This window comes from Pseudomonas simiae, from assembly GCF_000934565.1.
Classification (GTDB): Bacteria; Pseudomonadota; Gammaproteobacteria; order Pseudomonadales; family Pseudomonadaceae; genus Aquipseudomonas; species Aquipseudomonas simiae.
Genome location: NZ_CP010896.1, coordinates 3,045,893 through 3,158,141, shown reverse-complemented (window position 1 = coordinate 3,158,141; position 112,249 = coordinate 3,045,893). Strand labels below are relative to the sequence as shown.

At 60.4% G+C, this 112,249-nt stretch carries 112 protein-coding genes and 1 tRNA gene (1 of these 113 only partly in view); 45 read left to right on the top strand and 68 right to left on the bottom strand.

What is annotated here, in order from left to right; translation table 11 throughout:
• The 3 genes from PF1751_RS14115 to gcvA form a co-directional block, all read right to left on the bottom strand.
• Window positions 1-743, bottom strand: partial view of an SDR family oxidoreductase gene (locus tag PF1751_RS14115; protein WP_010210261.1) — the 5' portion only. Its footprint begins 19 nt before the window's first position; only the first 743 of its 762 coding nucleotides appear in the window; the start codon lies at window positions 741-743; the stop codon falls past the left edge of the window.
• A 30-nt stretch (window positions 744-773) separates the two neighbouring features.
• Window positions 774-1,601: a DMT family transporter gene (locus PF1751_RS14110; RefSeq protein ID WP_044287241.1), complete on the bottom strand. Its 828-nt coding sequence runs from the start codon at window positions 1,599-1,601 to the stop codon at window positions 774-776.
• A 75-nt stretch (window positions 1,602-1,676) separates the two neighbouring features.
• Complete coding sequence (gene gcvA, locus PF1751_RS14105; RefSeq protein ID WP_021493078.1) at window positions 1,677-2,582, bottom strand: transcriptional regulator GcvA; 906 nt, start codon at window positions 2,580-2,582, stop codon at window positions 1,677-1,679.
• A gap of 664 nt (window positions 2,583-3,246) precedes the next feature.
• On the opposite strand from gcvA, the gene PF1751_RS14095 reads away from it, so the two are divergent.
• Window positions 3,247-3,855, top strand: coding sequence for a LysE family translocator (locus tag PF1751_RS14095; protein WP_010210272.1), 609 nt, complete (start codon window positions 3,247-3,249; stop codon window positions 3,853-3,855).
• 314 nt (window positions 3,856-4,169) lie between these two features.
• Window positions 4,170-5,177, top strand: a complete 1,008-nt coding sequence (locus PF1751_RS14090) for a GlxA family transcriptional regulator (RefSeq protein ID WP_074900581.1) — start codon at window positions 4,170-4,172, stop codon at window positions 5,175-5,177.
• 20 nt (window positions 5,178-5,197) lie between these two features.
• On the opposite strand, the gene PF1751_RS14085 is transcribed toward PF1751_RS14090, so the two are convergent.
• The 5 genes from PF1751_RS14085 to PF1751_RS14065 all read right to left on the bottom strand — a co-directional run bounded on the left by PF1751_RS14085 (window position 5,198) and on the right by PF1751_RS14065 (window position 11,623).
• Window positions 5,198-6,436 carry an NAD(P)/FAD-dependent oxidoreductase gene (locus PF1751_RS14085; protein ID WP_044287240.1) on the bottom strand — a complete coding sequence of 413 codons (1,239 nt, stop codon included), beginning with the start codon at window positions 6,434-6,436 and terminating at the stop codon, window positions 5,198-5,200.
• A gap of 3 nt (window positions 6,437-6,439) precedes the next feature.
• Window positions 6,440-8,011, bottom strand: coding sequence for an aldehyde dehydrogenase (NADP(+)) (locus PF1751_RS14080; protein ID WP_044287239.1), 1,572 nt, complete (start codon window positions 8,009-8,011; stop codon window positions 6,440-6,442).
• A gap of 61 nt (window positions 8,012-8,072) precedes the next feature.
• Complete coding sequence (locus tag PF1751_RS14075) at window positions 8,073-9,020, bottom strand: dihydrodipicolinate synthase family protein (RefSeq protein ID WP_044287238.1); 948 nt, start codon at window positions 9,018-9,020, stop codon at window positions 8,073-8,075.
• A gap of 42 nt (window positions 9,021-9,062) precedes the next feature.
• On the bottom strand, window positions 9,063-9,989 hold the full coding sequence (locus PF1751_RS14070; protein WP_044287237.1) for a 4-hydroxyproline epimerase: 927 nt from the start codon (window positions 9,987-9,989) through the stop codon (window positions 9,063-9,065).
• A 14-nt stretch (window positions 9,990-10,003) separates the two neighbouring features.
• Window positions 10,004-11,623, bottom strand: coding sequence for an APC family permease (locus tag PF1751_RS14065; RefSeq protein WP_044287236.1), 1,620 nt, complete (start codon window positions 11,621-11,623; stop codon window positions 10,004-10,006).
• A gap of 187 nt (window positions 11,624-11,810) precedes the next feature.
• Here PF1751_RS14065 and PF1751_RS14060 point away from each other — a divergent pair, with 187 nt between their 5' ends.
• The 4 genes from PF1751_RS14060 to PF1751_RS28050 all read left to right on the top strand — a co-directional run bounded on the left by PF1751_RS14060 (window position 11,811) and on the right by PF1751_RS28050 (window position 16,903).
• On the top strand, window positions 11,811-12,569 hold the full coding sequence (locus tag PF1751_RS14060; protein ID WP_010210281.1) for an AraC family transcriptional regulator: 759 nt from the start codon (window positions 11,811-11,813) through the stop codon (window positions 12,567-12,569).
• Between the two features lie 214 nt (window positions 12,570-12,783).
• Window positions 12,784-14,847, top strand: a complete 2,064-nt coding sequence (gene treS / locus PF1751_RS14055; protein WP_044287235.1) for a maltose alpha-D-glucosyltransferase — start codon at window positions 12,784-12,786, stop codon at window positions 14,845-14,847.
• Between the two features lie 148 nt (window positions 14,848-14,995).
• Window positions 14,996-15,772, top strand: a complete 777-nt coding sequence (locus PF1751_RS14050; protein ID WP_021493085.1) for a GNAT family N-acetyltransferase — start codon at window positions 14,996-14,998, stop codon at window positions 15,770-15,772.
• A 63-nt stretch (window positions 15,773-15,835) separates the two neighbouring features.
• Complete coding sequence (locus PF1751_RS28050; protein WP_144407262.1) at window positions 15,836-16,903, top strand: acyl-CoA dehydrogenase family protein; 1,068 nt, start codon at window positions 15,836-15,838, stop codon at window positions 16,901-16,903.
• On the opposite strand, the gene ppk2 is transcribed toward PF1751_RS28050, so the two are convergent.
• Entirely contained in the window at window positions 16,900-17,817 is a 918-nt protein-coding gene (ppk2, locus tag PF1751_RS14040; protein ID WP_010210290.1) for a polyphosphate kinase 2, read from the bottom strand. The two genes, PF1751_RS28050 and ppk2, sit on opposite strands and share 4 nt — an antisense overlap.
• Window positions 17,818-18,002: 185 nt before the next feature.
• Between ppk2 and pstS the strand changes: the two genes are divergently transcribed.
• The 6 genes from pstS (at window position 18,003) to PF1751_RS14010 (ending at window position 23,117) form a co-directional block, all read left to right on the top strand.
• Complete coding sequence (gene pstS / locus PF1751_RS14035) at window positions 18,003-19,031, top strand: phosphate ABC transporter substrate-binding protein PstS (RefSeq protein ID WP_010210291.1); 1,029 nt, start codon at window positions 18,003-18,005, stop codon at window positions 19,029-19,031.
• A gap of 73 nt (window positions 19,032-19,104) precedes the next feature.
• A complete protein-coding gene (gene pstC / locus PF1751_RS14030) occupies window positions 19,105-20,070 on the top strand; it encodes a phosphate ABC transporter permease subunit PstC (RefSeq protein ID WP_010210292.1) in 966 nt (321 codons plus the stop codon).
• A complete protein-coding gene (gene pstA, locus PF1751_RS14025) occupies window positions 20,070-20,963 on the top strand; it encodes a phosphate ABC transporter permease PstA (RefSeq protein WP_010210293.1) in 894 nt (297 codons plus the stop codon). The genes pstC and pstA overlap by 1 nt, the downstream gene beginning before the upstream one ends.
• A 76-nt stretch (window positions 20,964-21,039) precedes the next feature.
• Window positions 21,040-21,801, top strand: coding sequence for a phosphate ABC transporter ATP-binding protein PstB (pstB, locus tag PF1751_RS14020; RefSeq protein ID WP_010210300.1), 762 nt, complete (start codon window positions 21,040-21,042; stop codon window positions 21,799-21,801).
• A gap of 27 nt (window positions 21,802-21,828) precedes the next feature.
• Window positions 21,829-22,527, top strand: a complete 699-nt coding sequence (locus tag PF1751_RS14015) for a hypothetical protein (protein WP_010210302.1) — start codon at window positions 21,829-21,831, stop codon at window positions 22,525-22,527.
• Window positions 22,527-23,117: a hypothetical protein gene (locus tag PF1751_RS14010; protein WP_029529138.1), complete on the top strand. Its 591-nt coding sequence runs from the start codon at window positions 22,527-22,529 to the stop codon at window positions 23,115-23,117. Before PF1751_RS14015 ends, PF1751_RS14010 begins: the two co-directional genes overlap by 1 nt.
• A gap of 39 nt (window positions 23,118-23,156) precedes the next feature.
• Here the strand turns inward: PF1751_RS14010 and PF1751_RS14005 are convergent, their stop codons facing one another.
• The gene (locus PF1751_RS14005; RefSeq protein ID WP_010210309.1) at window positions 23,157-23,762 is read right to left on the bottom strand and encodes a cysteine hydrolase family protein; all 606 of its coding nucleotides are present in this window, start codon (window positions 23,760-23,762) and stop codon (window positions 23,157-23,159) included.
• A gap of 254 nt (window positions 23,763-24,016) precedes the next feature.
• Here PF1751_RS14005 and PF1751_RS14000 point away from each other — a divergent pair, with 254 nt between their 5' ends.
• Window positions 24,017-24,214, top strand: coding sequence for a hypothetical protein (locus PF1751_RS14000; RefSeq protein ID WP_021493090.1), 198 nt, complete (start codon window positions 24,017-24,019; stop codon window positions 24,212-24,214).
• A 248-nt stretch (window positions 24,215-24,462) separates the two neighbouring features.
• Window positions 24,463-24,549, top strand: a tRNA-Leu gene (locus PF1751_RS13995).
• A gap of 180 nt (window positions 24,550-24,729) precedes the next feature.
• On the opposite strand, the gene PF1751_RS13990 is transcribed toward PF1751_RS13995, so the two are convergent.
• Complete coding sequence (locus PF1751_RS13990; RefSeq protein WP_010210311.1) at window positions 24,730-25,011, bottom strand: hypothetical protein; 282 nt, start codon at window positions 25,009-25,011, stop codon at window positions 24,730-24,732.
• Between the two features lie 196 nt (window positions 25,012-25,207).
• Between PF1751_RS13990 and PF1751_RS13985 the strand changes: the two genes are divergently transcribed.
• Window positions 25,208-25,681 (top strand): GFA family protein, encoded by a 474-nt coding sequence (locus PF1751_RS13985; RefSeq protein ID WP_044287234.1) that lies wholly within the window; start codon window positions 25,208-25,210, stop codon window positions 25,679-25,681.
• Here the strand turns inward: PF1751_RS13985 and PF1751_RS13980 are convergent.
• A complete protein-coding gene (locus PF1751_RS13980) occupies window positions 25,653-26,180 on the bottom strand; it encodes a DinB family protein (protein WP_010210313.1) in 528 nt (175 codons plus the stop codon). The two genes, PF1751_RS13985 and PF1751_RS13980, sit on opposite strands and share 29 nt — an antisense overlap.
• 125 nt (window positions 26,181-26,305) lie before the next feature.
• Here PF1751_RS13980 and PF1751_RS13975 point away from each other — a divergent pair, with 125 nt between their 5' ends.
• Complete coding sequence (locus tag PF1751_RS13975; protein ID WP_044287233.1) at window positions 26,306-26,995, top strand: tellurite resistance TerB family protein; 690 nt, start codon at window positions 26,306-26,308, stop codon at window positions 26,993-26,995.
• Here PF1751_RS13975 and PF1751_RS13970 read toward each other — a convergent pair.
• The 10 genes from PF1751_RS13970 to PF1751_RS13930 all read right to left on the bottom strand — a co-directional run bounded on the left by PF1751_RS13970 (window position 26,992) and on the right by PF1751_RS13930 (window position 36,175).
• The gene (locus PF1751_RS13970) at window positions 26,992-27,813 is read right to left on the bottom strand and encodes a hypothetical protein (protein ID WP_044287232.1); all 822 of its coding nucleotides are present in this window, start codon (window positions 27,811-27,813) and stop codon (window positions 26,992-26,994) included. The genes PF1751_RS13975 and PF1751_RS13970 overlap by 4 nt on opposite strands.
• Window positions 27,814-27,831: 18 nt before the next feature.
• Window positions 27,832-28,179, bottom strand: a complete 348-nt coding sequence (locus tag PF1751_RS13965; protein ID WP_010210317.1) for a DUF2493 domain-containing protein — start codon at window positions 28,177-28,179, stop codon at window positions 27,832-27,834.
• A gap of 65 nt (window positions 28,180-28,244) precedes the next feature.
• Window positions 28,245-30,959, bottom strand: coding sequence for a magnesium-translocating P-type ATPase (gene mgtA, locus PF1751_RS13960; RefSeq protein ID WP_010210318.1), 2,715 nt, complete (start codon window positions 30,957-30,959; stop codon window positions 28,245-28,247).
• A gap of 235 nt (window positions 30,960-31,194) precedes the next feature.
• A complete protein-coding gene (locus PF1751_RS28420) occupies window positions 31,195-31,488 on the bottom strand; it encodes a hypothetical protein (protein ID WP_080923208.1) in 294 nt (97 codons plus the stop codon).
• A 317-nt stretch (window positions 31,489-31,805) separates the two neighbouring features.
• Window positions 31,806-32,417, bottom strand: a complete 612-nt coding sequence (locus PF1751_RS13955) for a LysE family transporter (protein WP_021493096.1) — start codon at window positions 32,415-32,417, stop codon at window positions 31,806-31,808.
• Window positions 32,418-32,491: 74 nt separating this feature from the next.
• Window positions 32,492-33,283: an AraC family transcriptional regulator gene (locus PF1751_RS13950; protein ID WP_010210322.1), complete on the bottom strand. Its 792-nt coding sequence runs from the start codon at window positions 33,281-33,283 to the stop codon at window positions 32,492-32,494.
• Window positions 33,284-33,333: 50 nt separating this feature from the next.
• Complete coding sequence (gene arsH / locus PF1751_RS13945; protein WP_044287231.1) at window positions 33,334-34,020, bottom strand: arsenical resistance protein ArsH; 687 nt, start codon at window positions 34,018-34,020, stop codon at window positions 33,334-33,336.
• The gene (locus PF1751_RS13940) at window positions 34,017-34,502 is read right to left on the bottom strand and encodes an arsenate reductase ArsC (RefSeq protein ID WP_010210324.1); all 486 of its coding nucleotides are present in this window, start codon (window positions 34,500-34,502) and stop codon (window positions 34,017-34,019) included. Before PF1751_RS13940 ends, arsH begins: the two co-directional genes overlap by 4 nt.
• A gap of 13 nt (window positions 34,503-34,515) precedes the next feature.
• Complete coding sequence (locus PF1751_RS13935; protein WP_038453268.1) at window positions 34,516-35,799, bottom strand: arsenic transporter; 1,284 nt, start codon at window positions 35,797-35,799, stop codon at window positions 34,516-34,518.
• Window positions 35,800-35,818: 19 nt separating this feature from the next.
• Entirely contained in the window at window positions 35,819-36,175 is a 357-nt protein-coding gene (locus PF1751_RS13930; protein ID WP_021493101.1) for a metalloregulator ArsR/SmtB family transcription factor, read from the bottom strand.
• A 176-nt stretch (window positions 36,176-36,351) separates the two neighbouring features.
• Here PF1751_RS13930 and PF1751_RS13925 point away from each other — a divergent pair, with 176 nt between their 5' ends.
• From PF1751_RS13925 to PF1751_RS13910, 4 genes are all read left to right on the top strand, one after another.
• Window positions 36,352-36,567 carry a hypothetical protein gene (locus PF1751_RS13925; protein WP_010210327.1) on the top strand — a complete coding sequence of 72 codons (216 nt, stop codon included), beginning with the start codon at window positions 36,352-36,354 and terminating at the stop codon, window positions 36,565-36,567.
• 71 nt (window positions 36,568-36,638) lie between these two features.
• The gene (locus PF1751_RS13920) at window positions 36,639-37,334 is read left to right on the top strand and encodes an AzlC family ABC transporter permease (RefSeq protein ID WP_021493102.1); all 696 of its coding nucleotides are present in this window, start codon (window positions 36,639-36,641) and stop codon (window positions 37,332-37,334) included.
• Window positions 37,331-37,642: an AzlD domain-containing protein gene (locus PF1751_RS13915; protein WP_010210330.1), complete on the top strand. Its 312-nt coding sequence runs from the start codon at window positions 37,331-37,333 to the stop codon at window positions 37,640-37,642. Before PF1751_RS13920 ends, PF1751_RS13915 begins: the two co-directional genes overlap by 4 nt.
• Window positions 37,643-37,812: 170 nt before the next feature.
• The gene (locus tag PF1751_RS13910) at window positions 37,813-38,166 is read left to right on the top strand and encodes a hypothetical protein (RefSeq protein WP_010210332.1); all 354 of its coding nucleotides are present in this window, start codon (window positions 37,813-37,815) and stop codon (window positions 38,164-38,166) included.
• Window positions 38,167-38,312: 146 nt separating this feature from the next.
• Here PF1751_RS13910 and PF1751_RS13905 read toward each other — a convergent pair whose 3' ends face one another.
• The 11 genes from PF1751_RS13905 to PF1751_RS13860 all read right to left on the bottom strand — a co-directional run bounded on the left by PF1751_RS13905 (window position 38,313) and on the right by PF1751_RS13860 (window position 48,145).
• Window positions 38,313-39,017 carry a YoaK family protein gene (locus PF1751_RS13905; protein ID WP_044287230.1) on the bottom strand — a complete coding sequence of 235 codons (705 nt, stop codon included), beginning with the start codon at window positions 39,015-39,017 and terminating at the stop codon, window positions 38,313-38,315.
• A gap of 69 nt (window positions 39,018-39,086) precedes the next feature.
• Window positions 39,087-40,709, bottom strand: coding sequence for an ABC-F family ATP-binding cassette domain-containing protein (locus PF1751_RS13900; RefSeq protein WP_021493103.1), 1,623 nt, complete (start codon window positions 40,707-40,709; stop codon window positions 39,087-39,089).
• A gap of 124 nt (window positions 40,710-40,833) precedes the next feature.
• Complete coding sequence (locus PF1751_RS13895; protein ID WP_042572376.1) at window positions 40,834-41,871, bottom strand: DNA topoisomerase IB; 1,038 nt, start codon at window positions 41,869-41,871, stop codon at window positions 40,834-40,836.
• 77 nt (window positions 41,872-41,948) lie between these two features.
• The gene (modC, locus tag PF1751_RS13890) at window positions 41,949-43,028 is read right to left on the bottom strand and encodes a molybdenum ABC transporter ATP-binding protein (protein ID WP_042572435.1); all 1,080 of its coding nucleotides are present in this window, start codon (window positions 43,026-43,028) and stop codon (window positions 41,949-41,951) included.
• Window positions 43,029-43,033: 5 nt separating this feature from the next.
• The gene (modB, locus tag PF1751_RS13885; protein ID WP_044287229.1) at window positions 43,034-43,714 is read right to left on the bottom strand and encodes a molybdate ABC transporter permease subunit; all 681 of its coding nucleotides are present in this window, start codon (window positions 43,712-43,714) and stop codon (window positions 43,034-43,036) included.
• Window positions 43,715-44,473, bottom strand: coding sequence for a molybdate ABC transporter substrate-binding protein (gene modA, locus PF1751_RS13880; protein WP_044287228.1), 759 nt, complete (start codon window positions 44,471-44,473; stop codon window positions 43,715-43,717).
• 119 nt (window positions 44,474-44,592) lie between these two features.
• A complete protein-coding gene (locus PF1751_RS13875) occupies window positions 44,593-45,654 on the bottom strand; it encodes an NAD(P)H-dependent flavin oxidoreductase (protein WP_044287227.1) in 1,062 nt (353 codons plus the stop codon).
• A 198-nt stretch (window positions 45,655-45,852) separates the two neighbouring features.
• Complete coding sequence (gene ada, locus PF1751_RS13870) at window positions 45,853-46,905, bottom strand: bifunctional DNA-binding transcriptional regulator/O6-methylguanine-DNA methyltransferase Ada (RefSeq protein WP_010210342.1); 1,053 nt, start codon at window positions 46,903-46,905, stop codon at window positions 45,853-45,855.
• 77 nt (window positions 46,906-46,982) lie between these two features.
• Entirely contained in the window at window positions 46,983-47,648 is a 666-nt protein-coding gene (gene alkB / locus PF1751_RS13865; protein ID WP_010210343.1) for a DNA oxidative demethylase AlkB, read from the bottom strand.
• Window positions 47,649-47,652: 4 nt separating this feature from the next.
• A complete protein-coding gene (locus tag PF1751_RS29255) occupies window positions 47,653-47,817 on the bottom strand; it encodes a hypothetical protein (RefSeq protein WP_010210344.1) in 165 nt (54 codons plus the stop codon).
• 25 nt (window positions 47,818-47,842) lie between these two features.
• A complete protein-coding gene (locus PF1751_RS13860) occupies window positions 47,843-48,145 on the bottom strand; it encodes a DUF1883 domain-containing protein (protein ID WP_003191319.1) in 303 nt (100 codons plus the stop codon).
• Between the two features lie 214 nt (window positions 48,146-48,359).
• Here PF1751_RS13860 and PF1751_RS13855 point away from each other — a divergent pair, with 214 nt between their 5' ends.
• Both PF1751_RS13855 and PF1751_RS13850 read left to right on the top strand, forming a co-directional pair.
• Window positions 48,360-48,713 (top strand): hypothetical protein, encoded by a 354-nt coding sequence (locus tag PF1751_RS13855; RefSeq protein ID WP_010210349.1) that lies wholly within the window; start codon window positions 48,360-48,362, stop codon window positions 48,711-48,713.
• Between the two features lie 173 nt (window positions 48,714-48,886).
• Entirely contained in the window at window positions 48,887-49,168 is a 282-nt protein-coding gene (locus PF1751_RS13850) for a hypothetical protein (RefSeq protein WP_044287226.1), read from the top strand.
• Window positions 49,169-49,177: 9 nt separating this feature from the next.
• Here the strand turns inward: PF1751_RS13850 and PF1751_RS13845 are convergent, their stop codons facing one another.
• The gene (locus PF1751_RS13845; protein WP_010210351.1) at window positions 49,178-49,408 is read right to left on the bottom strand and encodes a hypothetical protein; all 231 of its coding nucleotides are present in this window, start codon (window positions 49,406-49,408) and stop codon (window positions 49,178-49,180) included.
• Between the two features lie 1,001 nt (window positions 49,409-50,409).
• Window positions 50,410-50,595, bottom strand: a complete 186-nt coding sequence (locus tag PF1751_RS13840; protein ID WP_010210353.1) for a hypothetical protein — start codon at window positions 50,593-50,595, stop codon at window positions 50,410-50,412.
• Window positions 50,596-50,905: 310 nt separating this feature from the next.
• Here PF1751_RS13840 and galU point away from each other — a divergent pair, with 310 nt between their 5' ends.
• Together galU and gorA are read left to right on the top strand one after the other, a co-directional pair.
• Window positions 50,906-51,745 (top strand): UTP--glucose-1-phosphate uridylyltransferase GalU, encoded by an 840-nt coding sequence (gene galU, locus PF1751_RS13835; protein WP_003173830.1) that lies wholly within the window; start codon window positions 50,906-50,908, stop codon window positions 51,743-51,745.
• A 105-nt stretch (window positions 51,746-51,850) separates the two neighbouring features.
• Complete coding sequence (gorA, locus tag PF1751_RS13830) at window positions 51,851-53,209, top strand: glutathione-disulfide reductase (protein ID WP_044287225.1); 1,359 nt, start codon at window positions 51,851-51,853, stop codon at window positions 53,207-53,209.
• Here the strand turns inward: gorA and PF1751_RS13825 are convergent, their stop codons facing one another.
• Window positions 53,210-54,217 carry a DNA-binding protein gene (locus PF1751_RS13825; RefSeq protein ID WP_044287224.1) on the bottom strand — a complete coding sequence of 336 codons (1,008 nt, stop codon included), beginning with the start codon at window positions 54,215-54,217 and terminating at the stop codon, window positions 53,210-53,212.
• A gap of 170 nt (window positions 54,218-54,387) precedes the next feature.
• Here PF1751_RS13825 and PF1751_RS13820 point away from each other — a divergent pair, with 170 nt between their 5' ends.
• From PF1751_RS13820 to ahpF, 3 genes are all read left to right on the top strand, one after another.
• Window positions 54,388-55,314 (top strand): site-specific integrase, encoded by a 927-nt coding sequence (locus PF1751_RS13820; RefSeq protein ID WP_044287223.1) that lies wholly within the window; start codon window positions 54,388-54,390, stop codon window positions 55,312-55,314.
• A 143-nt stretch (window positions 55,315-55,457) separates the two neighbouring features.
• Window positions 55,458-56,021 carry an alkyl hydroperoxide reductase subunit C gene (gene ahpC, locus PF1751_RS13815; protein ID WP_010210361.1) on the top strand — a complete coding sequence of 188 codons (564 nt, stop codon included), beginning with the start codon at window positions 55,458-55,460 and terminating at the stop codon, window positions 56,019-56,021.
• 127 nt (window positions 56,022-56,148) lie between these two features.
• Complete coding sequence (gene ahpF / locus PF1751_RS13810) at window positions 56,149-57,714, top strand: alkyl hydroperoxide reductase subunit F (RefSeq protein ID WP_021493112.1); 1,566 nt, start codon at window positions 56,149-56,151, stop codon at window positions 57,712-57,714.
• Between the two features lie 49 nt (window positions 57,715-57,763).
• On the opposite strand, the gene gloA is transcribed toward ahpF, so the two are convergent.
• On the bottom strand, window positions 57,764-58,285 hold the full coding sequence (gene gloA / locus PF1751_RS13805) for a lactoylglutathione lyase (RefSeq protein ID WP_010210364.1): 522 nt from the start codon (window positions 58,283-58,285) through the stop codon (window positions 57,764-57,766).
• Between the two features lie 196 nt (window positions 58,286-58,481).
• On the opposite strand from gloA, the gene PF1751_RS13800 reads away from it, so the two are divergent.
• Window positions 58,482-59,018, top strand: a complete 537-nt coding sequence (locus PF1751_RS13800) for a DUF4946 domain-containing protein (RefSeq protein ID WP_031291339.1) — start codon at window positions 58,482-58,484, stop codon at window positions 59,016-59,018.
• Between the two features lie 112 nt (window positions 59,019-59,130).
• Here PF1751_RS13800 and PF1751_RS13795 read toward each other — a convergent pair whose 3' ends face one another.
• From PF1751_RS13795 to PF1751_RS13785, 3 genes are all read right to left on the bottom strand, one after another.
• Window positions 59,131-59,496: a histone-like nucleoid-structuring protein, MvaT/MvaU family gene (locus PF1751_RS13795; RefSeq protein WP_021493114.1), complete on the bottom strand. Its 366-nt coding sequence runs from the start codon at window positions 59,494-59,496 to the stop codon at window positions 59,131-59,133.
• Window positions 59,497-59,694: 198 nt separating this feature from the next.
• Complete coding sequence (locus PF1751_RS13790) at window positions 59,695-61,236, bottom strand: EAL domain-containing protein (protein WP_044287222.1); 1,542 nt, start codon at window positions 61,234-61,236, stop codon at window positions 59,695-59,697.
• Window positions 61,237-61,334: 98 nt separating this feature from the next.
• A complete protein-coding gene (locus tag PF1751_RS13785; RefSeq protein WP_010210369.1) occupies window positions 61,335-62,204 on the bottom strand; it encodes a LysR family transcriptional regulator in 870 nt (289 codons plus the stop codon).
• Window positions 62,205-62,281: 77 nt separating this feature from the next.
• Here PF1751_RS13785 and PF1751_RS13780 point away from each other — a divergent pair, with 77 nt between their 5' ends.
• Window positions 62,282-63,205, top strand: a complete 924-nt coding sequence (locus PF1751_RS13780) for a DMT family transporter (RefSeq protein ID WP_031291342.1) — start codon at window positions 62,282-62,284, stop codon at window positions 63,203-63,205.
• A 245-nt stretch (window positions 63,206-63,450) separates the two neighbouring features.
• Window positions 63,451-64,527, top strand: coding sequence for a 4-hydroxyphenylpyruvate dioxygenase (gene hppD / locus PF1751_RS13775; RefSeq protein WP_021493116.1), 1,077 nt, complete (start codon window positions 63,451-63,453; stop codon window positions 64,525-64,527).
• 55 nt (window positions 64,528-64,582) lie between these two features.
• On the opposite strand, the gene rarD is transcribed toward hppD, so the two are convergent.
• The 3 genes from rarD to PF1751_RS13760 all read right to left on the bottom strand — a co-directional run bounded on the left by rarD (window position 64,583) and on the right by PF1751_RS13760 (window position 67,680).
• Window positions 64,583-65,464 (bottom strand): EamA family transporter RarD, encoded by an 882-nt coding sequence (rarD, locus tag PF1751_RS13770; RefSeq protein ID WP_021493117.1) that lies wholly within the window; start codon window positions 65,462-65,464, stop codon window positions 64,583-64,585.
• Between the two features lie 223 nt (window positions 65,465-65,687).
• Entirely contained in the window at window positions 65,688-66,698 is a 1,011-nt protein-coding gene (locus PF1751_RS13765; RefSeq protein WP_044287221.1) for an aldo/keto reductase, read from the bottom strand.
• A gap of 79 nt (window positions 66,699-66,777) precedes the next feature.
• A complete protein-coding gene (locus PF1751_RS13760; RefSeq protein ID WP_044287220.1) occupies window positions 66,778-67,680 on the bottom strand; it encodes a LysR family transcriptional regulator in 903 nt (300 codons plus the stop codon).
• Window positions 67,681-67,780: 100 nt separating this feature from the next.
• Here PF1751_RS13760 and PF1751_RS13755 point away from each other — a divergent pair, with 100 nt between their 5' ends.
• Window positions 67,781-68,485, top strand: a complete 705-nt coding sequence (locus PF1751_RS13755) for an SDR family oxidoreductase (RefSeq protein ID WP_044287219.1) — start codon at window positions 67,781-67,783, stop codon at window positions 68,483-68,485.
• A 35-nt stretch (window positions 68,486-68,520) separates the two neighbouring features.
• Here the strand turns inward: PF1751_RS13755 and PF1751_RS13750 are convergent, their stop codons facing one another.
• Complete coding sequence (locus tag PF1751_RS13750; RefSeq protein ID WP_010210380.1) at window positions 68,521-69,831, bottom strand: MFS transporter; 1,311 nt, start codon at window positions 69,829-69,831, stop codon at window positions 68,521-68,523.
• A gap of 159 nt (window positions 69,832-69,990) precedes the next feature.
• Between PF1751_RS13750 and PF1751_RS13745 the strand changes: the two genes are divergently transcribed.
• Window positions 69,991-71,097 (top strand): sugar diacid recognition domain-containing protein, encoded by a 1,107-nt coding sequence (locus PF1751_RS13745; RefSeq protein ID WP_010210381.1) that lies wholly within the window; start codon window positions 69,991-69,993, stop codon window positions 71,095-71,097.
• Window positions 71,098-71,188: 91 nt separating this feature from the next.
• Window positions 71,189-72,331 carry a glycerate kinase gene (locus tag PF1751_RS13740; RefSeq protein WP_010210382.1) on the top strand — a complete coding sequence of 381 codons (1,143 nt, stop codon included), beginning with the start codon at window positions 71,189-71,191 and terminating at the stop codon, window positions 72,329-72,331.
• Here the strand turns inward: PF1751_RS13740 and PF1751_RS13735 are convergent.
• From PF1751_RS13735 to PF1751_RS13720, 4 genes are all read right to left on the bottom strand, one after another.
• Entirely contained in the window at window positions 72,328-73,440 is a 1,113-nt protein-coding gene (locus PF1751_RS13735) for a class II histone deacetylase (protein ID WP_010210383.1), read from the bottom strand. The genes PF1751_RS13740 and PF1751_RS13735 overlap by 4 nt on opposite strands.
• On the bottom strand, window positions 73,437-74,588 hold the full coding sequence (locus PF1751_RS13730) for an MFS transporter (protein WP_010210384.1): 1,152 nt from the start codon (window positions 74,586-74,588) through the stop codon (window positions 73,437-73,439). Before PF1751_RS13730 ends, PF1751_RS13735 begins: the two co-directional genes overlap by 4 nt.
• A 21-nt stretch (window positions 74,589-74,609) precedes the next feature.
• Window positions 74,610-75,485, bottom strand: coding sequence for a transporter (locus tag PF1751_RS13725; protein ID WP_044287218.1), 876 nt, complete (start codon window positions 75,483-75,485; stop codon window positions 74,610-74,612).
• Window positions 75,486-75,596: 111 nt separating this feature from the next.
• A complete protein-coding gene (locus PF1751_RS13720; protein WP_021493122.1) occupies window positions 75,597-76,568 on the bottom strand; it encodes a helix-turn-helix transcriptional regulator in 972 nt (323 codons plus the stop codon).
• Between the two features lie 213 nt (window positions 76,569-76,781).
• Between PF1751_RS13720 and PF1751_RS13715 the strand changes: the two genes are divergently transcribed.
• Window positions 76,782-77,294: a GNAT family N-acetyltransferase gene (locus tag PF1751_RS13715; protein ID WP_010210387.1), complete on the top strand. Its 513-nt coding sequence runs from the start codon at window positions 76,782-76,784 to the stop codon at window positions 77,292-77,294.
• Here the strand turns inward: PF1751_RS13715 and PF1751_RS13710 are convergent.
• The 3 genes from PF1751_RS13710 to ccoN form a co-directional block, all read right to left on the bottom strand.
• Complete coding sequence (locus PF1751_RS13710; protein WP_010210388.1) at window positions 77,291-77,980, bottom strand: aspartate/glutamate racemase family protein; 690 nt, start codon at window positions 77,978-77,980, stop codon at window positions 77,291-77,293. The two genes, PF1751_RS13715 and PF1751_RS13710, sit on opposite strands and share 4 nt — an antisense overlap.
• Window positions 77,981-78,070: 90 nt before the next feature.
• Window positions 78,071-78,280, bottom strand: coding sequence for a cbb3-type cytochrome c oxidase subunit 3 (locus tag PF1751_RS13705; protein WP_044287217.1), 210 nt, complete (start codon window positions 78,278-78,280; stop codon window positions 78,071-78,073).
• 1 nt (window position 78,281) lies between these two features.
• Window positions 78,282-79,709 (bottom strand): cytochrome-c oxidase, cbb3-type subunit I, encoded by a 1,428-nt coding sequence (ccoN, locus tag PF1751_RS13700; protein WP_044287216.1) that lies wholly within the window; start codon window positions 79,707-79,709, stop codon window positions 78,282-78,284.
• 166 nt (window positions 79,710-79,875) lie between these two features.
• Here ccoN and PF1751_RS13695 point away from each other — a divergent pair, with 166 nt between their 5' ends.
• Entirely contained in the window at window positions 79,876-80,370 is a 495-nt protein-coding gene (locus tag PF1751_RS13695) for a hypothetical protein (protein WP_044287215.1), read from the top strand.
• Window positions 80,371-80,459: 89 nt separating this feature from the next.
• Window positions 80,460-81,131, top strand: coding sequence for a DUF3313 domain-containing protein (locus PF1751_RS13690; RefSeq protein WP_010210394.1), 672 nt, complete (start codon window positions 80,460-80,462; stop codon window positions 81,129-81,131).
• A 49-nt stretch (window positions 81,132-81,180) separates the two neighbouring features.
• On the opposite strand, the gene PF1751_RS13685 is transcribed toward PF1751_RS13690, so the two are convergent.
• The gene (locus PF1751_RS13685) at window positions 81,181-82,581 is read right to left on the bottom strand and encodes a DUF1254 domain-containing protein (RefSeq protein ID WP_021493127.1); all 1,401 of its coding nucleotides are present in this window, start codon (window positions 82,579-82,581) and stop codon (window positions 81,181-81,183) included.
• A gap of 162 nt (window positions 82,582-82,743) precedes the next feature.
• Window positions 82,744-83,100: a response regulator gene (locus PF1751_RS13680; RefSeq protein WP_010210396.1), complete on the bottom strand. Its 357-nt coding sequence runs from the start codon at window positions 83,098-83,100 to the stop codon at window positions 82,744-82,746.
• Window positions 83,101-83,340: 240 nt separating this feature from the next.
• Here PF1751_RS13680 and PF1751_RS13675 point away from each other — a divergent pair, with 240 nt between their 5' ends.
• The 5 genes from PF1751_RS13675 (at window position 83,341) to PF1751_RS13655 (ending at window position 89,920) form a co-directional block, all read left to right on the top strand.
• Complete coding sequence (locus PF1751_RS13675; RefSeq protein ID WP_010210397.1) at window positions 83,341-86,844, top strand: response regulator; 3,504 nt, start codon at window positions 83,341-83,343, stop codon at window positions 86,842-86,844.
• Window positions 86,845-87,675, top strand: coding sequence for a CheR family methyltransferase (locus PF1751_RS13670; RefSeq protein ID WP_010210399.1), 831 nt, complete (start codon window positions 86,845-86,847; stop codon window positions 87,673-87,675).
• Window positions 87,672-88,277 carry a chemotaxis protein CheB gene (locus PF1751_RS13665; RefSeq protein WP_010210400.1) on the top strand — a complete coding sequence of 202 codons (606 nt, stop codon included), beginning with the start codon at window positions 87,672-87,674 and terminating at the stop codon, window positions 88,275-88,277. Before PF1751_RS13670 ends, PF1751_RS13665 begins: the two co-directional genes overlap by 4 nt.
• A complete protein-coding gene (locus PF1751_RS13660) occupies window positions 88,271-89,464 on the top strand; it encodes a hybrid sensor histidine kinase/response regulator (RefSeq protein WP_010210402.1) in 1,194 nt (397 codons plus the stop codon). Before PF1751_RS13665 ends, PF1751_RS13660 begins: the two co-directional genes overlap by 7 nt.
• 78 nt (window positions 89,465-89,542) lie before the next feature.
• Window positions 89,543-89,920 (top strand): response regulator, encoded by a 378-nt coding sequence (locus PF1751_RS13655; RefSeq protein WP_003217591.1) that lies wholly within the window; start codon window positions 89,543-89,545, stop codon window positions 89,918-89,920.
• A gap of 206 nt (window positions 89,921-90,126) precedes the next feature.
• Here PF1751_RS13655 and PF1751_RS13650 read toward each other — a convergent pair whose 3' ends face one another.
• The 4 genes from PF1751_RS13650 to PF1751_RS13635 all read right to left on the bottom strand — a co-directional run bounded on the left by PF1751_RS13650 (window position 90,127) and on the right by PF1751_RS13635 (window position 95,463).
• Window positions 90,127-91,797: an ATP-binding protein gene (locus PF1751_RS13650; RefSeq protein ID WP_021493130.1), complete on the bottom strand. Its 1,671-nt coding sequence runs from the start codon at window positions 91,795-91,797 to the stop codon at window positions 90,127-90,129.
• Entirely contained in the window at window positions 91,797-93,296 is a 1,500-nt protein-coding gene (locus PF1751_RS13645; protein ID WP_021493131.1) for an ATPase domain-containing protein, read from the bottom strand. Before PF1751_RS13645 ends, PF1751_RS13650 begins: the two co-directional genes overlap by 1 nt.
• Window positions 93,297-93,440: 144 nt before the next feature.
• A complete protein-coding gene (locus PF1751_RS13640) occupies window positions 93,441-94,499 on the bottom strand; it encodes a tetratricopeptide repeat protein (protein WP_021493132.1) in 1,059 nt (352 codons plus the stop codon).
• A gap of 70 nt (window positions 94,500-94,569) precedes the next feature.
• Entirely contained in the window at window positions 94,570-95,463 is an 894-nt protein-coding gene (locus PF1751_RS13635; RefSeq protein WP_010210406.1) for a bestrophin family protein, read from the bottom strand.
• Between the two features lie 200 nt (window positions 95,464-95,663).
• On the opposite strand from PF1751_RS13635, the gene PF1751_RS13630 reads away from it, so the two are divergent.
• Genes PF1751_RS13630 through PF1751_RS13615 form a run of 4 tightly spaced genes read left to right on the top strand, consistent with a single transcriptional unit; the run spans window position 95,664 to window position 99,550 of the window.
• Window positions 95,664-96,431 carry an SDR family NAD(P)-dependent oxidoreductase gene (locus PF1751_RS13630; protein ID WP_044287214.1) on the top strand — a complete coding sequence of 256 codons (768 nt, stop codon included), beginning with the start codon at window positions 95,664-95,666 and terminating at the stop codon, window positions 96,429-96,431.
• Between the two features lie 12 nt (window positions 96,432-96,443).
• On the top strand, window positions 96,444-97,628 hold the full coding sequence (locus PF1751_RS13625; protein ID WP_021493133.1) for an acetyl-CoA C-acyltransferase: 1,185 nt from the start codon (window positions 96,444-96,446) through the stop codon (window positions 97,626-97,628).
• 9 nt (window positions 97,629-97,637) lie between these two features.
• Window positions 97,638-98,765: an acyl-CoA dehydrogenase gene (locus PF1751_RS13620; RefSeq protein ID WP_021493134.1), complete on the top strand. Its 1,128-nt coding sequence runs from the start codon at window positions 97,638-97,640 to the stop codon at window positions 98,763-98,765.
• Between the two features lie 11 nt (window positions 98,766-98,776).
• Complete coding sequence (locus PF1751_RS13615; protein WP_010210412.1) at window positions 98,777-99,550, top strand: enoyl-CoA hydratase; 774 nt, start codon at window positions 98,777-98,779, stop codon at window positions 99,548-99,550.
• A gap of 61 nt (window positions 99,551-99,611) precedes the next feature.
• Here PF1751_RS13615 and PF1751_RS13610 read toward each other — a convergent pair whose 3' ends face one another.
• The 11 genes from PF1751_RS13610 to arnC form a co-directional block, all read right to left on the bottom strand.
• Window positions 99,612-100,763, bottom strand: coding sequence for an acyl-CoA dehydrogenase family protein (locus tag PF1751_RS13610; RefSeq protein WP_010210413.1), 1,152 nt, complete (start codon window positions 100,761-100,763; stop codon window positions 99,612-99,614).
• A 3-nt stretch (window positions 100,764-100,766) separates the two neighbouring features.
• Complete coding sequence (locus PF1751_RS13605) at window positions 100,767-101,870, bottom strand: enoyl-CoA hydratase/isomerase family protein (protein WP_010210414.1); 1,104 nt, start codon at window positions 101,868-101,870, stop codon at window positions 100,767-100,769.
• A gap of 141 nt (window positions 101,871-102,011) precedes the next feature.
• Complete coding sequence (locus PF1751_RS13600; RefSeq protein WP_010210415.1) at window positions 102,012-102,722, bottom strand: HPP family protein; 711 nt, start codon at window positions 102,720-102,722, stop codon at window positions 102,012-102,014.
• Window positions 102,723-102,905: 183 nt separating this feature from the next.
• Window positions 102,906-104,528, bottom strand: coding sequence for an ArnT family glycosyltransferase (locus tag PF1751_RS13595; RefSeq protein WP_044287213.1), 1,623 nt, complete (start codon window positions 104,526-104,528; stop codon window positions 102,906-102,908).
• 3 nt (window positions 104,529-104,531) lie between these two features.
• Window positions 104,532-105,911: a UDP-glucose dehydrogenase family protein gene (locus PF1751_RS13590; protein ID WP_028616173.1), complete on the bottom strand. Its 1,380-nt coding sequence runs from the start codon at window positions 105,909-105,911 to the stop codon at window positions 104,532-104,534.
• Window positions 105,908-106,309, bottom strand: a complete 402-nt coding sequence (arnF, locus tag PF1751_RS13585; RefSeq protein ID WP_010210419.1) for a 4-amino-4-deoxy-L-arabinose-phosphoundecaprenol flippase subunit ArnF — start codon at window positions 106,307-106,309, stop codon at window positions 105,908-105,910. Before arnF ends, PF1751_RS13590 begins: the two co-directional genes overlap by 4 nt.
• Window positions 106,306-106,653 carry a 4-amino-4-deoxy-L-arabinose-phosphoundecaprenol flippase subunit ArnE gene (gene arnE / locus PF1751_RS13580; protein ID WP_010210422.1) on the bottom strand — a complete coding sequence of 116 codons (348 nt, stop codon included), beginning with the start codon at window positions 106,651-106,653 and terminating at the stop codon, window positions 106,306-106,308. The genes arnF and arnE overlap by 4 nt, the downstream gene beginning before the upstream one ends.
• Window positions 106,650-108,305 carry a lipid IV(A) 4-amino-4-deoxy-L-arabinosyltransferase gene (gene arnT, locus PF1751_RS13575; protein ID WP_044287212.1) on the bottom strand — a complete coding sequence of 552 codons (1,656 nt, stop codon included), beginning with the start codon at window positions 108,303-108,305 and terminating at the stop codon, window positions 106,650-106,652. The genes arnE and arnT overlap by 4 nt, the downstream gene beginning before the upstream one ends.
• Window positions 108,302-109,186, bottom strand: coding sequence for a 4-deoxy-4-formamido-L-arabinose-phosphoundecaprenol deformylase (gene arnD / locus PF1751_RS13570; protein ID WP_044287211.1), 885 nt, complete (start codon window positions 109,184-109,186; stop codon window positions 108,302-108,304). The genes arnT and arnD overlap by 4 nt, the downstream gene beginning before the upstream one ends.
• Window positions 109,186-111,177, bottom strand: a complete 1,992-nt coding sequence (gene arnA, locus PF1751_RS13565; RefSeq protein ID WP_044287210.1) for a bifunctional UDP-4-amino-4-deoxy-L-arabinose formyltransferase/UDP-glucuronic acid oxidase ArnA — start codon at window positions 111,175-111,177, stop codon at window positions 109,186-109,188. Before arnA ends, arnD begins: the two co-directional genes overlap by 1 nt.
• Window positions 111,174-112,208 (bottom strand): undecaprenyl-phosphate 4-deoxy-4-formamido-L-arabinose transferase, encoded by a 1,035-nt coding sequence (gene arnC, locus PF1751_RS13560; RefSeq protein WP_042572393.1) that lies wholly within the window; start codon window positions 112,206-112,208, stop codon window positions 111,174-111,176. The genes arnA and arnC overlap by 4 nt, the downstream gene beginning before the upstream one ends.
• Between the last annotated feature and the right edge of the window lie 41 nt (window positions 112,209-112,249).

Below are 112,249 nucleotides of genomic sequence, written 5' to 3'. Positions count from 1 at the left end.
TCCAGAAAAGTCCCGGTAATAAACGACGCCTCCGCGCCCGCCAACCACAGCACAGCCCGCGCGACTTCTTCGGGCTCGCCGCCGCGGCCCATTGGGATGCTGTCCTTGACGCGGTCCACGCGACCCGGTTCTCCGCCGCTGGCGTGCATTTCGGTGTAGATATGCCCTGGGCGAACGCAATTGACGCGGATGCCTTCGCGCGCGACTTCCTTGGACAGCCCGATGGTGAAGGTTTCCAGTGCTCCCTTCGACGCTGCATAGTCGACGTACTCGTTGGGGCTGCCCAACCGCGCGGCGCCCGAGGAGACGTTAATCACGCTGCCGCCGTTGCCGCTGTGTCGAAACGACATGCGCTTCACGGCTTGTTGCGCGCAGAGCATCGGGCCGATGGCATTGATCGCGAAGATGCGTTGCATGCGCGCAACGTCGAGGTCTTCAAAACGCGATTGAAGCGCGATGATTGCGGCGTTGTTGACCAGAACGTCGATGCGGCCGAACGTCTCGTCGATGGCTCGGAACAGATGCGCGACCTGTTCCGGGTCGGCACTGTCGGCGCGTATGGCCAAGGCGCGTCGTCCGAGCGCTTGCACGTCAGCCACCACGCCGAGTGCGGCGGCCTCATTGTTGATGTAGCTGATGGCGACGTCGTAGCCTTGCGCCGCCGCGAGCCGCGCCGTTGCCGCGCCTACACCCCGGCTTCCGCCGGTGATCAGAATCAGGGGAGCTGAAGAGCCGGTAGCCATGTCTTGAACCTTTTTGTGAGGGAGGTGAATCTAGCCGATGAGCATCGTGCCGGCGGCAATTACCGCGCACGCCAGGACTTTGCGGACAGTCAGTGCCTCGCCCAGGAAGAAATAACCGATTAATGCCGCAAACAGTACGCTGGTCTCGCGCAAGGCGGAAACCGAGCCCATCGGCGATTCAGACATGGCGTAGATCACAATGCCGTAGGCCAGCAGTGAGACCAGCCCACCCATCAAGGCGGGGATGAGCCCCGGGCGCGGGGCAAACAGGCTGCGGGCACCGCGCAGGCCCATGTAAACCAGTGGCATCAGTACGCCCCAGAGGGCGCACATCCACGCGGTATAGGCCATCGGTGCACCGGAGAGTCGTGCGCCTATGCCGTCGGTCACGCTGTAGGCTGCGATGAAAAATCCCGTGCCCAAGGCGTAAGGCAAGCTGGGGACCGCGAGCCTGCGTTGCCTGAAGGCCAGTGAAATAATGCCGCCCGACACCAGCGCAATGCCGAACAGGGCGCTGGTGCTGAGGGTTTCGCCAGCAAACGCCAAGGCGAACAATGTGATCAAAATGGGCGAGGAGCCGCGGGCGATCGGGTAGGTTTGCCCGAGATCACCCACTTTGTAGCTGCGCACCAGGAACAGGTTATAACCGACGTGCAAGACACCCGAGAGTGCGGCGTAAGGCCAACTGGCGGCGGCGGGCGCTGGAAGGTACAGCGCAACGCCAATGCTGACGAGGGCAACCGACAGACACATCACGGTCATCGACCAAAGCCTGTCGGCGCCGACACGCAGCAGCGCGTTCCAGCTGGCGTGCAAGAGGGCGGCGAAGAGGACGAGTATTACGATAGGAAAGGGCATGCGTCATGTTAAGCAAGCTGGCGGTTGGACAACAGCGAAGTCCCTTCATCGTGGCATGAGTCATTGCTCATGCTGTCAACGATAGTGTTGTTGGGCCTGAGTCGACTCCGCCAGCAGCCAGTTGCGAAAGCTGACGATGTGAGGCTGGGTTTCGATCCCTTTGGGGCAGACAAAGAAATAGGCGACCGGTGAGGCAAACGGCACATCGAACAACCTCACGAGGCTGCCATCGTTGATTTCGGCCTCCACGTGGCCGCTACGCGCCAAGGCGATGCCCTGACCCAGCAAGGCCGCTTCTATGGTCATGTTGGTGTCAGCAAACCTGACGCTTTCCTTGAGTGCCGCAACGCTCACGCCGACGTGCTCGAACCAGGCTTCCCACTTGGGCACCAGGTCTGCGCCGTCACGCATCAGTAGCGGGTAACGCAACAATTCGGCGGGCTCGTGCGGGGCGCCAAAACGGTTAAGCAGGTCAGGGCTGGCCACCGGGAAAATTTGCTCCCTGAGCATGAACTCCGAATGCAAGGCCGGGTAATGACCGTTGCCCAGACGAATTGCCACATCTGAATCCGCGCTGGAAAAGTTGATCGCTTTGTCACTGGTTTCCAGCGTGATCAGAATTTCCGGGTGCTGCTGCGACAGGCCTGGCAACCGGGGCAGCAACCATTTCAGAGCGAAAGAATAGGTGGTGCTGACCTTGAGCCGAACCCGGCCTTTTTGTTCTCTAAGGTCCGTCAATGTGGTTTCCAGGTTCACGAAAAACTCGCGCACGATGGGCGCCAGTGCGGCGCCGGCTGGGGTCAACCGCAAAGATTTGCCGCGCTGGAAGAGTTGTAACCCCCAGAGGTCCTCAAGGTGTTTGAGTTGATGGCTGACGGCGCTCTGGGTCACATGCAACTCTTCTGAGGCTGAAGTGAACGTCGCATGTCGGGTCGCGACTTCGAACGCGCGAAGCGTGGCAGTGGGGGGGAGATCTCTCATTGGTGGGTCCCGGCGAGCCTTCTGGCAATCAGTTTTTCCATGAGTGGACGCTCATGCTAATTGAAAGGTGTGCTCTCATTAAAGCCGGACAGCCTGGCAGCGGCCGCAGAACTGACGGCACCTTGTACCGCCGGGCTTACAAACCCTACCATCAGGTTACACGATAGCCATGACGCACTTGAGTTGGCGCTGTCTTACCCAGCGAGAAGTCAATCTCGTCACGTAAGAGAGTGTGGTTATGAAGTTGAGTTATCTAACCAAAGCGGCGGTCGTGGTCGCGCTATTGTCGACCCTGTCAGGCTGCTGGATATTCATGCCACCGGGGGGTGGCGGCGGGCATGGTGGCGGACATGGTCAGGGCGGTGGCCCTGGCCCAGGAGGCGGTCCGCGCTAAGGAACCGAAGCCGGAGGCAAGCCATGCGCAATGGCTTGCCTCTTTTTTTTGCCGTGAGAAATCCCAGGCAAAGAAAAGCCCGCGTGGGGAGCGCGGGCTAAAAGGATGTTTGTTAGGAGCTGGGTTCACCATAGGCCCCCGTCTGTGAAAGGTTTGTGAAAGCTTTGGCAAAAAAAAGTGTATGCCTCAATCGTGAGGTGGCTGTACGGGGCAGGGCAGGCCATAACCCTCTACTGTCGCTGGCATACCCCTGCGTTTGGATGCCGCGTTATGTTCATGTCTACCAGCCTGTTATCAGCCTTTGTGCTGTTTGCCTTCGTGTCCTCGATCACACCGGGGCCCAATAACACCATGTTACTTGCGTCGGGCGTGAACTTTGGGTTTCGCCGATCGATGCCCCATGCCCTGGGGATCAGCATTGGTTTCATGCTGCTGGTGATTTCGGTGGGCCTGGGGCTGGGCGAAGTGTTCAAGGTATTTCCGTGGGCCTACAGTGTGTTGCGCTACGTGGGCGCGGCCTATCTGTTGTACCTGGCGTGGAAGATTGCGACGGCGGGCGGCATGTCCGACAGTTCTGATGAGCAGGGCAAGCCGATGACGTTCCTCGGTGCAGCGGCGTTCCAGTGGGTGAACCCCAAGGCCTGGATCATGGCGCTGGGGGCAATCACGACCTATACGCCGGCCGAAGGTTATGTGACCAATGTGCTGGTGATCGCCCTGGTGTTCGCCGTCGTCAACCTACCCAGCGTCTGTGTGTGGGTCGGGTGCGGCAGCGGCTTGCGCAATGTGTTGCGTGAGCCGCGCTGGTTGCGGATGTTCAATGGGGCGATGGCGGGGTTGCTGGTGCTGTCGTTGTACCCGATGCTGTTTGCCGGCTGAATGTCAGACCGGCGAGATGGTCGCCAGCAGGCCGATGCCGATGGTCAACACCAAAAAGCCGAACAGGAAAAGTGCCATCTTGGTCATAAGGCCTCCAGAGGGAAGGGAGTTGGGATGGCGCTATTGTCCGCCCAGGTGGCGTTTCGATACAGATGCAGATAGTAAAGAAAAAACCGTATCAGATACCTCTGGCCCCGTTAAGCCGGGGGCTTTGATCGTTTGGGTTATTTTCAAGATCAGTGCCTGAGACAGCCAACGCATTTGCCCCTAAGATGGCGCCCATTGCATCAACAATAAGAGTGGGCCAACCCTCGATGGAAAGACGTCAATTCAGCGGTGGCATGAAAGGCAAGAACCTGCGCTACCTCAACGAAACCTCACAGCCCGCGTCGGTTGCCCGCGTTGGCTTCCTGTTGCTCGAACATTTTTCCCTGCCCGCATTCACCCAGACCCTCGACACCTTTGTCACCGCCAACCTGCTGCGTCCCGACCTGTTTGCCTCGCGTACCTTCGGCTGTGACGATGGCGAAGTCATCAGCGACCTTGGCCTGGTGATCCGCCCCGATGCGCGTATCGACGTGGCGGCCCTGCAAGACCTTGAGCTGCTGGTGATCTGCGGCGGCTTTCGCACGGAACTCAAGGCCAGCGAAGACTTCATCCATCTGCTGCGCGGCGCCGCCGAGCAGGGCATCAGCCTCGCCGGCCTGTGGAACGGTGCCTGGTTCCTCGGGCGTGCCGGGTTGTTGCAAGGCTACCGCTGCGCCATCCACCCGGAACATCGCCCGGCGCTGGCTGAAGTGTCCAAGGCGACCCACGTCACCAGCGAACCCTACGTGATTGACCGCGACCGCCTCACCGCCTCAAGCCCGTCCGGTGCCTTCCATATGGCGCTGGATTGGATCAAAGGTTTGCATGGCAAGGCATTGGTCGAAGGCATCGAAGACATCCTGGCCTTTGAAGAATCCCGCTACCGGCGCATCAAACCCACGGAAAACGTCAGCGTCAGCGCGCCCCTGCGTGAAGTGGTGAAACTGATGGACGCCAACCTGGAAGAACCCCTGGAACTGGATCAGCTCGCCGTCTACGCGGGCCGGTCCCGGCGCCAGTTGGAGCGGTTGTTCAAGGAACAACTGGGCACCACGCCGCAGCGCTACTACATGGAACTGCGCGTGACCGAAGCGCGTCGCCTGTTGCAGCACACCGAGCTGTCACAGGTTGAAGTGCTGGTGGCCTGTGGATTTGTCTCGCCGAGTCATTTCAGCAAGTGCTATAGCTCATACTTCGGCTATCGCCCCTCGAAGGAGAAACGGTTGGTCAAGTAGCCTGCTCGCTACAAGCGATGTCAGAACCGATCCAGGCGATAGGGCGCCACTGACGGTGCTTGGCCCGTCCTCGCCAACGCCCCAACCCACTCGGCCGTCACCGCCGCCTGGGTCAAACCCAAATGCTGATGCCCAAACGCAAGCAGCACCTTGCCGTCACACACCCGGTCAATCACCGGCAGTGAATCCGGCAGCGACGGCCGAAATCCCATCCATGGTGTTGCACCTTCTGCACTCAACTCCTCGCGAAACAACCCCTTGCTCAACCGATGCAACTGCCAGGCGCGCGCCATATTCGCCGGGCGATCAAGGCCGGCGAATTCCACCGTGCCAGCCAGGCGCAGCCCGTCGGCCATGGGCGTCATGATGAATTTGCGCTCCAGGGAGGTGACGGCAAACGGCAGGCGATTGTGTTCATGGGGCAGCATCAGGTGGTAGCCGCGCTCGGTGTCCAGTGGGACTTTTTTGCCGGTCAGGGCGGCGGTCAGTCTGGCCGAGTGGGCGCCACAGGCGATCAACACCTGGCGCGCGCTCAGCGGTCCCTGATCGGTGGTGAGTGAGACGCCGTGCGCGTCGACGCGGCCATCCAGCACCTGGCGTTTAAGAAATTGCACACCACTGGCCTTGGCCGCGTGCACCAGTTCGCAGACCACGTGGTAGGGATCTAGAAAGTGCCCGGTACCTGGGAAAAACAGCCCGCCCTGGAGGTTGTCGCTCAACTGCGGTGCGGCTTGGCGAATGGCGTCGCCAGACCAGAAATCCACCGGCACCTGCTGCTGTTGCATGCGCTGCTGCAAGGCATTAAGGGCGTCCCGTGAATCCGCGCGCTCAAATACCAGCAGCGAGCCGTCCTCACGTAGCAACTGCGGATGCCCGATGCTGTGCAGCAGGCGCTGCCACGCCCCCAGGCTGCCTTCATTGAGCGTGCGAATTCCCGCCACGGTGCGCTGATAGCTCGCCGGGCGCAGGTTCAACAGCAGGCGCAAGAACCAGGGCAGGGCGTGCGGCAGGTATTTCCAATCCAGGCGCAGCGGGCCCATGGGGTCCAGCAGCATGCCGGGCAACCGCTTGAGGATCGACAGGTCGGCGATGGGGAACACCTGTTCGGTCGCCAGGTGCCCGGCGTTGCCATACGACGCGCCCATGCCGGGTTCCTGTTGGTCGACCACCCACACTTGCTGGCCTTGGCGCGCCAGTTGCAGGGCGCAGGCGACGCCGATGATACCGGCGCCGACCACTACGATATCGGGATCGGACATGGCCTACGCCTCCCTCTGGCCATCAAGCAGGCGCCGCAGCAGCAAAGGGTTACCGTGCTGGAGCGCGTCAGGCAGCAGTGCATCGGGGAAGTCCTGATAACACACCGGTCGCAAAAACCGCTGGATCGCCGCCGTGCCCACCGACGTGCTACGTGAGTCCGACGTGGCGGGGAATGGGCCGCCATGAACCATGGCATCACAGACTTCCACACCCGTCGGCCAGCCATTGACCAACAGGCGGCCGGCCTTGCGCTCAAGCACCGGCAGCAGGGCTTTGGCGCTTGGCAAATCGTCGTCATCCAGATGCAGGGTGGCGGTGAGTTGACCTTCCAGGTGTTCGGAAACCTGATGCATCTCTTCGTTGCTGGCGCAAACGACTATCAATGAGGCTGCGCCGAACACTTCAGCCTGCAACTGTTCATTGGCTAAAAAATCCTTCGCCGGGGTCACGAAAAGGTGAGCCTGGCCCTGGTTGGGGCCTTGTGCCGCCAACCCCTTCGCCGCCACCCTGGCGTGTTCAGTCAGTGCTGTCACGCCTGAATCGAAGGCCTTGAAAATACCGGGGGTCAGCATGGTCTGCGCCGCACAGGTGGGCAGCAGCTCACTGGCCGTGCTGATGAAGCGATCCAGCGCAGGCCCTTGTACGCCAATCACCAGGCCTGGGTTGGTGCAGAATTGCCCGGCACCCTGGGTCAACGACCCCACGAAGCCTTTCGCCAACCCTTCGCCGCGCGCCGCCAACGCGGCTGGAAACAGATAAACCGGGTTGATCGAGCTCATTTCTGCATACACCGGAATTGGTTCGGGCCGTGCCTGCGCCGCCTGTGTCAACGCCACGCCACCGCTGCGCGAGCCGGTAAAGCCAACCGCCTTGATCCGCGGATCGGTGACCAGTGCAATCCCCACTTCGCGGCCCGAACCGTAAAGCAATGAAAACACACCCTCGGGTAAACCACAGGCCTGGATGGCCTGCGCCACCGCCCGGCCCACCAGTTCACTGGTGCCCGGATGCGCGCCATGGGCCTTGACCACCACCGGGCAACCGGCGGCGAGTGCGGAGGCGGTATCGCCCCCCGCTACGGAAAAGGCCAGGGGGAAGTTGCTCGCACCAAACACGGCCACCGGGCCCAGTGCAATATGGCGCTGGCGCAGGTCTGGACGAGGCAGAGGCTGGCGCTGCGGCTGTGCAGGATCCACCCGCACATCCAGCCATTCCCCGGCGCGTACGGTGCGGGCGAAGGTGCGCAGTTGGCCGCAAGTGCGCCCGCGCTCGCCTTGGATACGCGCACGTGGCAGGCCGGTTTCGGCGACGGCGCGCTCGATCAGTTCATCACCCAGGGCTTCAATGTGCGCGGCGATGGCTTCAAGGAAGGCGGCCCGAGCTTCCAGCGAGGTTTCGCGGTACCCATCAAACGCCGCCCACGCCAAGGCGCAAGCCTGGGCGACATGTTCGCGGTCGCCGCCCGGATAGGCCGGTTCCATGGGGGTATCGGTTGCGGGGTTAACCGCCCGGATCGCCTCGCGATTGCCGGTAGTGGCGTGCTGACCGATCAGCATCTTGCCCGTCAGAGTCATGGGATCGTCCTGGTAGAAAAGAGGGTGGCCGCTGCGAGAACCGCAGCGGCGCGCAAGGGCATCAGGCGACGTTCTGTTCCGCAGACCAGTTGGCGTACCACTGGCGGAACAGCGCGTACTGGTGTTCGGCGTAACGGCGTTGCGCCTCGCTGAGTACGTCGGTCTCGTTGAAGTGCAGGGCATAGCCCTGATCGCCGTTCAACACCATCAAATGCTTGTAATACAGCACCAGGTCGCAGCCTTCATCGAAGGACGACAGCACCGACAGCGCAGCCTCCAGCTCACGGGCCTGGCGACGGGCCTTGGCATCGCCCTTGGCGGCCTTTTTGCTCAATGCCACCAGTTGCAGCACTTCCCGTGGCAGGGCGTTACCGATGCCGGTGATGGCGCCGGTGGCGTTGCAGTTGACGAAACCGTGTACCACCTGGGTGTCCACGCCGACCATCAAGGTCACATTATCGTCCTGGGAGGTGATGTGTTCGGCGGCGTAGCGCAGGTCGGCACCGCCGCCGAACTCCTTGAAACCGATCAGGTTCGGGTGTTCGCGGCGCAGTTCGAAGAACAGGTCGGCGCGGGTGGCGAAGCCGTAGTAGGGGCTGTTGTAGATCACTGCCGGCAGGTCTGGCGCGGCCTTGAGGATCGCCGAGAAGTGCGCCTTTTGTGCGGTAGCGGATGCACCACGGGACAGCACGCGCGGAATCACCATCAGGCCGTGGGCGCCGACCTTGGCGGCGTGGGCGGCATGGGCCACGGCTTCGCGGCTGTTGACTGCACCGGTGCCGACGATGGTCGGTACACCGGCGGCCACCAGACGTGCCACGCCTTCCTGGCGTTCGGCCTCGGTGAGCAACGGCCAGTCGCCCATGGAACCGCAGTACACCACGGCGCTCATGCCGATATCGATCAACTCGCGGCCCTTGGCGACCAGGGCGTCGAAGTCCGGCTTGCGCTCAGCGGTGCACGGGGTCATCAGGGCGGGGATGCAGCCGGTGAAGATGTTGTCGCTCATTGTTCTAGCTCCTTGGAACGTTCAGTACAAACAGGGGAGGGCTCAGATGCCCCAGGCAAAAGGGTCGCGCTCGTCGATCAGCAAGGTGCTGTCGGCGGTCATGTAGGCGTTGCCGGTGATGAAGGGGCGTACACGCTCGCCGTCCCATTCATAGTGGCCGTCGAATTGGCTGCCGGTGATGCTGGCTTGGGTCCAGGTTTCGCCGGGCTTGAGTGTGCCATCGGCGGCCAGGCAGGCCAGTTTGGCGCTGGTACCGGTGCCACAAGGCGAGCGGTCGTAGGCCTTGCCGGGGCACATGACGAAGTTGCGGCTGTCGGCCCGGTCGTCATCGGCGAACAACTCGATGTGGTCGATCAGTGCGCCGTCTGCACCGTGAATGCCTTGAGCTTCCAGGGCCTTGAGCATCGCCCAGGTGTAGTCGGTGAGCGCATCCACGTTGTCCATCTGCAGGCGTTGGCCATGGTCCGACACCAGGAAAAACCAGTTGCCGCCCCAGGCGATATCGCCGTAGACCACGCCGTGGCCGGGCACCTCCACCGGCACCTGTTGGTGCAGGCGATAGGCGGGCACATTGCGCAGGGTCACGGCGCCGTCTTCGTGCAGCGTTGCGGCAACCGGGCCGACGGGTGTGTCGATGGTGTGCACGCCGGGCTGGATGCGTCCCAAGTGGTGCAGCGACGCGACCAGGCCGATGGTGCCGTGGCCGCACATGCCGAGGTAACCGGCGTTGTTGAAGAAGATCACACCGCAGATCGCGCCCGGCGTGACGGGTTCGCAATACAGCGCGCCGACCAGTACGTCATTGCCACGCGGCTCAAGCAGGCAGGCGCGGCGCCATTGATCATGCTCGGTGCGCAGGCTGTGCAATTGATCGGCAATCGTGGCGCCGCTCAGCGCCGGGAAACCGCTCATGACCAGGCGCGTCGGTTCGCCGCCGGTGTGGGAGTCGATCACATGCAGTCGCTTCATAAAATGCTCCTGAATCAGTAGGTCGCGGGCGTCAGCGGGGCGTGAGGCTCGTCAACCGCTTCGCTTTCATCGGCTTCGTGTTCCAGCCGTACCAGGTGAGCCGGTACGCCCGTCGCGGCGCCCCAGTAATAAATGCCCAGTGCGCAAGCCGCGACGACTATTGTGTCGAGCGGATGGCCGATCACGCCGATGCCGCCGAAACTGCCGAGCTTGGAGAGCAGGATGGTCACCGCGTAGAAGCCGATCAGCCAGGCAGACGAGCGCACTTGTTGCTTGATGTTGAGGTGTGCGGTTGGCACCCAGCGGGCACACAGCAGGTACACCACGAACATCAGGATCTGCAGGCCGAGCAGCCAGGAAACCGTGTTCCAGCCGGACCAGTACACAATCAGCGCGGCGATGATGAACGACAGCGGACCCAGCACCGCCATGCCCTTGACCCGGAACGGCCGCGCCATCTGTGGCGCATTGCGACGCAGTGCAGCGACGGTGACCGGCGCCACGGCGTAGCTGAGGATCAAGGCTGCGGACACCACGTTGATCAGCGCTTCCCAGGACGGAAACGGTAGGGTCCAGAACACTGACAAGGCGAAGGTGAGCCATAGCGCCGGGCGGGGAATGCCGGATTTCTCATCGATACGCGTGAAAATCTTGAAGAACGTCCCGGTCTGCGCCCAGCCATACACCACACGGGGGGTCGCGTTCATGTAGATATTGCCGCAGCCGCTGGGGGAGATCACCGCGTCGGCCACCACCAGGTAGGCCAGCCAACCGACGCCCAACGCCAGGGCAATGTCCCGATAAGGCAGCGCCAGTTCCTTGCTGATCCCGGCCCAGCCGTTGGCGAGCATTTCCGTGGGCACGCCACCAAGGAAGGCGGTTTGCAACAACACGTAGATCGCTGTCGACAGCAGCACGGAAAGGATCAAAGCAATCGGAATCGTGCGTTGTGGGTTCTTCACTTCACTGGCCACCGAGATGATCGGCGTCAGCCCCAAGTAGGCAAAAATCACCCCGCCGGCCGACACCGCCATCTCGATGCCCGACAGCCCAAACGGCGCGAAACCCTGGACCTGGAAGTTCGCCGGTTTGAAGAAGGTGAACAGCACACCAATCACCAGCAACGGCACGATGAATTTGAATACGCTTACCAGATTGTTGGCGATGGCGAAGGTCTTCACGCTGCGGTAGTTGAGCACGAAGAACAGGCACAACAGGGCGAATTGCACCAGCCAGCCAAGGGGCGTCGGGTCGCTGGAACCGGCCTTGGTCAGTTCTGGAAACCACGCCGCGGCGTATTGGCGCGAGGCGACGACTTCGATGGCCACCAGGCTGGAAAACGCGATCAGGGTGATGAAGCCCATCAGATAGCCCAGCAGCGGGCCGTGTGAATAAACCGGGTAGCGCACAACGCCGCCGGCGCGCGGTAATGCCGCGCCCAACTCACAGTACACAATGCCCAGCAGCAGCACCGCGAACCCGCCGATGAGCCAGGAAATGATGCCCGCAGGACCCGCAATTGCAGACACGTGACTGGCTGCGAACAACCAGCCCGAACCAAAGATGGCACCCAACCCGATAAAGGTCAGGTCCATCAGGGAAAGCTGTTTCTTGAACTTGCCTTGAGCTGACATAGCGTCGCCTTCTTGTGAGTTATTGGATAGGCATGCAGTGGCCATACAGTGAACTTCCAGACGGCGGCGCGATTGATGTTTTTTGCCGGCATCGATGACGAAATCAGCACAGTTTTGCTTTCTCGACAGGGGGGCGAGCATCGGGCAATCTGCTACCCGTGAAGGCAACCAGTGGGGATCAACCGTCATGATGCAGAGCGCGTTTGCGACCCTTTGCCAAGGGAGCAGCCCCCAAGACATCGAACAGTTATTGGGCAGTGTCGCGCAGCTATTGCCGATGCTGGACGTGATCCCCAATGCCGCGATTTTCATCAAGGACACCCACGCCCGATACGTGCTCGCCAACCGCACCCTGGTGCAGCGCTGTGGCCTCAAGCAGTTGCAACCGCTGTTGGGCAAGACCAGTGCCGAAGTCTTTCCCGCGCAATTGGGGCCGGGCTACACCGAGCAGGACCGACGCGTGCTGGAGCAGGGTTTTGTGCTGGAAGATCAGCTGGAACTGCACCTGTACGGCACCCGCGAACCCGGCTGGTGCCTGACCCACAAGTGGCCGCTGTACAACCACACGGGCGCGATCATTGGCCTGGCCGGTATCTCGGTCGACCTGCAAACCGCCAGCGAAAGTCACCCGGCGTACCAGCGCCTGGCCGCCGTGGACGCGCACATCCGCGCGCACTTCAACCGTCGCGTGACCCTGGGTGAATTGACGCGGATCGCCGGCATTTCAGTGGCGCAGTTGGAGCGCTACTGCAAGCGCGTGTTCCACCTCACGCCTCGGCAGATGATCCAGAAAGTGCGGCTCGAGCACGCGCACCGGCTGTTGCACACCGACCTGCCGATCACGGAAGTCGCGTTGCAGTGCGGGTATACCGACCACAGCGCCTTTACCCGCCAGTTCAAGGCGTCGACGGGGTTTACGCCGAGGCAGTATCGGGATACCCGTTAAGTATCCGGTGGGCGCTTTGCTGTGGGAGCTGGCTTGCCTGCGATGCAGACGCCCAGAGGGATCAGGTAGATCCGGTAGACGCCTTCGCAGGCAAGACAGCGCCCACATTTGATTGCGCCCAGTCTGTGAAGGGGGCTCATTCCAATGCAACGAATGGCCCACACCACCCTCATATGTTCACGAGCAATGCTTTACGACAACAGGTACCAGACTTATGACGGCGGCTGAAAAGAACCATGTGAACTGGCTGGTGGAACAATCGATGCTGCACGCGGCACGCCAGCGCGCCAGGCTCTATTCGGGCCAGGGCCGGTTGTGGCAGCAGCCATACGCGCAGACTCGGCCCCGTGATGCCACGGCCCTGTCGTCAGTGTGGTTTACGGCGTACCCGGCGTCGATCGTTACCCGCGAGGGCGGCACGGTGTTGGAGGCGCTGGGGGACGAGGCGCTGTGGCATGCCTTGTCGAAGATCGGTATCCAGGGTATTCACAATGGCCCGCTGAAGAAGTCTGGTGGCTTGAAGGGCACGCAGCACACGCCGACCATCGATGGCAACTTCGACCGCATCAGCTTCGAGATCGACCCCGAGTTGGGCACCGAGGCCCAGCTGCAGGCGTTGACGCGCATGGCGGCGGCGCACAATGCGGTGATCATCGACGATGTGATTCCTTCGCACACCGGCAAGGGCGCAGACTTTCGACTGGCCGAGATGGCGTATGAGGACTATCCCGGCCTGTACCACATGGTGGAAATTCGCGAAGAAGACTGGGCGTTGCTGCCGGACGTCGTCGAAGGCCGTGATGCGCAGAACCTCAGCCCCGCCCAGGTCGACGCGTTGCGTGACAAACACTACATCGTCGGCCAGTTGCAGCGGGTGATCTTCTTTGAGCCCGGCGTCAAGGAAACCGACTGGAGCGCGACAGACGTGGTGCAGGGCGTGGATGGCAAGCCGCGCCGCTGGGTGTACCTGCATTATTTCAAGGAGGGCCAACCGTCGCTGAACTGGCTGGACCCGACCTTCGCCGCACAGCAGATGATCATCGGTGATGCGCTGCACGCCATCGACGTGATGGGCGCGAAGATCCTGCGCCTGGACGCCAATGGTTTCCTGGGGGTGGAACGCAAGCTGGACGGTACGGCCTGGTCCGAGAGCCATCCGCTGTCGATTACCGGCAACCAGTTACTCGGCGGCGCGATCCGCAAGGCCGGCGGCTTTAGCTTTCAGGAGCTGAACCTCACCGTGGATGACATCGCGTCCATGTCCCATGGCGGTGCCGACCTGTCCTATGACTTCATCACCCGACCGGCTTACCAGCACGCGCTGCTGATGGGCGATGCCGAGTTCCTGCGCCTGATGCTGCGTGAAATGCACCGCCAGGGCATCGACCCAGGCTCGCTGATCCATGCGCTGCAGAACCACGATGAATTGACCCTGGAACTGGTGCACTTCTGGACGCTGCATGCCCATGACACCTTTCTGTACCAGGGCCAGACGTTTCCCGGCAACATCCTGCGCGAGCACATCCGCGAGCAGATGTACGAGCGCCTGGCCGGCGAGCATGCGCCGTACAACCTCAAGTTCGTGACCAATGGCGTGTCGTGTACTACGGCAAGCATCATCACGGCGGCGCTGGGCATTCGTGATCTGGAGGCGATCACAGCGGCGGATATCCAGCAGATCCGTCAGATCCATTTGCTGCTGGTGATGTACAACGCCATGCAGCCTGGGGTGTTTGCCTTGTCGGGGTGGGACTTGGTGGGCGCGCTGCCGCTGGCGGCTGAAGAGGTCGAACACCTGATGCAGGATGGCGACACCCGCTGGATTCACCGTGGTGCCTATGACCTGGTGGATCTGAACCCGGATGCGCAGCTTTCGGCGGGCCATATGCCGCGTTCGAATAGCCTGTATGGCAGCTTGAACACCCAGTTGCAGGACCCCGAATCCTTTGCCTCGCAACTGCAGAAAATCCTCGCGGTACGCCGTGCCTATGACATCGCCGCCAGCCGCCAGATCCTGGTGCCAGAGGTGGAAAACTCGGCGCTGCTGGTGATGGTCCACGAATTGCCGGCCGGCAAAGGCACACAAATCACTGCGTTGAATTTCGGTGCCACGGCGATCACCGAAACCCTGCACTTGCCGGATATTGCTGCCGGAATGGTGGTGGACATCATCAACGAGCGGGTGGAGGGCGACCTGACGGCGGAGGGGGCATTTACCATTACCCTGGATGCGTATGAAGGGTTGGCGCTGCGGGTGGTCAGCAGCTCGCCCCTCTAACGTTGACGCACCCTTTTGTGGTGAGCGTGCTCACCACAAAAGATCGCAAGTTGTTTCGGAGTTTCCTTACGTTGCCTGAATAAAGTCGCATGTTAGTGTCCTGTTCATTACGTGCCTCTTATTAGTATGGCGACTCAAAGGAACAGGAATGCGATCTCTGTCGGTATCCAGTGAAGAACAGTTAACTGCACAACTTCCGCGTGCAGCATTAGTGGTCAGTCTCGCCACTCGGCAAGAAGAAATACGTGAGGTGCAACGCCTGCGTTATCGAGTATTCACCGAAACGTTCCAGTTGTCTGAACTCGAAAATCCAGAGGCGTTGAATACCGATGAGTTTGATGACTACTGCGACCACTTGCTGGTCCGCGACGCCAGTACTTCAGCCGTGGTCGGCACCTACCGCTTGATGGGCCCGGCCGCTGCACAGCGCATGGGGCACTACTATTCGGAAAGGGAGTTCGATCTCAGTGGGTTGGCGTCGTTGCGCGCCAGGACAGTCGAAGCCGGGCATGCCTGTGTTCACCCCGAGTACCGCAGCGGCAGCGTGATCATGATGTTGTGGTCGGGCCTGGCGAAGTACATGGAACGCGAGGGTTGTGATCATTTGATGGGCTGCGCAAGCGTGAGCCTGTCCGACGGCGGCCACGATGCAGCAGCGTTGTATCGCGGCTTTACCGCGCAGAATCTGGCGCCCGCCGACTATCGCGTAACGCCCCACCTGCCTTTCCCCCTTGATACGTTCGAGCCCGGACATGTGCCGCGCGTCCCCCCGTTACTCAAAGGTTATTTACGCAGCGGGGGTTGGGTCTGTGGTGCGCCGGCCTGGGATAAGGAATTCAATGTGGCGGACTTCTTTATGTTATTGCCGCTGTCGAAGTTGGACAGTCGTTATGCGCGACATTACTTGAAGCCTAAACAATCATAAGGGTTGATCAATATGTTCCTGAGTGAAGAAAGAGATGCGGCTTTAGCCTGTATTCCGGACGTGGTGGCTGTTCTAGAAAAGACCTCGCTTATTGAACTTGAACGCGGTGAGTCGAAACAACTGGCCACGTTATTTAGAACTGTCGGCGCTCCAGGGCTTTCCATCGCCAAGGCACTTGGCGGTGGAGGGCTTAGTGCCGTCAACTTGGCCCAGGTGCATACCTGGGTCGGCGCCCATTGCCCTTCATTGGCGGTGATGATGACCATGCACCATCACACGGTGGCCGGCATGATGGCAGCCAGTCGTTTCTTTCCCGATATTCAGGGGCTGCTAGGCCTGGTCGCCCGCGACAACCTGTTGGTTGCCTCGGGTTTTGCCGAGGGCCGGGCGCACGCCAATATCCTTGAGTCCACGCTGTCCGTTGAAAAGACCGCCGCGGGTTATCTGGTGAGCGGCAGCAAGAAGCCGTGCACGATGACCCATCACTTTGACGCGATCACCTTTGGCGTCAACTACGTCGACCCGCAAGGCCAGACGCATATCGGTATCGGCCTGGGGTTGGCGGGTGATCCGAACATCCAGCGCAACAAGTTCTGGTCGGTGCCGCATTTGCAGGCAGCCGATAGCCATGAAGTGATCTTCAACAAGCTCTTGGTGCCAGAGGCGATGATGTATTTCAGTAAAGCCGTGGATCACCAACTGGACGATGTGCAGCAGGGCACCGGTGAGCACTTGTTTGCGATCTGGTTCCAGCTGCTCGCCTCGGCGTCCTACCTGGGCATGGCGTCTGCGCTGGCGTCGAGGGCATTGGCGTGCAACAAAGGTTCGCAGGATGATCGCGCAATGCTGCTGATCGATCTGCAGGGCGCGACGATGGCGATACGTGGGCTGGCGGACGCGATCGACCAGAACCGGTTCCTGCGCGCTGACCTGGCGCGCGCGCAAGCCACGCGGTTTGCGGTGCAGGAGGCGATCAACCGTATCAGTACGCGGGCGTTCGAAATCCTCGGAGGCATGGCGTTCATGTCCTCCGAGGAAGTCGCTTACCTGTTGGTGGCAACACGGGTACTGGCGTTTCATCCGACTTCACGGCTCGCCAGTGTGCCGTTCCTGTGTGAACAGCTGAGTTAGTAACGTTGCGGCACGATGAGTTCCGGTGGCGTCGGGCTGCGGGAGTAATCCTCCTGCCGCACGCGCTGCGGCAGTTCGATCACCGGTAACTCGACCTCTTCATATGGCATCTGCCCGAGCAAGTGGTGGATGCAGTTGAGGCGAGCCTTCTTCTTGTCATCCGCCTGCACCACCCACCACGGCGCTTCGGCGATGTGGGTGCGTTCGAGCATGATTTCCTTGGCTTTGGTGTAGGCCTCCCAGCGCCGACGCGACTCCAAGTCCATGGGGCTGAGCTTCCATTGCTTGAGCGGGTCGTGAATGCGGCTGAGAAAGCGCAGGTGTTGTTCCTGATCGGAAATCGAAAACCAGTACTTGATCAACTGAATACCGGAGCGGGCAAGCATGCGCTCGAACTCCGGCACGGTGCGGAAGAACTCTTCATACTGGTCCGCGTTGCAAAACCCCATGACTTGCTCGACGCCGGCACGGTTGTACCAGCTGCGATCGAACAGCACGATTTCGCCTGCGGCCGGCAGGTGTGAAACGTAGCGCTGGAAGTACCATTGGGTCTGTTCGCGGTCATTCGGCGCGGGCAGGGCGGCGACCCGGCAGACCCTGGGGTTCAGGCGCTGGGTGATGCGCTTGATGACACCTCCTTTGCCGGCGGCATCGCGTCCTTCGAACAGGATCACCACCTTGTGGCCGGTCTTGACCACCCAGCTTTGCAATTTCACCAGTTCGCCCTGCAGGCGGAACAGTTCGCTGAAATAAATCCTGCGCGCGGCTTTTTCACTGCTTTCACCCTCGTGCTCGTCAAACAGCGCGTTGAGGTCGTGCCCATCTTCGGACAATTCCAGTTCCAGCTCTTCGTCACTGTGATCCAGCAGCTCACGGTGGATGCGCTGCATCAAGGCGTCTTCTATGGAGGACATGGGGCGGAACTCGCGTGGGGGGGATGGCAAAGTCTTAGTCGCATTTTGTTACTAACCAATGACATCAAATCCCGTCATTGCGGGGGGAGAGGGGGACAAACAGGCGTTTTGCCACTCCACGTTCATAAAACCGTAACAAGATTGTTGCAGAGTTGCCGGGCCCGAAATCACAAGGATTTTCCTTAATGAAACGTCTGATGAAGTCTGCTGCACTCGCCGTTGCGGTTTCTCTCAGTGCCACCTCGGTGTTTGCTGCCGAGAGCATCCGCCTGACCGGTTCCGGTGCGAGTTTCCCGGCACCGATCTACCTCACCTGGTTCAAGGATTTCAGCAAGAAAACCGAGGGCGTCACCGTTGACTACCAATCCAAGGGTAGCGGTGCGGGTGTACAAGACTTCCTGAACAAAACCGTCGACTTCGCCGCCAGCGACTCGGCCATGAAAGACGAAGACATCGCCAAGGTGGCCGAAGGCGCGCAACTGCTGCCGATGACGGCCGGTGAAATCGTGCTGGCCTTCAACCTGCCGGGCAATCCTAAAGAGCTCAAATTGCCTCGCGATGTGTACTCCAACATCTTCCTGGGCAAGATCACCCAGTGGAACGATCCTAAGATCGTCGCCGCCAACCCAGGCGTGAAACTGCCTGACATGCCGATCACCGTGGTCGTGCGCGCCGACTCCAGCGGCACCACCGCTGTGTTCACCAAGCACTTGGCCGCGATCAACCCTGAGTTCCAGAAAGACCTGGGCGAAGGCAACACCGTCAATTGGCCAGCCAGCGACAAATTCATCAAATCGCCGAAGAACGACGGTGTGACCGCCACTGTGCGTCAGACCCCAGGCGCGATTGGCTACATCGAATACGGCTTCGCCAAACTGGCCAAGGTTGACTTTGCCCAGTTGCAGAACAAGGCCGGCAAGTACGTCGTACCGAACGCCGAAAGCGGCGCAGAAGCCCTGGCTGCGGTGAAAATGCCGGAAAGCCTGGTGGCCTGGCTGCCGGATCCGGATGGCGCCAAGTCCTACCCGATCACTTCCTACACCTGGATGATCTTCCGCAAGGACAACGGCAACCCGGCCAAAGCCAAGGCCATGCGTGAAATGGTTGAGTACAGCCTGACCGAAGGCCAGAAAATCGCCGACTCGATGGGCTACATCCCACTGCCGCCATCGGTTGTCGATCAAGTTCGTAAAGCTTCCGCCAACATCCAGTAAGGCCGCCAGGCGGTTCCCGGCATGGGCTTTCAGCCATGCCGGGAGCGTTCCCCCCTTGTTCCGGAATTAGCCAATGAACACACCTTTTGTCGTACCGGTTAACCCGGATTCTGCGTGCCAGCCACCCTCTACGAAGGATTTCCTGGTTGACCGCACCTTCCGTGCACTTGCACGCATAGGCGTAGTGCTGGTGCTGGCGCTGGTTTTTGCGCTGGTCTTCGAAGTAGGGCGCAAGGCACTTCCCGGCATGGAAAAGCACGGTTTTGATGTGCTGTTCGGCAGTGTGTGGGACGTTAACCAAGGTAAATACGGCATTCTGCCAGCTATTTGGGGCACGCTTTACAGCGCCTTTATCGCGTTGCTGATCGCAGGTTTTTTCGGCGTCAGCATGGCGATTTTTCTCACCCAGGATTTCCTGCCGGCAAAACTCGCGGCGGTGTTTCGCACCATCGTTGAATTGCTCGCCGCCATCCCCAGCGTGGTCTATGGCCTCTGGGGCATTTATGTGGTCATCCCGGCCATCCGCCCGCTTACCGCGTGGCTGAACACCGAACTGGGATGGATCCCGTTTTTCGGCACGTCCCTCAGCGGGCCGGGCCTGCTGCCGGCGGCGCTGGTACTGGCGATCATGATTCTGCCCACCATCGCCGCCGTTTCCCAGGACGCCCTCACCGGTGTGCCGATGAAAACCAAGCAAGCTGCCTACGGCATGGGGACCACGCACTGGGAAGCGATTCTCAAGGTGATGGTGCCATCCGCCGCCACCGGCATCTTCGGTTCCCTGGTGCTCGGCCTCGGTCGCGCCTTGGGTGAAACCATGGCCCTGGCCATGTTGGTAGGTAACGCGAACAACATTTCCCTCTCGCTGTTTGCACCGGCCAACACGCTGGCGGCCTTGTTGGCACTGAACTTCCCCGAAGCCGGCCCGAATGAGATTGAAGTGTTGATGTATGCCGCACTGGTCCTGATGTTTATCACGCTGCTGGTAAACATCATCGGTTCGATGATCATGGTCTACGCCCAGCGGGGTACCAAATAATGACTGATCTCTCTACGCCCATCGTCGCCATGCCGAGCCTGCAGCGGCGGTTCGAAGGCCGTGCCTTGCGCAGCCTGGTGCTGACCACGCTGGTGTGGTTCGGCGCGCTGCTGGCCGCCGTCCCGCTGATTTCCGTGCTCTACATGCTGATCACCCGTGGCGGCGCGCGCCTGAGCCTGGAAGTGTTCACCGAGCTGCCGCCCACCGGCTTCGAGACCGGCGGCGGCTTCGGCAATGCCATGGCTGGTACGTTCGTGATGGTCGGTATCGCTGCCGCCATTGCCGTGCCGGTCGGCATCCTGGCCGCGATTTTCCTCGCGGAGCTGGGGCCGGACAGCAAACTGGCGAACGCCTCGCGCTTCGCCGCGAAGATGCTCACTGGCTTGCCGTCGATTCTGGCGGGTGTTTTCGCCTACGCCCTGGTGGTGATGACCACTGGGACTTATTCGGCACCGGCCGGTGGCGTGGCGCTGGCCGTGCTGATGCTGCCTATCGTGGTGCTGACGGCTGAAGAGTCGATGAAGATGGTGCCCAAGATCATGAAGGATGCCGCCTACGGTATGGGTTGCACCCGTTCGCAGGTGATCTGGAAAATCGTCTTGCCCACCGGCATGCCGGCGATCCTGACCGGTGTGATGCTCGCCGTTGCACGTGCTGCCGGCGAAACCGCACCGCTGTTGTTCACCGCGCTGTTCAGCAACTACTGGATCTACCACGACGGCAGCCTGGCAGTCATGAATCCGACGGCATCCCTTGCCGTGTTGATTTACAACTTCTCCGGCATGCCTTTCGATAACCAGCTCGAGCTCGCATGGGCGGCCTCGTTGGTGCTGGTAATGATCGTGCTGGTCGTGAATATCGTGAGCCGTATCTTCGGCAAGCCCAAGTACTAAGAACGGGAGCACCTGAATTTTGAACGTATCAACTGCGCAAAAAGCCGCTCCGTTTGTCACCCAGGCGCCTGTGGTCATGGACTGCAAGCTGGACAAGATTTTCTACGGCAACTTCATGGCGGTGCGTGATAGCCATGTGCCGATCGAGAAGAACAAGATTACCGGCTTCATCGGCCCGTCCGGCTGCGGCAAGTCCACCGTGCTGCGTAGCCTCAACCGCATGAATGACCTGGTAAAGGGCTTCCGTTTCGAAGGCCATGTGCATTTCCTTGGCCAAGACGTTTACGGCAAGGGCGTGGACCCTGTGGTCGTGCGCCGTTATATCGGCATGGTGTTCCAACAGCCCAACCCGTTCTCGATGAGCATCTTCGACAACGTGGCCTTCGGCTTGCGCCTGAACCGCTACAAAGGCGACCTGGGCGACCGCGTCAAACACGCGTTGCAAGGCGCGGCGCTGTGGGATGAGGTCAAGGACAAGCTCAAGGTCAGCGGCCTGTCGCTCTCCGGCGGCCAGCAACAACGCCTGTGCATCGCCCGTGCCATCGCAACCGAACCGGAAGTGCTGTTACTGGATGAACCGTGTTCGGCACTGGACCCGATTGCCACGCGCCGTGTCGAAGAGCTGATGGTCGAGTTGAAAAAGGATTACACCATCGCGCTGGTCACCCACAACATGCAGCAAGCGATCCGTGTGGCGGATACCACCGCGTTTTTCTCGGTGGACATTTCCCAGGGCACCCGTACCGGTTACCTGGTGGAAATGGGCCCGACCGCGCAGATCTTCGAGAACCCGCGTGAGCAAATGACCGGGGACTACATCAGCGGCAAGTTCAGCTGACCCATGCAGCGTTTTTCAGGATTGCCAATGCCTGCAACACATCGTCTTGACCTGGCCGCGATTGAACGCGCACTGCGTGAGGTCCAGTCGCGTTTTGCCCAGCTCAGCCAGGACTTCACCGAGCCACGCGACCCATTCACAAACGAAGTGCTGCAGAATGTGCTTGAAGGTTATGCCCTGATTGACGACTATGTTGCGCGCGGTGTCGACCTGTTTGACCTCCAGCAACTGAACCTGATGCTGGAGATCAATGCCACGGTACTGTGTGGCAGCGACCCGGTACGCCGGCAGGAATACGCGCAGCACCTGGCGGCGACCGAAGTGCACTTTTTCAACAATGTCGAAGGTGGCATCAAGGATCTGTACAACTGGTATTGCAAGCACCATAACGAATCCGTATGGAAGCGAGCCGCCGGTGTCTACGTACGGGTCCTGAGCAAGCCGCAGTTGTTCATTGAAGGCAATCACCGCAGCGGGTCGCTGATCGTCAGCTACCTGCTGATGCGCGAGGGGTTGCCGCCTTTCGTGCTGACGCTGGACAACGCCGAGGGCTATTTCAACCCGTCCTCGGTGATACGCAACTCCGCCAAGCATGGCGTGATGGCTTTGTACGAATTGCCCAAGATCAAGAAAAAATACGCAGCATTCCTGGAAGATAATGCTCCGGATCCAACAGAATTTTTCCTGAGCGACACACCCGCGCCCGCCCATCAGGGGGGCCGTTGATGGGAAGGTACCCAGTGCTCGACACGATCAAGCGTGTGTTCAAGCGTCAGCGAATCCGTATTTCGTTCGACATCGACGACACACTGGCCTGCCAGCTCCACCACAGTGCGACCGAACACAGCCGCTTGCCGGCGTGTGTGCACCGTTGGTTGGGCGAACCCCTGCGCAGCGGCACCCGTTCCCTGACCCGCGAGCTACGTCGCCAGGGCTGCAGTGTCTGGGTCTACACCTCATCCGGCCGCACCCCGTCCTACATCCGCCGCTGGTTGTTGCTGTACGGCATCCACGTCGACGGCGTGGTCAACAGCGTGCGCCATAACCAGGCACTCACGGAGCGCGGGTTGACGAGCACCCCGTCGAAATTTCCGCCGGCCTTCGACATCGACTTGCACGTCGATGATTCTGAAGGCGTTCAGCTTGAAGGTTTCGACCACGGGTTTCGTGTGGTGGTGGTTGACCCGCAAGACGAGCAATGGGCGCAACGGGTGTTGGAGGCTGTTGCACAGGTCCAGGCACAATTGGCTCGCCAACAGCCGCAGAGGCACAAGGTGCCGGTGCGGGCTTATCCAGGCCTGACGGTGAACGGTTGAAGCAAAAAGGGCAACTGAAAGATCAGTTGCCCTTTTTGCTTACTTGGCGTTCAACGCCCCAAGAAACTCGGTATGCCGTAACACCTTCGAAAACATCGGCAGTGTGAAGTTTTCCGCCGCTTTTTGCTGTTCGTCGGTGAACGTCGCTGTACAGTCGGCCAGAGTCACCACGTTATAACCCTTTTCATAACCTGATCGAACCGTGCCTTCGACGCAGCAGTTGGTCAGGAATCCTGCCACCACCAGGTTGTGGATGCCATTGTTGCGCAGCACCAGGTCCAGTCCAGTGGTAGCAAAACCATCCAGGCCGCGCTTGCCTTCCACAAGAATATCGCCAGGTTCACGGCTGATCGCATCGGTGATGTCTGCGCCCCAACTGCCGGTGCGGAACGCGCTGCCATCGGCAACGCCCTTTAAAATCCCGTAGTCGCGTGTCGTCAGCTCCGGATAGCCCTCCGCGAACTGAATCGGCAGGTGAATGATCTTCACGCCCAGTTGGCGCGCCTGTTGCACCGTAGTTGCGGTATTGGCCAGCATGTCGGTCGCGTGCATGACGTCTTTGACGGCGTCATGGAAGACGCCACCGGGAGTGGTGAAATCGTTCTGGAATTCGATCAGGACAAGGGCGGTGGCGTGGGGATTCATGGTGCGTCTCCGATAGGTGGGTTCAAGCACTGGGTTCGGGTGTCAAGCATAGAGCTGGGATCGCAGTCTGGCCGATTTTGTAACGCGCATACCACCGGTTATACACCGGATTGATCACCCGCAACGGCACCCGGTGGTGTTGACGAGGCCACAGGCGCAGCGTTCACCATTCGTCTAATGCCCGGCACTCTGAAGAATGTACTGTCTCTGAATAATAAGCACGGATACCCCGAGCGTAAGAAAGGAGAGCCCGTATGGAAATCAATGAAAACGCCCCAGGGAATATTTCACAGCAAGCAGTAACCCGCGGCACAGATAATGAAACAGGGCACGATCCAAAGCGCGATGACGACAATATCCCGCTGCCACCGGACGACGAGGCACCGCTTGAAGAGGATATGTCTGACGTGGACGCTGCCGATTCGGTAGCGAGCGAGCATCCCGACCACTGATGTGCCTCCCAGCACAACAATTCCGACGTGTGCGTCGGGATTGTTGTTTATGCCCGTGGGGAGGGCATCAGGATCGCCGAGCAAGGGCCCAAGTGACGCCCATGAGCCGGGTTTATTCCTCTGGATGCTACCTAGATCACTGATCTACCGAGCTTTTTCGCCAGCCTCGCAGCGCGAGAAAGCTGTCGTTCGACCTTGCGTCAAAGCGACTGGATCTATATATTCCCAACCCTGCAACACGCGCTGCCGCCCGAATGGCGAAACTGGTAGACGCATGGGACTTAAAATCCCCCGCTCGTAAGGGCGTCCCGGTTCGATTCCGGGTTCGGGCACCATCATTTGGTTTCACGACCTCTCAGGACGTCGCTGCAGCCCGCATAGAACCTGCCTTGTGCAGGTTTTTTTGTGGCCCGGTTTTTTGCCGGATGTACGCCCTGTGCGCGGGGCGCTGTAGCGCTGCAACAGGCGATTGCAAACCTTGCGGGCAAATGGCAGGTGGCCCCGTGGCGCCATGATTACACGAACGGCTGACCACTGAACCCGCGCGGCAAACGCTGCAAGCCTGGCAAGTCGGTAAGGCGCTGCGTCCAGGCACTGCGCCAGTCGATATTGGTGTGGGTCTTGGCTTTGCGATTAACGCGTCGGGCCGCATTGCGCTGGGTGCGGCGGGCATCCTTGTAGGCGTCAGTGTTGCGGCAGGTACGACATTTGACTCGGTTCAGCTCGGTGCTGGAAGGGAGGTTGGTGCCGTGGTGACCACAGGCCAAGTGACCTGCAACCTTGAAGTGAATGACCATGTAAGCGTCTCCTTCTCGGGGGTACGCACATCGCTAGACCCTCAATGCGCGCGGGGAGGGCGGGGCGGTAAAAACCTCGACACCTAGGGTTAGGACCCCAACAACCAGGCAGCGTTCGGTTTGGGCGACAGGCCTGTTCAAGTCTGGCACCTGAGGCTAACCTGAGACGCTACCCATCAATAATAAGGAAGCAATGATGAGCGTCGACACCCTGCCATATGAGGGCAGCTGCCGTTGTGAGCGTGTGCGTTTCACCGTGAGTGCCGCCCCGGTGATCACCATGGCCTGTCATTGCACGGGCTGCCAGAAGATGTCTTCCAGTGCGTTCTCACTGAGCGCGTTGATTCCCGCCAGCGGTTTCACGGTCACCCAGGGCTGCCCTGTGATCGGCGGCCTGCAGGGCGTGGATCGCCATTATTTCTGCCCCCATTGCATGAGCTGGCTGTTCACACGGCCCCATGGCATCGATGAATTCGTCAATGTCCGCGCCGCGTTGCTGGATAACGCCAGCGGTTACGTGCCTTTCATGGAGACTTGGACCCGCGAGAAGCTGCCCTGGGCATCCACCCCGGCCGTGGAAAGCTTTGCACAGTTGCCCGAGCCGCACGAGTTTGCGCGCTTGATGCAGGCCTATGCCGAGTTCAGTCGATCAGCGCCAGCAAGTCCGTAGTGCCCACATCCAGCCCCGCCTGGGTCAGCAACGTCGTGGCCTGGCCCCGGTGGTGGGTCTGGTGATTGAAAAAGTGCACCAGCAGGCTGAAGAAATCCTTGTCGGCGCTCACGCCGCGCATATTGCGGTAATGCAGGCGATGGTCCAGGTCGGGCTCCTGCACGCTGTGGCTCCAATCGACAATCAACTGATCCAGCCAGGTGCGATGGGCTGCCAGCTCACGTATATCAGCAAAAGCCAATTGTTTGAGATCGGCAGGCGTAGCAATAACGTGCAGCGGAGCCAGCGCTGTGAAGCCTGCTGGATGCTGCGCAAAACGCTTGAGCCAGACGGTGTCGCCCAGGACCAGATGGTTCAGCGTGCCGAGGATCGAGCCGAAAAACGCCTGTCGATCCATCGCCAGTTCCGCGTCCGTCAGTGTCTGGGCCGCGTCATAGAGCTTGCGGTTCATCCACTGGTTGTAATTCGCCATCAGCGCGATGTGCTCAGTCCGGTTCACTTGGGTGTTCTCTCGAAGTCGCGGTAACGCCATGATAGGCCGTGCCCGCCCGGCGGTCATGGTGTTCCGGCAGTGTCGGGCTATGGTTGTTAGACGCCAACACTGCGCCCTGGGAGGGTGACACCATGAACACCAGTGATTTACTTGAACAACTTTTGCGCGCAGGGCAAGGCGGCAGTGCATCATCCGGCGGACTGGGTGGGCTGCTCGGTGGGTTATTGAAAGGCACCCGCACTGGCAATGCATCGGCCGGTGGCGGTCTGGGTGATCTGTTGGGAGGCCTGGGTGGGATGTTGGGCGGCACAACCGCTACTCGTCCCGCTCAAGGGCGTTCCGGTGGGATGAACTACGCGGCGTTGGCCTCGCTGGGAATGGCCGCGTTTCAGGCCTATCAAGCCTGGCAGCGCCAGCAAGCCAATGCGCCGCAGCAAGCCTTGCAGACAGTCGACCAGCTCGACGGCCCCGCAGCCGAGGCCCACAGCCATGCGGTATTGCGTGCCTTGATCGCCGCTGCCAAAGCCGACGGCCGTATCGATGAAAATGAGCGGCAACTGATTTCCAATGAGCTGGGCCGGCATACCGAGGACCCGCAACTGCAGCAGTGGCTCGACGCTGAAGTCGCCAAACCGCTGGATGCTGCGGATTTCGCTGAGCTCGCCGGCGACCCAGCTGTGGCGGCCGAGGTGTACCTGGCCAGTGTGATGATGGTGGACGATCAGCAGGACGCCGAACGCAATTACCTGGATGAGCTGGCCGGGCAGTTGCAAATCGACCCGCAATTGCAACTGCACCTGGAGCAACAAGCCAAGGCCTAGAACCGCAGCGTGGCGCCGGTGGTAAGCCATTGCGTGTGGTCACCGACCAGGCTGCGTCCAACCACCAGGTCCACATCGACCCGCTCGCCGACATGAAACCTGGGCCCAGCCTGCCACGCCTGGTCGCCGCCATCCTGGCCGTAGCGCTCGGCGACCAGCGTCAATGAATGCGCCACCTGGTACTCAACGCCGGTGCCCCAGGTCAGTCGGTGTTTTTGGTCTCCGTCGTTGTAGGTGTGGGACCAACCGGCATTCAAATTCAGGCGCACGGGTGCCAACGGCTGCCACGTCAACGGGATGTTGAAGTCGGTGCCTTCAAAGCCGTGCCGACGGCCTTGTGCAAAGTGCGCGCCGGCCGACACGGCCATTTCCAGTCCCAGGTCTTCCCGCGACCAGACGTGTGCCTTGAGCTGTGGGTTCACCTGGGTTTCACCCTTGCCTGCGCTGGTGGCGCGGGAGAGGGCTGCGCCCCATTGCACCGAAGGCAGCGCGGCAAAGGTGCAGGCAGGCGACAGCGTTTCAGTGTGAGTGCTGCCATCGTGTCGGTTGGCGGTGTGCCAGGCATCAACGTTGCATTCGCCTGGCGCATTGATCGCGCCGTCGTCGACCACATAAGAACCGCCGGCCGCGTGGGCCTTTGACAACAAGGCAATCGTCAACAGGAAGCCCAGGGTCAGCCCGATAAAGATCAGGTTGCGCCGCAACGCGCGACGTTTGGCCGGTGGTAGTAACAACAGGGTGGGGCGTGCACCGTGGTAGCGACGCGCTCGGTATTTGGCAAACCCGTCCTGGCGGGCTGGGGTGTGTTTTTTGTGCATGATGCACCTCGCATGAATTCAGCTTTCTACGCTCAGCACCGAAATGCCGCTGGCTTTGGCCTGGCAGACCAACTCGCAGGTGTCATCACCGCCGGGTAGGGCGATGACCACGTCTGGGCGGCTGTCGGCCAGCATGAAATGGTTGCGCTGGCGTTCCGCCTGCTTGCCGTGGCGTTGCCAGTTGGGCGGGTAACGCACCACGTCGATACCCAATTCCCGGGCCCAGTCCTCAACGTCACTGCCGAGGAATTGGTTGCCGCCGTGGATCAGTACCTGCACCGGACGCAGGCGGTGGTAAGCGTCCAGTACTTGGCGGGACATTTTGGTGTCGGCGTAATGACGACCTGCACAGATCAAGACGCGCATAAGGTGATTCCTTGTGTTGCACGGTGGCGGCCGGGCGACCGCCACCGTTTAAACGGCGGGGGAGATCAGTACCACTGCTTGAAGCGGCGGATGTAGATCGTCTTCATCAGTTGGGCCACGCAGCAGTAGCTGATCAGGGTGCCTACCAGCCATGGGAAATACGCCATTGGCAGCGGTTGCAGGCCCACCAGGGTGCCCAGTGGCGAGAACGGCACGTAGATCCCCAGCACGATCACCACGCAGGTCATCATCAACACCGGCCATGCGGCGGTGCTCTGGAAGAACGGGATCTTGCGGGTCCGCAGCATGTGCACGACCAGGGTTTGCGAGAGCAATCCCTCGATGAACCAGCCGGATTGGAACAGGGTCTGCACTTCCACACTGTTGGCCGCGAACACGAACCACATCAGCGCAAAGGTGGTGATGTCGAAGATCGACGAGGTCGGCCCGATCCAGATCATGAACCGACCGATGTTCTTCGCATCCCACTTGCGCGGCTTGGCCAGGTACTCCTTGTCCATCTTGTCCCACGGCAAGGCCAGCTGGGAGATGTCGTACATTAAGTTTTGCAGCAGCAAGTGGATCGACAGCATCGGCAGGAACGGAATGAACGCACTGGCCACCAGCACCGAAAACACGTTGCCGAAGTTGGAGCTGGCGGTCATGTTCAGGTACTTCATGATATTGCCGAAGGTTTCGCGGCCCTTGAGCACGCCTTCTTCCAGGACCATCAGGCTCTTTTCCAGCAGGATGATGTCGGCCGATTCCTTGGCGATATCGGTCGCTGTGTCGACCGAGATACCCACGTCGGCATCGCGCAAAGCCGGTGCATCGTTGATCCCATCACCCAGGAAACCCACAGTGTGGCCGTTGGCTTGCAGCGCCTTGAGCACGCGGGACTTCTGCAGCGGCGTCAGCTTGGCGAACACGGTGCGTTCTTCTACGCGGCGCAGCAGCGTCGCGTCGTCCATGGCTTCGATTTCGGCACCGAGCAGCGGCTGGCCTGGCTCGAGACCGACCTGACGGCAGATCTTGCTGGTGACCACGGCGTTGTCGCCGGTCAGCACCTTGATCGCCACGCCGATCTGTTGCAGTGCAGCAATCGCAGGGCCGGCGGTTTCTTTCGGTGGATCGAGGAAGGTGAGGAAACCCTGGATCACCAGGTTGCGCTCATCGGCGGTGGTGTACTGCTGGCGCGCCATCGATTTAGGGATGTGGCGGGTGGCGACCACCAGCACACGGAACCCGTCTTCGTTGTAGTCGTTGGCAATCGCCAGCAGTTCTTCACGGCGACGCTCGTCCAGCGGCACGGCGGCGCCCGCTTCCATGACATGGCTGGAAATGCTCAGCATCTCTTCCACGGCGCCTTTGCACACCAGCAGTTGGTCGTCGGCGGCATCCTTGACCACGATCGACAGGCGACGGCGGACGAAGTCGAACGGCAGCTCGTCGATCTTGCTGTAGGCGAACGGCACCTTGAACTTCGGATTCTGCTCCGAAAATTCCACCACCGCCTGATCCATCAGGTTCTTCATGCCACTTTGATGATGGCTGTTGAGCCAGGCCAGGGACAGTACGGCATCATCACGCTGGCCAAAGGCGTTGACGTGATGTTCGAGGATGATCTTGTCCTGGGTCAGGGTACCGGTCTTGTCGGTGCACAGTACGTCCATCGAACCGAAGTTCTGGATCGCGTTGAGGCGTTTGACCACCACCTTGCGCTTGGCCATGGCGGTGGCGCCCTTGGCCAGGTTGGCACTGACGATCATCGGCAGCATTTCCGGGGTGAGGCCGACGGCCACCGCCAGGGCAAACAGGAAGGCATCGCCCCAGTCGCCCTTGGAGAAGCCATTGAGCAGGAACACGATCGGCACCATCACCAGCATGAAGCGGATCAGCAACCAGCTGACGCTGTTCACCCCACGGTCGAACGCAGTTTGCACCCGGGAACCGACAATCGCCTTGGCCAGGGAGCCAAAGTAGGTGCGTGGTCCGGTGGCGACCACCACGGCTTTTGCACGGCCGCTGACCACGTTGGTGCCCATGAAGCAGATGTTCGGCAGGTCCAGCAGGTTGCCCTGGTCGGCGGTCACCGGCCCGGCTGATTTTTGCGTGACGTTACCCAGGGTGTCGTACTTTTCCACCGGCAAGGCTTCACCGGTCAGCACGGCCTGGCTGATGAACAGATCGCGGGATTCGATCAGACGGATGTCCGCCGGAATCATGTCGCCGGCCGACAGCTGCACGATATCGCCAGCCACCAACTCGCGCATCGGTACTTCGCGCAGGGTGGGTGGCGAGCCCACTTGCTCACGACGCAACACGGTGGCCGTGGTGCGTACCATGGCTTTCAAGGCTTCGGCGGATTTGGCCGAGCGGTGCTCCTGCCAGAACCGCAGCAGGCTGCTGAGCAGCACCATGGTCATGATGATGATGACTTTGGTCGGGTCAGCCTCTTCGCCTTCCTGCATCGGCAGCCAGCAATCGGTGAAGAAACTGATGCCCCCCAGGGTCAATAGCACATAAATGAACGGGTTGTTCAGTGCCTGCAGGAACTGGACGATGGCGTGAGGTGGCTTGTCGTGGGCGACTTCGTTATAGCCTTCGCGTTGCAGGCGGCCGCAAGCGTCCAGTTCGGTCAAGCCGTCCTGGGTGGCACGCACGTTCGCCAGGGTGGCCGACAGGCCGTTGTGGGCTTCGCGGGCGGCACGCATCGACAGTTTGGTGTCGGCGTCAGTGCCATTCTTTTTGTGCAGAGGCGTGTTTTTTACGGCGCTCATTGTCTGTACTCCTGTCGCCAATTTTCGACAAAACATACCCGGTACTTACCTGAGGACAGGCGAGCGAAAGCATGCCGAGTCGCTAACTTCGCGATCGGTTTAAATAAGGTGTTCATCTAACTTCTACAGGGCCCGCTAACAGTGCGTTAGTTAACTAGCGCGCAGCGGGCTACTACTGGACGTGTTCATAAAGAACTCCAGGAAATTGATCAGGAAGTTGCTGTTTCCAGCCGGGTCAGGCGGCGCGAGCGCTCACATAAAGACCGAGCATCAAGCTGGCTTGTGCCAGGCTGGAAACCTTGGGTCTCTGCGGGTCTTGAGGGTCGGCGTGATCCCAGTGCTGCACCCGTTGGCCGCTGTCCGGGCAGATACGCCAGTGCGCCAGCGGGTAAGCCGGGCGTACTTGAGGGGAAGGTGCTGCAAAAGCGGAGCGGGCAGGAGAAAAGCCTACGGGCTCACGGCACAGCTTGGCGCGCAGGGCGGCCGCTAGTGCGCGTACATCAGGCAAAACAAGGGCTTTGAAGGTCATAACACACCTCGGGACCGGACGGGCGACCGGCGAGGCAGTTACGGTGGAGCATCGAGCTCTAGCGCAGCTTACCGGACCGGTGTGGCGAGTCCTGTCATATTCTGGGTTTGGCGCCCGATGCCCGCAGAGGCGGTGCTCGGACAGCGACTAGATACTGTGTCCATTGGCTTCTTTTGTGAGGTTTAAAAAAGGCCCCAGTTGCGGGCACGGGCAATCTACTCAGACGCTTACAAAATGTCAACGCATGATTAATTAAATTGTCCGGTGTTCAGAGTTCATTCAGACAATCGGCATTCGAAAGTTAGTGGATATATAACTTATATACCCTGTGCGGCGAGAACGGCCAGATAGATCAATACCACGCCACAGGTGCCATAACTGATACGTTGCCACAACGGTGATGCGTTCTGGCGCAACACATTGACCAGCGCCGCGATCAGAAAGCACGACAGCACCGACGCCAACATGAACCCGGCAAAGAACATCAGCGTCTGCCCGTGGCTGGGCGTGGTGCCGACGATGCCTGACAACGCGCTGCCCAACGCGCCCCAGTAGACGATGTTTTTCGGGTTGGCCAGTGAGATCGCTGCGCCAACTGCCAGCGCATTTTGCCGGGTGCTGGCGGGTGCAGCGTCTGACTCAGGCAGCTTCCAGGCGTCGATCAGGCTGCGGATGCCGAGCCACGCCAGGTACAGCGCACACACCACTGTCAGCGGCACGCGCACGGCATCATGCTGGATCAGCAGGGCGATGCCGGTCAGGCCGATCACCGCCCACACCGCATCGCCCACCAGTGAGCCAAACTGCACCAGCAAGGCCGGTGTGAAGCCATGCAGCAAGCCACGGCGCAGGGTCTCTGCCAGCACCGCGCCGGGCGAGAGGCAGAACACAAAACCAAATACCAGTGCGTAGAAAAAGATCGTCAGCATGCCCACATTCCTTCAAGCGATGGCGGGCAGTGTGAGGGCGCGCCGAAGCGCTGTCTTGGATCAGATTGCGCTGTTCAGCGCGTCACCGCGCGTTGATAAACGCCCGGCGTAATGCCGTAGGCCGCGCGAAAATGCCGGTTAAGGTGACTTTGGTCGGCAAAGCCCAGGGTATGTGCGGCCGCGCTGGCGGGCACCCCATTGCGCAGGAGACCTTTGGCGCGACGGGTGCGCAACTGCATGGCCCACTCACGGGGCGTCAGCCCGGTTTCTTTCTGGAAGGCGCGCAGCAGATGGAATTTGGACAGCCCCAGTTCGACGCCAAGATGATCGAGGGTCAGCGGCTGATGCAATTGTGCGGCGAGCAGCTCCTGGGCGCGGTTGATCAGCGGCTTGCCGGTGTTGGCGCTGCCTGGCAGGCGCACACCGCTGGTGTTCACCACTTGGCCCAACAGCAGCACCAACGCCTCTTCATTCAGTTCGCGAACCAGTGTGTCGGTACTCAGTGCCCCCTTGATCGCCGCCGCCAGTCGCTGCGCGAGGTCGGGCTGGAAGCACAACGACCGATCAAACTCCAGGTGCGCCAGCCCAAGGTCCGCCGCCAGTTGATCTGCGGTGGCATACAGGCTCACAAAGTGCCAGGGCGCGCCCTCTGCTGCGCCGCCGCCCTGAATCTGGCCGGGGTTGTACAGGGTGATGGAGCCGGGCCCTGCGTCGAACTCCCGACGGTCGAGCCAGACTTTTTCTTCGCCCAGCAGGTTCACGCCGATCACGCATTCATCATGGCTGTGGCGGGCAAAGGTCAGGCCGGTGCAGGCGGTACTGCTGATTTCATAGTTGCCCAGCCAGGCGTGTCGCACGGCGCTCATCGATTCAACTCAGTCAGGGGGCAGGTACGAGCATACGCTGGCAGGCGGGCTCAGATCGACCGTTGATTGACGCGGTGCGAGAGTTCTTCGGCGCTTTCCTTGCGCTCCGAATAGCGGTCCACCAGATCCGGACGTTCGCGCAGCAGCAGGGTGAACTTCATCAGTTCTTCCATCACGTCCACCACGCGGTCATACAGGGCGGAAGGCTTCATGCGGTCCTGATCATCGAACTCCATGAATGCCTTGGGCACCGAGGATTGATTGGGGATGGTGAACATGCGCATCCAGCGCCCCAGCACTCGCAACTGGTTAACCGTATTGAACGACTGGGAGCCGCCGGACACCTGCATCACCGCCAGGGTTTTGCCTTGGGTCGGGCGCACCGCGCCAAGGGCCAGCGGCACCCAGTCGATCTGTGCCTTGAACACCGCTGACATCGAACCGTGGCGCTCGGGCGAACACCACACCTGGCCTTCGGACCACTGCATCAGTTCCAGCAGCTCTTGGACTTTTGGGTGGTCACGCGGTGCATCGTCGGGCAGTGGCAAACCGCTGGGGTTGAAGATGCGCGTTTGCGCACCGAAGTGCTGCAGCAGGCGTGCGGCTTCCTCCACCAGCAGGCGGCTGAACGAGCGCTCCCGGGTCGATCCGTAGAGCAGCAGGATGCGCGGTGGCTGGGCCACACCGTCCGGTTTTGGCGGGATCAGTGACGGGTCCAGGTTGGGCAGGGTGGTCATGGGGCCTCCGACTGCAACTGTGCAATGCGAGCGAGTTCTGTCTTGAGTTCGGCAGGGCTGAGCTCGGCAAAAGGCAGGATGAAAAACGCCCGGCAGCGCGTGGCAATGATCTTTAACGTGGCGTCGAATGCCGCCTGCACACTCGCGTCGTCACCCTGCACGTCCGAAGGGTCTTCCAGCCCCCAGTGCGCCTTCACCGCCGGCCCGAAATACACCGGGCAAGCCTCGCCGGCGGCCTTGTCACATACGGTGATCACCACGTCCGGCGGGCTGCTTTCGAACGCGTCGTTGCCTTTGCTGTACAAACCTTCGGTGCTGATGCCGGCGGCCTGCAACGTGCTCAGGCTGCGCGGCAGGACCTGGCCCTTGGGAAAGCTGCCGGAGCTGATCGCCTCGAAACCTTGTGGCGCCAGGTGATTGAACATCGCTTCGGACAAAATGCTGCGGCAGCTGTTGGCGGTACACATGAACAGGACTTTCATCGAGGTGACTCCGTTAGAAACTCAGGCGTAAAGCAAGGGCGGCGAGGGTGATCAACAGCACTGGCAGGGTCAGTACAATCCCGACCTTGAAGTAGTAGCCCCAGGTGATGGTGATGCCCTTGCGCGCCAGGATATGCAGCCACAGCAAGGTGGCGAGGCTGCCAATCGGGGTGATTTTCGGGCCCAAGTCGCTGCCGATCACGTTGGCGTAGATCATGGCCTCCTTGATCACGCCCACGGCATGGCTGGACTCGATGGACAGCGCGCCGATCAACACCGTCGGCAAGTTGTTCATCGCCGAGGACAGCAGCGCCGTCAGCACACCGGTGCCCATGGCTGCGCCCCACACGCCATAAGTGGCGAAGGTATCGAGCCAGGTCGCCAGGTAGGTGGTGAGGCCGGCGTTACGCAAGCCGTAGACCACCAGGTACATGCCGAGTGAAAAGATCACGATCTGCCAGGGTGCTTCCTTCAGTACTTTGCGCGTGGAGATCTTGTGGCCCTTGGCGGCGATCACCAGCAGGAGCAAGGCGCACACGGCGGAAATCGCGCTGATCGGAATGCCCAACGGTTCCAGGGCAAAGCAGCCCACCAGCAGGATGCCCAGCACCCACCAGCCGGCGCGGAAGGTGGCGCGGTCGTGGACCGCACTGGCAGGGTCGTCAAGGTCGGCGGGGTCGTAGGTCTGCGGAATGTCGCGGCGGAAGAACCACAACAGCACCGCCAGCGTGGCCGCGACGCTGACGAAGTTAACCGGCACCATCACGGCGGCGTATTCGTTGAAGCCAATCTTGAAGTAGTCGGCCGAGACAATGTTCACCAGGTTCGACACCACCAGCGGCAGGCTTGCCGTATCGGCGATAAAGCCGGCGCCCATGACGAACGCCAGCGTGGCCGCCGGAGAAAAACGCAGCGCCAGCAGCATCGACATCACGATCGGCGTCAGGATCAGCGCCGCACCGTCGTTGGCGAACAGCGCCGACACCAGTGCGCCGAGCAACACCATATAGGCAAACAACCGTCGGCCGCGCCCGCGCCCCCAGCGCGCTACATGCAGGGCGGTCCAGGCAAAGAAGCCGGCCTCGTCCAGCAACAGGCTGATGATGATCAGCGCGACAAAGGTCCCGGTGGCATTCCAGATGATGTGCCACACCACGGGAATGTCCGCCAGGCTGATCACGCCGCAGGCCAAGGCCAGGATCGCGCCCATGGTGGCGCTCCAGCCAACGCCCAAACCTTTGGGCTGCCAGATGACCAGGACGATGGTGAAGATAAAAATGGCAATTGCGACAAGCATGAATAAAGGCTCCGGTGGCTCAGCAGCAGGTGCTGGCCCGTTGTGGTCTGTCGCCCATTGCATCCAGACGCTGTGCGTCGCTGTGCAACCATGGCTGGTTGGCTTGCTGGGTGATGTGCAGCACCTGTGTCACCCACTCGGGCAGCGCAGGGTTGATGCGGTAGTAGATCCATTGACCCTGACGGCGGTCCAGCAGTAACCCGCAACTGCGCAGTTGCGCCAAGTGGCGGGAGATTTTGGGCTGGCTGTCGTCCAAGGCATGGATCAGTTCGCACACGCAAAGTTCGCCTTCGCGCAGGATCAATAACGTCAGGCGTGCACGGGTGGCATCGGCCAGGCATTTGAACAGGGTGGGGGGGGAGATGGCGTCCGACATGGCCAAGGCCTTTGCATATTGAGTTATTCGAATATACGAATATCCATATATACAGTCAAATCCTGTTTCAATTGACATGGATCAAATGCCCTGAAATCCGCCACAAGTGTTTGAAATTAAAATGAAACACGAATGTCCTAAAGTGCCTGCCCATTGCTGAAGAAGGATAAATCCGCGTGACCCGTGCCACTCGCAACCTGCGCAAGACCCTCGATTCCGTCGCGGACAATAACGAAACCGCCGCGTTCGACCTGATGCGCGCCGTTGAAAAACTCGGCGATGAAGTGCTGCGCCAGCGTTTGCTCAACACGATTCACCGGCTCAACCAGGATGCCTATGAGCTGCGTGAGGCGCGCGACTCGGTGGAGCAGGTGTCGGTGAGGCTGGCCTGAGCAAGATCGTTCAAGACAAGCCCGTTGTTGCGCTGGCATGCTTGTCGACTGTTTGTCGATGAGCCGTTTCCATGCCCACTGCCTTACCTCATTACGCCTTCGCTCGCGGCGCCATCGCCGTCATTCCCCTGTCCCTGGCCTGTGCGCCCTGGGGGCTGCTGGCCGGTTCCATGGCCATCGATGCGCAATTCAGCCCTTTGCAAGCCCAGGGTTTGTCCGCCATCGTGTTTGCCGGTGCTGCGCAACTGGTCGCCATCGGTATGGTCAAGAGTGGCGCCAGCCTGATTTCCATCGTGTTGACGACCTTGCTGCTGACCTCTCAGCATTTGCTCTACGGCATGCACCTGCGCCCGGTCCTGTCACCCCTCAAGACGCGCTGGCGCATGAGCCTGGGCTTTTTGTTGACCGACGAATTCTTTGCGCTGGTCAGTCACTATGACCGCGAGACGTTCAACCGCTGGTATGCCCTGGGCGTTGGGCTGACGTTCTATATCATCTGGAACCTGTTCACCCTGGCCGGCATCGTGCTCGGCAAAAGCATTCCCGGCCTTGATCAACTGGGCCTGGAATTTTCCATCGCCGCCACGTTTATCGCGCTGATCACGCCGGTGGTGCGCGACATACCCACGGTGGTCTGCGTGGCCGTGTCGCTGCTGTTTTCGGTGTGGTTGAGTTTCCTGCACTGGGAGTCGGCGGTGGTGGTGTCCGGCTTGCTGGGCATGAGCGCGGGTTATGCCTGCAAGCGACTGGGAGTAGGGCAGCAATGATCTACATCATGATTGTGGCCATGGGCCTGGTGGTATTTTTCAACCGTTACCTGTTTATCGAACCGCGCCTGCCGGTGCGCCTCAACCGTGGCGCGCGGGAGTTTCTCGGGTTTGCAGTGCCGGGCATGCTCACGGCGATTTGCGGGCCGATCATTTTCCTGGCGGACCATCACCTGAACCTGAGCCCGGCCAACCCCTACCTGCTGGCGGGTATCAGCGCCGTGGGGCTGATGTTCTGGACGCGCAATGTGCTGGTCACCGTGCTGCTGAGCATGGCGCTGTTTTACCTGTTCCGCTGGTTGCTCTGAGCCCAGGCGAAAAAAAGCCCGCGGGAGAGCGGGCCGAAGGGAGACTACTAAAAATGAGCGTGGCCAATATAGACCGCGCCTTCTCCCTTTACAGTGAAACAAAGTTCATGCGGCCGTCAGTCCAGCCCGCGGCAATGGTACAGTCGCGTTTTTTCCAACGGAGCAATGGCATGCACAAGGTGGTAATTGGCGCACTGGTACTGGCGGCCCTGGCCGGTTGCGCAGGTTCGAAGATGAAAGAGGCGCGCGCAGGCACGCCCTACAAGACGCTGGCTTCGGACAAGGCCACCCTGGTCGTTGCCGAATGCGTGCAATTCGGCTGGCAGGACGAAGGCGTGTTCGGCGTTGATGCCGGCGGCTTCAAGGAGCCAATCGAGGCGGGCGGTTACACCGTCTACACCACCGCTGGCGATTACTTCGTCGACGTGCAAAGCGCGGGTGCCGGCTCCACGATCAAGTACTATGCCGCAGAAGACAATATGCCGGCCAAGCGCCGTTTGGCCGCACTCGCGACCTGCCTGTAATCCATTGCCTTAGTCGAATTAGGAAATGCCTGGCACGACAGCCGTCGGGCATTCGCTTATGATTCACCCGCTCGCCCGACATGATGGCTCTTTACCAGTACACGGACGTCGAGGCCTAAACGTCGGGCGAGCACCTCTTCCTATCTTCAGCGCGGCATGTAACCCAAGTGCCAGCGACGGGGAATCTTCAGCGACACCAACCCCAGCAACCCTGCCAGCACGCCGCTGACCAGCAGCGCTTTCAAGCCCATCTGGTGTTCCAGCAGCGCGCCAATCACCGCCCCAACGAACATGCCAGCCCACGGGATCAACTGCACGCGCCAACCCATGCGGCGCTCCCCGAGCAGCCAGCGTCCCAGCCCGCGGCCAAAGCGTGAGAGCGCTCCGGTGACGTAAGTCAGCCCGACCGGCAATCCGTTGACCTCTTCCACTGCAGCATTGAGCATGCCCATGGCGATGATCGCCGCCAGCAGCGCGGGCAACGTATCGCTGGAAGGCAGCCATGCCGCACCGCACAACAAGGTCGCAATGCACAACAGCAAAGGCAAGGCATGACGGCGGCTCATCCGGCTTACCACCACACCTAGCGCATTACCGACCACGAATGTTGCGACCAGCAACAGCAGGCGCCCGGTCAGCCCAAGATCCCCCTCGCTGATCGCTACCGCCAGGCGCGTGGTGTTGCCGCTCATGAACGAAACGAAGTCGCCGCTCGCCATGAAGCCGATGGCATCGGTCATGCCTGCCAGCACTGAAAGGCTGGCCACCAGCATCAGCCCGACCCGACCACGCCAGCGCTGTCGATGGGCGAGTGCAGCATTGACGTAAGGTTTGCGGGGCGAAGGCAGCATAGGGCCGGGTTCCTCGATGAGATTATCCGGCCACTACCGTAGGACGCTTTACGCGCGCATGCAATGACCTCAGGCAGGCGTCAATGACCAACCTGTGTGGTGCCAATCCAGGAAATGGGTTGGCTTGATCGATTGGATGAACGCGGCGTCATGGGATACCACCAGCATCGCCCCGTTGAAACCTTGCAGCGCCTGTTCAAAAGCCATCACCGACTCGAGGTCCAAATGGTTGGTCGGTTCGTCCAGCAACAGCAGTTGCGCCGGTTTGTCACCCCATAAGGCAATCGCCATCGCGGCCTTCAAGCGCTCTCCGCCGCTGAGTTGCCCGGTGGGTTGGGTGACGCGCGAGGCATCCAGGTGCAGCAACGCCAGGCGCGTGCGCAACTCGGCTTCGGCCAGTGGGGTGTCGAGCAGGTTGAGGTGTTCGACGATGGAGCGTCGATCGTCCAGCAGCGCAAGGTGTTGGTCGATGTAGGCGCAGGGCAGAGGCACACTGCATTCACCCGCGACAGCCTGCCACTCACCGGCCAGTACCTTGAGTAACGTGGACTTGCCGCATCCGTTGGGCCCACGCACGGCGACGCGCACCGGACCTGCGAGATGCACAGTGAGGTCGCTTGACGGTAACCACGGCAATTGTACGTCGATCAAGGACAGCACCTGCCGTCCGTTGGGCACCGCTGATGCAGGCAATGCCAACAGCGTCGGCGTTTCCTCTTCGACCCGTTCATAAGCCTGGCGCACCTGCGCATCCAATTCGTGCTTGTGCTGCCAATGCGCACTGCGCACGCTGCTGACGATCTGCGTGGCGGCGCCTTTCCAGCGCGCCTTGGTGAAACGGTCGACGTTGGCGGTTTCCGCATGTTTGCGTGATCGCGCGGCGTTGCGTTGCAGGTTATCGTGGTCTTTTTGCAGGCGCCGCCGCTCGCGGCTGCGCTCCAGGCGCGCATGGTCCAGCGCGGCGATGGCGGCCTGTTGTTCCGCATCACGCTGCCGACGGTAGGCATCATAGTTGCCGCCATACACGCTGACACCAAGGGGCGACAGTTCAACGATGCGCGCCATGGCGTTGAGCAATGACCGATCATGACTGACCACCACCAGGCCGCCACGCCAATCGCCAAGTGCACGCAGCAGCCAGGCGCGGCCATCGTTGTCGAGGTGGTTGGTGGGTTCATCGAGGACCAGCAACGGCGGCGCGGCGAGCAGCGCGCCGATGATCGCGACCCTGGCCAACTGGCCGCCACTGAGTTGATCGGCTGGGGTATCAAAAGCCAGCTGCGATAACCCCGCAGCATCCAAGGCATTGCGCAAACGTTCGGCCAAGCCCCAGCGGTCGTCGATCAATTCCAGGTCATCGGGCTGTGCGGCGCCTCGGGCCATGCGGTCAAGGGCGGCCAGTATCGCAGCGGTGCCGGTGAGGTCGGCGACGGTTTCCCCCGGCGCAACCACGACATTCTGCGCAACGTAGATAGTACCGGGCGGGCCACTCAGCGTGCCGGAGGAGGGCGACAGCAGCCCGGCGATCAGCTTGGCGAGGACGCTTTTGCCCCGTCCGTTACGGCCGACTATACCGGTAGGGGTGTGGTCGATGGACAGGCACAGGTCATCCAGCAGGGTTTCGCCATTGGCGAACTGGACACTCAGGTGTTGCAGGGAAACAAGCGTGGGCAGCCGGTTGACGTCAGTCATCAGCACCTCCAAAAAAATGTCGGACAGGCCAACAAGCGCGCCAGGCGGCTCGTTGCAGATACATTTTGGAAGGCTTAGTTGTTCACGTCGGCGGTCGTCCTGCGGATCGGAAGGGAGGCCAAGCCTAACCCGTCTTGGCTTTTTTCGGCAAGTCCGCCGCCAGTTGCTCAAGGAACATCGCCAAGGCCACTTCTTCAGCCTTGAGCCCTTTGCGCAACCGCGGCTTGGGCAATTTGGAGAGTTCGCCGAGGCTGAAATGCTCCAGCACCGCAGGGTGGATGTAACACTTGCGGCACACCGCCGGGGTGTTACCCAGCTGCTTGGCGACATCCTTGACCATCGCCACCACGTGCCTTTTGGCATCGGACTCGGGCTGCCACTCCAATTCCCGCAACACGGCCAGCGCCATGGCGGTGCCGGCCCAGGTGCGGTAGTCCTTGGCGGTGAAGTCGGCGCCAGTGAGGCTGTGCAGGTAGTCATTCACGTCGTGGGAGCTGACGGTGTGGCGCTCGCCATCCTCGTCCAGGTACTGGAACAGGTTCTGCCCTGGCAATTCCAGGCAGCGCTTGACCACCGTGGCCAAGCGGCGGTCCTTGACGCTGATCTGGTGCTCCACGCCACTCTTGCCGCGAAACTGGAACTGGATTTCGCTGCCTTTCACATCCACATGGCGGGTGCGCAGGGTGGTCAGCCCGTAGGATTTGTTGTCCCGCGCATACTGGGTATTGCCGACGCGGATCAGTGTGGCGTCGAGCAGCATCACCACCGTGGCCAAGACTTTTTCACGGGTGAAGCCGGGTTCGGCGATTTTTGCCTCCAACTGCTTGCGCAATTTCGGCAGGGCGTTGCCGAACTCCTGCAACCGGGAGTACTTGTCACTGTCGCGCACCTCGCGCCAGCGTGGGTGATAACGGTATTGCTTACGGCCACGGGCGTCGCGGCCGGTGGCTTGCAGATGCCCGCGCGGGTCGGCGCAGATCCATACGTCGGTGTACGCAGGCGGGACCGCCAGGGCGTTCAGGCGCTTGATCTCCTCGGCATCGGTAATGCGCACGCCCTGGGGGTCGAAGTATTGGAACCCGCCCCGCACTGTCTTACGGCGGATGCCGGGCTGGGTGTCGTCAACGTAATGCAGGTCGCGGGGCAGTGCAGAGTCAGACATGGGGCAGGTTCCTTGGCAAAAATCAGGCCGGTATGTCTGATGGACCGCAGCGGTGTGCGGTCGTGCCAAAAGGTTGCTTACGCCAAGACTGCGACGGCCTTGATCTGTGCCCACAGCCTCTGGCCAGGGTGCAGTTGCAGCTGATCGCGGGAGAAGCGCGTGATGCGCGCCAGCAACGGCGTGCCACAGGCGTCCAGGCGCACCAGCACGTGCGCGCTGTTGTCCGCGGAGATCTCCTGGGTGACTGTTACCGGCAGGCGGTTGAGGATGCTGCTGTGTTCCTCGGCTTGCAGGCTGAGGCTGACATCACGCGCCTGCACCTTGATACGCAGCGCTTTGCCCACCGCCAACGGCGCATGGGCCACGCGCATGTGCAAGGCGCTGGCGGGCAGTTGCAGGGTGAGCAACTGATAGTGAGGGTCATAGGCACTGACCGCGCCGTCGATCACTACACCGGCGTCGTCGCCCCGCGCCAGGGGCAGGTCAAGCCGCGCCAGGGTTTCGCCGATGGGCCCGCTGGCCAGGGCCTTGCCGTCGCTGAGCAAGACGATGTGATCGGCCAGGCGTGCCACCTCATCCTGGGCATGGCTGACGTACAGCACCGGGATGTCCAACTCATCGTGCAGGCGTTCGAGGTACGGCAGGATTTCGCCTTTGCGCTGGCTGTCGAGGGCGGCCAGGGGTTCGTCCATCAATAACAAGCTGGGGCTGGTGAGCAACGCGCGGGCGATGCCAATGCGTTGGCGCTCACCGCCGGAAAGGTGCTGGGGATGGCGATCAAGCAGGTGGCCGATGCCGAGTAGCTCGGTGGCCTGGGCCATATCGACACGGCGCTGCTGGCGGGGAATACGTTTGAGGCCGAATTCCAGGTTGGCCCGCACCGACAGATGCACAAACAGGCTGGCTTCTTGAAAGACGTAACCCAGCGCGCGTTTATGGGGAGGCACGAACAACCCGTTACGGCTGTCTTGCCAGACGTCATCATTGATCTGGATAAACCCGTCTTCGGCACGCTCCAGCCCGGCGATGCAACGCAGACAGGTGGTCTTGCCGGAACCGGAATGCCCGTACAGCGCAGTCACACCGCGACCAGGCAAATGCAGATCCACATCCAGGGCAAAGGCCGAATACTTGAGGTGCAGGCGTACATCGATCATCGACATCAACTCCAGCCCATCTTGGTTTTACGGCTGGAATAGAGCGCCAGCAACACCAGGAACGCGAACACCACCATGGAACCGGCCAACCAGTGAGCCTGGGCATATTCCATGGCTTCAACATGGTCATAGATCTGCACGGACACCACCCGGGTCTTGTCCGGAATATTGCCGCCGATCATCAGCACCACGCCGAATTCACCGACGGTGTGCGCGAAACCCAGGATGGAGGCGGTGATAAACCCTGGTCGCGCCAAGGGCAAAATCACCGTGAAAAACGTGTCCCACGGATTGGCGCGCAAGGTCGCGGCCACTTCCAGCGGGCGTGTGCCGATGGCGGAGAACGCGTTCTGCAAGGGTTGCACCACGAACGGCATGGAATAGATCACCGAGCCGACGACCAGCCCGGCGAAGCTGAAGGTGAGGGTGCCCAGGCCCAGCCATTGGGTGAACTGGCCGACGTAGCCATTCGGGCCCATGGTCAGCAGCAGGTAGAAGCCGATCACCGTCGGTGGCAACACCAACGGCAGGGCAACGACAGCGCCGATGGGACCGCGCCACCAGGAGCGGGTGCGCGACAGCCACAGGGCGATCGGAGTGCCGATGACCAGCAGGATCAGCGTGGTCAGGGAGGCCAGTTGGACAGTCAACCAGATGGCGGAAAAATCGGCACTCGATAACGGCATTTACTTGGCCAGCTCGTAACCATAGGACTGGATGACAGCAGCGGCTTTAGGCCCCTTCAGGTAGTCGACCAACGCCTTGGCAGCGGCGCTGTCCTTGCCCTTGTTGAGGATCACCGCGTCTTGTTTGATCGGGTCGTGCAGGGCGGCGGGAACGATCCACGCCGAACCGCTGCTGACTTTGCCGTCTTTATAGATCTGCGACAAGGCGACAAAGCCCAGCTCGGCGTTGCCGGTGGACACGAATTGGTAGGCCTGGGTGATGTTCTGGCCTTCGACGATCTTGTCTTTGACCTTCTCGGTCAGACCTTCCTTGGCCAGCACTTGGGTGGCAGCGAGGCCGTAGGGCGCGGCTTTGGGGTTGGCAATCGACAGGTGCTTGAACTCGTTTTTCTTCAGCACGTCGCCTTTGGCGTCGACGTAACCTTCCTTGGCCGACCACAGCGCCAGGGTGCCGACGGCGTAGGTAAAGCGTGAGCCTTTGACGGCGTCACCTTCGGCTTCAAGCTTTTGAGGCGTAGTGTCGTCAGCGCTCAGGAATACTTCGAACGGCGCGCCATTCTTGATTTGGGTGTAGAACTGGCCGGTGGCGCCGTAGGCGGCGACCAGTGTGTGACCGGTGTCTTTTTCGAAGTCGGCGGCAATCGCTTGGATCGGTGCGGTGAAGTTGGCGGCCACGGCCACCTGCACTTCATCGGCATGCGCCGAACCGAAGGCGAGGGCAGCGACCAGGACCGCCAGGCGTGAGGCGTGAATCTTCATGAAGCAGCTCCTCTGAGGGTGTACGGCGCGTTATGGGTCGAAGGTGTAACCGCTATGTATGGGAATATATAGCGGTTGGCCATTGCCGGTACAGTGCAAAGTTGCCGCGGGAGCAGGTTCTATGAGGTGATTTTGGCCAGCGCCTGCTCCGCCAGTTCGCGCGTCAGCGCGTAGGTGGTGGTGTCTCTGCCCAGGCGCAGCGCCTGGCCGGACCAGAGGTTGCTGAAGCCTGCTTCGTCCTTGGCTTTGAGCGGAATCAGTGCACCACCGGCGGTAGGGAATGCGGGAGCCGCGGGGTTGATTGGACCCAGCTCACGCATGACCCGGTTGACGATGCCTCGTGCCGGGCGACCGGTGAACAGGTTGGTCAGTGCGGTCTCGCTGGCCTGGGCATGGCGCAATGCGTGGTGGTGCGAAGGGGTGACATTGGCTTCAGGGGTAAACAGGTAAGCCGTGCCGATTTGCACCGCCGAAGCACCCAGGGCAAAGGCCGCCACAATCCCGCGCGCATCACCGATACCCCCGGCGGCAATCACCGGCACGCTTACGGCGTCAACGACTTGTGGCAGCAAGGCGAACAGGCCGATCTGGGTGTTGAGATCATCGCTGAGAAACAAGCCACGATGCCCGCCCGCTTCACTGCCCATGGCGATAATTGCATCGCAGCCGTGCTGCTCCAGCCAGATCGCTTCTTCCACGGTGGTGGCCGAGGACAGCACTTTCGCGCCCGTGGCTTTTACCCGGTCGAGCAAAGCTTTTTCCGGTAGGCCGAAGTGAAAACTGACGACCTCGGGTCGCAATTCTTCGATGAACTGGCAAGCCGCTTCGTTGAACGGCTCGCGGTTGGACACGGGTGTTGGCGCCTGAAAATCGGCACCCAGTTCGCGGTAGTAGGGTTCCAGCAGGTCCTTCCAGTGGCGGTCACGCGCGGCGTCGGGTGCTGGCGGTTGGTGGCAGAAGAAATTCACATTGATCGGACGTGGGCTGGCCTCACGGACCGTGACCAACGCTTCGCGCAGTTGCGCGAGACTCAGTGCTGCAGCCGGTAATGAGCCCAGCGCCCCGGCTTTACTGGCCTCGATGACCATGGCGGTGGTAGTGCCCACGGCCATGGGCGCCTGGATGATGGGCAGTTCGATCCCCAGCAGGTCGATAATGCGGGTGTCGGGCCAGGTGCTCATGGGATGTCTCTCCAGCGTTAATGAGGCTTTTGGCTGTTTTAACAGGGCTCACAACACCCGGCCACTCTGTTTTATTCACTGGACGAACGGAACGTTTCGTGGTGTGCCACCCGTTGAGAGCGTCACCCCGCACCGCATGAATCCGCCCATCAATGTGGGTCGCGTGGGTTGCGTGGGTTTCCAAAGAGAAAGCACTCGCTAGGCCTTCGGCAACTGCTCCCGAGCGAGCAACTGCTGCTTGCGTTCCACACCCCAGCGGTATCCCGACAGATCGCCATTACTGCGTACCACGCGGTGGCAAGGAATGGCGACCGCAAGGCTGTTCGCGCCGCATGCCTGAGCGACTGCGCGGAAAGACTTCGGCGCGCCGATTCGTGCGGCGACTTGCGCGTAGCTGGCCGTGCTTCCCGGTGGAATGTCGCGCAAGGCTTGCCACACCCGTTCCTGAAAGGCCGTGCCGCGCAGATCCAGGGGCAGGTCCAGGCCGAGCGCAGGTGCTTCGATAAACCCCACGACCTGTGCCACACACTGTTCGAAGCGCTGGTCGGCGCCTACCAGTTCGGCCTTGGGAAACTGGTCCTGCAGATCGCGTACCAATTGGTCGGGATCGTCCCCCAGCAGAATTGCGCACACACCACGGGCACTTTGCGCCACCAGGATCGCCCCCAGCGTGCATTGACCGACCGCAAACAGAATCGCAGTGTTGGTACCGCCAGCCTTGTAATCACTGGGCTTCATACCGAGAAGCTGGTCAGCCGATTCATAAAAGCGGCTGTTGGAGTTGAAACCCGCGTCATACAAAGCCTCCGTCACCGAGTGCGAGGCTTTGAGCCCATCGCGCACCTTGCGTGAGCGATGGGCGCTGGCGTAGCCCTTGGGCGTCAATCCCGTGACGGCTTTGAACACGCGGTGGAAGTGGAAGGGACTGAGGTTGGCTTGCATGGCCAGCGCGTTCAGGCTGGGCGGGGTGTCAGCCTGTTCGATACGTCGGCAAGCGTCGGCTACCAGTTGCGCGTGGTGCGCAACCAACTGCGTCTGGTCCCCGGCTGCGCGTTTGCTGGCGCGATAACCTGCAGCTTCGGCCTGCGCCGCGGTGTCGAAAAATTCGATGTTTTCCGGGCGCGGCAAACGTGAGGCACTGCTGGGGCGACAGTACACACCGGTGGTCTTCACGCCGTAGACAAACAGCGCATCGGCCTTGGGATCGCGGGCCAGGATCGCTGCCCAGCGCGGGTCTTGTTCAGTCATCATGGTCGGCACTCTTGACGGATCGTTGGCCAGATTAATCGCGCCGTGCGCATCTGGACACTCCGAAGCTTGCGGTCAAATCAACCGGCAGTGCGAAACGTGAGGTTGATGCGTTGCGGCCCCATGATCGGATGCACACCGTCCTTGATCGGCATCACCCCGTGGAAGCGCAGGCGATCCACGCCACCCCAGACCACCACATCACCATGGAACAGCGAGACTTTCCGGGGTTTGTCACTGCGCTCATGTCCGCCAAACAGGAAAATCGCCGGTAGGCCAAGCGATATTGATACAACCGGCTCGCTATAGCGACGCTCGTTTTTGTCCTGGTGCAGGGACATTTTTGCGCCGGGCACATAGCGGTTGATCAGGCAGGCGTCGGGAGCAAAGTCGAAAAAGCCGGCCTGTGCCGCCGCCTGCACCGCCAATTGACGCAACACCTCTGGCATTTGTGGCCACGGCTGTTGACTGCGCGGGTCGACTGGCGAGTAGCGGTAACCGGACGTGTCGGTGGTCCAGCCCAGATCGCCGCAACTGCTCAATGCCGCCGACATGGTAAAACCGCCAGGTGTCACCATTTGCCGAAACGGTGACTGAGCCAGCACCCGTCGCAATTCCGGCAGAATGCGTTCAATCCAGGGTAGGGCTAGGCCCCGTAATACGTAGGACTGTTCGCCAATTTGCTCACGCCCTGCGGGTTGCTGCAAGGCGTCGTCGGCGAACAGGTCGGCGGTGGGGCCGGGCATTGGCTTACAGCGCCTTGCTCACATTGATGTCGGTGATTTCATCACTGGCATCGTGAATTTTCTCCAGGGCTTGCTTGGCTTCTTCCACGCTGTTGGTCTGCAGTTGGGCGAACTCAAAGCGGCGTTCGCCGTTGAGCTTGTACTTGATTACGTATTTTGTGGTGGTCACGGCTATTTCCTGTGAAGTGTGCGGATCAGCTCAGCTTGGAGCTGGTGCGCCGCACAATGCGGATCTTGTGGGACAACGCGGGTTTGCGGGTCACGCTGATTGCGCGGCGCGTGACCACGTCCAGGGTGATGTTCCAGAACCCGGTGCTCGGGGCGGTGATTTTGGCCGGGAACTTGTCGAAGGCGCCGCCGTGATAGGTGTGACGGCCGCCATTCTTGAAACTGCGAAAATTCGCATCGCTCATCAGACGGATATTACAAGTTTGCGAGCATTCGATGACGACAATGTCGCCCTCGTTGAGGTGCTCACGCTGATGGATGAATTTCATGGGTAGGGGCTCCAGAAGGGCTTTTTCTGAAAAATCAGAACGATACGTAGGTTAAGATGGAGTTTATCAGCCCCAGCACGTTTATTATCGGCCCGTCTTCAACGACGTCGACAATTTAAAACAGTTATTTACCGAGTTATCACGGATAAATCCTACGTGGGCGGGAGAAAATTACCATTCCCGCTGTCGTAGGATCTTTATCGGAGGTTTTAGTATGAAGTGGAGTGTGTTGGTTCTGGCCCTGGCGATTGGTGGGTGTGCTTCGGTTGCAGATATCAAGCAGACCCCTCCGACCTTGGCGGTTATTTCCGGGAAGAAGCCACAGGAATACGCCGCATGTGTGGTGCAGAAACTGTCGGCAACCCGTCGGCCACCGCAGATCGAACCGCATAAGGAAGGTGGTGTGCAGGTGATTGTGCCGCAAAAGTTTTCGGCCGATCCATCAGCGATTTTCGAAATTGATGAACGCTCCAGTGGTAGCAGTATCAAGCTCTACGAGAGCATGTCTAACGTGCCGATCCGTCCGGGTGACGTGAAGAAGGCTGGCGAGGACTGCATTTCCGGCTGATAACGCCCGTTTCACCCTGCGACTTCGAATCCGATAAAAAGCCTGGTCCCATGATTGCGGGGCCGGGCTTTTTTCATGGCTGTGTGTACGTAGATGGCAGTTCGCTATAATCTCGACCAAACGCCCCACGACAGTGTCTGCGCTCTTTCCAATTCCTACGACGATGAACCTATATGAACAAGATTCTTGCACTGATTGCGGTAATGGCACTCGGCGGCTGCACGACCACCTCTGACGTCTACCTGAAAAACGGCGAACAAGGGCTGACTATTGATTGTTCCGGCGAGGCCAATTCCTGGGCCAGTTGCTATGAAAAGGCCGACGCCTCCTGTGCAGGCACCGGTTACCGTATCGTCGGCACCGAAGGCACGCCTGCACTCAAGGAAAGTGAAAAGACCTTGGGCCAAGACGTAGGCAACTACAAAGGTCGCAGTGTAGTCGTGGTCTGCAAGTAAGCATTACGCCTACATTTGAATATCGGCAAACTTGATGCCTAATCCACGAATAGTCTCCACCAGATCATCCAGGCGAGGGAAAGACTCAACCTCGTCCTGATCGTCCACCAGGAAAAAACTGCGGCCACCGCTTTTCTTGAAGAATACGATCCACTCCCCAAGATCGGCCGGGCTCTGGATGATGTGAGTGGCCGTTATCTGGCCTTCGGCCTGGCGAGCCATGACGTGTTCGCGTTTCATGAAAGACTTCCCCAAAAAGACGAATGCCGAGTAAACCTAGGGTTTGCGCGGCATTTTTGCATTGATTCGGTCGAAAGTTTAACGGATGTGAGCGGGCGAGTCGTGTTGGACGGTGTTTTTGTCTCAGCGGCAAATAGAGACTGAGAGTTACGCTGCGTTTGTAGATTCCGAATGGGTCTAAAAAACTAGTATTTCTCACAGTACTCAGTCAATTCCCGGTTAATTCACAATGGCACTCACTGGTCGGAACGTTATTCCTGACGCTTAGCGGTGCAGGTGAGCAACGTCTGACGACCAGCGGACAACGTAACGATGCGGGCAAACGAACCAGGCAGAAAGCGCGGGCATTCAAGGGAAGCGAGTAGAACGTTTACGCGCGTGACGTGCGGTATCGGTCGGATGCTTGAGACGATGGGAATGAGCCGGGAGGCGCTATCATGAGCGAAATGGATACAGTTAAAGTGTCGTACATCCCAGAGGAATTTTGCGAGGGAAATGCTAGTGAAGTGACGCGTGTAGTGAAATATAGCGCCGGAGAAGCGTACGAACTTGTGTCATTAGTAGGTGGAGTGGCAACGTACGAAGCGCCGACAAGCGAAAATAACGTTGATAGCAGAGTTGTTCGCAACTCGATGATCGCGATGTTAGGCGCCTCAAACTATAGATCTAAGTACCCATCCTCTCTAAAGCACTTGTTCGTCGTTGACGTCACTAAATGGCAGCCGCCCGTAGTTGCTCCTGAGCCTCCGAGGACCGAATGCCCAGCTCGGCCCGCAGAGTGGCCCCAACAATTGGACTGGCCCCCAGTTCGGCCCCCAGCATGGCCCCCTGGCATACAGTGGCCCCCAGAAGGCATGCCAGTCGAGCAGCTTATAGAGGTATCAATAAAAAATAATTCAATTCGGTGGGAAGAGTTTTACCGAGATCGGTATCAATGAGGATACGGTTCCGAGCACGAAAAAGCCCCGTTAATCGGGGCTTTTTCGCGCAGCCTGCAAGGTTTACTTGCCTTTCGGCCGTTTGCTCGATGCATGCCCCGCTTCATCCACGAACACTTCAGCTACGGCGATAGCCTGGCTTTCGCTCGGAAATGCACCGGCGACGCTGTCGCCGTGGAAGTTGATCAAATGCCAACCGTCCGCTCGCTGTGTGATCAGGTAGCCGTTCACGCCTTTTGGTTCTGACATCTATCAAGTATCTCGTGGTGTGGTTCAAGGCCCTTATGATAGCGCCAAATACCGCAATCCAGCGCACGTTATTCCAAGTCAGTGTTCCGGTTGCAAAAGCGTGCTAAAAAGGGTGCAGCCCTTTGATACATTGAGGGGCAAGCGTCTTTCGCCGAGGCGGTGAGCATGCGCCTCGTAAGATCAGCGGAACTTACGCTGAGATTTTTTCTCTATGATGACATCGCAACGCCAGCAGGACCCATTGTAAGGTGACTGCGGCCTGATTAGACTGCGCCGAATTCCGTACGCACAGCCCTTTGTAAGGACTTATATGATCAAGAAATGCTTGTTCCCAGCAGCCGGTTACGGCACTCGCTTCCTGCCAGCGACCAAAGCCATGCCCAAAGAGATGCTGCCGGTGGTGAACAAGCCACTGATTCAGTACGGCGTCGAAGAGGCCCTGGATGCCGGTCTGAACGAGATCTCCATCGTCACTGGCCGTGGTAAGCGCGCGCTGGAAGACCACTTCGACATCAGCTACGAGCTGGAAAACCAGATCAAGGGCACCGACAAGGAAAAATACCTGGTCGGCATCCGCAAACTGCTGGACGAGTGCTCGTTCTCCTACACGCGTCAGACCCAGATGAAAGGCCTTGGCCACGCCATCCTGACCGGTCGCCCGCTGATCGGTGACGAGCCGTTCGCCGTGGTACTGGCGGATGACCTGTGTGTGAACCTGGAAGGCGATGGTGTGCTGACCCAGATGGTCAAGCTGTACCAGAAATACCGTTGCACCATCGTTGCAGTGATGGAAGTGAACCCGACTGAAACCAACAAGTACGGCGTTATCGCCGGCGACGACATTGGCGATGGCCTGATCCGCGTACGTGACATGGTTGAAAAACCAGCACCGGAAGATGCACCTTCCAACCTGGCAATCATTGGTCGTTACATCCTGACCCCGGATATCTTCAAGTTGATCGAAGAAACCGAGCCAGGCAAGGGCGGCGAAATCCAAATCACCGACGCCCTGCTCAAGCAAGCCAAAGACGGTTGCGTGATTGCCTACAAGTTCAAGGGCCAGCGTTTCGACTGCGGCGGCGCTGAAGGCTACATCGAGGCGACCAACTTCTGCTACGAACACTTCTACAAGACTGGCAAGGCTTACTGATTAACCCAATAAGCAGCCTGTTCTAAAAAAGCCACCTTAGGGTGGCTTTTTCGTTTTTCAGCCCCATGTAAGTCGGTATGCTGATTGCCTGCCGAGGAGAGTGAAATGGCCTACGATTTTGACCTGTATGTGATTGGCGCCGGTTCCGGCGGTGTTCGTGCGGCCCGTTTTGCCGCGGGCTTTGGAGCCAAGGTGGCTGTGGCGGAAAGCCGTTACCTGGGCGGCACCTGCGTCAACGTCGGCTGCGTACCGAAAAAGCTGCTGGTGTACGGCGCACATTTCGCCGAAGACTTTGAGCAGGCCAGTGGGTTTGGCTGGTCCCTGGGTGAGGCGAATTTTGATTGGGCCACCCTGATCGCCAACAAGGATCGTGAGATCAACCGCCTCAATGGCATCTACCGCAACTTGCTGGTCAACAGCGGCGTGACGTTGCACGAAGGGCATGCGCGGCTGGTCGATGCGCATCAGGTCGAGATCAATGGCGAGCGCTTCACCGCCAAGCATATTCTGATTGCGACGGGTGGCTGGCCGCAAATTCCAGAGATTCCGGGGCGTGAACATGCCATTGGCTCCAATGAGGCGTTCTTCCTCAAGGAATTGCCGAAGCGCGTACTGGTCGTCGGGGGGGGTTACATTGCCGTGGAGTTCGCAGGAATCTTCCATGGCCTGGGCGCGCAAACCACGCTGCTGTATCGCGGTGATCTGTTCCTGCGCGGTTTCGACGGTTCGGTGCGTACGCACCTGAAAGAAGAGCTGACCAAGCGTGGCCTGGATCTGCAATTCAATGCCGATATCGAGCGTATCGACAAGCAGGCCGATGGTAGCCTCAAGGCGACGTTGAAGGACGGCCGCGTGCTGGAGGCCGACTGTGTGTTCTACGCCACCGGGCGGCGTCCGATGCTGGACAACCTGGGGCTGGAGAACACCGGCGTCAAACTCGACAAGCGCGGCTTCATTGAGGTGGATGACCAGTACCAGACCGCCGATGCATCAATCCTGGCCATTGGCGATGTGATCGGTCGCGTGCAACTGACGCCGGTGGCCCTGGCCGAGGGCATGGCCGTGGCGCGCCGGCTGTTCAAGCCTGAGCAGTATCGCCCGGTCGACTATGCGATGATCCCGACCGCGGTGTTTAGCCTGCCGAACATTGGCACCGTAGGCCTCACCGAGGAAGAAGCGAAAGAGAAGGGCCACAAGGTGCAGATCTTTGAAAGCCGTTTCCGGCCGATGAAGCTGACCCTGACCGAGTGCCAGGAAAAGACCCTGATGAAGCTGGTGGTGGACGCCGATACCGATCAAGTGTTGGGTTGCCACATGGTCGGTCCAGACGCGGGTGAAATCGTCCAGGGCCTGGCGATCGCACTCAAAGCGGGTGCGACCAAGCAGCATTTCGATGACACCATCGGCGTACACCCCACGGCGGCGGAAGAGTTTGTCACCATGCGCACGCCTGTGGCCGACTGATCAATCCTCGGGCGTTGCCTCTGGCGCCGTCGCAACGGCGGCCGCCAGGCGCAATGCTTCAAGACTGGCCTGGGCCTTGATCAGGTCCAATTCCAAGGTTTTGTTGGCGTGCTGGTGTTCCGCCAATGCTGCCTGGCGTGACTGGCTCTCCAGCACGGCAACGCGCAGGCGCTCCTGCAGCAGGGTGCGTTCGCTGTCAATCAGGCCCACTTGTTCATTCAGCTTGAGCAGCTGGGCCTGATCTTTGCGGGATTGTTCCTGTAGCGCCGTCAACGCTTTCGATGCCACTCGATGCTCAATCAACAGTCGCTCATTGTCGCGATGCAGCTGGGTGATTTCATCCTGGCGCACCATGGCGCTCTGCTGCGCTTGGCGCAGTTCAGCCTGGACCTGTTGCAGTTGACCTTCGTGGCGACGCTGTTCCTGCTCACGCTGCTCCTTGATTGCATGGCGGTAATGCTCCAAGGCATCCCGGGCGTGTAAATGCTTTTCTTCCAGTGAGCGAATCTGCTCGTCCTTGTCGCTGATCCTTAACTCGTAATCACTGCACGCCTGGCTCAGCCCGGCGTTACGGGTTTGTTCGGTCTGCAGGCTGGTGCTGGCGGTTTGCAGCGCGGCGCTTTCCTCTGCAAGGGCGGCGGCCTGGATATCAAATTGTTGCTTGAGCTGGCTGTGGGCCTCTTCAAGGGCTTCGACCTGGGTGAGCAGGGCGGCTTTCTGTTGCTCGAACTGCGCCATGGCCAGGTCGATGGGCTCCTGGGCTTTTTCCTTTAATCGTTGCGCCAGGCGCGCCACTAACTCGCCAAGCTCGTCGTCGATAGGCGCCTCGGTAATGGTGGCACGGGTCTCGCTCTCGTCCAGCTCCTTCAGATAGCGATGAATCGTGGTTTTCGAGCCCGTGTTGCCCATTTCGATGCGTACGGCGTCGATGCTGGGGTTTTCGCCGCGGGCGAGGATTGCCAAGCGCGCCGTTTGAACTACTGCTTTGTTAATGCCGCCGCGAGCCATGGGGTCTCCGTCGATTTCGTATTGTGGTACATGGTATGTATATACGTATCATATCATGAACAAAATACGGTTTGAATTCATGATTTAACAGATGGGATATTGGCGTATTATCCCGTGTCATATGCGTTTGAACCGCGCAAGCACCTGCCAGCCGTACGAATAGGCCTCCCATGAGCGATCTGGACCGTTATCTCAATGCCGCCACCCGCGATAACACGCGACGCAGCTATCGCGCCGCCATCGAACATTTCGAAGTGAGTTGGGGAGGGTTCCTGCCCGCCACCAGCGACAGCGTGGCGCGTTATCTGGTGGCGCATGCCGGGGTATTGGCGGTCAACACGCTGAAGTTGCGGCTTTCGGCTTTAGCGCAGTGGCACACGAGCCAGGGCTTTCCCGATCCGACCAAGGCGCCGGTGGTGCGCAAAGTGCTCAAGGGTATTCGCGCCGTGCACCCGGCGCAGGAGAAACAGGCCGAACCTTTGCAGCTCAAGCACCTGGAGCAGGTGGTGGCGTCCCTTGAGAGCGAGGCAAAGGCCGCGGCCCACGACCTGCCTCGGCTACTGCGCGCCAAGCGCGACACCGCACTGATCCTGCTGGGCTTCTGGCGCGGGTTTCGCAGTGATGAGCTGTGCCGTCTCGAGATCGAGCATGTTCACGCCACGCCCGGCGCGGGCATCAGCGTGTATCTGCCACGCAGCAAAAGCGACCGCGACAACCTCGGCAAGACCTATCACACCCCGGCGCTGTTACGCCTGTGCCCGGTGCAGGCCTACAACGAGTGGCTCAGTGCCTCGGCGTTGGTGCGTGGCCCGGTATTTCGCGGCATCGATCGCTGGGGCAACCTGGGGGAGGAGGGGTTGCACCCCAACAGCGTAATCCCATTGCTGCGCCAGGCGCTGGAGCGTGCGGGGATTCCCGCCGAGCAATACACCAGCCACTCATTACGTCGTGGGTTTGCCACGTGGGCCCATCGCAGCGGCTGGGATTTGAAGTCGTTGATGAGTTACGTCGGCTGGAGCGACATGAAATCCGCCATGCGCTATGTTGAAGCGACGCCCTTTCTTGGCATGACCCTGGCGACGCAACCGCTACTTTGAGATTTCTTCTATTAATACAGTCTCCTGATAGGGAAAACCAATCGTCAGCATCAGGTTTGCCAATGAGCCATCGGCTCAAAGAGTGGGTAGGATTCACTTCATCAACTTTAAGCGCTTCTACAAAACCTGACGGAGAGTCAACGATGCCTATCATCAACAGCCAAGTAAAACCGTTCAAAGCTACCGCCTACAAAAACGGCAACTTCGTAGATGTGTCCGACGCCGATCTGAAAGGCAAGTGGTCCGTTGTGTTCTTCTACCCAGCCGACTTCACCTTCGTTTGCCCAACCGAACTGGAAGACCTGGCTGACAACTACGCCGAATTCCAGAAGCTGGGCGTCGAAATCTATAGCGTTTCCACCGACACCCACTTTGCCCACGCTGCTTGGCACAACACCTCGCCAGCCATCGGCAAAATCCAGTACACCATGATCGGTGACCCAACCCTGACCATCTCCCGCAACTTCGACGTACTGATCGAAGAAGCTGGCCTGGCAGACCGCGGTACGTTCGTGATCAACCCAGAAGGTCAGATCAAGATCGTTGAGCTGAACGACGGCGGTGTTGGCCGTGACGCTTCCGAGCTGCTGCGCAAAATCAAAGCGGCTCAGTACGTCGCTGCCCACCCGGGCGAAGTGTGCCCAGCCAAGTGGAAAGAAGGCGAGGCTACTCTGGCTCCGTCCCTGGACCTGGTCGGCAAGATCTAAGTCTGTGAAGTCTCAAGGGCGGTATTCCGCACTTAAGTAAGCTGCATCCGCCCCCAAAACGCCCGGGCGAGATTCGCTCGGGCGTTTTTTTGTCTGCAATAAACCGAATAAACAGGAAATCGCCCGTATGTTGGACGCCAATCTTAAAGCTCAGTTGAAGTCATACCTGGAACGGGTCACCCAGCCGATCGAGATCGTCGCCTCCCTCGACGACGGCGCGAAATCCCAGGAAATGCTTGCCCTTTTGCAGGATGTTGTCAGCCTCACGACGCTGATTACCCTGAAAACCGATGGTGATGATGCGCGTAAGCCGTCGTTCTCCATCAACCGCCCGGGTGCCGAGATCAGCCTGCGTTTTGCCGGCATCCCCATGGGCCATGAATTCACTTCGTTGGTCCTGGCCCTGCTGCAAGTCGGTGGCCACCCGTCGAAGGCCAGTGTCGAAGTGATTGAACAGATCCGCGCCCTTAAAGGCGAGTTCAGCTTCGAGACCTACTTTTCGCTGTCCTGCCAGAACTGCCCGGACGTGGTCCAGGCGCTCAACCTGATGGCCGTGCTCAACCCGAACATTCGCCACGTCGCCATCGACGGCGCGCTGTTCCAGGCTGAAGTCGATGAACGTCAGATCATGGCGGTGCCCAGCGTTTACTTGAACGGTGTGAACTTCGGCCAGGGCCGCATGGGCCTGGAAGAAATTCTCGCCAAGCTCGACACCAGCGGGATCGAAAAAGCCGCCGAGAAAATCAGTGCCAAAGACGCCTTTGATGTGCTTGTCGTCGGTGGTGGTCCAGCCGGTTCTTCGGCGGCCATCTATGCCGCACGTAAAGGCATTCGTACCGGCGTCGCTGCCGAGCGTTTTGGTGGCCAGGTGCTGGACACCATGTCCATCGAGAACTTCATCTCGGTGCAGGAAACCGAAGGCCCAAAACTGGCCAGCGCCCTGGAAGCCCATGTACGCCAGTACGACGTGGACATCATGAACCTGCAGCGCGCCAGCAGCCTGGTGCCGGCGAAAAACGCCGGTGACCTGCACGAAATTCGTTTCGAAAGCGGTGCGACCCTCAAGTCCAAGACTGTGATCCTGGCCACCGGCGCCCGCTGGCGCGAAATGGGTGTGCCGGGCGAGCAGGAATACAAGGCCAAAGGCGTGTGCTTCTGCCCGCACTGCGACGGCCCGCTGTTCAAGGGCAAGCGTGTGGCGGTGATCGGCGGTGGTAACTCCGGCGTTGAAGCGGCCATCGACCTGGCCGGCATCGTCAGCCACGTCACCTTGCTTGAGTTCGACAGCAAGTTGCGCGCCGACGCCGTGTTGCAACGCAAGCTCTACAGCCTGCCCAACGTTGACGTGATCACCAGCGCGCTGACCAGCGAAGTGAAAGGTGATGGCCAGAAAGTCACCGGCCTGGCGTACAAGGATCGCGACAGCGGCGAGTTCAAGACCATTGACCTGGAAGGTATCTTCGTACAGATCGGTTTGCTGCCCAACACCGACTGGCTCAAAGGCACCGTGGAGCTGACGCCGCGTGGCGAAATCATCGTCGATGCGCGTGGTGAGACTTCACTGCCAGGTGTGTTCGCCGCCGGCGACGTGACGACGGTGCCGTACAAGCAGATCGTGATTGCGGTGGGCGAGGGTGCCAAGGCTTCCCTGAGTGCTTTCGATCACCTGATCCGCACTTCCGCTCCGGCGTAAATCCGAAGCCGCAATGAAAACCCCATGAGCGATCATGGGGTTTTTTTCGTTATAGCGGTGCGGGCTGGATAATCTCGACCCAGTACGCGTCCGGGTCCTTGATGAAGGCCAGGCTTTTCATGCGGCCATCGGTCAGGCGTTTCTGGAAGTCGCAGCCTAGGGCTTCGAAACGTTCGCAGGCAGCGACGATATCCGGCACCGAGATACAGATGTGACCAAAACCACGTGGGTCGGTATTACCATTGTGGTAGGCAAAGTCGGCGTCGTTTTCGGTGCCATGGTTGTGGGTCAGTTCCAGGATACCTGGGATCGACTTCATCCACTGGGTACGCTCGGCGGCGTCGGCCGGAATCTGGGACTTGTCCACCAGGGCCAGGAAGTACAGGCTGAATTCGGCTTCCGGAAAGTCACGCTTTTCAACCAGGGAGAAACCGAGGACGCGGGTGTAGAAGTCCAGAGACTTGGTGATGTCCTTGACCCGCAGCATGGTGTGGTTGAACACGAAGTTCGTGGTGGCGGTGTCCGGTTGGGCAGTGACGCCCGGGAAAGTGTTCAGTTCGTGCAGGCTCATGGGCCCTCCAGAAAAAATGGGGCAAACGCGGCTCTGAAATGTGAGCGGTTCCTTGGCTTGCGGCTGGCATCCGTGCAGCCGGACCATGATACGCAAGGCTCGCCCCAGGCGCCAAATGAAAAAGCCCAAGCAAGCCTTGCGACACATGGGCGCGGGGGCTCAAACTTTGGCGCTTGAACCTTGGGTATTTTTCACAATGATCGCATTTCGTAAACCGCTGTTGAGCGCTGTGTGTGTGCTGTTGGGCAGTTCCTTCGTGCTGGCGGCCGACCCCGAAATTCATTGGCCCAGTGGCTGGCAGGTTGAAGAGGTTGTCCCGGATGGTGACGCACCTGCCAAACCCCAGCCGGTGTCGCGACAGCGTGCGATAAAGAATGATGAAAATGGCGCGACCTTGATGGTGATGGAGTTGACGGGGACGCCGATTGAAGCGGGGCATAAGGTTAATCTTCAAGGCGTACTGCTGGAGATGCGCAAGTCCATCCAGAAAGATTTTGCCCAAGGTGGTTATCAAAGTGTGTGCAGCAAGATGCGCCCTACAACATTGAGTCATCTTGACGCGTTGGAAACTACGTGTGTGATAACCGAAAACGGGCGTCACGTGCTTTCGCAAACATTGGTGGGCGCGGTTGATGCCGATAAGGCGTATGTTTTTTCATACGCAGGGCAGGCGGATGCGTACGAAGCCAGCAAGGACGAAGTCAGTTCGGTGCGCGATAGCCTCAAACTTTAAGTGTGTAATGTCCGGCGGTTCTGAACATAATGAAACGTTATTTAAGTTCGATTTCGAACCGTTGAAATAAAAAAGCCCCGCGTAAGCGGGGCTCTTTGTTAGTGCAGTGCGATCAGCCGCGAAGCCAGGAGTCTACAGTGGCAGCGCCGTACTGTTCTTTCCAGGCCTTGAGGCCACGGTGGTTGCCGCCTTTGGTTTCGATCAGCTCACCGGTGTGTGGGTTCTGGTAAACCTTGACCACGCGGGCGCGGCGCTGTTTTGGTGCGCTGACGGCAGCAGCGCTGGACTTGCCCGGGTTTGGATCAAGGATGGAAATGATGTCACGCAGGCTTTTGCCGTAGGTCTTCATCAGGCCCTGGAGCTTTTCTTCGAATTCGATTTCTTTCTTCAGGCCGGCGTCGTTTTTCAGGGACTCCAGCTGGGCAAGCTGCTCTTGAAGGGCTTTTTCGGCTGCGCGAAATTCGGCGAGTCTGGACAAAATAGGTACTCCAATAGTGTGTTTGGCTGATATCAACTGCAGACAAAGCTATAAGCCAAGCGCTTTAAGGCGACTCAAGAAAGAAGCCGTCTCGCGAGTTCTGCACAGGCTGAAAAAATTGTAGTAGTTAATGTGCTAAGAGTAAATCATGTCTTTTGGCTAAATAAAATTATTTCAGCGCAGGTAGTGCATGGCTATTCAATGGCTGACCAGTGATTGAATAAATTCGTCGCACGGCAATGGCTTTCCGAACAGGTAGCCCTGCAGGAAGTCCACGCCTTGGGCGGCCAGGTAATCGGACTGTTCAGGCGTTTCCACACCTTCTGCAACGATGCCCAAGTCGAGTTTGCCGGACAGTTCAATGATGCTGTCGAGAATATGCAGCGATAATGCATCCGCACCGATCATGGCGACAAAACTCTGGTCGATCTTCAAGTAGTCGACATTGAAGTTACGTAAATAGCCCAGGCTTGAGTGGCCGGTTCCAAAGTCATCAATAGCGATCATCACCCCCAGTTGATGCAGGGCGTCGAACAGGCGGCGGGTGATATCGGTGGGCACGATCAGCTCGCGCTCGGTCAACTCCAGCACCAGGGTGACCTGGCCAACGGGAAAGGCGGCGAGAAACTCTCGGCAGTCATCCACCAAGGCCAAATCCTGGCAGTGGCGTGCGGTGATGTTGACGCCGATATGAAACCCAGGGCTGAAACGCGACGCGTGGGGCGACAGTTGTGCCGCGGTCTGGCGCAACAGGGCACGGGTCATGGGGACTATCAGGCCAGAGTGCTCGGCCAGAGGAATAAACAGGTCGGGCCGCACCAGGCCTTCTTTGGGATGTTGCCAGCGCATCAGTACTTCACATCCCGCCCACTCGCGGGTATCCCCCCTTACCACTGGCTGGAAATACGGAATGAACTCATTGGCACCCAGCGCCCGTTGCAATTCTTGAGTCGGTGCCGAGGAGCGCTTTTGCAGCCAGTGGGCCAAAAAACCCGCCAGCACGCCAAAAAACACGACCAGGCTGAACATTGCCGGGTAACGGGCCTGCATGTAGCGCCATACTTCGCCCGCCGGCATGCCTGCGTTGACGCTGTAGTGATAGCGTTCGGACGCCAAGTGCTCGTTAGCCACGGCAAATACCGGCATCGCCGTGTCACGCACTTTGCCATCAGTCCCCAGCCAATTCGGGCCAACTTGCAGTACCAGATGGGCGTATAGGTTGATCAGGCGCAGGGCGTTGGTCAGGTGATAGCCGTCGATCGAAGCAAAAGCGGCCTTGTCACCGTCAACCAGCCGGTAGACCAGCAGCGCGGTGTCGGGGGTCACCGGGTTGCCATTCATCAGCCATAACTGGCCGGCCACATAGTCATCCGGGTTGACCGGTGACATGTAGTTGCTGCCGAACAATGAGCTGCAATAGATGTTTTTTTGCCAGGACAGGGTGGTCGCACGCACAAAGGGCCTGCGAGTGACCTGTTCGCGCAGCGCCAGCTGTGCGCCGCTATCACAGGGTTGCCCCGCCAATGGCAGCAAGGCCTGGGCGGCGAGGGCAGTGTTGTCGAGCATCAGGTCGAATTGGCGCACCGCCTCCTGCGCGGTCTGGGCCGAACTTTGTTGCAAGGTACGTTCGGCTTGCCAGTGCAGGATGATGACCCCGAGCGCAATCGGCAGCAGCGCACTCAGTGATGTGATCAGGTAACGACTGGCGCGTTTTCGCGGGCCGTTGATGGTCAGTGGCATGGGGTGAACGGCCTGTTGCAGGAATCAGATTCAGTCGATGATAGATGGCCCGACCGAAATAAGCTCGCGGTACCTAACCATTTGGCCAGTATGCGTCGCTACAACGCTAGACCTTGGGCAATTCGGATAAAAGCGAGCGTCGCCGGGGAAGACTGACGCCGGTCCAGTACGGCGAGGCCAACCTGGCGCGGCACACGCGGGGATAATACGCGCTGTACGTAGCGAGGATCATGGCCGGCCGGCAACGAGGCCTGCGCCACGACGCTTACCGCATCACCCCGGCTGACGGTTTCCAAGGTGCTCAGCAGTTGCGAGCAGCGATAACGCACATTCGGGGTCAGCCGCGCCTCGTTGAACAAGCGCACCACTAATTCAGTTGACCCAGCCTCGGTCAGCGCGAAAGGGTCGTTGCACAAGTCCTTGAGGCTCACGTGTTCGCGCCCAGCCAGCGTGTGACCGGCCGGCAGCAGCGCCACCATCTGGTCCTCGAACAGTGGGAAAGTGTCGAAGCGTTCCTGGTCCAGCACCACAAAGCCAATATCAACCCGGCGTTCATCGAGCCATTGGATGACTTGTCTGTCCGGCCCTTCATCCACGTGCACCTCAATGCCCGGATACGCCACGCGGAACCGGTTGAGAATCTTCGGCAGCAAGTAAGTCGAGGAGGTGGGGCCGAATGAGCCGATGCGCAGTGTCCCGCGTTTCATGCCCCGGGCGTCCGCGGCCTCCTGTTGCAAGGTGTTTGCCAGGCCTAGCATCGCCCGAGCGCGTCCCAGCAACTGCGCGCCGATATCGCTCAGCTCGACCTGGGCCTGGTGGCGCCTGAACAACGCCACCCCCAGTTCCTGTTCCAGGCCTTTGATCGCGTGGGACACTGCCGACTGGCTGATGCCGAGGCGATGGGCTGCGCTGGTAAAGCCTTGCAGCTCGGCCACGAGCGAGAAGATTTCAAGTTGAGTCAGGGTCATGAGTGATCACTCATTTTACGATGACTTTGTATTACCAGAACAATGCAGGCACCTTCAAGCCAGTAGAGCCCTATCCCGTGCATTCGAGCTCAGATCGCATCACTTATATGAAGTTGGCGGCTGTCACCATGATCTGGGGCGGCACCTTCGTGGCCGGTCGCTACCTGAGCGGCACGGTTGACCCTTTGCTGGCGGCCAGCCTGCGGTTCGCGCTGGCCAGCCTGGCCTTACTGGGATTCCTGGGCTTGGCACGCATCCCACTGGCCCGCCCAAGCCCCAGACAGTTACTGCAACTGGGGATGCTGGGTTTCTTCGGGATTTTTTTCTACAACCTGTGTTTCTTCTACGGATTGCAGTCCATCAACGCTTCGCGAGCCTCATTGATCGTGGCGTTGAACCCAGCGGTGATCGGCCTGGCGTCGCGTTGGCTGTTCAAGGAGCGCCTGGGTGCCAGCAACGTCGCTGGGATCCTGCTGTGTCTGACGGGTGCCGCCGTGGTCATTGTCAGTCGCAATCCCCACGTGCTGAATGAAGCAACCAGCAGCTGGCGTGGGGATTTACTCATCTTCGGGTGTGTCGTGGGGTGGGGCATCTATTCACTGTGTTCCCGTGGCTTGAACCAGAGCCTCGGGCCGCTGCAGACGGTCACCTGGTCGATACTGCTGGGAACCCTGATGCTCACCCTCACAACGCTGATCATGGGCCGCTTTACACTTGAAGCAATGGGTCGCCTGCAGACTGCGCAGGGGCTGAGCCTGGCGTACCTCGGCGTGCTTGGCTCGGCGCTGGCCTATATCGGCTATTACGATGGCATCCGCCGTATCGGCGCGACACGTTCCGGCGTATTTATAGCGCTTAACCCCCTCACCGCGGTGATCTGCGGCGCTTTGCTGCTGGATGAACCGTTGAGCCTGCCCATGCTGATCGGCGGGGCGGTGATCCTGCTGGGCATCTACCTCTGCAACAAACCCCTTGCACGCGCCAGGGCAATGGGGATTTGATAAGAGTACGGACAAATACGGTTACGCTGTGTAGAATCGATTTACGCATACAAGAATATGGACTTGCGCTCACGCAAGCCTAAGCCGTCAGAGACTGATGACCCCATGAAGCTACTCGGCTCCCCCCTCATCTTTGGTGACTTCCTCGCCCGCAGCGTGCGAGGCCTTTCCTGTGCGCCACCCTGCAACCTCATCCTTACTCGCCATTAATACTGTGTCTATTACAAGAATGATGAGGTGCCACCATGGCAGATCTATACGAAAACCCAATGGGCCTGATGGGCTTTGAATTCATCGAATTCGCGTCGCCGACGCCGGGCACCCTGGAGCCGATCTTCGAGATCATGGGCTTCACCAAAGTCGCGACCCACCGTTCCAAGAACGTGCACCTGTACCGCCAGGGCGAGATCAACCTGATCCTCAACAACGAGCCCAACAGCATCGCCTCCTACTTTGCGGCCGAACACGGCCCGTCGGTGTGCGGCATGGCGTTCCGCGTGAAGGACTCGCAAAAGGCCTACAACCGCGCCCTGGAACTCGGCGCCCAGCCGATCCATATTGACACCGGGCCGATGGAATTGAACCTGCCGGCGATCAAGGGCATCGGCGGCGCGCCGTTGTACCTGATCGACCGTTTCGGCGAAGGCAGCTCGATCTACGACATCGACTTCGTGTACCTCGAAGGTGTGGAGCGCAATCCGGTCGGTGCAGGTCTCAAAGTCATCGACCACCTGACCCACAACGTCTATCGCGGCCGCATGGTCTACTGGGCCAACTTCTACGAGAAATTGTTCAACTTCCGTGAAGCGCGTTACTTCGATATCAAGGGCGAGTACACCGGCCTGACTTCCAAGGCCATGAGTGCGCCGGACGGCATGATCCGCATCCCGCTGAACGAAGAGTCGTCCAAGGGCGCGGGGCAGATCGAAGAGTTCCTGATGCAGTTCAACGGCGAAGGCATCCAGCACGTGGCGTTCCTCACCGACGACCTGGTCAAGACCTGGGACGCGTTGAAGAAAATCGGCATGCGCTTCATGACCGCGCCGCCAGACACTTATTACGAAATGCTCGAAGGCCGCCTGCCTGACCACGGCGAGCCGGTGGATCAACTGCAGGCACGCGGTATCCTGCTGGACGGATCTTCCGTGGAAGGCGACAAACGCCTGCTGCTGCAGATCTTCTCGGAAACCCTGATGGGCCCGGTGTTCTTCGAATTCATCCAGCGCAAGGGCGACGATGGGTTTGGCGAGGGCAACTTCAAGGCGCTGTTCGAGTCCATCGAACGTGACCAGGTGCGTCGTGGTGTATTGACCGCCGACTAAGCGTCAAAAAGCCCGGCCGAGGGTGACCCCGGCCGGGCTTTTTATTGCCTGCGCATCAGGTTTTGCGTTGATGCACCAGGTGCTTGAAGCCTTCAAACACCAGCACCATTACCGCCAACCAGATCGGGATGTAGGTGAGCCACTCGCCACCCTTGATGCCTTCACCCAAGATCAGCGCCACGCCTAACAGCAGGACCGGCTCAACATAGCTAAGCAACCCGAACAGGCTGAACGCCAGCAACCGGCTGGCGATGATATAGCTCACCAGCGCCGAGGCGCTGATCAGGCCCAGCATCGGGATCAGCGCATACAGTTTCGGGTGAGCATCCATCACCGCAAAGCCTTGCTCGCCACTCTGCACAAACCACCACGCCACCGGCAGCATCAGCGCCATATCCAGCCAGAGCCCACCCAGATGGTCGGTCTTGAGGTACTTGCGCACGATGAAATACACCGGGTAGCCGATGATCACCACCAGCGTTGCCCAGGAAAACCCGCCGGCCTGATACAGCTCGTTGAGCACCCCGAGGGCCGCAAAAAACACGGCAATCCGTTGCAGGTAGGACAGTTGTTCGCCCCACACCAGGCGCCCGGTCAGCACCATGGTCAGCGGCAGCAGGAAGTACCCCACCGACACATCCAGGCTGCGCCCATTCAGCGGCGCCCACATGAATAGCCACAATTGCACGCCCAACAAGGCAGAGGACAGCAACACACCCGCAATCAAGCGTGGCTTGGCCGCCAACAGCTGCAGCAGCTCCCACACCCGCCGCCATTCGCCGCTGACGATCATGAACACCGTCATGCACGGCACGGTCAGCAACATGCGCCAGCCGAAAATCTCCAGGCCGCTCAAGGGCGTGAGCAATGATGTGAAGTAATACATCACGGCAAACAGCACCGAGGCCAAGACCGATAAAACAACTCCTTTAGACACTCTGTCCTCGCGAAAACCGTTGATACAAAAGATAAGGGGATTATGGAGCTTTTGGCGGGAGAGGGTTGCGCTGTTTTGGGGCGTTTTTCAGGAAATTTTATCGCCGCCTCTTGTAGGAGCGAGCTTGCTCGCGAAGAACGTCAACGATCACGCAGCGCTATCAGGTAGCCTGCGGCGTCCTTGGGTTCTTCGCGAGCAGGCTCGCTCCTACAGAGTGGAGGGGTTATGCGCGTGGTAAGCGACCGGAGACGAAGTGCCCCACATCATTGAACCCCGGCGTCGACGAATGCCCCGGCGTCACCAACGAATCGATAAACGCCTCATCTTCGGCGCTGATCTTCACCTCAAGCGCGCCAATATAGGCATCCCACTGCGCCTCCGTACGCGGCCCGACAATCGCCGAGCTGACCGCCGAGTTGTTCAACACCCAGGCAATCGCAAACTCCACGATCCCCACGCCACGTCCTTGGGTGTACTGCTGGATCTGCTGGGCGATGCGCAGCGATTCCACACGCCATTCGGTTTCCAGGATGCGTTTGTCCTGGCGCGCCGCGCGGCTGCCGGCCTCGGGGGTAACGTCGGGCGCGTATTTACCGCTAAGCACACCGCGAGCCAGCGGGCTATAGGGCACCACACCCAGGCCGTAGGCGGCTGCAGCGGTGATCTGCTCCACCTCGGCCTGGCGGTTGACGATGTTGTACAAAGGCTGGCTGATGACCGGCTTGTCGACGCCCAGGCGCTCGGCAACGCGAATCACCTCGGCAATGCGCCAACCGCGATAGTTGGACAGGCCCCAGTAGCGGATCTTGCCCTGGCGGATCAGGTCGCCAATCGCCGACACCGTCACTTCCAGGGGGGTGTTGTGGTCTTCACGGTGCAGGTAGTAGATGTCCAGGTAATCGGTGTCCAGGCGGGTCAGGCTGGCTTCCAGTGCGTTGAAAATGCGCTTGCGGCTCAAGCCGCTGCGGTTGGGCAAACCGTCCACCGGGCCGATGCCGACCTTGGAGGCCACCACCCAATCCTGGCGATTACGCACAATGGCTTCGCCGACGATTTCCTCGGAGCGCCCCCCGGTGTAGACGTCCGCCGTGTCGATGAAATTGATGCCCTGATCCCAGGCCTTGTCGATGATGCGCAGCGAGTCATCGGTGTTGGTCTGTTCGCCAAACATCATGGTGCCCAGGGTCAAGGCGCTGACCTTCAAACCGGACTGGCCCAATGTGCGGTAAATCATGGATAACTCCTCAAGGCGGGAAATGTACCCATGCAATACCAGACTCAGAGGCTCTGGGACAAGCCCTGCGCGGGTTTCTTCATGTGCTCAGCAGTGTCTGGCAGCGCTGCTGTAAAAAGCGATGCAGCACCTTCACCCGTTCCGACACCTGCAGGCGGTGAGGGCACATCAGGTTGAAAGGGGCAGGCTCTCCTTGCCAATCCTCTAACAGCGCGACCAGTCGGCCGGCGGCGATATCGCCGATCACGTCGAGCCTGGCCTTGTAGGCGATACCGTGCCCGCCAAGCGCCCAACGCCGGACGATTTCTCCGTCATTGCTGAGGAAATCCCCCGTCACTTCAACCTCCTGTAGCTGATCAGCCTGACGAAACCGCCAAGTCTTGCTCACTTGGCCCTGGCGCATGTACCGCAGCGCGCTATGTCGGGACAGTTCCATCGGTTCGCGCGGCGTCCCATGACGGGCCAGGTAGTCGGGGCTGGCGCATGCGACGCGGTGGTGATCAGGCGCGATCGGCAATGCAACCAGGCTGGAGTCCTGGGGCACTCCAAAGCGCAGGGCGATGTCGACGGTTTCGCGGAACAGGTCGGCGTTACTGTCGTTCAGCATCAATTGCAGGCGGATATTGGGGTGCTCGGTCTTGAACTCATCCAGCCAGCCCAGCACCACATTGCGCCCGAAATCCGACGGCGCGGCCAATTGAAGCAACCCACTCAACCCCTGGCTTTGTTGCTTGAGCGCTTGCTCACCTTCGGACAATGCCGACAGTGCCACGCGCACGCTGTCGAGGTAACGCCGGCCTTCCTCGGTCAGGCGCATGCTGCGCGTGGAGCGTGCCAGCAAGCGGATACCCAGGCGGGTTTCCAGGCGCTTGAGGGCGATGCTCGCCGCCGCCGGGGTCAAGCCCAGGCCACGGGCAGCGGCAGACAAGCTGCCGGTGTCCGCGGTTCGCACGAAGACTTCAAGGTCGAGGATCGAACTCATTTGTAAAAATCCTTTAAAGATCTTGTCCTTTTACCGGGATTTTTCGCGGATTGCCAAGCTGGGAAGATAAACGCTCACTTTCTCAATCAGGAATTTTCCCATGACCTCTTCCCTTAACGGCAAAACCGTCATCGTGATCGGCGGCAGCAGCGGAATCGGTGCAGCCGTGGCCCAGGCCGCCGCCGCACGAGGTGCGCAGGTGGTGCTGGCCGGGCGGCGCCTGGTGTCCGGCGTCGAAAACGGCCTGCGCAGCGAACCCGTTGACGTCACCGACGCGGCCTCGCTGCAACGCCTGTTCGAAGCGGTGGGGCGTTTTGATCACTTGGTCTACACCTCGGGGCCGAGTGTGCGGGCCAAAACCTTGGGCGAAACCGACCTGATCGAAGCCCAGGAAAACTTCAATGTAAAACTCTGGGGCTCACTGCGGGCGATCCAACAGGCGCTGCCTTTTTTGAACGAGCACGGCAGCATCAGCCTCACGTCCGGGCAATTGGGGCGTAAATCGGTTGCAGGGCAATTCATCAAGACCGGCATCAACGCCGCGACCGAAGCATTGGTCAAGCAGTTGGCCAAGGAGCTGGCTCCGCGCCGGGTCAATGCGATCAGCCCAGGGGTGATTGATACACCGGCCTATGCGGGGCTCTCCGAAGATCAGCGCTTGGCGATGTTCGCCAAGGCCGGTGGCGCGCTGCCGGTGGGGCGAGTGGGGCAGGCGGAGGAGGTCGCGGCGGGGTATGTGCTGGCGATGGAAAATGGTTTTATGACCGGCGCCGTGATCGATATCGACGGCGGCGGTCTGCTCTGACGTGCGTGAGAGCCGGCAAGCCGGCTCTCACAGGCTTATGCCTTCAGGGTACGCGTCATCCGCAACGCCAACACGCTGCCGGCCACGATCACCGCCGCCAGCAGGTACAGCGCCATATCCGTTGACCCGGTGGCATCCTTCACGAACCCGACGATATACGGGCTGAGGAAGCCGGCCATCTGGCCCATGGAGTTGATCAACGCCAGGCCGCCTGCCGCCGCGCCTGCACTGAGCATGGCGGTAGGCACCGGCCAGAACATCGGCAGACCGGTGAGGGCGCCCATGGTGGCAATGGTCAGGCCGAGGATTGCGATGGCCGGGGTGGTGGCGAAGTTCACCGCGATCACCAGGCCGATAGCCCCCATCAGCATCGGCACCACCAAGTGCCAGCGACGCTCCTTGCGCAAGTCGGCGGAGCGACCCACCAGCAACATGAACACGGCTGCCAGCAAGTACGGGATCGCACTCAGCCAGCCGATCACCAGGTTATCGCTGAACCCCAGGTTCTTGATGATCGACGGCAACCAGAAGTTGATGGCATACACGCCGCTCTGGATGCAGAAGTAGATCAGGCCGAATGCCCAGATGGCCGGGTTCTTGAACACTTCGGCCAGGGAGTCCGTGGTTGTCTTGGGCTTGTTGGCCAAATCAGTCGCCTGGTCGGCCTCCAGCACGGCGCGTTCGTGGGGCTTAAGCCACTTGGCGTTGGCGAAGCTGTCGCTGAGCAGGAAGTAGGCGAGGGCGCCCAGCACGACGGTGGGGATGCCTTGCAGCAGGAACATCCACTGCCAGCCCGCGAGACCACCTTGGCCGGCGGCAAAATGGTTGAGGATCCAGCCGGAGAACGGGCTGCCAAGCAAACCCGAGACCGGGATCGCCGACATGAACAGCGCCATGATCCGCCCACGGCGGAAGGTCGGGAACCATTGCGAGAGGTACAGCACCACGCCGGGGAAGAAGCCCGCTTCCGCGGCACCGGTAAACAGACGCAAGGTGTAGAAGTGCGTCGGGGTGGTGACGAACAGCAGGCAGGTGGAGAGTGTGCCCCAGACGATCATCATCAACGCAATCCAGCGCCGTGGACCGAATTTGGTCAACGCCAGGTTGCTCGGTACGCCGCATAGCACGTAGCCGATGAAGAAGATCCCGGCGCCGAGGCCGTACACGGTTTCGCTGAATTTCAACGCATCGAGCATCTGCAATTTGGCAAAGCCAACGTTTACCCGGTCAAGGTAGTTGAACAGATAGCAGATGAAAATGAAGGGGATCAGGCGCAGGGTGATGCGCTTGTAGATGGCGTTTTTATCGTCATCGGTGGCCAGTGGGGTCGTGGCGCTCTGTGACATGGCAGTCTCTCTTTATTATGATTTTTCGCGATGCGAGGGTAACGTTGATCGCCCACTGAGTCTCGGCCACCTGGCAGGCCGCTGTCTTTGTGCTTGCGCACAGCGAACCCTGCTTTGCGCTGTGCCTGTGAACAACCCCGCTTCTAAGGAATTAGCCCCATGTTTGAGCTGGATCATGACCTGGCGCAGGATATTGTCGATCGAACCATGGCGATCCTGCCCTACAACGTCAATGTCATGGACAGCCAAGGCCTGATTCTCGGCAGCGGCGAACCCGAGCGCATCAACACCCGCCATGAAGGCGCCCAACTCGTGCTCGCCAATGGCCGCGTGGTGGAAATCGACGGCCAGACCGCCAAGCACCTCAAGGGCGTGCAGCCAGGCATCAACCTGCCGTTGTTGCATGATGGGCGCCTGATCGGTGTTCTCGGCATCACCGGCGAACCGGAAGGCCTGCGCACCTACGCCGAACTGGTACGCATGACTGCCGAAATGCTGGTCAGCCACCGCCACCAACAGGCCGAGCAACAATGGCGGCGCCAGCGTTGTGATGATCTGCTGGCCCTGCTGCTGGCGGAAACCGGCGACTCGCCGCGCCTGGTGGACGAGGCCCAGCAGCTGGGGCTCAAGCCGCAGCTGCCGCGCACGCCATACTTGTTCGAACTGGGCGCAGGTCAATCGGCGGAAGCCCTGAGTACCTGGCTGACCTCGCGTTATCCGGACAGCTGGTGTGTCAGCTCGGCGCAATTCTCACTGCTGTGGTGCCGGCCGGCGGCAGTGCAGGTCGACAACCCGCGCTTGCTGGAAAAGCTCGATGCCCTCGGCTGGAACGTCCTGCGCGTGGCCGTTGGCGGGCAGGCGGACGGGCTGGCGGGGTTGCGTCGCTGCTATCGACGCGTCGGGGATCTGCTGGCCTATGGTCGCGATGTGCTACCGCAGTCGCGCCTGCTGACCCTTAACCGCTATCGCCTGCCGGTGATGCTCTGGCGCCATCGCAACGACGATGCGCTCGACGAGCTGCTCAACCCTCTGCGCAAAGTGCTCGCCAAGGACAGCAACGGCCAACTGCTGGCCACGTTGCGCAGTTGGTGCGAACACGACGGGCAAAGCCAGGCGTGTGCCGATGCGCTGGGTATTCACCGCAACAGCCTGCGTTACCGTATGGAGCGCATTGCCGAACTCAGTGGCGTCGACCCATTGACCCTGGACGGCATGCTTGCTCTCTACCTGGGTGTACAGCTGTTGCCCCAGGCTTTGTCGGAATGAACAACAAAGCGCCGCCGTACTTGTGCATCGGACCGGCGTCAGTAGCCCTGCCAACTGGCAGCATGGGCGTTATAAAAACCGGAGAAAGCCCATGAAAATCATCATCGCCCCCGACTCGTTCAAGGACAGCCTGAGTGCCGAAGGCGTCGCCCAGGCCATCGCGGCCGGGTTGTCCGAAGTCTGGCCGCAAGCACAGTTGATCCAGTGCCCGATGGCGGATGGGGGTGAAGGCACGGTGGACGCGGTGCTGGCCGCCTGCAAGGGTGAGCTGCGGCGTCAGCAGGTGAGAGGTCCGTTGGGTGGCACGGTTGAGGCGCGCTGGGGCTGGTTGGCCGACAGCCACACCGCCATCATCGAAATGGCCGAAGCCAGCGGCCTGCAACTGGTACCGCCGGGCCAGCGCGATGCGTGCACCAGCACCACCTACGGCACCGGCGAACTGATCCGCGCGGCCTTGGACCTCGGCGCCGAGCGCATCATCCTGGCCATCGGCGGCAGCGCTACCAATGACGCTGGCGCGGGCGCAATGCAGGCCCTGGGCGCGCAGCTGTTCGACGCGGAGGCGCAAACCCTGCCACCGGGTGGCCTGGCCTTGTCACGTCTGGCGCATATCAGCCTTGAAAACCTCGACCCACGCCTGGCACAGGTGCGCTTTGAAATCGCCGCCGACGTGAACAATCCCCTGTGCGGCCCCCACGGGGCCTCCGCTATTTTTGGCCCGCAAAAAGGCGCCAGCCCCGTGCATGTCCAACAGTTGGATGCGGCCCTCGGTCACTTCGCCGATCACTGTGCCAGGGTGCTGCCCAAGGATGTGCGCGACGAACCCGGCAGCGGTGCGGCCGGTGGCTTGGGTTTCGCTGCCAAGGCCTTTCTGGGCGCGCAGTTCCGTGCGGGTGTGGAAGTGGTGGCCGAGCTGGTAGGTCTGGAGGACGCCGTACGGGGTGCCGACCTCGTCATTACGGGCGAAGGGCGTTTCGATGCCCAGACCCTGCGCGGCAAAACCCCCTTTGGTGTGGCCCGTATCGCCGGCCAGCACAACGTGCCGGTCATTGTGATTGCCGGCACGCTGGGCGAGGGTTATGAACAGATGTATGCCCATGGTGTAGCGGCTGCTTTTGCCTTGCCTGCGGGGCCGATGAGCCTGGAACAAGCGTGCAGCGAGGCGCCGCGCCTGCTTCGTGAGCGGGCCTCGGATATAGCGCGGGTGTGGCGATTGGCATCGTCCAAGGGCTAGTGAGTGACCCCGATTGCGAGGTGGTCGATCCACTGTTTCTGAAACGCCAGCAACGCGGCCTTGGGCTGCTGCAGCTCGACCAGTGCGAGCATCGGATCGTCCACCGCGGTGCGCACACCCGACAACTCTTCCAGCGTCGCCAACCCGCAAAACGGTACATAGGCTTCGCTGTAGCCGCCTTCGTGCACCAGCACCAGACGGCCCTGGCACAGGCGTTCGGCAGCCTGGCGCACGCAGCGAGTCATCAGACGGAAGGATTCGCTGTGCAGCAACATGCGCGCGAGCGGGTCGACGGCGTTGGCGTCATAGCCGCAGGCGACAATGATCAGCTCCGGCTGGAAACGCTCCAATGCCGGCACCACGATCCGATTCATCGCATGCAGGTAGGCGTCGTGACCACTTCCCGGTGGCAAGGGGATATTGATGTTCGCCCCCAGCCCTGCGCCACGGCCACGTTCCTGCTCGCCGCTGTAACCGGGGGGATAACAGCCGTCCTGATGCAGCGAAATCGTCAGCACATCCGCGCGCGCCTCGAAGATCGATTGTGTGCCGTTGCCATGGTGCACATCCCAGTCGATCACCGCGACCTTGCCCAGCCCATTGCGCACCTTGGCGGCTTCGATCGCGATGGCGATGTTGGCCAGGAAGCAGAACCCCATGGCGCTGTCCGCCAGGCAGTGATGCCCCGGCGGTCGTGACAATGAGTAGGCGTTATCTGCCAGGCCCTTGAGCACGGCGTCGACGGCGGCCATCGTCAGGCCGGCGGAAAGCCGGGCGATTTCGTAGCTGCCCGGGCCTATCGGCGCCTGTAATCCCAGGTCGCCGCCACCGGCATCGCTCAACGCCTTGAAACGCTGCAGGTATTCATGGCCGTGGACGCGCAGCAAATCGGCTTCGCTCGCTGGCGCAGCGCTGTGCATGTGCAGGTGATGGCCCAACCCGGAGACATCCAGCAGGCTTTTCATGCGCCGCTTGGTTTCGGGGGATTCGGCATGCCCGCTGCCGGCAGGTGGCTGTACCCAGCCGCCGACGGGCAAGGTCAATGCATGGGAGCTGGCGCTGTGCCAAAGGCTCATTTCATCAAAGAAAAACGCGGTGGTTCGGTTCATACAGGCTCCATTTCAACGACAGGCCCGGGACGGCTGGCAAGGATCATTGCCAACGACAGCAGCGTGATCACGGCGCCGCCCATCAACAGCACGGCAAAGCCGCCGCTGGCCTCGATGAGCCGACCCGCTATCGCCGGGCCGATGGCCAAGCCGCCGCCGATCATCAGGTTCGACGCGTTCATCAGCTTGCCGCTGTGATCGAGGTCGGCCAGGCAAGCAAGGATCAGCGGCAAGATGAAGGTCCAGGCGAACTTGAACAGCAGCGCCGCCAGGGCAAAGCGCACCAGGGTGGGTTGGCCCAGCAGGAGCAGCACCGCTGCCGCCATTAACGCGTAGCCCGCCAGCAGTAACTGCTGACGCGGCAGACGGGAGCCGATCAGTGACGTGCACGCGGCGCCGGCGATTCCCATGACCGTCGCAATGGCCAATATCTCGCCGCTGTGCTGTGGGGAAATCCCGGCAGTGGCGCCCAGGGCGCCGATAAACGTCCAGACTCCGCCAAGGCTGATGTAAAAGGCCAGGACCGCACCGACACCCAGTAGGGCTTTGCGTCGTGTGCCAGCAGCGGCCGTCCCGATTGCTTGTGGCGCTGCATGGGCACAAGGAAAGCCGCGTGCCAGCGGCAGCAACAGCGCCATCAACCCTGCCAGGATCAGGTAGCAACTCTGCAGTCCATAACGTTCGAATAAACCCGGTAGTACCGCCAGGCCGACGGCGCCGACGACCAGCTGCCCGACCACCCATAACCCGTAGACACGGCTGGGGTTGGCGGTGGTGGCTGCGCTCGCCAGGCAGATGATCATCAACGAACCGCCCGCCAAGGCACTGACCAAGCGCAGGACCAGCAACTGGGTATAGGTGTCGGCAAGCGTCGACATCAGGTTGGCCGCAATGAACAGCACGGCTGCGGCCAAGGCTGCCACTCGCCAGTTCACGCACCGCAGCCACCAGAAGGCGGGCAGGGTCGCCAGGCTCATCGCGCCCAGTTCGACGGAAAACAAGTCGCCGATCTGTGCCGGGCTCAATTGCCATTGGGCGGCCAACTGCGCCGCCACGGCAGGCGCAGTCATCAAAATGGTCGGGGTGATCGCGGCAAACAGCACGATGGCCGCCAGCCGCTGCCAGGGTGTAGGGGACGAGTTGTGCATGATCAAGCTCCAGTACAGAGGTCAGAACACATGGACCAGGCGCAACAACGCGTCGGTTCCTGCATAACCGTTGGCGGTGGCGACGTTTTGCGAGAGGCTGAACATCACTTGGTTCTGCTTATCGAGCCAATGCCCGACCTCGAACCCGACCTGGGTGTAGCGCTTGCGGGTGTCGTCGATCGACCGATTGTCGATGCGCAGTGCGCCACCCGTGGCCTGGATCAGGCGCAGGGCACCGTAGGTGACGGGCGTGAAATCGTAGGAGGCGAAGGCTTGCAGGCGGTACAACGGGTCTTGCTTGAGCTCGCTGCCCAGGTAGTCGTCATTCTTGCCGTACAGCTGGGCTTCGAGATTGGCTTCCAGTACCCACTTCTCACCGATGCCACGGGTGTAGTTGTAGACAAAGGTTGCGCCCCAGCGATTGGCGCCGGGGGACACATCCGGCTGCGTGCGGTGGTATTCGCCCAGCGGCAGCGTGATCAGGGTTAACAGGCCGCTGTAGGTGCGTGACGTCGGATCGTTGATGAAAAACAGCGTGCCACCCAACTGCGGGTCACCGAACCCGCTTTCATCGGTGCGCCGGCTGGCCCCTGGCAGCCGAGCATCGATATCGGCGAACGGCAGGATAAATTGCGGGGTGCAGAGGGTGCCGCACGCGTCAGTGAAATAGACCTGGCGGTAGGCGATGGCATTGACCTTGAGGTCGGCCTTGCCAGTGCTGTCGGCCAGGCCACGGAAGTCTTGGGCGCGAGTGCCAGGCAGGTACAACACGCCAAGGCTGGTGCCGGATGGTGCGCTGAAAAAATCGCGCGCGTTAAGATCGGCTGCTTGACTGTCCAGGCACAGCAGCGTGCCCCCCAGCAGCAGCGGTAGATGACGCAGATGGGTGTGAGTCATGGCAAGGCATCTCGTGTGATGGCGGCGTGCAGCGATCGGCTGAAAACGGGCAACAGTCGCCCGTGACCGTCAAAGCGACGGTGTGAGAACCCGTAGGAAAAGTGCTGCGGATCAGTCGGGCGGGGCGTGCATCAAGTGTGCGATGTGCGCTTTGTCCTTGACCCCGAGCTTGCTGTAGATAGCGCGGATGTGATGGCGCACCGTATTGGGCGACAAGCCCAGGTCGCGGGCGACTTCCTTGTACGTCTTGCCCTCGCCAAAGCCTTGGGCAACGTCGTTTTCCCGTGGGCTGAGCTGGGGCAGCACCCGGTGGCCCCGTGCGGCCAGCAGCAATTGATCGCCCACCCCCCAGACCTGGAGATGGATGTGCTTGCCTTCATACCCGCGTTCATCCACCGGCACGGGTAGCGTCGGGCCACTCCAGCCTGGCCATTCACTGAGCAACAAATCGACGAAACCGCGCTCGGCGCACTGCAACACCCCCCGCGCGTCGCAGACCGCCAGCGCCAGGTTTCGCGGGTTGCTAAGGGTTTCACGCATGGCCACCAGCGTACGGATCTGGTTCGCTGACACGGCCGCCACCAGATGCAGCATCAGATTATCGAGCAGAAGGCAATCTTGCGCGGTAAACCCCGGGGCCCCGGGCTTGCGGTACAGGGTCAAGTGATCACTGAGGCAGGTGTGTGGGGCGATATGGATCACGCACAACAACTGGCCGATCCCGTAGCGTTCTCCCAGCCAATTCAAGCCTGCACCGCTGCCGGGGTCGCGCATGTCAATGATCACAGCCTGACCGGGCGTAGCATGGGAGCGGCCGAAGGTCACATCCAGATGGCGGATCGACTGCCAGTCGGTCAGGTAACCCGGTGGCAACTGATACAGGCAGCTGCTGTGTTCTTCCGGCAGATTATCGATCACCGCAGAGCGCCCCCACCAGGCGCAGTCGAAAGGCAGTAACTGGCTGATCCGCGCCAGGGCTTGTGGCTGGAAATGCTCGATCTCCTGGTGCTGGGCCAGTCGCTGCAGATCCAGGACCAGCGTGCTGAAGGCCTGCAACAGACCTGTGGGTTCAAGACGGCTCATGAGCGTTCCTCTGTGGGGCTTTCTTATTGTTCTGGTCACAGGGTTAGAGGCCGGTAGCAGGGCCCGGCCCAAGTATCGTTGCAGGAAAGGATGGCCGCTATCGTTCAGATGCAGGATGCGGCCGATTGATATGTGGGACGTTTCCGTGGTCGTCAGCGCAGCGCTTTTCCCCCTAAACTGCTCGGCCACGTGTCTTTCAAAGGATGAAACACAATGCACACACCTGAACCTCATATCGTGATCCAGCGCTTCACCGAGGCCCACCTTGAGGGCGTCGCCGCGCTCTATAACGAACCGGCCGTGTGCCGTCAGGTGCTGCAAATGCCTTTCCAGTCGGTCGAGGCGTGGCGTAACAAGCTGGTACAGGACAACGAACGGCGGCTGCAGCTGGTGGCCGTGCACGGTGGTGAAGTGATCGGCCAGCTTGGCTTGGAACAATACCTGCGGGTACGCCGAGCCCATGTCGGTTCATTCGGCATGGGCGTGGCGACGGCGTGGCAGGGCAAAGGGGTCGGCTCGCGCCTGCTGACGGCCGCGTTGGACGTGGCCGACAACTGGATGAACCTGCGCCGAGTGGAACTCACGGTGTACGCCGACAACGACGCGGCCCAGGCGCTGTACCGCAAATTCGGCTTTGAGGTCGAAGGCGTGTTGCGCGATTACGCCCTGCGTGATGGCCAATTTGTCGACACCGTGAGCATGGCGCGCCTGCGCACCTCGGTTTAATCCAGGGCAAACGCCACCGCAGCCTGCGCATGCAGCTCGGTGGTGTCCAGCAGCGGCAGGTCGCTGTGCTCGGGCTTGATCAACAGGCTGATTTCCGTGCAACCGAGGATGATCGCCTGGGCGCCGCGTGCGGCCAGGGACTCGATGACACCTTGGTAAACCTGGCGTGACGCATCGCTGATCACGCCGACACACAACTCTTCATAGATGATCCGGTGCACGGCCTGTCGCTCATCCGCCTCGGGCACCAGCACGGTCAGGCCCTGGGCCGTCAGCCGTGATTTGAGAAAGTCCTGCTCCATGGTAAACGCGGTGCCAAGCAGGCCGACGGTCAGCGTGCCGGCCTTCACGGCCGCCGCACCCGCCGCATCAGCGATGTGCAGGAAGGGGATCGACACCGCTGCTTCAATGCGCGGCGCGACCAAATGCATGGTGTTGGTACACAGCACCACACACTCGGCCCCGCCAGCTTGCAGGCGGCGCGCGGCATCTTCGAGGATCAGTGCAGTGTCATCCCAGCGGCCGGCGTGCTGAGCCTGTTCCACCGGGCCGAAATCCACGCTGTACATCAACAGTTGCGCCGAGCGCAGCGGGCCGAGCTGGTCGCGCACGCGCTGGTTGATGATGCGGTAATACTCGGCGCTGGACTCCCAGCTCATGCCGCCGATAAGGCCGATGGTGCGCATGCGATGTTCCTCACTCGGAAAGTCGCCTCACCTTACCCATCGGCCGGCAATTAGTCATACGCAGTTGGTCGCGAAATGACCGGTGCAGTTTTACATGTCCAGGTTAACCCAGCCCGGCTTGGCTTCCTCCGGCGCCACCGCGTTGATGGGCTTGCCGGTCGCCAGCTCCACGCGCCGCGCCACCTCAGGATCATCGGCAAAGGGCATCAAGCTGGCATCTTCCAGGCTCTTCTGCGACTGACCGCGCAAGCAGTACTCCACCGCGCCATACAGGCACACCACCATCAGCAGGCCCCACATCTCAGGCGATCCGCGCATCAAGCTGCGCCATGTTCACGTCAGCGACCCGCACGGTACGCCACGTGTTGTAGGCCATCAGCACCATCCCGGTGAGGAAGAACACACCACCGGCAAATCGCACCACAAACCCCGGATGGCTGGCCTGCAAGGCTTCGACAAAGGAGTAGGTGAGGGTGCCGTCATCGTTGACCGCTCGCCACATCAAGCCCTGGGTAATCCCGTTGACCCACATCGAAGCGATGTACAGCACGGTGCCGATGGTCGCGAGCCAGAAGTGCAGGTTGATCAGGGACACACTGTGCATCTGCTCGCGCCCGAACACTTTGGGGATCATGTGGTACAGCGAACCAAAGGTAATCATCGCGACCCACCCCAGGGCCCCGGCGTGTACGTGGCCGATGGTCCAATCGGTGTAGTGGGAGAGGGCATTGACGGTCTTGATCGCCATCATCGGCCCCTCGAACGTCGACATGCCGTAGAACGCCAGGGACAGCACCAGGAAGCGCAGGATCGGGTCGGTGCGCAATTTATGCCAGGCGCCGGACAAGGTCATCATGCCGTTGATCATCCCGCCCCAACTCGGCGCCAGCAAAATCAGTGACATGGCCATGCCCAACGACTGCGCCCAATCCGGCAAGGCGGTGTAGTGCAGGTGATGGGGGCCGGCCCAGATGTACAGGGTGATCAACGCCCAGAAGTGCACGATGGACAGGCGATAGGAATACACCGGACGTCCGACTTGTTTCGGCACGAAGTAATACATCATCCCCAAAAAACCGGTGGTCAAGAAAAAACCTACAGCGTTATGCCCGTACCACCACTGCACCATGGCATCGGTGGCCCCGGAATACACCGGGTACGACTTGAACCAATCCACCGGGATCGCTAAGTGGTTGACCACATGCAACATGGCGATCACCAGGATAAATGCGCCGAAAAACCAGTTACCCACGTAGATATGCCGGGTCTTGCGCCGCACCACGGTGGTAAAGAACACGATGGCATAGGCCACCCACACCACCGCCATCCACACCGCTCCAGAGAACTCGATCTCGGCGTATTCCTTGGTGGTGGTGTAGCCCAGCGGCAAGCTGATCAGCATGATCACGATCACCGACTGCCAGCCCCAGAAGGTGAACGCTGCGAGCCTGTCCGAGAACAATCGCACCTGGCAGGTGCGCTGCACCGCGTAATAGCTGGCAGCAAACTGCGCGCTGCCGGCAAAACCGAAAATCACCAGGCTGGTGTGCAAGGGCCGCAAGCGGCCGAAGGTGGTCCAGGGCAAGTCCAGGTTCATTTCCGGCCACACCAGTTGCGAGGCGATCCACACGCCCATGGCCATGCCCACCACGCCCCAGACGATAGTGGCGATAACGAATTGACGGACGACTTTGTAGTTATAGGCCTGCCCGATTGATGCTGTGCTCATGCTCAGTCCTCCCACGGTTCCAAGTGGCGGCACTGTAGGAAGCGGGGGCAAAACAAAACAGGCTCAGAAAAACCTCATTGTTGCGGATCAGTTTTAAGCCGTACGTTCAGCGGCCGCATCTGCCATGATCGGGCTTCGCAATCCGGCTCACCCAAGGAAATCTGCAATGGACGATGTACAGCAACTGGGCGAGATGCTTCGTCATTACGCCGACAGCGAAGCGCACAAAAAACAGCAATTTGACGTGCAGTCAGCCCGTTGGGCGCAAAAGCTCGATGAGTTGTTCGGCCAGATCGAGCAGTGGCTTGAGCCGGTAAAGACGGTCGGGTTGCTGGAGGTACACCGTGAAGCCTATGTTGCCAGCGGCCCCAGCGTGCCGGTGGATACGTCGACGTTCAAGACCGAGAAACTGACGGTGCAGATCACCGGCAAACCGGTGGAGTTCGTGCCCGATGTGATGGGGGTGGGTGGGTTGATCTCCGTGTCGGTCATGGGCTTGACCGCCGCGCGCCACGGCAGCGTTTCGTTGGTGTTGCCGGCGGACAAAAATGATTGGCTGTGGAAGAAGACCAATGGCCTGAAAGACCCGGACACCTTTGGCTTCGACGCGAATTTCCTCGCGTCGCAGTTGCAGAGCCTGATTCCACGCGAGAGGGCCTGAACATCTGGCGGTCGGCACAGGGTTATTTTCCCAGGATTAGCTATACCTAGAGCTCACCAATCCAGCGCCGACCGCCAGGGAGTTCACCGATGAAACTAACGCTATTGATCAGCACGCTGTGCATCACTTCGCTCGCACTGGCGGGTTGTGCCAGCAAAATTACGCAACCGGATGAATACTCCGGTTTTCTCTCGGACTACAGCCAGCTGAAAGAAGCCAAGTCGCCGTCTGGCGCTGAAGTGATGCGCTGGGTCGATCCGCAATTGGATTTAAACCGCTATAGCGCTGTGTATATCGAGCCAACGCAGTTTTACCCCAAGCCCCAGGCAACGGCAAAAATTCCGGACAGCACCTTGCGCGGTATCAACAATTACTTCAACCAGGCGCTCAAACGTGAGCTGGTCAAGTCGCTGCCCCTGGCCGAGGGCCCCGGTCCGGGTGTGATCGTAGTACGAGCGGCCATTACTGCGGTCAGCAGCAAGACCGAGGGGCTCAAACCCTATGAGTTTGTACCGGTCGCACTGGTCGCTGCCGCAGTCAGTACGGGTACTGGCATCCGTGACCAGGAAACCACCCTGGGCACCGAAGCGCAGTTTCTCGACGGTGCCAGCGGCAAGGTGCTCGCCCAGGTGGTGCGCAAAGGCACCGGTAAGCCGCTGGCTAATGATTCGCAGGTGATGAAAGCCGAGGATGTGAAAGGCGTGATCGATGGCTGGGCGTCAGATCTGCACCAGTCCTACCTCAAGTTGAAAAAACACTGAGCCCCGTGCTGGCCGGCGTGTTGGGGCAACCACCGCCGGCCAGGCAGCCCTACTTGAGCGGCGTCAGAGGCGGTAGCTTCCACTGGCCGTTACCCACTTCCGGCTTGGGCAGGTAAATGCGCAGTACGGCATAGAAGGGCGCAGGCGGCGCTGGCAACCAGTTGCTCTGTTCAGCCTTCGGCGGCTCGTGGTGCTGCAATGCCAGGGTCAGCCCACCGTCGGCGTCGCGCTTGAGGTCAGGCAACATCCGCGAATTGATCAGGTAGCGTTTTTTGTGGTTGGGCACCAGTTGCCCGGTTTTGGCGTCGTAAATGGTCAGTGACCAGAAAGCATCCGCCGGTGGCAGTTGGTCTTTGGCAAAGTGGACGGTGTAGCTGTGACGTGCGCCGTTGGCCGGTTTGCCTTCGCTGTCGACCGAGTAGGTCATGTAGGCCACTTCGTCTGCCGAGTTGCCGAACAGGCGCAGGTTGGCCCCGGCGTATCGATACAGGTAATTGTTTTTCAGGCGGTCACGGCTGCCATGCAGTTCGCCGCTGGTTACTTGATGAGTATCGATCTTGTCTTTCTTGAATGCCGCAAATTCGGCCTTGGCGTCGGCTATGCCTTCTTCCAGGGCTTTGCGTTGTTCCGCGTTCAATTGGCTGAGCTTGAACGGGGCACCCGGCGCGATGCCTATCTTGGCAAAGCGAGCCAACACGTCTTTCTCGCTGTCCTGAGGCTTGGCGTAGGCCAGCATGAAGTTCAGGTAGCGAAACAGTTGTGGGCTGTCTGTCATGGCGGCCGTGGGCTTGGGCCATTCGATTTTAGCCACCTTGTCCGGCGCCGGTTGCTTCACATAGCCGCTCAGCGGCTGCACCTTGTAGCCATTCTGGATCTGCTTGACTTTGGCCACGTCTTTTTCATCAAACAACTGCGTGCGGTAGAGCGCATACACCAGGCTGCTTTCGCTGTAGATCACCCGGTCTACGTCCACTGGCTGCTGGCCCTTCCAGTCAGGCCCCGCGACCATGTAGTGGCCGCCATTGTTGCCGGTACTGCGAGTGCCCAGGTAGGCGATGTTCTGGCTGTAAAGATCGATCAACTGCACTGAGTAATAACGATCGTCCTCGATCCGCGGCAACGTGAGCACCAACGGCTCCCTGCGCAGATCCATCCAGACGAAGGAGTAGGGCGTGTCGGGGTTGGGCTTGAATTGCGAAGTGTCTTTAGGCCCCGGCACCTGAGCGGAATGCCCCATGCGGTTAATCGGCGTCTTGAAGCGCGTGCCGCCTTGGTCAACGGCCTGGGTGTAGAGCGTCTTGTACATCTCAACGACCGGATAGCCATATAGATAGGCTTCCTTGGCGATTGCCCGGGCTTCGCCTGGGGTGGCGGTGAAGTCGGCCCAGACGCCGTTGCTCATGAGTATCGAGAGGCTCGCCAACAGCAGGCGCGTCGGTTTTCCAATCATGTTGTTACGTCCTTCCTGAGTGCATTTTGAAGAATAAGGATGAATGGCGCGGGCAGGCGCTGAGTGTCCGGTTTTACGGGCCGAAGGTCACGTTAATCTATGGACGCCTGACGTAAAAATGCCGCCCATGGGGACGGCACTCACAAACCGGTATTAAAGCGCCTACAGCATCGATTTGACTTTGTCGCGTAACTGATCGATCGAGAACGGTTTGGCGATCACTTGCATGCCGTCCGGCACGTCGATGTTCTCGGCATATCCGCTGGCAAACAGGATGGGCAGAGCAGGGCGCAATTCGCGCACCTTGGCCGCCAGTTGCTTTCCGTCCATGTCCGGCAGGCCCACGTCGGTCATCATCAGGTCAATTACCTGCCCGGTGTTTTGCACCACTGCCAGCGCCTCTTTAGCATCGGCAGCCTCCAAGACACTGAATTCCAACTCCTCCAGAACATCGACGATGAGCATGCGCACGATGGCATCGTCTTCGACGACAAGGATGGTGGAAGGGGGTGTGGACATAATATGGAATTCCCAAAAAAGGCGAGGGTTTACACGCGGCCGTTTTGATAGGCCTCTTCCTTGAGTAAGCGCGCACTTATGACAAGTTCCCGCTGGCCGTAAAAACAATGCGATAGAAAAGACCAGAGAGAATAGCCTGTTCCTTTGTAGGAATCTGTACAAAACCGTTCTAGAAAAATGGTCTTGCTTGCGACTTTGGGGCAAACTCCCGGTTTTTCCGTATTTGGCCAAGGCATGCCCATGACTCCCGCGTCGTCCGTCGATGAACAGAGCTTTCGTACCCTCCTCAGCCGAAACGTGGCACTGCCCTTGGGTGTGGGCGTGCTCAGCGCGGTGTTTTTCGTCGTCTTGATCACCTATCTGTTGTCGGTTATCCAGTGGGTGGAGCACACCGACCGGGTCATCAATAACCTCAATGAGTCGTCCAAGCTGACGGTCGACCTGGAGACCGGCATGCGCGGTTTCCTGATCACCGGCGACGAGCATTTCCTTGACCCTTATGAAGTCGCCAAGCCGCGCATCATTGCGGACCTGCGCAACCTGCAGGAGCTGGTGGCGGACAATCCGCAGCAGGTGGACCGCCTCAAGCGCCTCGAAGCCCTGCAATACGAGTGGAACAAATACGCCCAGTCGATGATTGATATGCAGCGCGAGAGCGGTGACTACCGCAGCGCAGTCAAGGCCGGCCGTGGCAAGCGCCTGACCGACGAGATCCGCAAGGAATACGATGACGCGGTGGCGATGGAGCAGCAGTTCCGCATCTCCCGCAATGAAGAAGTCACTCGCACTACCGTGATCAGCGTCACTCTGTATCTGGTATTTGTGCTGGGCCTAAGTGGTTTCCTGGCGTATATCGGTCGGAAGAATTTAGTTTCATTATCAGACAGTTACAGCGCAAACCTCGCGTCACAACAGAAGATAGCACGCCGCCTTGAGCGACAGGCCTGGCTGCGTAATGGCCAGACTGAACTGGCCGAACAAGTGCTCGGCCAACTCACATTGAACATGCTCGGCCGCAATATCCTGCAATTCTTTGCCCAGTACATGGGCTCGGCTGTCGCGGCGCTGTATGTACGTGAAGAGCATGGTGGCCTCAAGCGTATCGCCACCTATGGCTTCTCCCGAGAGCAGGAGCAAAAGGAACAGTCGATCTATAGCGACGAAGGCATCGTAGGGCAGGCAGCCCAGCTGGACCGCCTGATTCGCCTGGACGACGTGCCGGTGGACTACTTCAAAGTCAGCTCCGGCCTGGGCGAAGGTTCGACCCGCAGCGTGCTGGTGATGCCGACCAGCGACGATGACCGCGTTAACGGCGTGGTCGAGTTGGGCTTCCTGCGCCCCCTGGAAGAGCGTGACGTCGAGCTGCTGGAACTGATCGCCGGAAATATCGGCACCTCCATCGAGGCCGCGCGCTATCGCCAGCGCCTGCAGGAAGTGCTGGCCGAGACCCAGCAGCTCAACGAAGAGCTGCAAGTGCAACAGGAAGAGCTCAAGACCGCCAACGAAGAGCTGGAAGAACAGTCCCGCATCCTCAAGGAATCCCAGGCCCACCTGGAAACCCAGCAGGCTGAATTGGAGCAGACCAACGAGCAACTCGCCGAGCAGACCGAAACCCTGGCCGAACAACGCGACGCCATGGACCGCAAGAACGTTGAGCTGAACAAGGCTCAACTTGAGCTGGAAGACCGCGCCGAAGAACTGGAGCGCTCCAGCAAGTACAAGTCCGAATTCCTGGCCAACATGTCCCATGAACTGCGCACGCCGCTGAACAGCTCGCTGATCCTGGCCAAATTGCTGGCGGAGAACCCCCAGGAAAACCTCAGCGCCGAACAGGTCAAGTTCGCCGAATCGATCTATTCCGCCGGCAATGACCTGCTCAACCTGATCAATGACATCCTCGATATTTCCAAGGTCGAAGCCGGCAAGCTCGAAGTGCTCCCGGAAAACGCCAGCGTGGCACGCTTGGTGGACGGCCTGCGGGGAATGTTTGAACCGTTGGCGGCCGATCGCAAGCTAGGGTTCCAGGTGGACGTGCAGGAAGGTTCGCCGACCATGCTGTTCACCGACCGCCAGCGCCTGGAACAGATCCTCAAGAACCTGCTGTCCAACGCGATCAAGTTCACTGAACAGGGTGAGGTCAGCCTGTCAGTGTCCCGCGCGCCGGGGGAGGGCATTGCCTTCACGGTACGCGACTCCGGCATCGGCATTGCGCCGGACCAGCAGGAAAGCATCTTCGAAGCCTTCCGCCAGGCGGACGGCACCACCAACCGCCGCTATGGCGGCACCGGCCTGGGGCTGTCGATCTCCCGCGACCTGGCGACCCTGCTGGGTGGCTATATCAGCGTGAGCAGCGAACCAGGCAAGGGCAGTGTCTTCACTCTGGTAGTGCCAGAGCAGTACGTAGAACGCGAAGAAGACGCCGCGCCGATCGAGCAGCCCCGCCAAGTGGTGGTGGCGCCCGCTCCGGTTCCGACCCCTGTGAAGGTGTCCGCGCTGCCGGTAGCCGATGCTAGCCAGATCCCGCGTTTCGCCGACGACCGCGACAAGGCGCCGTTCGCCACACGCTGTATCCTGGTGGTGGAGGATGAGCCAAACTTCGCGCGTATCCTCTTCGACCTGGCCCACGAGCTGGGCTACAACTGCCTGGTGGCGCATGGCGCCGATGAAGGCTACAGCCTGGCCGAAGAGTACATTCCCGACGCGATCTTGCTGGACATGCGCCTGCCTGACCATTCCGGGCTGACTGTGCTGCAACGTCTCAAGGAGCACGCCAACACCCGCCATATCCCGGTGCACGTGATTTCCGTGGAAGACCGCGTAGAAGCCGCCATGCACATGGGCGCCATTGGGTATGCCGTCAAACCCACCACCCGCGAAGAGCTCAAGGACGTGTTCGCGCGCCTGGAAGCCAAGCTCACCCAGAAGGTCAAGCGCGTGCTGCTGGTGGAGGATGACGACCTGCAACGCGACAGCATTGCCCGCCTGATCGGCGACGATGACATCGAGATCACCGACGTCGGGTACGCCCAGGCCGCCCTGGACCTGCTGCGCACCCATATCTACGACTGCATGATCATCGACCTCAAGCTGCCGGACATGCTCGGTAACGAGCTGCTCAAGCGTATGGCGACCGAGGACATCTGCTCATTCCCGCCGGTGATCGTCTACACCGGGCGCAACCTGACCCGCGATGAAGAAGCGGAACTGCGCAAGTATTCGCGCTCGATCATCATCAAGGGTGCCCGCTCGCCAGAGCGCCTGCTGGATGAGGTCACACTCTTTCTGCACAAAGTCGAATCCCAGCTGTCTCATGACCGCCAAAAGATGCTCAAGACCGCGCGCAGCCGTGACAAGGTCTTCGAGGGGCGCAAGATCCTGCTGGTGGACGACGATGTGCGCAACATCTTCGCCCTGACCAGCGCCCTGGAGCACAAAGGCGCCGTGGTGGTGATCGGGCGTAACGGCCGTGAAGCCATCGACAAACTCAATGAAGTCGAGGACATCGACCTGGTGCTGATGGACGTGATGATGCCGGAAATGGATGGTTACGAGGCCACAGCCTTGATCCGCCAGGACCCGCGCTGGAAAAAACTGCCGATCATCGCGGTGACGGCCAAGGCCATGAAGGACGATCAGGAGCGCTGCCTGGCAGCAGGTTCCAATGACTACCTGGCCAAGCCGATCGATCTGGACCGTCTGTTCTCACTGATTCGCGTATGGCTACCGAAGATGGAACGCATTTAAGTGGAGCGAACTTTTTTGGAAAAAAGCAGCGATATTGAGCTGCGCCTGTTGATTGAGGCGATTTACCTCAAGTACAGCTACGACTTCCGCGATTACTCCGGGGCGTCGGTGAAGCGCCGCGTGGCTCACGCGCTGCGCCAGTTTGATTGTGCGACCATTTCCGCTTTGCAGGAGCGCGTGCTGCACGACCCGGCGGCGTTCATGCAGTTGTTGCAGTTCCTGACGATTCCGGTAAGCGAAATGTTTCGCGACCCGACGCACTTCCTGGCGATCCGCCAGGAAGTGGTGCCGCTGCTCAAGACCTACCCGTCGATCAAGATCTGGATCGCCGGCTGCAGCACGGGCGAGGAGGTGTACTCGATGGCCATCCTGCTGCGCGAAGAAGGCTTGCTGGAACGCACGATCATTTACGCCACCGACATCAACCCGGCATCGCTGGATAAAGCCAAGCAGGGCATCTTTTCCCTGGAGAACGTACGCGCCTACACCGCCAACTATCAGCAGGCCGGCGGTCAACGTTCATTTGCCGACTACTACACCGCGGCCTACGATTACGCAATCTTCGATAAGACGCTGCGGGAGAATGTCACGTTTGCCGACCACAGCCTGGCAACCGATAGTGTATTCTCAGAAACCCAATTAATTTCGTGCCGCAACGTACTGATTTATTTCAATAAAAAGTTGCAGGATCGCGCGTTTGGATTGTTCCATGAGTCGCTGTGCCATCGCGGTTTCCTGGTGCTGGGCAGCAAGGAGACGCTGGATTTCTCCGTGTACGGCAAACAGTTCGAACCCTTGGTCAAACAGGAACGGATCTACCGGAAACTATGAATCAAGCGGCTGCCAGCCCGGCATCGGTCCGGGGCATAGAAGCGATCGTCATCGGCGCATCCGCCGGTGGCGTGGAGGCGTTGCTGACGATATTCGCCGAGCTGCCTGCCGATTTCGGCTTGCCGATCATCACCGTATTGCACTTGCCGGACGAGCGTCGCAGTCAATTGGCTGAGGTGTTCGACCGCCGCGTGGCCATGCCCGTGGTCGAAGCCCGCGACAAGGAAGTGATCAAGCCGGGCACCCTGTATTTTGCCGGCCCCGGCTATCACCTGTCGGTGGAGCATGACCGCAGTTTGTCCTTGAGCCAGGAGGACCGCGTGCACCACTCACGGCCGGCGATTGATTACCTCTTCGAATCCGCCGCCGATGCCTATGGCAAGGGCTTGCTCGCCATTTTGTTGACCGGCGCCAACCATGACGGCGCCCGCGGCTTGGCCCACGTGAAGCAACACGGCGGAACTACAGTGGTGCAAGACCCCACTGAAGCACGCGTTGCCGTCATGCCTCGCGCAGCCCTGGCGCTGCACACACCCGACCACATTCTGACGCTGAGCCGCATTGGCTCATTGCTGGCTTCCCTGGAATATTCCCCATGTTAAGTACTGTCCAGGCCAAACTGCTGATCGTCGACGATCTGCCGGAAAACCTGCTGGCCCTGGAAGCGCTGATCAAGCGCGAGGACCGCCAGGTATTCAAGGCATTGAGCGCAGACGAGGCCTTGTCCCTGTTGCTGGAGCATGAGTTCGCCATGGCGATTCTCGATGTGCAAATGCCCGGCATGAACGGTTTCGAGTTGGCCGAACTGATGCGCGGAACCGAAAAGACCAAGAACATCCCGATTGTGTTTGTCAGCGCAGCCGGCCGTGAACTCAATTACGCGTTCAAAGGTTATGAAAGCGGTGCCGTGGATTTCCTGCACAAGCCGCTGGATATTCATGCGGTGAAGAGCAAGGTCAACGTGTTTGTCGACCTGTACCGCCAAAGCAAGGCGATGAAACTCCAGGTCGAGGCCCTGGAGCGCAGCCGTCGTGAGCAGGAGTTGTTGCTGACACGCCTGCAAGCCACTCAGGCGGAGCTTGAACAAGCCGTGCGCATGCGTGACGACTTCATGTCAATCGTCGCCCACGAAGTGCGTACGCCCCTCAACGGCCTGATCCTGGAGACCCAGCTGCGCAAGATGCACCTGGCCCGGGACAACGCCGCCGCGTTCACCCTGGACAAGATGCACGCCATGGTCGACCGCGATGAACGCCAGATCCAGAGCCTGATCCGCCTGATCGAAGACATGCTCGATGTGTCGCGCATCCGCACCGGCAAATTATCGATACGCCCGGCGCGTTTCGACCTGGCCCAGCTTGTCAGCAACCTGGTGGAGAACTTCGCGCCCCAGGTCGCAGCGGCTGACTCGTCCATGGCATTGGTTGCCGACGGCCCGGTAGAGGGCCATTGGGACGAATTCCGCATCGAGCAGGTGGTGACCAACCTACTGACCAACGCGCTGCGTTACGGCGCAAAAAGCCCGGTCGAGGTGCGCGTGTACAGCGAACATGGCGAAGCGCGGGTAGAGGTGCGCGACCATGGGATTGGCATCAGCGCAGAAAACCAGAAGCGTATTTTCCAACAGTTCGAGCGCGTGTCCGCCAGCCAAGTGGCGGCGGGCCTGGGCCTTGGGCTGTTCATTTCCGAGCAGATCGTTGCAGCCCATGGTGGCACCATCGAGGTCGAGAGCCAGATAGGCGAGGGCGCCTTGTTCCGGGTATGCCTGCCGTTGCAGGCCTCGGCATGAATTCAATCGTCACCTCGACGCAACCTCTGCGTGACCCCATGGTCGTAATTGCAGCAACTGACCGGACTAAGGCTTCCCATGAGTGAAGATGCACAAGATGTCGTACTGATCGTCGAGGACGACGAATCCATTATGTTTGTGCTGGGTGAATACCTGGCGGGCCTGGGCTATCGGGTGTTGAAGGCGATCGATGGGGAGCAGGCCTTTGAAATTCTAGCGACCAAGCCGCACTTGGATTTGATGGTGACGGACTACCGTTTGCCGGGCGGGATTTCCGGCGTGCAGATCGCTGAGCCCGCGATCAAGCTGCGACCGGAATTGAAGGTGATTTTCATCAGCGGTTACCCGCAGGAAATCCTCGACTGCAACAGCCCCATCACGCGCAACGCGCCTATCTTGGCCAAGCCGTTTGACCTGGATACGTTGCAGGAACACATACAACGCTTGTTGGCGTGACACGTCCTTGTGGCAATCTGATTAACCGCGTTGAACGCGCCGCCGACGCCATTTACATACGCGTCGAACAGCGGCGCCCGGTGGGTCGATTCCGTTCCAATGCGAACACCCTCTCCGAATTGATCACGTTAAATCGTCGTACGCTGAAAGGTCAGCGTCTGCCTTCGCCCACAGCGGACACTGCTGCTGTCTTCGGCAGCGGGTAATCACGCTCGGATCATTTCCCGCACCTTCGCCGTAAGCAAATCAAAGGTAAACGGCTTGGTGATCAACTGCATTCCCGGGTCCAGGAACCCGCCCCGCACCGCCGCGTGTTCGGCATACCCTGTAATGAATAGCACCTTGAGGTCCGGACGGATCTGCCGGCCGATTTCCGCCAACTGGCGGCCGTTCATACCGGGCAGGCCGACATCGCTGATCATCAGGTCGATACGCTGGTCCGACTCGATGATCGGCACCGCCGTGTCGGCGTCACTGGCCTCAACGAAGGCATAGCCCAGTTCCTTGAGCACCGCACTCACCAGCACACGCACTGCGGGGTCGTCCTCGACAATCAGCACGGTTTCGCCGGCATTGGCAAACGGCGGCAGCGCCGGGTCAGCCGGCAGGTTTGCGGTGATTTCGCCGATAAAACGCGGCAAAAACAGGCTGACGGTGGTGCCTTTGCCCACTTCACTGTGGAGGGTGACGTGTCCGCGCGACTGGCGGGCAAAACCATAGATCATCGACAACCCCAACCCCGTGCCCTGGCCAATCGGCTTGGTAGTAAAGAACGGATCGAACACCCGGCCCATCACGTTCTCGGGGATACCGCAGCCGGTGTCGCTGACGCTCAGTTCCACGTAGTCGCCCGGCGTCAAGGTGCCATAGGCGGCAGTGAATACGTTGTCCAGATGGCGGTTGCTGGTTTCCACCAGCAATTGGCCACCGCCCGGCATGGCGTCTCGCGCATTGATCACCAGGTTGAGCAGGGCACTTTCCAGTTGGTTGGGGTCGGCTTCGGCGGTCCACAACTCACCGGTCAGGCGCATATCCAGCTTGATGCTTTCATTGATGCTGCGTTGCAGCAGTTCGCCCATGGAAACCACCAGTTGGTTGATCTCCACGGGTTTTGAGTCCAACGATTGCCGGCGGGAAAACGCCAGCAAGCGATGGGTGAGCCCTGCTGCACGATTGGCGGAGGTGACACCCAGGTCGATCAGGCTGTCGAGGTCGTCAAGCTTGCCTCGGGACACACGCCTGCGCAGCAACTCCAGGCTGCCGATGATGCCCGTGAGCATGTTGTTGAAGTCGTGAGCGATGCCGCCGGTCAACTGCCCGACCGCTTCCATCTTTTGAGATTGGCGCAACGCTTCTTCGTTGTGGCGCAGTTGCGCTGTACGTTCCTCTACCTGTTGTTCGAGGGTTTCCAAGGTACGTTGCAGGCGCAACTCGCTTTCGCTCAGGTCGATCAGGCGATCGCGCGCTTCGTATTGTCTTCGCCGGCCGCGCAATGCAGTGCTGACCAGGCTGATCAGCGTCACCGGATGGAACGGACGTTCCAGGAATGTCACGTTGCCCAGTAGCCGGCTCAGGTGGCTCGAGCCATTCTGCTCGCTGCCGCCGTGATGGGTCATGAGGACGATGGGCAGGTCCGACCAGGCCGGTTGTCGATGCAGGTAGTCGAGCAACGGTTCCAGGTCAACGCCGCGCAAGGCTTCGGCAGCAATGATCAACAAGCCGCTGCCTTGTGCCAACGCCTCGCACAGGCTGTTCAAGTCGGTGGCGACGATACCGCTGTAGCCGGCCTCGTTGAGCATCATCAGTGCCAACGCGCCGTCGCGCCCCAAGGGCGCGAGGATAATCGCGCGTTCGGAGAGAGGAGAAAGGACCGTCACTAGCCCTCATCCTTGAGCAGGGGAGAACCGGCACCCATGTAAGTTGGAATACCGCGTAACACCCCTTGAAAGTTGTTCAGCGGCTCACCGACCGTCATGCCGCGACTGCCGATGCGGTATTCCCGAATCGTCGACTCATGGGTGCCGGTGCGTTTCTTGATGATCGAAATGGCGCGGCGCACTTCGCCAATGGCTTCGAAATAGCGCAAAAGGATCACGGTGTCGGCCAGGTAGGTAATGTCCACGGGTGCCTGCATATCGCCCACCAGCCCGTGTTGGGCCACCGTCATGAAGGTGGCAGCGCCTCGGCGATTGAGGTACAGCAACAACTCGTGCATATGCAGGATCAGCGCGTTTTCTTCCGGCATTGCCGCCTGGTAACCGTTAATGCTGTCGATCACCACGGTCTTGATGCCCCGTTCGTCCACGCAACGACGTACACGGTGCGAAAACTCACCGGGGGTCAGTTCGGCGGCGTCTACTTGTTCAATGAACAAATTACCGGTGGCCTGTAAGGCGGCAAGGTCGATGCCCATGTTTTTCATGCGCTCGAACAATAGGCCCAACTCTTCATCAAAGATAAACAGCGCGGCCTTCTCGCCCCGCGCCACGGCGGCAGCGGCGAAGATCATCGAGATAAGCGATTTGCCAGTACCCGCAGGCCCCAGGATCAGGCTGCTGGAGCCGGTCTCGATCCCGCCGCCCAGCAACGCATCCAACTCGCGGATGCCGCTGGTGAGGGTCTGGCGGTTGTAGCCGCCACGGTGTTCGGCGGCCACCAGGCGCGGGAACACATGCACACCGCCCTGCATGATGGTGAAGTCATGGAAGCCACCCCGGTATTTCTGGCCACGGTACTTCACCACGCGCACGCGGCGGCGTTCAGCGCCGTAGTTGGGGGTCAGTTCCTCCAGGCGGATCACGCCATGGGCGACGCTGTGCACGGTTTTATCGAGAGACTCGGTGGTCAGGTCGTCGAGCAGCAAGACAGTCGCGTCATAACGCACGAAGTAGTGTTTGATTGCCAGGATCTGCCGGCGGTAGCGCAAGGAGCTTTGCGCCAACAGACGGATCTCGGAGAGGCTGTCGACGACCACGCGGGTTGGCTTGACCCGTTCCACCACCTCGAAAATCTGTCGCGTCGCTTCGCCCAGTTCCAGGTCGGAGGAATACAGCAAGCTCTGCTGGTGCTCGGCGTTGAGCAGACTCTCCGGCGGGGTCAGTTCGAAGATATGAATATTGTCATCGAGGTCCCAACCATGGGACGTGGCGCCCTGGCGCAACTCACGCTCGGTCTCGGACAGGGTGATATATAACGAGGTCTCACCGTTTTTCGCGCCGGCCTGCAAAAAATGTAGCGCAACGGTAGTCTTACCGGTACCCGGTTCGCCTTCCAGCAGGAACAGGTGGCTGCGCGACAGGCCGCCGGCAAGAATGTCGTCAAGACCTTCGATGCCGGTAGCGGCTTTTTCACTCAACAGCTCGTTGGATGTAGACAAGGAGTGCCCTCGGTCACGTTCAAATAGAGGCGCGCGCCGGCTCGGCGTGCGCCATATTCACTTGACCGTAGTGGCTTCTGGCGGTTCAACGTTTCGTAGAATTTGTGCAACAAGGGCCTGGGTTTACACGTGTTTAACCTGAACCTACAGACCTTGTTGCAGCGCGGGATCATCCGGATTCTGTTGCTCAAGCTGTGCGAGCAGAACCTGGACGTTCTGCAACTGGCCGCTTTCCTTCCAGTAATTGATCAGCAGCACCCGTGCCTTGCGATTGGCAGGGTGACGCTGGACGACTTCTTCCAGTTGCCGCTGGGCCGCCTCCAGTTCCTGCTGGGCATGCAGGGTGGTGGCGAGGTCGTAGCGATAATCCTGATTGTCCGGTTCCAACTCTACGGCTTTGGACAGACCGAGCAGGGCATAGGGCCTCTCGCCGTGGTGCAACAGCCACATGCCCAAGGCGTGCTGCAGGTAGGCCGACTCAGGGTGCGCCGCCAATTGGCGTGCCAATAACTGGCGGGACTCGTCGGTCTTGCCTTGTTTATCCAGTAACTCTATCTGCGCCACAACAGCTTGCAAGTTGTCCGGTTGCAAGCGCATGGCCTGCTCCAGGGCATTTTGCGCTTCCGGCAACAGAGCGCTGTGGATGTACAGGCGCGCCAGTTGAATCCAACCTTCTGCCGTTTCGGGCTGGGCCTTGAGCTTTTTCACGAACTCATCGAGGACCTGCTGCAATGGCCCGAAGTACAGACCCAGCGTGTCAGGTGACAGGCCCAGCAAGGCATTGGCGGCAGCAAATCGAACTGCTTGTTCGGGGTCGTCGAGCACCGGCCCGAGCAACAACGTGCGCTGGCCGGTCGGCACCAGGCCGACAATGCTGTGAATGGCCGCCTCGCGCACCAGGGGCGACTCGCTGGCCAGGTCTTTGTCCGCCAGCTTCAGGGCTTGCGGGCTGGGGTAGTTGGGCAGTTCTGCATGCAACGCAGCACGGCGCTCGGGGGACAGGTCCGGCCGGCCCAGTTGTTGGTACAACACGCGCGCTGCGCCAGGTTCGCCATTACGCGCCTGTTTCAGGGCCTTGGAGTAACCATGGGCAATGGTGGGCGGTACGGCCACCGGGGTGGCACGGGAGAAATACCAAGTGATCAGCACAATCAACAGGAGGGCGCACAGGCCGACGATGGAGTAACGGCGTGACTTTGACATGCAGGCGTCCGAAAGCGTGGGCAGCAAAGCCGTCAGCTTCGGTCAGACCACGGCAGGTGTCAAACCCGCATCAGGTCAACACGTATTCCACCGGTTCCAATGGCAGTGGCAGATCGGTTTCACCAAGGGCGGCCAATACTTCGCGCTCCAGCGTGCGCAGGAGGGCATTGCAGGGCAGATCGTTTTCGTCAAAGCCGAATGGGTCCTCCAGGTCATCACCGATTTCATCGAGGCCGAAAAACGTGTAGCTGACGATGGCAGTGAACACTGGCGTCAACCAACCCAACGGCTCGGCCATGGCAAACGGCAGCAGGATGCAGAACAGGTAAATAGTGCGATGCAGCAACAAGGTATAGGGAAAGGGCAGCGGCGTGCTCTTGATCCGCTCGCAGGACGCCTGCACCTGGCTGAGGCTGACCAGGCGCGCCTCCAACTGTGTGTAGCGCCATTCGCTGATCACGCCTTGTTCAGCCAATGCGCTAAACCGTGCGCCGACCTGTTGCAGCAGGTTGTCGGGCAGGTTGGGATGGTTGGCCTGGAACTGGCTCCACGGCTTAATGGCCTGGGCTTCATCTTCATGCCGCAGCCGTGCAACCAGGCCATGGGCGAAGCCGCACACGCTTCGCAGCAAACCCGCACGTTCGGCCGGATCCCGCAGCACTTGGGTTTCGCGGATCAACGAGCGCACATCGATGATCATCTGCCCCAGCTGCTTGCGACCCTCCCACCAGCGGTCATAGCAGGCGTTGTTGCGAAAGCTCATGAAAATCGACAGCGACAGCCCGAGCAAGGTGAATGGCGTGGCATTGACTTTGGAGAAATACGCCGGATGCAGGGTTTCCACCAGCACGATCACCGAGGCCAGCAAGGTGACTAACAGGCTGCGCAAGGCGATGCGCTTGGCTATTGACCCCTTGAGGGAAAACAGGATGCCCAGGAGGTTGGGTTTGGGTCGGACTATCATTCAGGGGCGGGCTTCTGTGTCGGTGCAGCCCATCAGGTTAGAAGCACGCACTGCGCCCGTCCAATCGATTGAGCTGACGGGCTGATCGGCGGGGTCGATGACTGGCCAAACCAGTCAGGCAGGTTGAGGGCTTTGACCATTGCCGCAGTGGCGCTCTGGGGCGACTATTTCGACGATTCGGACTGTTAAAGAGAATAACAATGCAGATTGAAAACAAGATCTTCCTGGTCAGTGGCGGTGCCTCGGGCCTCGGCGCGGCCACTGCTGAAATGTTGGTAGCGGCAGGTGCCAAGGTGATGCTGGTGGACCTCAACGCGGATGCTGTGGCGGCCAAGGCCCAGCAGCTGGGTGAGAATGCACGCAGCGCCGTGGCGGACATCAGCCAGGAAGCGGCCGCCGAAGCCGCCGTGCAGGCCACAGTTGCGGCGTTTGGCGGGTTGCATGGGCTGGTGAACTGCGCCGGCGTGGTGCGTGGCGAGAAAATCCTCGGCAAGGACGGCCCTCACGGGCTGGCCAGCTTCGCCCAGGTGATCAACGTCAACCTGATCGGCAGCTTCAACCTGTTACGCCTGGCGGCCGCCGCCATTGCCGAAACCGAGGCGAATGCCGACGGCGAGCGCGGTGTGATCATCAATACCGCCTCCGTCGCCGCGTTTGACGGGCAGATCGGCCAGGCGGCGTATGCTGCGTCCAAGGGCGCCATCGCCAGCCTCACATTGCCTGCCGCGCGAGAACTGGCGCGGTTTGGTATCCGCGTCATGACCATTGCCCCCGGCATCTTTGAAACGCCGATGATGGCCGGCATGACGGAGCAAGTGCGCGAGTCCCTGGCTGCGGGCGTGCCGTTTCCGCCACGCCTGGGCAAACCCGCCGAATACGCCGCGCTGGTGCGGCACGTCATCGAGAACAGCATGCTCAATGGCGAGGTGATCCGTCTCGACGGTGCTTTGCGCATGGCGGCCAAATAAGGAGGAGTTCCCATGACCGACCCCATCGTTATTGTCAGCGCCGTGCGCACGCCCATGGGCGGGTTTCAGGGTGATCTCAAGGGCTTGACTGCGCCGCAGCTGGGTTCCGCCGCCATTCGTGCGGCGGTCGAGCGTGCCGGTATCGCCACCGATGCCGTGGATGAAGTGCTGTTCGGCTGCGTACTGCCCGCTGGCCTCGGCCAGGCACCCGCACGCCAGGCGGCGTTGGGCGCGGGCCTGGACAAGGCCACGCGCTGCACCACCCTCAACAAGATGTGCGGCTCGGGCATGGAAGCCGCGATCCTGGCGCATGATTCGCTGCTGGCCGGCAGCGTTGATGTGGTCATCGCCGGTGGCATGGAAAGCATGTCCAACGCACCGTACCTGCTGGACCGCGCCCGCAGCGGCTACCGCATGGGGCACGGCAAGGTGCTCGACCACATGTTCCTTGACGGTTTGGAAGACGCCTACGACAAGGGCCGCCTGATGGGCACCTTTGCCGAGGACTGCGCGCTGCACAACGGCTTCACCCGCGAGGCCCAGGACGCGTTTGCCATCGCGTCCCTGACCCGTGCGCAAGAGGCGATCTCCCATGGCAACTTTGCCGCCGAGATAGTCCCGGTGCAGGTCACCGTAGGCAAAGAGCAGAAAACCATCCTGCATGACGAACAACCCCCCAAGGCCAAGCTGGACAAGATCAGCAGCCTGAAGCCGGCGTTCCGCGACGGCGGCACAGTGACGGCGGCCAACGCCAGTTCGATTTCCGATGGTGCGGCAGCCTTGCTGCTGATGCGCCAGTCCGAGGCCCAGAAGCGCGGCCTCAAGCCCTTGGCCGTGATTCATGGGCACGCAGCGTTTGCTGATGAACCGGGATTATTCCCGGTGGCGCCGGTGGGCGCTATCCGCAAGTTGATGACCAAGACCGGCTGGAACGTGGGTGAAGTCGATCTGTTCGAGATCAACGAAGCCTTTGCCGTGGTCAGCCTGGTGACCATGAGCAAGCTGGACATCCCCCACGCCAAGGTCAATATCCACGGCGGCGCCTGTGCCCTGGGGCATCCGATCGGTGCATCGGGTGCGCGGATCCTGGTGACGCTGCTCTCGGCCTTGCGACAGAACGGCCTCAAGCGTGGCGTTGCAGCCATTTGCATCGGCGGTGGTGAAGCCACGGCCATGGCCGTCGAATGCCTGTACTAAGGACTGACCATGTTGCCCAATGAAGAACAACTGCAAATCAGCGACGCGGCCCGGCAATTTGCCCAGGAACGCCTGAAACCCTTTGCCGCCGAATGGGACCGCGAGCACCGCTTTCCCAAGGAAGCCATCGGTGAAATGGCCGAGCTGGGTTTCTTCGGCATGCTGGTGCCGGAACAGTGGGGCGGTTGCGACACCGGCTACCTGGCCTACGCCATGGCCCTGGAAGAAATCGCTGCGGGTGACGGCGCCTGCTCCACCATTATGAGCGTGCACAACTCGGTCGGTTGCGTGCCGATCCTGAAGTTCGGTAACGACCAGCAGAAAGAGCAGTTCCTCAAGCCCCTGGCCAGCGGCGCTATGCTCGGCGCCTTTGCGCTCACCGAACCCCAGGCAGGTTCCGACGCCAGTAGTTTGAAAACCCGTGCGCGTCTGGAAGGTGACCATTACGTACTGAATGGCTGCAAACAGTTCATCACCTCCGGGCAGAACGCCGGGGTGGTGATTGTGTTCGCCGTGACTGACCCGGCGGCGGGCAAACGGGGGATCAGCGCGTTTATCGTGCCGACCGATTCGCCGGGCTACAGCGTGGCACGGGTCGAAGACAAGCTCGGGCAGCATGCGTCCGACACCTGCCAGATCCTGTTCGAGGACGTAAAGGTGCCGGTCGCCAACCGCCTAGGGGAAGAGGGCGAAGGTTACAAGATTGCCCTGGCCAACCTTGAGGGCGGCCGCGTCGGCATCGCCTCGCAAGCGGTGGGCATGGCCCGCGCCGCCTTTGAAGCGGCCCGCGACTATGCCCGCGAGCGTGAAAGCTTCGGCAAGCCGATCATTGAACATCAGGCCGTGGCCTTCCGCCTGGCGGACATGGCCACGCAAATTGCGGTCGCCCGGCAGATGGTGCATTACGCGGCCGCGCTGCGTGACAGCGGCAAGCCGGCCCTGGTGGAAGCCTCGATGGCCAAGCTGTTCGCCTCGGAAATGGCCGAGAAAGTCTGTTCGGCCGCCTTGCAAACCCTGGGCGGTTACGGTTACCTGAGCGACTTCCCGCTGGAGCGGATCTACCGCGACGTGCGGGTCTGCCAGATTTACGAAGGCACCAGCGATATCCAGCGCATGGTCATCTCACGCAACCTCTAAGGAGCCGATACATGAGTTACGAAACCATTTTGCTCGAAGTCCAAGGCCGCGTTGGGCTGATTACCCTCAATCGCCCGCAAGCCTTGAACGCCCTGAACGCGCAGCTGGTCAGTGAATTGAACCAGGCGCTGGATGGCCTGGAAGCCGACCCGCAAATCGGCTGCATTGTGCTGACCGGTTCCAGGAAGGCCTTCGCCGCCGGTGCCGATATCAAGGAAATGGCCGAGCTGACCTACCCGCAGATCTATCTTGACGACCTGTTCAGCGACAGCGACCGCGTCGCCAACCGCCGTAAGCCGATCATTGCCGCGGTGAACGGTTTTGCCTTGGGCGGGGGCTGTGAGCTGGCGTTGATGTGCGACTTCATCCTGGCAGGCGATGGCGCCAAGTTCGGTCAGCCGGAAATCAACCTGGGCGTACTGCCGGGCATGGGTGGCACCCAGCGCCTGACCCGCGCGGTGGGCAAGGCCAAGGCCATGGAAATGTGCCTGACCGGGCGTTTTATCGACGCGGTGGAAGCCGAACGCTGCGGGATTGTCGCGCGCATCGTGCCGGCGGATGAGCTGTTGGAAGAGGCGCTGAAAGTCGCCACTTTGATTGCTGGCAAGTCAGTGCCTATCAGCATGATGGTCAAGGAAAGCGTGAACCGCGCGTTTGAAGTGAGCCTGTCGGAAGGCGTGCGGTTTGAGCGCCGGGTGTTCCATGCAGCATTTGCAACGCAGGATCAGAAGGAAGGCATGGCGGCGTTTGTGGCCAAGCGAGCACCGGACTTTAAAGACAGATAACCCGGTCTCCCACCTGCCACAAACCTGTAGGAGCTGGCAAGCCGGCTCCTACAGGTCGGGTTTACAGTTGGTAGTGCTTGAGCTCCCTGGCAATCACCATCCGCTGAATCTCGCTGGTCCCCTCGTAAATCTGCGTGATCCGCGCATCCCGGTAGTAACGCTCCACCGGATAATCCTCCAAATACCCATAGCCGCCATGAATCTGCATGGCTGACGAGCAGACCTTCTCCGCCATTTCCGAGGCAAACAGCTTGGCCTGGGAGGCTTCCGACAGGCACGGTTTGCCGGCACTGCGCAGTCGCGCAGCGTGCAGGATCAGCAAGCGGGCGGCATTGAGCTGGGTTTGCATGTCGGCCAACAGGTTGGCCACGCTCTGGTGCTCGATGATTGCTTTGTCGAACTGCACGCGATCACGGGCGTAAGCCAACGCCGCCTCAAACGCCGCCCGGGCGATTCCCAGTGCCTGGGCGGCAATGCCGATGCGTCCGCCTTCCAGGTTGGACAGGGCGATCGCCAGGCCTTTGCCACGCTCACCCAGCAGGTTGGCTTCGGGCACTGTGCATTGGTTGAGGGTGACGGCGCAGGTGTCAGAAGCGCGAATGCCCATTTTGTGTTCGGTGCGGTCCACCACGAAGCCTGGTGTTGCGGTGGGCACCAGGAACGCCGAGATGCCTTTCTTGCCCAGTTCAGGGTCGGTGATGGCAAACACGATCGCCAATTTGGCGCGCTTGCCATTGCTGACGAATTGCTTGGCGCCTGTGATCACCCAGTGACCGTCGCGCAGTTCTGCTCGGGTGCGCAGGTTGTGGGCTTCGGAACCGGCCTGGGGCTCGGTCAGGCAAAAGCAGCCAATCGCTTGGCCGCTGGCGAGGTCAGCCAGCCAAGTCTGCTTCTGCGACTCTGTGCCGTAATTGAGGATTGGCCCGCAACCCACTGAATTATGGATACTCATCAGCGCACCGGTGGCGCCGTCGCCAGCGGAGATCTCTTCCACGGCGAGGGCGTAGGCGACGTAATCGACATAGGTGCCGCCCCATTCTTCCGGCACTACCATGCCCAGCAGGCCCAGTTCGCCCATCTTGGCGACCAGGGCATCGTCGATCCAGCCAGCTTTTTCCCAGGCTTGGGCGTAGGGCGCGATTTCACCACGGGCAAAGTCGCGTGCCATGTCGCGGATCATCACCTGTTCTTCAGTATATTCAATATCTTGCATGACTTAGTTCGCAACCTTCTTGAAGTTATGAAAGAAGCTTTCTACATGGCTGAGGGCCAGTCCGTGCAGAGTCGGTGGGTTCCAGCGCGGGGCCTTGTCCTTGTCGATGATCAGCGCACGCACGCCCTCGATCAGGTCGCCGCGTTCGAACCATTGGCGGTCCAGGTGCAGCTCCAGGGCAAAACATTGCTCAAGGGGCAGGCGACGCCCGCGGCGTAGCATTTCAAGGGTGACGGCCATGGCCAGGGGTGAGCGGGTCTGCATCAGGTGGGCGGTGGTCAGGGCCCATTCGTGGCTGTCGGCCACGGTGACTTGTTGCAGTTGTTCAACAATGCTCGGCACATCCGGCAACGCGAAGAAGTGGTCAATGGCGGGGCGCAAGACGGCCAGGGGCGCGTCGGGGAGTTGCTGCACCGCCAGTTTGGCGAGCACACCTTGCAGGTCCTTGAGTGGCGAGTCGTGCCATTGCAGGCGGTCAAGCTTATTGTCCAGGTCGGCAAGCTTGCTGCTCTCAAGATACCAATCCGCCAGCCCGCAGTAGAGCGCATCGGCCGCACGGATCTGCACCCCGGTAACCCCCAGGTAAATCCCCAGCTCACCCGGAATACGCGGCAGGAAGTAGCTGCCGCCCACATCAGGAAAGTAACCGATGGCCACTTCCGGCATTGCCAGGCGGCTGCGCTCGGTGACGACGCGCAAGTCGGCGCCTTGCACCAGGCCCATGCCGCCCCCCAGGACAAACCCGTCCATGAGTGCCAGGACCGGTTTGCGGTAATGGTGGATGGCCAGGTCCAGTGCGTATTCCTCGACGAAGAAGTCCTGGTGCAGGGTGTCGCCATTCTTGAAGCTGTCGTAAAGCGAACGGATGTCGCCGCCGGCACAGAAGGCTTTTTCACCGGCGCCGCGCAGGACCACGGCGTACACCTGCGGGTCATCGGCCCAGGCTTTTAGCTGGGACGCCAGCCTGCGCACCATGTTCAGGGTAATGGCGTTCAAGCCGGCGGGGCGATTGAGGGTGAGGTGGCCGATATGGTTACGGACCTCGGCGAGGACTTCGTCCTGAAGTGTTTCTGCGTGGCTTGCCTCGGATGAAACCTGAGCAGTCATCGATAACTCCCTGCTTTTATTGTTCTTTATCAAGATGTTCGCGGACGAACCATCTCGCGATCGTACCAGTGCAAATTTGCCCAGTACAACCGTCAATCATGCAGGTTGTTTTTGCATTTATGCAGTGAATGGATGAGTGCCTCACGGCACCCGACTGGCCAGTACCTCACCGATGCTGCGGCGTCGGGCGTGGGTTTCTGCGGCATGGATCAACGCTTCCAGCTCCGTGGGCTCTACATCGTAGAATTGTTCCATTTCGGACAGCGCCAGCTTCAGATCGTCGGCAGTAATCGCTGGGTCTCGAGCGGCCTTGGGGTTGCCCAAGATAGGCGCGGGTGTTTCAACGGCGCCTTTTGGGTAGCGCGTGCGTGTCGCGTTGTTGTAAACCAGCGCGCAGGCCAGCAAGGCGCCGGCACCGAGCAGCACGGCGCCCAATTCATACCAGCCCAGGGCGGCGGAAGCCGGGTCCGCCAACACCAGTGTCATCGCCAATCCGCCGGCTGGCGGATGCAGGCAACGCAGCCAGCACATCAGCACCACCGTCATGCCGGCCGCCAGGCAGGCGCCGCCCAGGGAGGGACCCAGGACGCGGGCCACCAGCAACGCAATCACGCCCGCGCACAGGTAGCTGCCAATGATCGACCAGGGTTGCGCCAGTGCACCGGACGACACGGCGAACAACAACACCGCCGAGGCGCCGAGGGGGCCGAGCAGGTGCAACGCCACCTCCATGCCAAACACTTGGGCACACAGCCAGACGCTGAGGAGGGTGCCCAAGGCCATGCCGATGGCGGCACGGCTCCATTCAGTGGGGCGGGTGTTGATAGCAGCGGGGAACCAGCGAGCGAACATTGAAAGGGGGTCCATAAACAGCGGGCAAAAAAAAGGCTTGTCTGGTTGCCCGGAAAAGCCCTTTGAAGGTTCCAACATTTGGGGGAAGGAACCCGTGCAGTGTGCCCACCTCGGAAGAACCGCGCCAATGCATATTGATGCAGGTTGAGTGCAAAAATAATGAATTGAAGGCCGGCGCAGTCTTTAAGGTTGCGGCGGTTTGGCCAAGTGCAGCAGTACGTAAGGGTTGCGGTCAAACTCACCGACCAGGGTGGGCGTGATGCTGCGAAAGCGCGGGTCCTGCAAGCCTTCGTAATCCGCTTGACTCATTACCAGCCAGGCTGGCGCCTGGATGGGCTTCAGCTCGGCCGCTTGCTGAGTGAACAACGGTACTTGGTCGCAGTCGAGGTTGACCATGTATTTGATCGCCTTGGCGTCTTTGCCCAGGCCGTGCAACACCACAGGAGCACGCTGCTGCATCACCTGTTCATGCACCTGCAGGGTAAAGGTGCGTGTGTCATAGACACTGCGTTCCAGCGGTTCGACCACCAGGATATAAGTGGCCCATACCGCCAGTACCGCGGCAAAAGCCGGTCCGACCTGGCGCAGTTGCGACTTGAACAGCGCCAGCAGCGCCACTCCCTGCAGCCCCCCAAGCACGCCGTACACCCAGCCCAAATGACTCAAATGTTCCGGGTAGCGCGGCCGTGCGAAGAGCAATCCGGCGATCAACAGCGTCGGCAACAACGTCCAGATGCCCAGCATCAACCCACGCAACCAGGCAAACAACCGCACGTGCGCCACTTGGAACGGATACGCCGCAATCATCGCCGCCATGGGCAACATCGGCAGTACATACCGCGCCTTTTTCGCCTGTGGGATCGACAAGCCCAGCATCACCAGCAAGCCTGCGGCAGCGCAGTACCACACCAACTGCAAGGCCGGCCCCGGCGCCCGGCGCCCGCTGATCACCATGGCCAGCAGCACAAGCACGGCCATCGGATACGCCAGGGCATAGTTGCCCAGGGAGCTGGTGAAGTAATACAGCACGCCGCTGGAACCTTCGCTGCCATCCATGCGCCCGAGGAACTGCATGCGAATCACGTCCTGCATGAAGCGCTCGCCGCCACTCAGCTTGGCCATCAACAACAGCAAGCCGACACAGGCCACCAGCAACGCCAGCGCAAGCAATCCGAAGCTGAACAGTGGGCGCCATTGGCGGTTGATCAGGTAATAGCTGCACAACACGCCAGTGGGAACGACCAGCCCAATCGGCCCACGCACTGCAAAGCCGACAATCAGCAGCAGGTAAAGCCAATGCAGGCGCTTACCTGCACCGAAGTGGTCGTGGGCGTACCCCAGATAGAACACCGCCAGGGCGATTGCGGCCAACATCTGGTCGAGGGACACCGCGCGGGTTTCGCTGATGAAACTGCTGCTCAGCAACAGCATCGCAATGCTCAACAGTCCCCAGCGCTGGGAGTAAGGGGCCGTCAGGCGGTACACCAGGGTGACGATCAACGCCGAGGCAATGGCCGTAGGCAGCCAGGCGGTAAAGCGGGTGACCTCGCCAAACGGCAAAGACACCAGCCACGTCATCAACGTCGAGGTAGCCAGGTAATCCGCGTAAGGCTGGCCATAGGTGGTCGGAAAGAAACCGGGCCCATGGCGCAGCATCTCCTGGGCAAACAGCACGAAGCGTGAGTCGAAGCCGATGATTGCCTGATGCCAGTTGCCGGCGATGAACAGCAGCAACGCCAGCAATCCCAAGCCGAGGGATTGACGGCGGATCGCGGGGCTTAACAGCGACGGTTGGGCAGTGTTCACGTCTTAGGCTTCCACGACCTGCGGCAACCATTGCTGCTGCGGAATCGGCAACTGGCAGGAGTCGCCACGGCCGATCGGGTAGTACTGGAAGCCTTTGCGCGCCAGGCGCTCGCCGTCATAGAGGTTGCGGCCGTCGAAGATCACCGGGGTTTTCAAGCGCTGGTGGATCAGGTCGAAGTCCGGCGCCTTGAACTGCTGCCATTCAGTGCAGACGATCAGCGCGTCGGCGCCGCCCAGGGTGGATTCCGGGGTACCCATCAGCATCAGCCGTGGATCGTCGCCATAGATGCGCTGGGTTTCCTGCATGGCTTCCGGATCGAAAGCGCGCACGTTGGCGCCAGCCGCCCACAAGGCTTCCATCAGCACACGGCTGGGCGCGTCACGCATGTCGTCGGTGTTCGGCTTGAACGCCAGGCCCCACAGGGCAAAGGTCTTGCCGCGCAGGTTGCCCTTGAAGAATGCATTGATGCGTTCGAATAATTTGCTCTTCTGGCGCTGGTTGATGGCTTCCACGGCTTCCAGCAGGTCGCTGGAGCAGTTGGCTTGCTTGGCGCTGTGGATCAGGGCGCGCATGTCCTTGGGGAAGCACGACCCCCCATAGCCGCAGCCGGGGTAGATGAAGTGGTAACCGATGCGCGAGTCGGCACCGATGCCAAGGCGCACGGCTTCGATGTCTGCGCCCAGGTGCTCGGCCAGCTCGGCGATCTGGTTGATGAAGCTGATCTTGGTGGCCAACATGCAGTTGGCGGCGTATTTGGTCAGCTCGGCGCTGCGCAGGTCCATGAAAATAATGCGGTCATGGTTGCGATTGAAAGGGGCATACAGGTCGCGCATCACCTCGCGCACTTCTTCGCGCTCGCAGCCGATGATGATGCGGTCCGGGCGGCGGCAGTCGGCCACGGCCGAGCCTTCCTTGAGGAATTCCGGGTTGGAGACGATATCGAACTCCAGGTGCCGACCGGCCAAGTGCAGGGCTTTTTCGATATGCGCACGCAGGGTGTCGCCAGTACCGACGGGCACGGTGGATTTTTCCACCAGGATCACCGGTTCCTTGCGATGACGGGCCACGGCATCGCCCACCGACAGCACGTACTTCAAGTCCGCCGAACCGTCTTCGTCCGACGGCGTGCCCACGGCGATAAACAGCACTTCGCCATGCTCGACCGCGAGTTTCTCGTCATGGGTAAAGTGCAGCCGCCCGCTTTCCAGGTTTTCCTTGACCATCGCCGCCAGCCCCGGCTCGAAGATCGTCACATGGCCCTTCTGCAAAGACTCGACCTTGTTCTTGTCAACGTCCATGCAGATGACATCGTGACCGACTTCGGCCAACACAGTGGCCTGCACCAGACCGACGTAACCACTACCAAATACACTGATTTTCATGGGGCATTCCTGGGACTTGTAGCGCTAGCACGACGAGAGTTGATAACCAGCACACCGAGGATGACCAAAGCCACCCCCAGGGTTTTTGAAATGGAGAAGTCTTCGTTGAACACCGGCAGGCTGGCCGCCAGCAAGTACACCAGGGCGTAGCTGATGCTCAACAGTGAATAGGCACGGCCCAGTGGCAGGTGCTTGAGCGCGCCGAGCCAGCAGAGCATCGACAGCGCGTAGGCCAGAATCGCCAGGAGCACCACGCCGAGGGCGTCGAGATCAATCTGGACGCTCAGCCACTGGTTGGGCAGCGGCAAGCGCGTCATGCTCCAGCGCATGCCCAATTGGGCGGCGCTGACCAGGCCAACACTGCCCAGGGCCAGGGCAAACCCTTGAACCCGGCTCATACGTGACGCCCCAGCAGCACGACACCGCCGATCACCAGCGCCACGCCCAACCAGTGACGGCCGTCGATGGGCTCATCAAAGACAAACCGCGCCACCAGTGTGACCAGCACGAAATTCAGGCTGAGCATGGGGTAGGCAATGCCCACCTCAAGGCGCTGCAACACCAGCAGCCACACCAACAGGCCCAGACCCAGACACATCAGCGCCGACCACAACCACGGCGAACGCAGTTTCAGTGCCCAGCCGTCCGGCAGGTCACGCCAGCTTTCCACGGCGAATTTCTGCGACACCTGGCCCATGCAGGTCAGCAAGCAGGCAGCCACTAACAGCAGCAAGGTGATCAAGGCGTCACCTGCGGGAAGATCAGGATCACTATATTGCCTTGCTCATAGCGCTGGCCGTCGCTGGGCAACAAAGCGATTTCGGCTCGCTCATCGTCACCTTTGACGCGCATCACCACACCGACCGTGCCTTTTTTACGCGCATCGCTCATCCACTGCTGAACCTGAGGCATATCCACCTTGTGATGCCCGGCATCCGGGTAGGCGAGGCCGTATTTGACTTCACCGACGGTGTTGTAGAGCGTCACGTCCGGCCGTGCCAGGCGCCACGACAAGGCCGATGCGGCGCCGAGGTCATTGCTCAACAGTGCAGTGGCCGGTTGCAGTTCCTGCAGGTGATCGATGATGAATGGGTCGGGGGTCTTGTTGTAAACCACTGAGTGCGGCAGCGCGGCTGGCAACAGGGCGACCATCAGCCAGCTGCCAAGCACTGGCATCGCCCACAAGCGAAGCGGCTGTGCGGCCTGCAGCAGGTTGACCAGGATCCAGCCGAACAGGAATGTGAACACCAGTACCAGGCTGAGTGTTTCCTGACCGTGTTCATACACCGGTTTTTTCAGTTGGAACCAGCTCAGCGCCAGCAGCATCACCACGCCGATGATCAGGTTCAACCAGCCATTGATACGCACTGCGCGGTAACGGCCCTGGGCCAGTTTGTCGGTCAGGGTATTGCCCATCAACAACGCCAAGGGCAGCAGGCACGGCATGATGTAGGAGGGCAGCTTGCCCTTGGCCAGGCTGAAGAACGCCAGGGGCATCAGCAACCACAGCAATACAAAGCCGGTTTGTGCGCTGCGTTTGTCCTGCCAGGCCTGCTTGAGCGTGGACGGCAACAACGCCACCCATGGCAGGCAGAACGCAACCAGCAACGGCAGGTAATACCAGAACGGCTCGGCATGCTGGGCGTCGTCACCGGCAAAGCGCTGGATATGCTCGTGCCAGAAGAAGAAGTGCCAGTAGTCGGGCTCTTGCAGGTGTACAGCCAGCGCCCACGGCAAGCTGATGACAATCGCCACCACCACCGCCACCAGGCCGTAACCGAGCAGCTCGCGGAAACGCTGTTGCCAGATCGCATAGGGCAGGGCGATCAACACCGGGAGCAGCCACGCCAGAAAGCCCTTGGTCATGAAACCCATGCCGCAGGCAAACCCCAACAGCGCCCAGGCGCCGAGTCGTCCATTGCGGGTCGTGCTGTCAAAGCAAAACCACAAGGCCACGCCCGTCAGGTTCACCCAGAACGTGAACTGCGGATCGAGGTTGGCATAACCGCCCAGGGCCGCCACGCTGACAAAACTCATGTACAGCACGGTGCTGATCAGGCTCTTCTGCGGGTCATTCCACAACCGACGCGACACCAGGTACACCAACAGGATGCTCAATCCGGTGCTCAACGCCGACGCAAACCGCACGCCGAACAGGTTCTGCCCGAAGATCGCCTGGCCCAGCGCGATCATCCAGTAACCGGCCGCCGGTTTCTCGAAGTAACGGATACCCATGAAGTGCGGCGACGCCCATTTTCCGGTCAGCAGCATTTCCTGGCTGATTTGCGCATAACGGGTTTCATCCGGAATCCACAGACCATGGGTAGCCAGTGGCAGCAGGTAAAACACGCCAAACGCCAGCAGGAGCAGGGGCAGGGCCCAACGGCGAATCATGCCTGCTGCACTCCAAGCCAACCCTCGCGACCGGGCAAGACGCCGCGCACCATCTGTTGCTGGGGCAGGGTGGTCAGGTCCGCCGGCAACAACTCGCCCAACGGTTTGAAATCGATGCCGCGCTGCCCTGCCTGGGCGAGCAACTGGCGGAACTCATTGGCCATCAGAATCCCTTCTACCTCTGCGTGGATCGTGTAGACGTTGAGCTTCGACTCGGCAAAGCGGTCGAGGATGAACGTATTGAAGTCCTTGGCAGCCACTACCGGCCCGACGACTTCGTCGAAGGTCGGCAGGTCCACCGGAATCTGTGGGGTACCCGCACTGCCATCGGCCAGGGTGGGACGAAACAGGCTAGTGCCGCGGCAATCGCTGTTGTAGCGAAAGTTGAACCCTTGCTTGGCTTGCACGACGCGTTCATCGGCGCGCCAACCGGCGGCCGCTGAACAGTCAATGCGCTCACCAAGGATGTCGCTCAGGCTCTCCACGCCGCGTCGAATTTGCTCGACCAACTGCGCTTCGCTCCAGCGCCCGGTGTTGGCCTGCCAGCCGTGGTGATCCCAGGCGTGCAGGCCGACCTCATGCCCGGCCGCCTTGGCTTGGCGCATCAGGTGCCCCAGGTCGCGACCGATCGGCTTGCCCGGCCAGGCGGTACCAGCCAGCAGGATATCCAGGCCATACAGCCCGACGGCGTTGGAGCGCAGCATCTTCCACAGGAACTGCGGGCGGATGAGGCGCCACAGGTGGCGCCCCATGTTGTCCGGCCCGACACTGAAGAAAAACGTCGCTTTTACCGAGGCTTCGTCCAGGGATTCGAGCAACCGTGGCACACCTTCACGGGTGCCGCGGTAGGTGTCGACGTCGATGCGAAGACCTGCATCCATTACTTTTTGTCCGCGATTTCGAGCATCGCTTCACGCAGGAAGAAATCCAGCGTGTTGCCGATGGTTTCGCTCATCTCTACGGTCGGCTCCCAGTTCAGCAGGCGCTTGGCGTTTTCGATGCTTGGCTTGCGGTGTGCCACGTCCTGGTAACCGGTGCCGTAGAACGCCTTGCTTTCCACGTCACGGAAACCGGCGAACGGCGGGAAGTTGCCACGCAGCGGGTGCGCTTCGAACTGGCGCAGCAGCTCTTCGCCCAATTGGCGGATGCTGGCTTCGTTTTCCGGGTTGCCGATGTTGATGATCTGGCCGTTGCACGCGTCGTTGTCGTTATCAATGATGCGCGCCAGGGCTTCGATACCGTCGGCGATGTCAGTGAAGCAACGTTTCTGCTCACCACCGTCGAACAGACGGATCGGCGTACCTTCCACCAGGTTCAGGATCAGTTGGGTGATCGCACGGGAGCTGCCGATGCGCGCGGAGTCCAGGCGGTCGAGACGCGGGCCCATCCAGTTGAACGGACGGAACAGGGTGAAGTTCAGGCCCTTGGCGCCGTAGGCCCAGATCACGCGGTCGAGCAGTTGTTTGGAGACCGAGTAGATCCAGCGTTGCTTGTTGACCGGGCCGACCACCAGGTTGGAGGTGTCTTCATCGAAGTACTGGTCCTGGCACATGCCATAGACTTCGGAGGTCGACGGGAAGATCACGCGCTTGTTGTACTTGACGCAATAGCGCACCAGCTTGAGGTTTTCCTCGAAGTCCAGCTCGAACACGCGCAGCGGGTTGCGGGTGTATTCGATCGGCGTGGCGATGGCTACCAACGGCAGGACCACGTCGCACTTCTTGATGTGGTACTCGATCCACTCGGTGTGGATGCTGATGTCGCCTTCCACGTAATGGAAGTTCGGGTGGCTGCGCAGGCGCTCGATGGCGTCGGAGCCGATGTCCAGGCCATAGACTTCGTAACGGTCGTCACGCAGCAGACGCTCGGACAGGTGGTTACCGATAAAGCCATTCACGCCCAGGATCAGCACACGGGTACGCCGTGTCTTGCGGCCGGACTCGGCGCCGCGCAGCACGGAACCGTCCACCAGGCCCAATTCGTTGGCCAGGGAAGGACCGGCCAGGTACAGGCCGTTGTCATTGCGTTGGCCGAACTTGATCACCAGGGAGTCTTCACCGCAGGCAATGCGCAGCGGGTTGACGCTGATCACACGGCCCGGCGCCTGGCCATCGTTGCCCTTGACCACTTCGGCTTGCCACACGATCAGCTTGTGCTCGCCGACCGCACAGAAAGCGCCCGGATACGGTTGAGTCACGGCGCGAACCAGGTTGAACAGTGCTTCAGCCGGTTTTTTCCATTCCAGCTTGCCATCGGCGGCGGTGCGGCGACCGAAGTAAGTGGCCTGGCTTTCGTCCTGGGCGGTCTCCGCCAGCTTGCCTTGAGCCAGTTGCGGCAGGGCGTCACGCAGCAGGTTGCTGGCGGCGTCGCGCAGTTTGGCGTGCAGGGTCAGGCCGGTATCAGTGCGATCGATCACGACTTTCTGTTGGGCCAGGATCGCGCCGGCATCGGCACGCTTGACCATGCGGTGCAGGGTTACGCCGGTTTCGCTTTCGCCGTTGACCAGCACCCAGTTGGCCGGGGCGCGGCCACGGTATTTGGGCAGCAGCGAGCCGTGAAGATTGAATGCGCCGTTGCGTGCGGTTGCCAGCAATGGCTCGCTCAGCAGGTTGCGGTAGTAGAACGAGAAAATGTAGTCCGGGTTCAGCTTGGCGATGCGCTCGACCCACAGCGGGTGGTTCGCGTCTTCCGGAGCGTGCACTGGAATACCGTTGCGTGCGCACAGTTGAGCAACGGAACCGTAGAAGTTGTTTTCCTTCGGGTCGTCGGCATGGGTGAACACAGCAGCAATTTCGTAACCCGTGTTGAGCAGCGCTTCAAGGCCTGCACAACCAATGTCGTGGTACGCGAATACAACAGCTTTTGAACTCATGATTGGACCTGATCAGCAGAAGAAGTAGAAGTATGGGAAGACACCAGGCCGTCAACGACGACCACGGGAGCCGGTGCTGCCGGTTGGTTGCGCAGCACCTTTTCGATAAAGAAGCGCGGACGGGCGCGCACATCGCTGTACATGCGGCCCAGGTATTCACCCAAGAGACCCATGCCGATGAATTGGCCACCGGTGAACACGAACAGCACGGCGAACAGTACGAACAAGCCATCACCGGCCCAGTCGGCACCAAAGGCCAGGCGCATGACGATCAACGCCAGGGCAAACAGCATGCCCAGCGCCGCCAGGCTGAAGCCGACGATGGACAGCAGGCGCAGCGGGGTGGTGGTCATGCAGGTCAGCAAGTCGAACATCAGGCTGATCAGGCGCATGGCGCTGTATTTGGATTCGCCATGTTCACGCTCGGCGTGGTGCACCAGGATCTCGGTGGTGTGGCGGGCAAAGCCGTTGGCCAGGATCGGGATGAAGGTGCTGCGCTCGCGGCAGGCCAGCATCGCGTCGACAATGGTGCGGCGGTAGGCGCGCAACATGCAGCCGTAATCGGTCATGGCCACGCCGGTGGAGCGCTGCACGGCCAGGTTGATCAAGCGCGAAGGCCAGCGGCGGAAGGCCGAGTCCTGGCGATTATTGCGCACGGTCGCAACCACGTCGTAACCGAGGGCGGCTTGGTCCACCAGGCGCGGGATTTCTTCGGGCGGGTTTTGCAGGTCGGCGTCAAGGGTGATTACCACCTCGCCCCGGCACTGCTCGAAACCGGCCATGATCGCCGCATGCTGGCCGTAGTTGCGATTGAGGATCACCGCCACCACGTTGCTGCCGTCTTCAGCCGCAGCGTCTTCCAGCAGTTGGGCCGAATTGTCGCGGCTACCGTCATCCACCAGGATGATTTCGTATTCGTAGGCCAGCTGCTTGCAGGCCGCAGTGGTGCGACGCAGCAATTCAGGCAGGCTCTCTTGTTCGTTGTAGACCGGGATAACGATCGACACGCAATGAATAGGGTAGGGTTTCAAAGATTCATGACCTCGGGGTTAGAGCATCTTGGAGCGTGGAA

Excerpts from the sequence above, each read along its gene's own strand:
- PF1751_RS13940 (WP_010210324.1), bottom strand. The coding sequence starts at position 34,502 with ATGAAAGTCCTGTTCATGTGTACCGCCAACAGCTGCCGCAGCATTTTG.
- gcvA (WP_021493078.1), bottom strand. The coding sequence starts at position 2,582 with ATGAGAGATCTCCCCCCCACTGCCACGCTTCGCGCGTTCGAAGTCGCG.
- PF1751_RS14110 (WP_044287241.1), bottom strand. The coding sequence starts at position 1,601 with ATGCCCTTTCCTATCGTAATACTCGTCCTCTTCGCCGCCCTCTTGCAC.
- PF1751_RS13990 (WP_010210311.1), bottom strand. The coding sequence starts at position 25,011 with ATGGTCATTCACTTCAAGGTTGCAGGTCACTTGGCCTGTGGTCACCAC.
- PF1751_RS28420 (WP_080923208.1), bottom strand. The coding sequence starts at position 31,488 with ATGACCTTCAAAGCCCTTGTTTTGCCTGATGTACGCGCACTAGCGGCC.
- PF1751_RS13695 (WP_044287215.1), top strand. The coding sequence starts at position 79,876 with ATGGACGATGTACAGCAACTGGGCGAGATGCTTCGTCATTACGCCGAC.
- PF1751_RS13855 (WP_010210349.1), top strand. The coding sequence starts at position 48,360 with ATGAAGTGGAGTGTGTTGGTTCTGGCCCTGGCGATTGGTGGGTGTGCT.
- modB (WP_044287229.1), bottom strand. The coding sequence starts at position 43,714 with ATGCCGTTATCGAGTGCCGATTTTTCCGCCATCTGGTTGACTGTCCAA.
- PF1751_RS14065 (WP_044287236.1), bottom strand. The coding sequence starts at position 11,623 with ATGTCAGCTCAAGGCAAGTTCAAGAAACAGCTTTCCCTGATGGACCTG.
- PF1751_RS14060 (WP_010210281.1), top strand. The coding sequence starts at position 11,811 with ATGATGCAGAGCGCGTTTGCGACCCTTTGCCAAGGGAGCAGCCCCCAA.
- ppk2 (WP_010210290.1), bottom strand. The coding sequence starts at position 17,817 with ATGTCCTCCATAGAAGACGCCTTGATGCAGCGCATCCACCGTGAGCTG.
- PF1751_RS13950 (WP_010210322.1), bottom strand. The coding sequence starts at position 33,283 with ATGAGCGCCGTGCGACACGCCTGGCTGGGCAACTATGAAATCAGCAGT.
- PF1751_RS13640 (WP_021493132.1), bottom strand. The coding sequence starts at position 94,499 with ATGTCAAAGTCACGCCGTTACTCCATCGTCGGCCTGTGCGCCCTCCTG.
- pstB (WP_010210300.1), top strand. The coding sequence starts at position 21,040 with ATGGACTGCAAGCTGGACAAGATTTTCTACGGCAACTTCATGGCGGTG.
- PF1751_RS13685 (WP_021493127.1), bottom strand. The coding sequence starts at position 82,581 with ATGATTGGAAAACCGACGCGCCTGCTGTTGGCGAGCCTCTCGATACTC.
- PF1751_RS13905 (WP_044287230.1), bottom strand. The coding sequence starts at position 39,017 with ATGCTGCCTTCGCCCCGCAAACCTTACGTCAATGCTGCACTCGCCCAT.
- PF1751_RS13745 (WP_010210381.1), top strand. The coding sequence starts at position 69,991 with ATGTTTGAGCTGGATCATGACCTGGCGCAGGATATTGTCGATCGAACC.
- PF1751_RS13900 (WP_021493103.1), bottom strand. The coding sequence starts at position 40,709 with ATGACTGACGTCAACCGGCTGCCCACGCTTGTTTCCCTGCAACACCTG.
- galU (WP_003173830.1), top strand. The coding sequence starts at position 50,906 with ATGATCAAGAAATGCTTGTTCCCAGCAGCCGGTTACGGCACTCGCTTC.
- PF1751_RS13970 (WP_044287232.1), bottom strand. The coding sequence starts at position 27,813 with ATGCACAAAAAACACACCCCAGCCCGCCAGGACGGGTTTGCCAAATAC.
- PF1751_RS13840 (WP_010210353.1), bottom strand. The coding sequence starts at position 50,595 with ATGTCAGAACCAAAAGGCGTGAACGGCTACCTGATCACACAGCGAGCG.
- PF1751_RS13850 (WP_044287226.1), top strand. The coding sequence starts at position 48,887 with ATGAACAAGATTCTTGCACTGATTGCGGTAATGGCACTCGGCGGCTGC.
- PF1751_RS14015 (WP_010210302.1), top strand. The coding sequence starts at position 21,829 with ATGCCTGCAACACATCGTCTTGACCTGGCCGCGATTGAACGCGCACTG.
- PF1751_RS13680 (WP_010210396.1), bottom strand. The coding sequence starts at position 83,100 with ATGTCCACACCCCCTTCCACCATCCTTGTCGTCGAAGACGATGCCATC.
- PF1751_RS13985 (WP_044287234.1), top strand. The coding sequence starts at position 25,208 with ATGAGCGTCGACACCCTGCCATATGAGGGCAGCTGCCGTTGTGAGCGT.
- pstC (WP_010210292.1), top strand. The coding sequence starts at position 19,105 with ATGAACACACCTTTTGTCGTACCGGTTAACCCGGATTCTGCGTGCCAG.
- PF1751_RS13705 (WP_044287217.1), bottom strand. The coding sequence starts at position 78,280 with ATGTGGGGCCTGCTGATGGTGGTGTGCCTGTATGGCGCGGTGGAGTAC.
- PF1751_RS13730 (WP_010210384.1), bottom strand. The coding sequence starts at position 74,588 with ATGCACAACTCGTCCCCTACACCCTGGCAGCGGCTGGCGGCCATCGTG.
- PF1751_RS13935 (WP_038453268.1), bottom strand. The coding sequence starts at position 35,799 with ATGCTTGTCGCAATTGCCATTTTTATCTTCACCATCGTCCTGGTCATC.
- PF1751_RS14000 (WP_021493090.1), top strand. The coding sequence starts at position 24,017 with ATGGAAATCAATGAAAACGCCCCAGGGAATATTTCACAGCAAGCAGTA.
- PF1751_RS13895 (WP_042572376.1), bottom strand. The coding sequence starts at position 41,871 with ATGTCTGACTCTGCACTGCCCCGCGACCTGCATTACGTTGACGACACC.
- ccoN (WP_044287216.1), bottom strand. The coding sequence starts at position 79,709 with ATGAGCACAGCATCAATCGGGCAGGCCTATAACTACAAAGTCGTCCGT.
- PF1751_RS13765 (WP_044287221.1), bottom strand. The coding sequence starts at position 66,698 with ATGATTTACCGCACATTGGGCCAGTCCGGTTTGAAGGTCAGCGCCTTG.
- PF1751_RS13750 (WP_010210380.1), bottom strand. The coding sequence starts at position 69,831 with ATGTCACAGAGCGCCACGACCCCACTGGCCACCGATGACGATAAAAAC.
- PF1751_RS13630 (WP_044287214.1), top strand. The coding sequence starts at position 95,664 with ATGCAGATTGAAAACAAGATCTTCCTGGTCAGTGGCGGTGCCTCGGGC.
- PF1751_RS13710 (WP_010210388.1), bottom strand. The coding sequence starts at position 77,980 with ATGCGCACCATCGGCCTTATCGGCGGCATGAGCTGGGAGTCCAGCGCC.
- mgtA (WP_010210318.1), bottom strand. The coding sequence starts at position 30,959 with ATGAGCGCCGTAAAAAACACGCCTCTGCACAAAAAGAATGGCACTGAC.
- PF1751_RS13955 (WP_021493096.1), bottom strand. The coding sequence starts at position 32,417 with ATGCTGACGATCTTTTTCTACGCACTGGTATTTGGTTTTGTGTTCTGC.
- ahpF (WP_021493112.1), top strand. The coding sequence starts at position 56,149 with ATGTTGGACGCCAATCTTAAAGCTCAGTTGAAGTCATACCTGGAACGG.
- hppD (WP_021493116.1), top strand. The coding sequence starts at position 63,451 with ATGGCAGATCTATACGAAAACCCAATGGGCCTGATGGGCTTTGAATTC.
- arnD (WP_044287211.1), bottom strand. The coding sequence starts at position 109,186 with ATGGATGCAGGTCTTCGCATCGACGTCGACACCTACCGCGGCACCCGT.
- PF1751_RS13605 (WP_010210414.1), bottom strand. The coding sequence starts at position 101,870 with ATGACTGCTCAGGTTTCATCCGAGGCAAGCCACGCAGAAACACTTCAG.
- PF1751_RS13820 (WP_044287223.1), top strand. The coding sequence starts at position 54,388 with ATGAGCGATCTGGACCGTTATCTCAATGCCGCCACCCGCGATAACACG.
- PF1751_RS13610 (WP_010210413.1), bottom strand. The coding sequence starts at position 100,763 with ATGCAAGATATTGAATATACTGAAGAACAGGTGATGATCCGCGACATG.
- PF1751_RS14075 (WP_044287238.1), bottom strand. The coding sequence starts at position 9,020 with ATGAGCGACAACATCTTCACCGGCTGCATCCCCGCCCTGATGACCCCG.
- modA (WP_044287228.1), bottom strand. The coding sequence starts at position 44,473 with ATGAAGATTCACGCCTCACGCCTGGCGGTCCTGGTCGCTGCCCTCGCC.
- PF1751_RS14010 (WP_029529138.1), top strand. The coding sequence starts at position 22,527 with ATGGGAAGGTACCCAGTGCTCGACACGATCAAGCGTGTGTTCAAGCGT.
- arnT (WP_044287212.1), bottom strand. The coding sequence starts at position 108,305 with ATGATTCGCCGTTGGGCCCTGCCCCTGCTCCTGCTGGCGTTTGGCGTG.
- PF1751_RS13655 (WP_003217591.1), top strand. The coding sequence starts at position 89,543 with ATGAGTGAAGATGCACAAGATGTCGTACTGATCGTCGAGGACGACGAA.
- PF1751_RS13675 (WP_010210397.1), top strand. The coding sequence starts at position 83,341 with ATGACTCCCGCGTCGTCCGTCGATGAACAGAGCTTTCGTACCCTCCTC.
- PF1751_RS13620 (WP_021493134.1), top strand. The coding sequence starts at position 97,638 with ATGTTGCCCAATGAAGAACAACTGCAAATCAGCGACGCGGCCCGGCAA.
- ahpC (WP_010210361.1), top strand. The coding sequence starts at position 55,458 with ATGCCTATCATCAACAGCCAAGTAAAACCGTTCAAAGCTACCGCCTAC.
- PF1751_RS14090 (WP_074900581.1), top strand. The coding sequence starts at position 4,170 with ATGGAAAGACGTCAATTCAGCGGTGGCATGAAAGGCAAGAACCTGCGC.
- pstA (WP_010210293.1), top strand. The coding sequence starts at position 20,070 with ATGACTGATCTCTCTACGCCCATCGTCGCCATGCCGAGCCTGCAGCGG.
- PF1751_RS14005 (WP_010210309.1), bottom strand. The coding sequence starts at position 23,762 with ATGAATCCCCACGCCACCGCCCTTGTCCTGATCGAATTCCAGAACGAT.
- PF1751_RS13800 (WP_031291339.1), top strand. The coding sequence starts at position 58,482 with ATGATCGCATTTCGTAAACCGCTGTTGAGCGCTGTGTGTGTGCTGTTG.
- PF1751_RS13860 (WP_003191319.1), bottom strand. The coding sequence starts at position 48,145 with ATGAAATTCATCCATCAGCGTGAGCACCTCAACGAGGGCGACATTGTC.
- PF1751_RS13690 (WP_010210394.1), top strand. The coding sequence starts at position 80,460 with ATGAAACTAACGCTATTGATCAGCACGCTGTGCATCACTTCGCTCGCA.
- PF1751_RS14080 (WP_044287239.1), bottom strand. The coding sequence starts at position 8,011 with ATGACTCTGACGGGCAAGATGCTGATCGGTCAGCACGCCACTACCGGC.
- PF1751_RS14070 (WP_044287237.1), bottom strand. The coding sequence starts at position 9,989 with ATGAAGCGACTGCATGTGATCGACTCCCACACCGGCGGCGAACCGACG.
- arsH (WP_044287231.1), bottom strand. The coding sequence starts at position 34,020 with ATGACCACCCTGCCCAACCTGGACCCGTCACTGATCCCGCCAAAACCG.
- PF1751_RS14095 (WP_010210272.1), top strand. The coding sequence starts at position 3,247 with ATGTTCATGTCTACCAGCCTGTTATCAGCCTTTGTGCTGTTTGCCTTC.
- PF1751_RS13975 (WP_044287233.1), top strand. The coding sequence starts at position 26,306 with ATGAACACCAGTGATTTACTTGAACAACTTTTGCGCGCAGGGCAAGGC.
- PF1751_RS13665 (WP_010210400.1), top strand. The coding sequence starts at position 87,672 with ATGAATCAAGCGGCTGCCAGCCCGGCATCGGTCCGGGGCATAGAAGCG.
- modC (WP_042572435.1), bottom strand. The coding sequence starts at position 43,028 with ATGATCGATGTACGCCTGCACCTCAAGTATTCGGCCTTTGCCCTGGAT.
- PF1751_RS13825 (WP_044287224.1), bottom strand. The coding sequence starts at position 54,217 with ATGGCTCGCGGCGGCATTAACAAAGCAGTAGTTCAAACGGCGCGCTTG.
- PF1751_RS13915 (WP_010210330.1), top strand. The coding sequence starts at position 37,331 with ATGATCTACATCATGATTGTGGCCATGGGCCTGGTGGTATTTTTCAAC.
- PF1751_RS13930 (WP_021493101.1), bottom strand. The coding sequence starts at position 36,175 with ATGTCGGACGCCATCTCCCCCCCCACCCTGTTCAAATGCCTGGCCGAT.
- PF1751_RS13590 (WP_028616173.1), bottom strand. The coding sequence starts at position 105,911 with ATGAAAATCAGTGTATTTGGTAGTGGTTACGTCGGTCTGGTGCAGGCC.
- PF1751_RS13875 (WP_044287227.1), bottom strand. The coding sequence starts at position 45,654 with ATGAGCACCTGGCCCGACACCCGCATTATCGACCTGCTGGGGATCGAA.
- PF1751_RS13625 (WP_021493133.1), top strand. The coding sequence starts at position 96,444 with ATGACCGACCCCATCGTTATTGTCAGCGCCGTGCGCACGCCCATGGGC.
- PF1751_RS13715 (WP_010210387.1), top strand. The coding sequence starts at position 76,782 with ATGCACACACCTGAACCTCATATCGTGATCCAGCGCTTCACCGAGGCC.
- PF1751_RS13755 (WP_044287219.1), top strand. The coding sequence starts at position 67,781 with ATGACCTCTTCCCTTAACGGCAAAACCGTCATCGTGATCGGCGGCAGC.
- PF1751_RS13910 (WP_010210332.1), top strand. The coding sequence starts at position 37,813 with ATGCACAAGGTGGTAATTGGCGCACTGGTACTGGCGGCCCTGGCCGGT.
- gorA (WP_044287225.1), top strand. The coding sequence starts at position 51,851 with ATGGCCTACGATTTTGACCTGTATGTGATTGGCGCCGGTTCCGGCGGT.
- gloA (WP_010210364.1), bottom strand. The coding sequence starts at position 58,285 with ATGAGCCTGCACGAACTGAACACTTTCCCGGGCGTCACTGCCCAACCG.
- PF1751_RS13735 (WP_010210383.1), bottom strand. The coding sequence starts at position 73,440 with ATGAACCGAACCACCGCGTTTTTCTTTGATGAAATGAGCCTTTGGCAC.
- PF1751_RS13920 (WP_021493102.1), top strand. The coding sequence starts at position 36,639 with ATGCCCACTGCCTTACCTCATTACGCCTTCGCTCGCGGCGCCATCGCC.
- pstS (WP_010210291.1), top strand. The coding sequence starts at position 18,003 with ATGAAACGTCTGATGAAGTCTGCTGCACTCGCCGTTGCGGTTTCTCTC.
- PF1751_RS13965 (WP_010210317.1), bottom strand. The coding sequence starts at position 28,179 with ATGCGCGTCTTGATCTGTGCAGGTCGTCATTACGCCGACACCAAAATG.
- PF1751_RS13660 (WP_010210402.1), top strand. The coding sequence starts at position 88,271 with ATGTTAAGTACTGTCCAGGCCAAACTGCTGATCGTCGACGATCTGCCG.
- PF1751_RS13600 (WP_010210415.1), bottom strand. The coding sequence starts at position 102,722 with ATGTTCGCTCGCTGGTTCCCCGCTGCTATCAACACCCGCCCCACTGAA.
- alkB (WP_010210343.1), bottom strand. The coding sequence starts at position 47,648 with ATGCCCGGCCCCACCGCCGACCTGTTCGCCGACGACGCCTTGCAGCAA.
- PF1751_RS13615 (WP_010210412.1), top strand. The coding sequence starts at position 98,777 with ATGAGTTACGAAACCATTTTGCTCGAAGTCCAAGGCCGCGTTGGGCTG.
- PF1751_RS13720 (WP_021493122.1), bottom strand. The coding sequence starts at position 76,568 with ATGAGCCGTCTTGAACCCACAGGTCTGTTGCAGGCCTTCAGCACGCTG.
- PF1751_RS14050 (WP_021493085.1), top strand. The coding sequence starts at position 14,996 with ATGCGATCTCTGTCGGTATCCAGTGAAGAACAGTTAACTGCACAACTT.
- PF1751_RS13790 (WP_044287222.1), bottom strand. The coding sequence starts at position 61,236 with ATGCCACTGACCATCAACGGCCCGCGAAAACGCGCCAGTCGTTACCTG.
- PF1751_RS13760 (WP_044287220.1), bottom strand. The coding sequence starts at position 67,680 with ATGAGTTCGATCCTCGACCTTGAAGTCTTCGTGCGAACCGCGGACACC.
- ada (WP_010210342.1), bottom strand. The coding sequence starts at position 46,905 with ATGATGACTGAACAAGACCCGCGCTGGGCAGCGATCCTGGCCCGCGAT.
- PF1751_RS13725 (WP_044287218.1), bottom strand. The coding sequence starts at position 75,485 with ATGACTCACACCCATCTGCGTCATCTACCGCTGCTGCTGGGGGGCACG.
- PF1751_RS13740 (WP_010210382.1), top strand. The coding sequence starts at position 71,189 with ATGAAAATCATCATCGCCCCCGACTCGTTCAAGGACAGCCTGAGTGCC.
- treS (WP_044287235.1), top strand. The coding sequence starts at position 12,784 with ATGACGGCGGCTGAAAAGAACCATGTGAACTGGCTGGTGGAACAATCG.
- PF1751_RS13845 (WP_010210351.1), bottom strand. The coding sequence starts at position 49,408 with ATGAAACGCGAACACGTCATGGCTCGCCAGGCCGAAGGCCAGATAACG.
- arnF (WP_010210419.1), bottom strand. The coding sequence starts at position 106,309 with ATGAGCCGGGTTCAAGGGTTTGCCCTGGCCCTGGGCAGTGTTGGCCTG.
- PF1751_RS13635 (WP_010210406.1), bottom strand. The coding sequence starts at position 95,463 with ATGATAGTCCGACCCAAACCCAACCTCCTGGGCATCCTGTTTTCCCTC.
- arnA (WP_044287210.1), bottom strand. The coding sequence starts at position 111,177 with ATGAGTTCAAAAGCTGTTGTATTCGCGTACCACGACATTGGTTGTGCA.
- PF1751_RS14085 (WP_044287240.1), bottom strand. The coding sequence starts at position 6,436 with ATGTCCGATCCCGATATCGTAGTGGTCGGCGCCGGTATCATCGGCGTC.
- PF1751_RS13785 (WP_010210369.1), bottom strand. The coding sequence starts at position 62,204 with ATGACCCTGACTCAACTTGAAATCTTCTCGCTCGTGGCCGAGCTGCAA.